94 protein-coding genes, 1 tRNA gene and 1 pseudogene (2 of these 96 only partly in view) are annotated in these 115,343 nt (G+C 42.2%); 28 read left to right on the forward strand and 68 right to left on the reverse strand.

The window, feature by feature from the left end; genetic code table 11:
* Window positions 1-1,293: the 3' portion of a cysteine--tRNA ligase gene (cysS, locus tag AAG747_RS12545; RefSeq protein ID WP_346821520.1), read on the forward strand. 201 nt of this gene lie to the left of the window's left edge; 1,293 of the gene's 1,494 nt are visible here — the last part of the coding sequence; its start codon lies off the left edge, out of view; its stop codon occupies window positions 1,291-1,293.
* A 115-nt stretch (window positions 1,294-1,408) separates the two neighbouring features.
* Entirely contained in the window at window positions 1,409-2,401 is a 993-nt protein-coding gene (locus AAG747_RS12550) for a M28 family peptidase (protein ID WP_346821521.1), read from the forward strand.
* A 90-nt stretch (window positions 2,402-2,491) separates the two neighbouring features.
* Here the strand turns inward: AAG747_RS12550 and AAG747_RS12555 are convergent, their stop codons facing one another.
* On the reverse strand, window positions 2,492-2,908 hold the full coding sequence (locus tag AAG747_RS12555; RefSeq protein ID WP_346821522.1) for a hypothetical protein: 417 nt from the start codon (window positions 2,906-2,908) through the stop codon (window positions 2,492-2,494).
* A 400-nt stretch (window positions 2,909-3,308) separates the two neighbouring features.
* Between AAG747_RS12555 and AAG747_RS12560 the strand changes: the two genes are divergently transcribed.
* Complete coding sequence (locus AAG747_RS12560) at window positions 3,309-3,806, forward strand: hypothetical protein (protein ID WP_346821523.1); 498 nt, start codon at window positions 3,309-3,311, stop codon at window positions 3,804-3,806.
* A 200-nt stretch (window positions 3,807-4,006) separates the two neighbouring features.
* Window positions 4,007-4,216, forward strand: coding sequence for a hypothetical protein (locus AAG747_RS12565; RefSeq protein ID WP_346821524.1), 210 nt, complete (start codon window positions 4,007-4,009; stop codon window positions 4,214-4,216).
* Between the two features lie 119 nt (window positions 4,217-4,335).
* Here the strand turns inward: AAG747_RS12565 and AAG747_RS12570 are convergent, their stop codons facing one another.
* From AAG747_RS12570 to AAG747_RS12580, 3 genes are all read right to left on the reverse strand, one after another.
* Complete coding sequence (locus tag AAG747_RS12570; RefSeq protein WP_346821525.1) at window positions 4,336-6,606, reverse strand: HEAT repeat domain-containing protein; 2,271 nt, start codon at window positions 6,604-6,606, stop codon at window positions 4,336-4,338.
* Window positions 6,607-6,794: 188 nt separating this feature from the next.
* Entirely contained in the window at window positions 6,795-7,559 is a 765-nt protein-coding gene (locus tag AAG747_RS12575) for a hypothetical protein (protein ID WP_346821526.1), read from the reverse strand.
* Window positions 7,560-7,799: 240 nt separating this feature from the next.
* A complete protein-coding gene (locus tag AAG747_RS12580; RefSeq protein WP_346821527.1) occupies window positions 7,800-8,444 on the reverse strand; it encodes a SatD family protein in 645 nt (214 codons plus the stop codon).
* Window positions 8,445-8,835: 391 nt separating this feature from the next.
* Here AAG747_RS12580 and AAG747_RS12585 point away from each other — a divergent pair, with 391 nt between their 5' ends.
* From AAG747_RS12585 to AAG747_RS12595, 3 genes are all read left to right on the forward strand, one after another.
* Complete coding sequence (locus AAG747_RS12585; RefSeq protein WP_346821528.1) at window positions 8,836-9,741, forward strand: ABC transporter ATP-binding protein; 906 nt, start codon at window positions 8,836-8,838, stop codon at window positions 9,739-9,741.
* Between the two features lie 12 nt (window positions 9,742-9,753).
* Window positions 9,754-11,313 (forward strand): ABC transporter permease/substrate-binding protein, encoded by a 1,560-nt coding sequence (locus AAG747_RS12590; RefSeq protein WP_346821529.1) that lies wholly within the window; start codon window positions 9,754-9,756, stop codon window positions 11,311-11,313.
* 235 nt (window positions 11,314-11,548) lie between these two features.
* Window positions 11,549-11,622: transfer RNA gene (locus AAG747_RS12595), tRNA-Ile, on the forward strand.
* A gap of 104 nt (window positions 11,623-11,726) precedes the next feature.
* Here AAG747_RS12595 and AAG747_RS12605 read toward each other — a convergent pair.
* The 7 genes and pseudogenes from AAG747_RS12605 to AAG747_RS12635 form a co-directional block, all read right to left on the reverse strand.
* Window positions 11,727-12,565 (reverse strand): annotated as a pseudogene (locus AAG747_RS12605) (ISAon1 family transposase).
* A gap of 116 nt (window positions 12,566-12,681) precedes the next feature.
* Window positions 12,682-12,939 (reverse strand): ISAon1 family transposase N-terminal region protein, encoded by a 258-nt coding sequence (locus AAG747_RS12610; RefSeq protein ID WP_346821530.1) that lies wholly within the window; start codon window positions 12,937-12,939, stop codon window positions 12,682-12,684.
* A 233-nt stretch (window positions 12,940-13,172) separates the two neighbouring features.
* A complete protein-coding gene (locus AAG747_RS12615; RefSeq protein ID WP_346821531.1) occupies window positions 13,173-16,256 on the reverse strand; it encodes an efflux RND transporter permease subunit in 3,084 nt (1,027 codons plus the stop codon).
* An 11-nt stretch (window positions 16,257-16,267) separates the two neighbouring features.
* A complete protein-coding gene (locus tag AAG747_RS12620) occupies window positions 16,268-17,782 on the reverse strand; it encodes an efflux RND transporter periplasmic adaptor subunit (protein ID WP_346821532.1) in 1,515 nt (504 codons plus the stop codon).
* A gap of 19 nt (window positions 17,783-17,801) precedes the next feature.
* A complete protein-coding gene (locus AAG747_RS12625; RefSeq protein ID WP_346821533.1) occupies window positions 17,802-18,080 on the reverse strand; it encodes a sulfite exporter TauE/SafE family protein in 279 nt (92 codons plus the stop codon).
* Window positions 18,081-18,100: 20 nt separating this feature from the next.
* Window positions 18,101-19,285: a TolC family protein gene (locus tag AAG747_RS12630; protein WP_346821534.1), complete on the reverse strand. Its 1,185-nt coding sequence runs from the start codon at window positions 19,283-19,285 to the stop codon at window positions 18,101-18,103.
* A gap of 83 nt (window positions 19,286-19,368) precedes the next feature.
* Window positions 19,369-19,821, reverse strand: a complete 453-nt coding sequence (locus tag AAG747_RS12635) for a DUF6769 family protein (protein WP_488168886.1) — start codon at window positions 19,819-19,821, stop codon at window positions 19,369-19,371.
* A 1,155-nt stretch (window positions 19,822-20,976) separates the two neighbouring features.
* On the opposite strand from AAG747_RS12635, the gene AAG747_RS12640 reads away from it, so the two are divergent.
* Window positions 20,977-21,723, forward strand: a complete 747-nt coding sequence (locus AAG747_RS12640; RefSeq protein WP_346821536.1) for a P-loop NTPase fold protein — start codon at window positions 20,977-20,979, stop codon at window positions 21,721-21,723.
* A 196-nt stretch (window positions 21,724-21,919) separates the two neighbouring features.
* Here the strand turns inward: AAG747_RS12640 and AAG747_RS12645 are convergent, their stop codons facing one another.
* From AAG747_RS12645 to AAG747_RS12685, 9 genes are all read right to left on the reverse strand, one after another.
* Window positions 21,920-22,480, reverse strand: coding sequence for a site-specific integrase (locus AAG747_RS12645; protein ID WP_346821537.1), 561 nt, complete (start codon window positions 22,478-22,480; stop codon window positions 21,920-21,922).
* 299 nt (window positions 22,481-22,779) lie between these two features.
* Entirely contained in the window at window positions 22,780-23,286 is a 507-nt protein-coding gene (locus tag AAG747_RS12650; RefSeq protein ID WP_346821538.1) for a DOMON domain-containing protein, read from the reverse strand.
* A gap of 393 nt (window positions 23,287-23,679) precedes the next feature.
* On the reverse strand, window positions 23,680-25,116 hold the full coding sequence (locus AAG747_RS12655; protein WP_346821539.1) for a DUF3526 domain-containing protein: 1,437 nt from the start codon (window positions 25,114-25,116) through the stop codon (window positions 23,680-23,682).
* Complete coding sequence (locus AAG747_RS12660) at window positions 25,109-26,545, reverse strand: ABC transporter permease (RefSeq protein ID WP_346821540.1); 1,437 nt, start codon at window positions 26,543-26,545, stop codon at window positions 25,109-25,111. The genes AAG747_RS12655 and AAG747_RS12660 overlap by 8 nt, the downstream gene beginning before the upstream one ends.
* A 7-nt stretch (window positions 26,546-26,552) precedes the next feature.
* Window positions 26,553-27,254, reverse strand: a complete 702-nt coding sequence (locus AAG747_RS12665; RefSeq protein ID WP_346821541.1) for an ABC transporter ATP-binding protein — start codon at window positions 27,252-27,254, stop codon at window positions 26,553-26,555.
* A 3-nt stretch (window positions 27,255-27,257) separates the two neighbouring features.
* A complete protein-coding gene (locus AAG747_RS12670; protein ID WP_346821542.1) occupies window positions 27,258-28,472 on the reverse strand; it encodes a DUF4374 domain-containing protein in 1,215 nt (404 codons plus the stop codon).
* Window positions 28,473-28,479: 7 nt separating this feature from the next.
* Window positions 28,480-30,825, reverse strand: coding sequence for a TonB-dependent receptor (locus AAG747_RS12675; RefSeq protein WP_346821543.1), 2,346 nt, complete (start codon window positions 30,823-30,825; stop codon window positions 28,480-28,482).
* Window positions 30,826-30,949: 124 nt separating this feature from the next.
* The gene (locus AAG747_RS12680; protein WP_346821544.1) at window positions 30,950-31,882 is read right to left on the reverse strand and encodes a hypothetical protein; all 933 of its coding nucleotides are present in this window, start codon (window positions 31,880-31,882) and stop codon (window positions 30,950-30,952) included.
* On the reverse strand, window positions 31,879-32,349 hold the full coding sequence (locus AAG747_RS12685; protein ID WP_346821545.1) for a glycine-rich domain-containing protein: 471 nt from the start codon (window positions 32,347-32,349) through the stop codon (window positions 31,879-31,881). Before AAG747_RS12685 ends, AAG747_RS12680 begins: the two co-directional genes overlap by 4 nt.
* Before the next feature lie 876 nt (window positions 32,350-33,225).
* On the opposite strand from AAG747_RS12685, the gene AAG747_RS12690 reads away from it, so the two are divergent.
* A complete protein-coding gene (locus AAG747_RS12690) occupies window positions 33,226-34,029 on the forward strand; it encodes a hypothetical protein (RefSeq protein WP_346821546.1) in 804 nt (267 codons plus the stop codon).
* A 236-nt stretch (window positions 34,030-34,265) separates the two neighbouring features.
* On the opposite strand, the gene AAG747_RS12695 is transcribed toward AAG747_RS12690, so the two are convergent.
* A complete protein-coding gene (locus tag AAG747_RS12695; RefSeq protein WP_346821547.1) occupies window positions 34,266-35,249 on the reverse strand; it encodes an AraC family transcriptional regulator in 984 nt (327 codons plus the stop codon).
* A 321-nt stretch (window positions 35,250-35,570) separates the two neighbouring features.
* Between AAG747_RS12695 and AAG747_RS12700 the strand changes: the two genes are divergently transcribed.
* Both AAG747_RS12700 and AAG747_RS12705 read left to right on the forward strand, forming a co-directional pair.
* Window positions 35,571-35,696 (forward strand): hypothetical protein, encoded by a 126-nt coding sequence (locus AAG747_RS12700; protein ID WP_346821548.1) that lies wholly within the window; start codon window positions 35,571-35,573, stop codon window positions 35,694-35,696.
* A 53-nt stretch (window positions 35,697-35,749) separates the two neighbouring features.
* Complete coding sequence (locus tag AAG747_RS12705) at window positions 35,750-37,123, forward strand: MATE family efflux transporter (RefSeq protein WP_346821549.1); 1,374 nt, start codon at window positions 35,750-35,752, stop codon at window positions 37,121-37,123.
* A gap of 433 nt (window positions 37,124-37,556) precedes the next feature.
* Here AAG747_RS12705 and AAG747_RS12710 read toward each other — a convergent pair whose 3' ends face one another.
* The 29 genes from AAG747_RS12710 to AAG747_RS12850 all read right to left on the reverse strand — a co-directional run bounded on the left by AAG747_RS12710 (window position 37,557) and on the right by AAG747_RS12850 (window position 77,106).
* Complete coding sequence (locus AAG747_RS12710; RefSeq protein WP_346821550.1) at window positions 37,557-37,889, reverse strand: NIPSNAP family protein; 333 nt, start codon at window positions 37,887-37,889, stop codon at window positions 37,557-37,559.
* A gap of 89 nt (window positions 37,890-37,978) precedes the next feature.
* Window positions 37,979-38,872 carry a M43 family zinc metalloprotease gene (locus tag AAG747_RS12715; protein WP_346821551.1) on the reverse strand — a complete coding sequence of 298 codons (894 nt, stop codon included), beginning with the start codon at window positions 38,870-38,872 and terminating at the stop codon, window positions 37,979-37,981.
* Between the two features lie 237 nt (window positions 38,873-39,109).
* Entirely contained in the window at window positions 39,110-39,496 is a 387-nt protein-coding gene (locus AAG747_RS12720; RefSeq protein WP_346821552.1) for a cupin domain-containing protein, read from the reverse strand.
* A 2-nt stretch (window positions 39,497-39,498) separates the two neighbouring features.
* A complete protein-coding gene (locus AAG747_RS12725) occupies window positions 39,499-39,888 on the reverse strand; it encodes a tautomerase family protein (protein WP_346821553.1) in 390 nt (129 codons plus the stop codon).
* Window positions 39,889-39,932: 44 nt separating this feature from the next.
* Complete coding sequence (locus AAG747_RS12730) at window positions 39,933-40,430, reverse strand: Crp/Fnr family transcriptional regulator (protein WP_346821554.1); 498 nt, start codon at window positions 40,428-40,430, stop codon at window positions 39,933-39,935.
* A gap of 153 nt (window positions 40,431-40,583) precedes the next feature.
* Entirely contained in the window at window positions 40,584-41,033 is a 450-nt protein-coding gene (locus AAG747_RS12735; protein WP_346821555.1) for a hypothetical protein, read from the reverse strand.
* 251 nt (window positions 41,034-41,284) lie between these two features.
* A complete protein-coding gene (locus AAG747_RS12740; protein WP_346821556.1) occupies window positions 41,285-41,740 on the reverse strand; it encodes a hypothetical protein in 456 nt (151 codons plus the stop codon).
* A gap of 341 nt (window positions 41,741-42,081) precedes the next feature.
* Window positions 42,082-42,675 carry a hypothetical protein gene (locus tag AAG747_RS12745; protein ID WP_346821557.1) on the reverse strand — a complete coding sequence of 198 codons (594 nt, stop codon included), beginning with the start codon at window positions 42,673-42,675 and terminating at the stop codon, window positions 42,082-42,084.
* Between the two features lie 26 nt (window positions 42,676-42,701).
* Window positions 42,702-43,610, reverse strand: coding sequence for a DUF6588 family protein (locus AAG747_RS12750; RefSeq protein ID WP_346821558.1), 909 nt, complete (start codon window positions 43,608-43,610; stop codon window positions 42,702-42,704).
* 130 nt (window positions 43,611-43,740) lie between these two features.
* Window positions 43,741-45,444, reverse strand: a complete 1,704-nt coding sequence (locus AAG747_RS12755; RefSeq protein WP_346821559.1) for a PorP/SprF family type IX secretion system membrane protein — start codon at window positions 45,442-45,444, stop codon at window positions 43,741-43,743.
* Window positions 45,360-48,953 carry an SBBP repeat-containing protein gene (locus AAG747_RS12760; protein WP_346821560.1) on the reverse strand — a complete coding sequence of 1,198 codons (3,594 nt, stop codon included), beginning with the start codon at window positions 48,951-48,953 and terminating at the stop codon, window positions 45,360-45,362. Before AAG747_RS12760 ends, AAG747_RS12755 begins: the two co-directional genes overlap by 85 nt.
* 161 nt (window positions 48,954-49,114) lie before the next feature.
* Window positions 49,115-52,708: an SBBP repeat-containing protein gene (locus tag AAG747_RS12765; RefSeq protein WP_346821561.1), complete on the reverse strand. Its 3,594-nt coding sequence runs from the start codon at window positions 52,706-52,708 to the stop codon at window positions 49,115-49,117.
* A 160-nt stretch (window positions 52,709-52,868) separates the two neighbouring features.
* On the reverse strand, window positions 52,869-55,835 hold the full coding sequence (locus AAG747_RS12770) for an SBBP repeat-containing protein (RefSeq protein ID WP_346821562.1): 2,967 nt from the start codon (window positions 55,833-55,835) through the stop codon (window positions 52,869-52,871).
* The gene (locus tag AAG747_RS12775) at window positions 55,798-56,124 is read right to left on the reverse strand and encodes an SBBP repeat-containing protein (RefSeq protein WP_346821563.1); all 327 of its coding nucleotides are present in this window, start codon (window positions 56,122-56,124) and stop codon (window positions 55,798-55,800) included. The genes AAG747_RS12770 and AAG747_RS12775 overlap by 38 nt, the downstream gene beginning before the upstream one ends.
* 156 nt (window positions 56,125-56,280) lie before the next feature.
* A complete protein-coding gene (locus AAG747_RS12780; RefSeq protein ID WP_346821564.1) occupies window positions 56,281-60,288 on the reverse strand; it encodes a PKD domain-containing protein in 4,008 nt (1,335 codons plus the stop codon).
* 233 nt (window positions 60,289-60,521) lie between these two features.
* A complete protein-coding gene (locus AAG747_RS12785; protein WP_346821565.1) occupies window positions 60,522-60,722 on the reverse strand; it encodes a hypothetical protein in 201 nt (66 codons plus the stop codon).
* 82 nt (window positions 60,723-60,804) lie between these two features.
* Window positions 60,805-63,087 (reverse strand): SBBP repeat-containing protein, encoded by a 2,283-nt coding sequence (locus AAG747_RS12790; protein WP_346821566.1) that lies wholly within the window; start codon window positions 63,085-63,087, stop codon window positions 60,805-60,807.
* A gap of 258 nt (window positions 63,088-63,345) precedes the next feature.
* Window positions 63,346-64,095 (reverse strand): LytR/AlgR family response regulator transcription factor, encoded by a 750-nt coding sequence (locus AAG747_RS12795; protein WP_346821567.1) that lies wholly within the window; start codon window positions 64,093-64,095, stop codon window positions 63,346-63,348.
* Window positions 64,096-64,110: 15 nt separating this feature from the next.
* A complete protein-coding gene (locus AAG747_RS12800) occupies window positions 64,111-66,129 on the reverse strand; it encodes a tetratricopeptide repeat-containing sensor histidine kinase (RefSeq protein WP_346821568.1) in 2,019 nt (672 codons plus the stop codon).
* 665 nt (window positions 66,130-66,794) lie between these two features.
* Window positions 66,795-68,408: a PepSY domain-containing protein gene (locus AAG747_RS12805; RefSeq protein ID WP_346821569.1), complete on the reverse strand. Its 1,614-nt coding sequence runs from the start codon at window positions 68,406-68,408 to the stop codon at window positions 66,795-66,797.
* Between the two features lie 5 nt (window positions 68,409-68,413).
* Window positions 68,414-68,713 (reverse strand): hypothetical protein, encoded by a 300-nt coding sequence (locus AAG747_RS12810; protein ID WP_346821570.1) that lies wholly within the window; start codon window positions 68,711-68,713, stop codon window positions 68,414-68,416.
* 5 nt (window positions 68,714-68,718) lie between these two features.
* The gene (locus AAG747_RS12815; RefSeq protein ID WP_346821571.1) at window positions 68,719-69,045 is read right to left on the reverse strand and encodes a hypothetical protein; all 327 of its coding nucleotides are present in this window, start codon (window positions 69,043-69,045) and stop codon (window positions 68,719-68,721) included.
* A 150-nt stretch (window positions 69,046-69,195) separates the two neighbouring features.
* Entirely contained in the window at window positions 69,196-69,918 is a 723-nt protein-coding gene (locus tag AAG747_RS12820; RefSeq protein ID WP_346821572.1) for a hypothetical protein, read from the reverse strand.
* A 579-nt stretch (window positions 69,919-70,497) separates the two neighbouring features.
* A complete protein-coding gene (locus tag AAG747_RS12825; RefSeq protein WP_346821573.1) occupies window positions 70,498-71,253 on the reverse strand; it encodes a LysM peptidoglycan-binding domain-containing protein in 756 nt (251 codons plus the stop codon).
* A gap of 410 nt (window positions 71,254-71,663) precedes the next feature.
* The gene (locus AAG747_RS12830; protein ID WP_346821574.1) at window positions 71,664-71,993 is read right to left on the reverse strand and encodes a hypothetical protein; all 330 of its coding nucleotides are present in this window, start codon (window positions 71,991-71,993) and stop codon (window positions 71,664-71,666) included.
* A 352-nt stretch (window positions 71,994-72,345) separates the two neighbouring features.
* Window positions 72,346-73,191: a hypothetical protein gene (locus AAG747_RS12835; protein ID WP_346821575.1), complete on the reverse strand. Its 846-nt coding sequence runs from the start codon at window positions 73,189-73,191 to the stop codon at window positions 72,346-72,348.
* 351 nt (window positions 73,192-73,542) lie between these two features.
* Window positions 73,543-75,282, reverse strand: a complete 1,740-nt coding sequence (locus AAG747_RS12840; RefSeq protein ID WP_430300604.1) for an AMP-binding protein — start codon at window positions 75,280-75,282, stop codon at window positions 73,543-73,545.
* 267 nt (window positions 75,283-75,549) lie between these two features.
* On the reverse strand, window positions 75,550-76,407 hold the full coding sequence (locus AAG747_RS12845; RefSeq protein ID WP_346821576.1) for an SIR2 family NAD-dependent protein deacylase: 858 nt from the start codon (window positions 76,405-76,407) through the stop codon (window positions 75,550-75,552).
* 51 nt (window positions 76,408-76,458) lie between these two features.
* A complete protein-coding gene (locus AAG747_RS12850; protein ID WP_346821577.1) occupies window positions 76,459-77,106 on the reverse strand; it encodes a DUF2310 family Zn-ribbon-containing protein in 648 nt (215 codons plus the stop codon).
* An 812-nt stretch (window positions 77,107-77,918) separates the two neighbouring features.
* Between AAG747_RS12850 and AAG747_RS12855 the strand changes: the two genes are divergently transcribed.
* On the forward strand, window positions 77,919-78,062 hold the full coding sequence (locus AAG747_RS12855; RefSeq protein WP_346821578.1) for a hypothetical protein: 144 nt from the start codon (window positions 77,919-77,921) through the stop codon (window positions 78,060-78,062).
* Between the two features lie 426 nt (window positions 78,063-78,488).
* Window positions 78,489-79,184, forward strand: coding sequence for an aspartate/glutamate racemase family protein (locus tag AAG747_RS12860; protein ID WP_346821579.1), 696 nt, complete (start codon window positions 78,489-78,491; stop codon window positions 79,182-79,184).
* 450 nt (window positions 79,185-79,634) lie between these two features.
* Here AAG747_RS12860 and AAG747_RS12865 read toward each other — a convergent pair whose 3' ends face one another.
* The 3 genes from AAG747_RS12865 to AAG747_RS12875 all read right to left on the reverse strand — a co-directional run bounded on the left by AAG747_RS12865 (window position 79,635) and on the right by AAG747_RS12875 (window position 82,310).
* Window positions 79,635-80,657, reverse strand: a complete 1,023-nt coding sequence (locus AAG747_RS12865) for an endonuclease/exonuclease/phosphatase family protein (protein ID WP_346821580.1) — start codon at window positions 80,655-80,657, stop codon at window positions 79,635-79,637.
* A gap of 127 nt (window positions 80,658-80,784) precedes the next feature.
* Window positions 80,785-81,534 carry a hypothetical protein gene (locus AAG747_RS12870; RefSeq protein ID WP_346821581.1) on the reverse strand — a complete coding sequence of 250 codons (750 nt, stop codon included), beginning with the start codon at window positions 81,532-81,534 and terminating at the stop codon, window positions 80,785-80,787.
* Window positions 81,535-81,848: 314 nt separating this feature from the next.
* The gene (locus AAG747_RS12875) at window positions 81,849-82,310 is read right to left on the reverse strand and encodes a nucleoside deaminase (RefSeq protein ID WP_346821582.1); all 462 of its coding nucleotides are present in this window, start codon (window positions 82,308-82,310) and stop codon (window positions 81,849-81,851) included.
* A gap of 316 nt (window positions 82,311-82,626) precedes the next feature.
* On the opposite strand from AAG747_RS12875, the gene AAG747_RS12880 reads away from it, so the two are divergent.
* The 3 genes from AAG747_RS12880 to AAG747_RS12890 all read left to right on the forward strand — a co-directional run bounded on the left by AAG747_RS12880 (window position 82,627) and on the right by AAG747_RS12890 (window position 84,355).
* Window positions 82,627-83,208 carry a Crp/Fnr family transcriptional regulator gene (locus AAG747_RS12880; protein ID WP_346821583.1) on the forward strand — a complete coding sequence of 194 codons (582 nt, stop codon included), beginning with the start codon at window positions 82,627-82,629 and terminating at the stop codon, window positions 83,206-83,208.
* 57 nt (window positions 83,209-83,265) lie between these two features.
* Window positions 83,266-83,604 (forward strand): hypothetical protein, encoded by a 339-nt coding sequence (locus AAG747_RS12885; RefSeq protein ID WP_346821584.1) that lies wholly within the window; start codon window positions 83,266-83,268, stop codon window positions 83,602-83,604.
* Window positions 83,605-83,776: 172 nt separating this feature from the next.
* The gene (locus tag AAG747_RS12890; RefSeq protein WP_346821585.1) at window positions 83,777-84,355 is read left to right on the forward strand and encodes an NAD(P)H-dependent oxidoreductase; all 579 of its coding nucleotides are present in this window, start codon (window positions 83,777-83,779) and stop codon (window positions 84,353-84,355) included.
* 227 nt (window positions 84,356-84,582) lie between these two features.
* Here AAG747_RS12890 and AAG747_RS12895 read toward each other — a convergent pair whose 3' ends face one another.
* Complete coding sequence (locus AAG747_RS12895) at window positions 84,583-85,506, reverse strand: pyridoxamine 5'-phosphate oxidase family protein (RefSeq protein WP_346821586.1); 924 nt, start codon at window positions 85,504-85,506, stop codon at window positions 84,583-84,585.
* 189 nt (window positions 85,507-85,695) lie between these two features.
* Entirely contained in the window at window positions 85,696-86,259 is a 564-nt protein-coding gene (locus tag AAG747_RS12900; protein WP_346821587.1) for a TetR/AcrR family transcriptional regulator, read from the reverse strand.
* Window positions 86,260-87,052: 793 nt separating this feature from the next.
* Here AAG747_RS12900 and AAG747_RS12905 point away from each other — a divergent pair.
* Entirely contained in the window at window positions 87,053-91,012 is a 3,960-nt protein-coding gene (locus AAG747_RS12905; protein WP_346821588.1) for a DUF3859 domain-containing protein, read from the forward strand.
* A 391-nt stretch (window positions 91,013-91,403) separates the two neighbouring features.
* Here AAG747_RS12905 and AAG747_RS12910 read toward each other — a convergent pair whose 3' ends face one another.
* The 4 genes from AAG747_RS12910 to AAG747_RS12925 form a co-directional block, all read right to left on the reverse strand.
* The gene (locus AAG747_RS12910; protein WP_346821589.1) at window positions 91,404-92,372 is read right to left on the reverse strand and encodes a hypothetical protein; all 969 of its coding nucleotides are present in this window, start codon (window positions 92,370-92,372) and stop codon (window positions 91,404-91,406) included.
* 126 nt (window positions 92,373-92,498) lie between these two features.
* Window positions 92,499-92,927 carry an SRPBCC family protein gene (locus AAG747_RS12915; protein ID WP_346821590.1) on the reverse strand — a complete coding sequence of 143 codons (429 nt, stop codon included), beginning with the start codon at window positions 92,925-92,927 and terminating at the stop codon, window positions 92,499-92,501.
* Between the two features lie 1,271 nt (window positions 92,928-94,198).
* Window positions 94,199-96,373, reverse strand: coding sequence for a TonB-dependent receptor (locus AAG747_RS12920; protein WP_346821591.1), 2,175 nt, complete (start codon window positions 96,371-96,373; stop codon window positions 94,199-94,201).
* Window positions 96,374-96,442: 69 nt separating this feature from the next.
* Window positions 96,443-96,778, reverse strand: a complete 336-nt coding sequence (locus tag AAG747_RS12925) for a hypothetical protein (RefSeq protein WP_346821592.1) — start codon at window positions 96,776-96,778, stop codon at window positions 96,443-96,445.
* Between the two features lie 500 nt (window positions 96,779-97,278).
* On the opposite strand from AAG747_RS12925, the gene katG reads away from it, so the two are divergent.
* Window positions 97,279-99,498, forward strand: a complete 2,220-nt coding sequence (katG, locus tag AAG747_RS12930; protein ID WP_346821593.1) for a catalase/peroxidase HPI — start codon at window positions 97,279-97,281, stop codon at window positions 99,496-99,498.
* A gap of 128 nt (window positions 99,499-99,626) precedes the next feature.
* Here the strand turns inward: katG and AAG747_RS12935 are convergent, their stop codons facing one another.
* From AAG747_RS12935 to AAG747_RS12950, 4 genes are all read right to left on the reverse strand, one after another.
* Complete coding sequence (locus AAG747_RS12935) at window positions 99,627-100,352, reverse strand: leucine-rich repeat domain-containing protein (RefSeq protein WP_346821594.1); 726 nt, start codon at window positions 100,350-100,352, stop codon at window positions 99,627-99,629.
* Window positions 100,353-100,437: 85 nt separating this feature from the next.
* A complete protein-coding gene (locus tag AAG747_RS12940; RefSeq protein ID WP_346821595.1) occupies window positions 100,438-100,608 on the reverse strand; it encodes a hypothetical protein in 171 nt (56 codons plus the stop codon).
* A 321-nt stretch (window positions 100,609-100,929) separates the two neighbouring features.
* Complete coding sequence (locus tag AAG747_RS12945) at window positions 100,930-101,100, reverse strand: hypothetical protein (RefSeq protein WP_346821596.1); 171 nt, start codon at window positions 101,098-101,100, stop codon at window positions 100,930-100,932.
* The gene (locus AAG747_RS12950) at window positions 101,097-101,921 is read right to left on the reverse strand and encodes a cyclase family protein (protein ID WP_346821597.1); all 825 of its coding nucleotides are present in this window, start codon (window positions 101,919-101,921) and stop codon (window positions 101,097-101,099) included. Before AAG747_RS12950 ends, AAG747_RS12945 begins: the two co-directional genes overlap by 4 nt.
* 248 nt (window positions 101,922-102,169) lie before the next feature.
* Here AAG747_RS12950 and AAG747_RS12955 point away from each other — a divergent pair, with 248 nt between their 5' ends.
* Both AAG747_RS12955 and AAG747_RS12960 read left to right on the forward strand, forming a co-directional pair.
* Window positions 102,170-103,087: a helix-turn-helix domain-containing protein gene (locus AAG747_RS12955; protein WP_346821598.1), complete on the forward strand. Its 918-nt coding sequence runs from the start codon at window positions 102,170-102,172 to the stop codon at window positions 103,085-103,087.
* 89 nt (window positions 103,088-103,176) lie between these two features.
* Window positions 103,177-104,421, forward strand: a complete 1,245-nt coding sequence (locus AAG747_RS12960) for an MFS transporter (RefSeq protein ID WP_346821599.1) — start codon at window positions 103,177-103,179, stop codon at window positions 104,419-104,421.
* An 11-nt stretch (window positions 104,422-104,432) separates the two neighbouring features.
* Here the strand turns inward: AAG747_RS12960 and AAG747_RS12965 are convergent, their stop codons facing one another.
* Together AAG747_RS12965 and AAG747_RS12970 are read right to left on the reverse strand one after the other, a co-directional pair.
* Window positions 104,433-105,245 carry a hypothetical protein gene (locus AAG747_RS12965; protein ID WP_346821600.1) on the reverse strand — a complete coding sequence of 271 codons (813 nt, stop codon included), beginning with the start codon at window positions 105,243-105,245 and terminating at the stop codon, window positions 104,433-104,435.
* Window positions 105,246-106,107: 862 nt separating this feature from the next.
* The gene (locus AAG747_RS12970; protein ID WP_346821601.1) at window positions 106,108-106,485 is read right to left on the reverse strand and encodes a VOC family protein; all 378 of its coding nucleotides are present in this window, start codon (window positions 106,483-106,485) and stop codon (window positions 106,108-106,110) included.
* A gap of 241 nt (window positions 106,486-106,726) precedes the next feature.
* Here AAG747_RS12970 and ybiA point away from each other — a divergent pair, with 241 nt between their 5' ends.
* The 7 genes from ybiA to AAG747_RS13005 all read left to right on the forward strand — a co-directional run bounded on the left by ybiA (window position 106,727) and on the right by AAG747_RS13005 (window position 112,750).
* Window positions 106,727-107,197, forward strand: a complete 471-nt coding sequence (gene ybiA / locus AAG747_RS12975) for a riboflavin biosynthesis intermediates N-glycosidase (protein WP_346821602.1) — start codon at window positions 106,727-106,729, stop codon at window positions 107,195-107,197.
* A gap of 93 nt (window positions 107,198-107,290) precedes the next feature.
* Window positions 107,291-108,760 (forward strand): MocR-like pyridoxine biosynthesis transcription factor PdxR, encoded by a 1,470-nt coding sequence (pdxR, locus tag AAG747_RS12980; RefSeq protein WP_346821603.1) that lies wholly within the window; start codon window positions 107,291-107,293, stop codon window positions 108,758-108,760.
* 94 nt (window positions 108,761-108,854) lie between these two features.
* Window positions 108,855-109,304 (forward strand): GNAT family N-acetyltransferase, encoded by a 450-nt coding sequence (locus AAG747_RS12985; RefSeq protein WP_346821604.1) that lies wholly within the window; start codon window positions 108,855-108,857, stop codon window positions 109,302-109,304.
* Between the two features lie 96 nt (window positions 109,305-109,400).
* Window positions 109,401-110,039: an FMN-dependent NADH-azoreductase gene (locus tag AAG747_RS12990; RefSeq protein WP_346821605.1), complete on the forward strand. Its 639-nt coding sequence runs from the start codon at window positions 109,401-109,403 to the stop codon at window positions 110,037-110,039.
* A gap of 948 nt (window positions 110,040-110,987) precedes the next feature.
* Entirely contained in the window at window positions 110,988-111,254 is a 267-nt protein-coding gene (locus AAG747_RS12995; protein WP_346821606.1) for a hypothetical protein, read from the forward strand.
* The gene (locus tag AAG747_RS13000; protein ID WP_346821607.1) at window positions 111,208-111,750 is read left to right on the forward strand and encodes an ATP-grasp domain-containing protein; all 543 of its coding nucleotides are present in this window, start codon (window positions 111,208-111,210) and stop codon (window positions 111,748-111,750) included. The genes AAG747_RS12995 and AAG747_RS13000 overlap by 47 nt, the downstream gene beginning before the upstream one ends.
* Window positions 111,751-112,291: 541 nt before the next feature.
* Entirely contained in the window at window positions 112,292-112,750 is a 459-nt protein-coding gene (locus tag AAG747_RS13005) for a hypothetical protein (protein ID WP_346821608.1), read from the forward strand.
* Between the two features lie 79 nt (window positions 112,751-112,829).
* On the opposite strand, the gene AAG747_RS13010 is transcribed toward AAG747_RS13005, so the two are convergent.
* From AAG747_RS13010 to AAG747_RS13020, 3 genes are all read right to left on the reverse strand, one after another.
* Window positions 112,830-112,961: a hypothetical protein gene (locus AAG747_RS13010; RefSeq protein ID WP_346821609.1), complete on the reverse strand. Its 132-nt coding sequence runs from the start codon at window positions 112,959-112,961 to the stop codon at window positions 112,830-112,832.
* Window positions 112,962-113,060: 99 nt separating this feature from the next.
* Complete coding sequence (locus tag AAG747_RS13015; protein WP_346821610.1) at window positions 113,061-113,591, reverse strand: GNAT family N-acetyltransferase; 531 nt, start codon at window positions 113,589-113,591, stop codon at window positions 113,061-113,063.
* Window positions 113,592-113,703: 112 nt separating this feature from the next.
* Window positions 113,704-114,714 (reverse strand): quinone oxidoreductase family protein, encoded by a 1,011-nt coding sequence (locus tag AAG747_RS13020; protein WP_346821611.1) that lies wholly within the window; start codon window positions 114,712-114,714, stop codon window positions 113,704-113,706.
* Window positions 114,715-115,157: 443 nt separating this feature from the next.
* On the opposite strand from AAG747_RS13020, the gene AAG747_RS13025 reads away from it, so the two are divergent.
* Window positions 115,158-115,343, forward strand: the 5' portion of a protein-coding gene (locus AAG747_RS13025) for a class I SAM-dependent methyltransferase (protein ID WP_346821612.1). It continues 567 nt past the right edge of the window; the window shows 186 of its 753 coding nt (coding positions 1-186); it begins with the start codon at window positions 115,158-115,160; its stop codon lies beyond the right edge, outside the window.

Here is a 115,343-nt window from a genome sequence, read left to right on the forward strand (position 1 = left end):
CGCAACATCACGGATGTAGGCCATTTGGAAAGCGATGCGGATGAGGGGGAAGATAAAATTGCCAAAAAGGCTAAGCTGGAAAACCTGGAACCTATGGAGATTGTGCAACGGTATACCTTGGATTTCAGAGCGGTAATGGGCCGGCTTAACAACCTTTCTCCCAGTATTGAGCCTACCGCCACCGGGCATATCATGGAGCAAATCAAAATGATACAGGAATTGCTCAACAAAGGTTTGGCGTACGAGGCAAACGGGTCAGTGTATTTTGATGTCAGTAAATACAACGAACAGAATCATTACGGAAAACTTTCAGGCCGTAAAATAGATGAACTTATGGCCGGGCAGCGCAGCCTGGACGGACAAGAGGAAAAACGCAACAATGTGGACTTTGCACTGTGGAAAAAAGCCTCTCCCGAACACATTATGCGCTGGGAGTCTCCTTGGAGCACCGGTTTCCCGGGGTGGCACCTGGAGTGTTCGGTGATGAGTTCCAAATACCTGGGTGAGCAATTTGACATTCATGGAGGAGGCATGGACTTGCAGTTTCCGCACCACGAATGTGAAATAGCCCAAGGAGTGGGTACTTACGACAAAGAGCCGGTACAATACTGGATGCACTCCAATATGCTGACAATCAATGGGCAGCGTATGGGAAAATCCGTAGGTAACGCCATTCTGCCAAACGAACTCTTTGCCGGCAATCACGAATTGCTCTCTCAAGCTTACAGTCCTATGACTTTGCGGTTTTTCATGCTTCAAACGCATTACCGTAGCACCATGGACTTGTCCAACGATGCGTTAAAAGCTGCCGAACGTGGTTACAAAAAAATGATCAACGGCTTAAAAGTCGCCAAAAGCCTGGAATATGTTGAAGATGCTTCTGTGGAAACGGATGAAAAGCTAAACAAGCAAATCCTCAGCATTATCCATTCTATTTACCGGGGCATGAATGATGACCTGAACACGGCGGTCGCTTTGGCAGGGATGTTCAATTTATTGAAAAAAATCAATTCCATTTATACCGGAAGTGTGCCTTCGGCCAAGTTGGATAAGGAGACCTTTCGGCAAATGCAGGAAACCTATATCCGTTTTGTAGAAGAGGTTTTCGGACTGGTGGAAGAAAAACCCGAAAACCTTGATTTACTTATAGATACGGTAATTGAAGAATATCAAAATGCCAAAGAAACCAAGAATTACGAACGGGTAGATGCGATCCGGGCGGAGTTTAAGAAAATTGGCATTGTACTCAAAGATATGAAAGGCAAGGTCGACTGGGCCTATGACGAAGTATAACATTATAGTATTATACATCTTTCAGCAAGTAGCAAGCCGGGGTGGACGTTCCGTGCTTTTTACTTGCTGTTATTCTTTTAACTTCACCCATTTTCCAACTCAAATTCGATAAAACATGATCGTATTAGGCAGGATGCTGATGGTACTTTGGATTTGTACCAGTTTTATTTCTTGTGGTGCAGATAAAAAAGACGAAACCAAAGAAAATTCAAAGCCGGCTAAAGAAGCACTTACCCCTCCTACATTCAACTCCGATTCCTCTTACCATTACATAGAACAACAATTGGCGTTCGGCCCCCGCGTACCTAATACTAGCCCGCATGCCCAATGTGCCCAATATCTTCAGGACGAATTGAAGCGCTTTGGCTGTGAGGTGATGGTTCAAGAATTTGAGGCCACTGCTTGGAACAATACAACGCTCAACGGAAAAAATATCATCGCATCCCTTTGGCCGGAAAAGAAAAAGCGAATTATGTTGGCTGCTCATTGGGATACCCGTCCTTATGCCGATCGCGATTCGGTAGACAAGGATTCTCCTATCCTCGGGGCCAATGACGGAGCCAGCGGAGTGGCAGTATTAATGGAGATGGCGCGTGTCATGCTCCAACACGATACGATTCCCAGAGTAGGTGTCGACCTTGTGCTTTTTGATGTGGAAGACTACGGTGCTCCGGAAAGTGCTGAGGTAAACGACCGGAAATTCTGCCTGGGCTCAGAGTATTGGTCCAATAATAAGCATCAGAAAAACTATCATGCCTATTACGGTATCCTCCTGGATATGGTAGGCGCCAAAGACGCAACCTTTACGATGGAGGGTAACTCTATGGAGTTTGCTCCCAAAATTGTCAGAAAGGTCTGGAACAAGGCAAAAAACTTAGGGTATAAGAATTACTTTCTCCGGAAGAAGACGATGGGAATATTAGACGATCATTACTATGTCAATACCGTAGCCCGTATTCCAATGATCGACATCATTCACCATAGCCAATCCAAAGAGCATTTGTTCTTTCAACATTGGCATACTCACCGGGATGACATTCACTGTATTGACAAAAACACACTCCAAGCTGTGGGAGAAACCTTACTACACGTTCTCTACGAAGAGTAACAGTTTTCCCAAAGAAGAACCCCTTCCCGAAGGCATAGGGAAGGGGTTTTCACAAATAAGTCTGTTCAAGTTAGCGTAGTTCAAAGTGTTTTAACTGGTAGGTGTGGGCGCAAAACTGATTTCGGCAGTATTGCAGTTTGCCTTTACCTTTTGCTGCAGCAATTGTTTTTTATTGTTTTCAGCGTCTTCTTTCGAATTGTAAATTCCTTGGATAGACTGGATGCCTACCTCAAAGGTACTCTGCGGATACATCTCATACAACACTTCGTCAAAGCGTTCTAGTAAGTCCAGTTTTTCCACGTCCCAAGTCGTTTCATCAATGGCAAATACAGAAGTAAATACATACGTATCGCCCGTATCGATGTTCCGGTTACTGGCACTTAAATAACAATACTTCTTTTGGGCTTTTTTGCTAGTTTTTTCCTTGTCATCTACTCCGGTGAGGGATGTAGCAGCGGCAATCTCAAAAATGAACAAAGAGGCGAATAACACACATAAGATCTTCATCTTTGTTGAGGTTTAATTGTTAAAATTATTGTTAAAGCTTGATTAAATGGTTTAATGTAATGTAAGTACGCGATTTTTACCTAAAGAAGCAACACTAAAAGTAAAAATATAACACCATACAGGTAATCAGTTAATTATCAACTACTTACATATTTTATTTTTCTAAGAATAAATAGCATTCAAGCATGTAAGCTTTTTGGGGAAATCAAATTTCGATCCAAAATTACCTACAAGCTTTTTCAAACACTACCCTTCCTCAACCCTTACCCTTTGTCAACTTGCATTTGATTTGTCCTCTCAATAGCATAGAGTCCGTTATCATCGATTAAAGCATATTCCAGGCTCTGCAAATTAACTACACTTTAAGGTATTTTTTTCACTTGATTTACATTCCTCTACTATGAAACTTCTTGCACTTTGGATTCTTAATAGTTGCTTCGGTTTTTACCTTGTCTCCTCCCCTGTTGCCTCCTCCAATACCTCTTCATTTCCTATTGATCAATTGGCAGAAATGTACCTGGGGGCTCCTAAAACACTCTTCAAAAATTTACAAGCGCTTCCCACTACCCAAGAGGAAGAAGTTGAAGTGTATCGCCTTTCGGATGTATGGCATATTCCCTTTGAAGCGGAACTGGCTGCATACCCTGTTTTGAAATTCTACCACGGACGACTGTATAGCGTTTCCTTTTATTTCAAAAACCCGGCAGTACTAGAATCCACGCTGGAAGAAAAATTCGGAGCACCTTCCTGGCAACATTTAAACGCGCATAAAGAAACTGTATGGCAAGGACTGGATGCTCAGGTGATTCTGAAAGAACAAAAAGTCGCTTGGTTTTATCAGGCCGAATTGACTATTGAAGATATTGCATTAACCTATCAGTTAGAAGCCAGACGATAAGCCGCCCTTCACTCCGGCAGCACATTGTTATCATAATTATAAAAACCGCCCGAAAAGGCAATTTCCCCTGCTTGAAGATGGGAAATTGCCTTTTCTTATTTTACTTTACCCCTGAATGACAGGAGTGGATGTTTTCTTGTATTGATCCATTTGCATACAAGATGTCTGCCACCTCCTCTAACCTTTTATGACCGGTAGAAATGAATGAGCAACAGGTAAAAAAAATTATCATCAGGGAAATTCTATTTTTTATCAAAGCCGCATTGGGGTATACCGCCTTCGCCCTGTTTTTAAAATATTACATCGGTGAAGACCTTACTCTCAACAACTTCTTACAAATGGCCATTGTGGGCTTCTTGGTGATCTATTTGGTGCGGTTTGTTTTTGTTACCATGAAGCAAATGAAATAATAAAGAGCCGTTTCTATCAAATAAGCATTTTTGCCCGTTTCTTAGTTTATAAAAAACAGAGGGGAAAACCTTCCGGTAATTCCCCTCAATTGTATGACTTCTCCTGTTGCCTTATCGCCCTACAAACCTTGTTCAATGGTCTGCATCAACTGCTGTAACTCTTGGGCATCAGGATAAGTATCCAGTAAGATTTGTGCATGTTTTCTAGCATTAGCAAATTGCTTTTGCTGGATATAAAGTACACATAAGGCATAGTGCAAGTCTCCCGATTCAGGTGTTAAGTCCAATCCCTTCAAATAGGCTTTTTCGGCTTCTTCAGGCCGGTTAAGTTGTTGTAGCGCCAATCCCCAGTTATAAAAAATCCGGGGATTATTCCCCACTTTTTCAGCGGCAAGTTGTAAGTTTTGTTCCGCCTCGGCCAATTTGCCGGTTTCGGCAAGCAACAATCCCAAAGAATAATAAGCCGGTCCGTACTCCGCCTCTTGGGCAATCACGGTACGAAGTAACGCAATAGCTTCCTGATTTCTTCCTTGTCCGTTATACATCGTTGCCAGGTTAATGCGAGCAGGGTTCTGTAAATGGTCTAATTCCAATGCTCTTTTATAGGCCTTTTCGGCCAAGGCATGCTCTCCTAAATTGCTATAATACACTCCTAAAGCTACCTGTCCTGAAGGAAAGTCCGAGTTGGCTTTAAGCAAATGAGAATATTCGGCCATTGCCCGGGTATAAGCACTTTGTAAAGTATCCGGAAACTGGGCCTTCGGCACATCCCCCAGGCTTCTTACCGCAGCAATACGCACCGCTCTGACCGGATCTTTTAACAAGGGTGCCAACAGAGGTAAGCGTTCCTCCACAGGAAGCGCCCCCAAGGCATCCGTAGCGGTATACCGTACGATCGGTGCATTGTCGCTCAGCGCCCCTGCGATCCCTTGTAAAGCCTCCGTATCAGGCACTTGCTGCAAATACCAAGTAGCTGTGGCACGGGCTATGGCAGGCTGTTGCGGATTGGCTACAAGTTTTTTTAAGGCTTGAAGCACTTTTTCCGGATCTTCACTGGCTTCTGTCAGGACATCTGAAAAGTGAGGTGCCCGGTGCTTTCCGTACCATTGCTCTACTTGATTGGCAGCCCACCGGGCATCTTTATCCGTATGACACTGATTACAGGCATTGGGCGTCCCGAACTTTACACTCTGGTCCGGCCGGGGAACTCGGAAACTATGGTCTCTTCGAAAGTCGTTACCCATGTACACCTTGCCCGTCATATGGCAATTCACACATTGGCTGGCTTCCGTATCTTTTGCGTGAAAATGATGCTTTTCCGTATTGTATTTTTTCGGTTCGTGGCATTGCATACACAGGTTGTTACCCAATGCTTTTAATTGTAAGGTATGGGGGTTATGGCAATCCGTACAGCGTACATTGTTGTGATACATTTTACTCTGTAAAAATGACCCGTATACATAATCTTCTTGCTCAATTTGCCCATCGGGATAGTACAAATCCGGAGTAAGGATACTGGGAATATACTGATCCATAAAACTTTCCGAATGCTCGAAATGGGTTGTAATCTGTCCTCTTCGGGAATGACAACGAGCACATTGATCTACCTGCTCTTGAGAACTGATATTTTTAGTTAAATACAAATGTGCATGTGCGGCATCGTATTCTCCCGCACCTACGGCTTCTACATGCTTTTTACCCGGTCCGTGGCAAGCTTCACAACTTACGTTCATTGCAGACCATTGGGTTTCGTACTCTTCTTTTTGAGAGTCAAAACTTTTATGCAGGTTGGTCGAATGGCAGTCAGCACACATCGAATTCCAATTCAGCCCCCCCCTACTCCAATGCAACCATTCCTTGTGCGAGACTTTCGTATCCGGATACAAATCAAACCATTGTTTCTTTTCCACATCCCATGCTTGGCGCAAGCATTGATACCTGCCGTCCGGAAAGGCTACCAAATATTGTTGTAAAGGAGTTACCCCAAAGGTATATACCACTTCATACGTTTCATTTTTTCCTTCGGGCCCTTCGGTATTGACATAGTACTTTCCTTCTTTTTGTATAAAAGTTGTCTTCACACCTTGATTTTCGAAGGTAGCATTGTTAAAATCGCCCAATACCGTTTGTTCGTTGGCCTCTTGCATAGCCAAGTCGTGATGGGAATTTTGCCAATCCATGTATTCTTGTTCATGGCATGATTTACATGAAAGATTGCCTACATACTGAGGGTCTTCTATGTTTTGAATCAACCGGGCTTCTTGCTCCTTTGCCGGACTCTCTTTTTTCTCGGGCTGGCAAGCTTGGGTAAAATAAATCACTCCGGCAAAAAGCACCCCGCTCAACCATAGCGAGAGGTTTACAATAGGTTTGGATGGTGTTAGGTTCATTGAGGTTTACTTGAATTTTCCGCTTTTGTTCTCTTCTCTTCAAAGGTATAATAAAAATGAGGATATGGAAAAAGGAAGTCCTGACTGGCAGCCGGTACACTCCAAGGAAGGCTTAAGAGTCCGGCAAAATAGCCTTGATTATTTTGTCCGTTCAAAGCATTTGTGGGTGATAGCTTTACCCACCCTGTTTAACCGATTACGGCCTTTACTGCCACGGCTACCAACAAGGCCAGGGAGGCGGATAACAAAGTCCCGATCAAGACATATTCCGCAAAGTTTTTATTCTCCAACTCCTTAAACCGGGTAAAGCCTTTGGCTGCCAGGATAAAACCAATAGTGGCAATATTTCCACTTAGTGTGAAAAAGAAAATCAACAAGCGTTCGATAATTCCAATCACTCTCCCCCTGCGCAGTTCCATCAAGTCTTTTTGTTGCCCGATAATGATATGCCTTCCGTTTTCCATTTCGATTTGGGGTTCCACTTTTAACTTGGATAAAATATAGCGAATCAACTGATTCACCTCATTCACCACTACTAAGCTTCCGGCCAGCAGCACCGACAGTTTATGCCAACCTATTTTTTGGGCATACTGTACCATCAAATTTTTGGGCCGTGCATATTCTATAACCTGACTAACATAACCATGAAAATTGCCAAAAAACTGCTTCTCTCCCATCAGAAAAGCAAAACCTACAACATAAGCCATAAAGATCAAAAACCGGTACAAGTATTTATTCTCGCCCAGTTGGTCGGCTCCAAAGGCAACGGTATTAAAGGCAAGTATGCCCAAAGCCAGCCCGTAAAAATAGTCATTATACAAGGGCAACAAAAGCAAGCTTTCCACAAAGGACTTCAACAATGCTCTTTGCCAAGTCAACTCTTTTTCTCCCCATTGGAATAATAAACGCGAAAAAACAATGACCGCAATAGCAAAAAAGAAAGCAGTATGCATGAGTAATGTATGGTTAATGGATTTTGGTTTCTGAGTATTTTTAAATCAGTGATTCTTTTCCGCTCCCTAAGCCTTATACCTCATTATAACATAGCCCGGGCTGTAGAGAATTGCTTGGGTAGTTTTTAGTGAAATAGCGAATGAGTACGTAAAAGCTGAGGAAGAAACATAGAAAATAATACCCCCTCAATAAATCAACTTTTCAATCAATAGCTTTCAACCCTCTACTCACTATTTCACTCATTCGTTTAAGAGCATATAGTCTGTTTTTAATATTTCCATTAAATGAATGACTTCTTGTATATGATTCGTACGGATGTTTTTATACACTGCCCGGGGAGATATTGCCAACTCTTCCGCAATTTGCTCTATGGATGTCCCTTTCAACAGCCTTGTACAAATTTTCACCGAGTTCTCTTTCCATTTTTCCAAAATGCTGCTTAGCAACAATAAGCTTTGATTGGCCAAAGGAGCCACCGGCAAATCCTTTCCTTTAATACCGATAACAGTATGCCCACTCTTTTTTAACTGTGTCATTAAATCACGGGCCTGGTGGAAGGCCGGCCCGTCCATGCCAATTGACTGTTCCGGGTTGATATGTGTCGTAATTTGCCCATACCCAATCGCCCAACGGATTTGTACGGGATATACAAATTCAATCACCTCCCACACATCTTCAAAAAGCGATTGAGGCTTTTCGTACACCGCTTGGAATTCATCCCCCAAGGTAATGGTATAAGGGGAAACCAAACCGTTTTTCTCTGACCGTTTGCTAAGGTCCTTCAAAAATCCGCTCAAATCTTTTTGAAAATTTTCCCGGTCTTCAATTTCCTTCGAAGCGATAAGATCAGCAATGATAACGAAATAGAGCTTGTGACTAGACATTTTACCGTATTCATCTTAAGAACCAAATCAGTTCTAATTGTAGGATTGTACCAAAATAGTTCATTTTTTCCATTTTTACAAATAAATCCCCCCTTTAAATCAGCATCCACCAAAAAGAATTAAAACTCTCATTTTCATATAATTATCATAAAACAAATTCCCTATCCTCAAATTCATTCTAACTATTGCACCAAAAACGTTCAATATATAAAATTGAACCCTTTTGGTGCTCAAACTATAGAAAATCCCGTTTATCCCTTTAATAATGACAGAGTTTTTGTAGCTTGTAAATACTATCTTTTTCTTTTTGGGAAGAATACGTACATAAGCCGAAAATACTATCCCAAACCCTTTCGAATACAGAGATGCTATTTTCTCAGATTTCCGAAACATGACAATACAAGTACAACACCTTAGCAAGTATTACAACGGGCACCGGGCTGTAGACAGCATTTCTTTTGACGTTCCCCAAGGATCCAATTTTATGTTGATCGGGAGAAGCGGCTGTGGCAAAACTACCACCCTAAAAATGATCAACCGTCTGATTGAACCCAGCTCGGGAAGGATTCGTATCCGGGGACAAGAGATTACCCAACTGGATGGTCCCCAACTCCGGAGAAACATTGGTTATGTGATTCAAACCGTGGGCCTGTTTCCTCATCTCAATGTGTATGAAAATATCGCCACTGTTCCCCGGCTTTTACAATGGAAGAAAGCAAAAATTGATGAACGGATTCATTTTTTACTCCGGCAATTACATCTTTCGGAAAACAATATTCTCCTAAAACGTCCCCATGAACTCAGTGGAGGCCAACAACAAAGAGTAGGAATGGCCCGGGCATTGGCGGCCGAACCGGATATTCTTCTGATGGACGAACCCTTTGGGGCTTTAGACCCCATTACCAAAGTAAAAATCCGGAGGGAGTTTATGGAATTGGAGGAAATTAAAGATAAAACGGTAGTAATGGTAACCCATGATGTAGACGAAGCTTTTGAACTAGGGGACCGGATAGGCATTATGGAACAAGGGCAACTGCAACAAACCGGAACCCCTAAAGAAGTACTGATGCAACCTTCCAATACATTTGTCCGGGACTTTTTCCAAGAAAAACGCTTTCAACTATTTTTAAAAATATATACTTGGGAAGATTTAGCCATTGAAAACACCCAATTGGACATTAGACCACAAACGCCCCTGGCAGCACTGATGGAGCACACTGATCACCAGCCTGCCCTTGACTGGCAGCAAGTCATGCAGGCCATTCAAACAAAATTCAATCGGGAAAGTACATCCTAATCCATTACTTCGATGAGTGATTTTTTCTATTTTCTACTTCAACAAAAGGAAAAACTCCTGGAGCAAACGCTGGAACATATCGGTCTTACCTTTATTTCCTTACTGATCGCCTTATTACTAGGGGTACCTTTGGGCATTTGGATTGCCCGGAACAAACGTTGGTCAGCTATGATTTTGGGATTTGCAGGAGTTATGCAAACGGTACCCAGTATTGCCCTTTTGGGATTTATGATACCCCTTTTGGGTATCGGATCCCAACCGGCCATTGCGGCCTTATTCTTATACGCCTTGTTACCCATCATCCGGAATACCTTTACAGGAATACAAGGAGTGTCCCCCTCAGTCAAGGAAGCCGCCCAAGGCATGGGAATGACTTCCTGGCAACAATTGTTTAAAATTGAGTTGCCCCTGGCCTTGCCCGTCATTTTTGCGGGAATACGCACGGCTACCGTCATCAATGTAGGAGTAGCTACCCTAGCGGCCTATATCGCTGCCGGAGGCTTGGGGGAGTTTATTTTCGGGGGCATTGCCTTAAACAATCCCAATATGATCCTCGCCGGGGCTATTCCTGCTGCACTGCTGGCCATTCTTTTTGACAGTTTATTAGCAAAAGTACAACGTATGGACCTCCGGCAAGTACGATCAACCCTGTGGTTAATGTTGGTCGCCATGCCCATACTATCGGGCTTTTACCTGCTTCCAAACATCTATGGAGGAAGTTTTCAGGCGGGATTTGCCCATGAATTTTTAGGCCGTTCGGACGGTTACCCCATGTTAAAAGAAACATACAAATTACAACTCAATACCGTTTCGTTGAATAACTCACTAATGTACGAGGCGGTCAAAAACGGAGAAGTCGACCTCATCAGTGGCTATTCTACCGATGGACGGATCAAAGCTTATCAACTTCAGGTGCTGAAAGATGACAAAAAAGCCTTTCCTCCTTACTATGCGGCTCCATTGATCCGACAGGAAACGGCTAGTAAATATCCCGAAGTAATAGCAGCATTGGAATTGTTGTCCGGCAAAATCAATGATTCGGTAATGACAGAACTCAACTACCAGGTAGACTACCTGAAACGGGCACCGAAAGAAGTAGCCCGTCAATTTCTTCAAACCTTGGCACTTCCGGAAACAAGCCCTCTCCTATCCCACACCGTTACGATTACTATTGGCTCTAAGATTTTTACCGAACAATATATACTCAGCGAACTGTTCGGGCAACTGATCCGGCACAGCACAGGCTATCAAGTGGTGCATAAAACCGGTTTGGGAGGCACCAAAATATGCTTTGATGCGCTATTGGCCGGGGAGATTGACCTGTACCCCGAATACACAGGCACCGGATTGATAGTGATGTTACAACCCGACACACAGACACTGGAATCACTAAACGGGGACAAAGTAAAGATTTACCAATATGTTAAAGAACAATTCGACCAAAACTACCAACTAAGTTGGTTGTCGCCATTGGGTTTTAACAACACCTATGCATTGATGATGCGAAAAGCACAAGCCCAAAGCATAGGCATCGAGACCATAAGTGAATTGAAAACGTATCTGTCCAAATAGCATTCTATAAAATTGTATTTTCAAAAGTAAATGGCATAGTTTAAAAATATTTTGAAAAACCCTCCTCCCAGGCACTTCAAGTAGTATTTTGAAAATCAACCACTTATTCAAGCAAGGAGTCAGCAAGCATTTCCAAAGGGAAAAAACACCCTAAAAAATCCCCAAAAAGAATTGTTTAAATAAAGACAAATTTCTACTTTTGCCCACCGATACGGAAATCAAATCAATGATTTCGGGGCCTATAGCTCAGCTGGTTAGAGCACCTGACTCATAATCAGGGGGTCCAAGGTTCGAGCCCTTGTAGGCCCACTTGAAAATCAGGCAGTTACGCAAATGTAACTGCCTTTTTTGTATTCCGGTTTAAACAAACTCACCATTATGGATCAATCCGTATTCCTGGGGGGATGAAATTTTCATGCATAAATATTGGCTAGTCTAAAAAGGAAGAAGTCTACATTTCTCACGCCTCTAAACTGGCTGCGAAACGCTTTGATTTTGGTATTGAAAGACTCGGCCGATACATTGGTGCTTCGGTGATCGAAGAAGTTGAGAGTGTTTTGATAGTGGTTCTGGCCACGGTGTTGAAGGATTTGAATTCAGCTTTTTCTACCTGATCATACCACTGTGCTAACTTGGTAAAGGCCACCCTTTTTAGTTGGGAACTTTGGTAAATACGGGCTAATTCTCTTGATAACTTGTAGGCTTGTTCTATGTCAGGGTAGCGCTTAAACAGTATTTCGGCTCGATGTACCTGAGAAGGCCTCCAATGATGCTCTCCTTTAAAGAGCAGGTATCTGCTTCTGGCTAATAGTTGTTTTTCGGTATCTCCATTTTCCAGCCTGTGAGGTACATGGGCTCTGTTAAGTTCCTTAGCCAGTTCCATCTCTTTGTTTTCCTGCGCTATGGCCTCCCACTGATAGGCGATTCGCATCTCCTGCACGGCATCATAGGCTAATTTTTGTACATGAAAACGGTCTGTGACAAGACGGGCTTTAGGAAAGCTTTTCCTTACAATCTTTTCCATACTGGCGGCCATGTCCGGTGTTACTTCTTTGACTTTCCTTCTGGTTTCTGCCGGTATTTGCTGAAGTATTTCATTGATAGTTTCGCTCTCAGTGCCTTTAAGCATCGCTACAAGGCAAGCCTTTTTGCCTTTGGCAGCCTTGTTGGTAATTACCGTATAGAGCTCCCCTTGAGAGAGTGCCGTTTCGTCAATACTGAGATGACTGCCCGTATTTTCAGGAAAAACGATCCAATCCTCAGCATGCTCGCGTTAATTCCAGGACAAGAAATTACTCAAATAAAACACATATTGATGCGCGAATTGTTTGGCATTAAGATGGAAGAGCTCGGCAAGCAGTTTACAACTTATAGGTTTTGAATCCAGGAGGCTCTTTTTAAAAAAAGCGCGAATTCCTCTGTCATCCGCGTGCCTGTGGCTACCATATGCCAGTCTCTGCTGATATTCTTTCCGGTAGTTTCATGGAGCCACTTTCTGCGCTTAATTTTTAAATAACAGGGTTTGCCTCTCAGAGGAAAGTTTTGCATAGAAACCTTGTATGAGAGGTAGAATACGATATTTATAGCAATAGCAATATCCGCAGCCAAACCAAAGGAGAGCAACATTTTATTCCTTTCCGAAACCAGGGGCAGTACGAAGATGCAGAGACGGGCTTGTATTACAACCGTTTTAGATAGTATGGGCCAAGTGTAAGGATTGCTAAAATACCGGTCACAAATACTCTTTGTTATTCAGAATTTGTAATTAGCCAAAGGAGAAGAAGAATCCTAAAAAATAAAATACAGAAATGTAGTTATGCCACCCATTTCAATGGCATAACTACATATTGGTTTATTTCTTAATGATCATTCGTCCCGATAAGTTTATACACACAAGGTATCACTACTAAATTTAACAAAGTAGCAGAAAGCAAACCTCCCAGGATTACAATAGCCATAGGACTTTGAATTTCATTACCTGGCTCAGCACCTTTCAAAGCAAGTGGAATCAAGGCTAACCCCGTAGTGAAAGCCGTCATCAGGATCGGATTCAACCTGTCCAACGCGCCTGTTTTAAGTAATTCGAATCCTTGTAATCCTTCCTTCCTCAAATCCTCATACCGCGACACCAGCAAGATCCCGTTTCGGGTAGCAATACCCAACAAGCTGATGAAGCCAATGGTAGCGGCTATACTGATAATCCCGGAAGTGAAGTACACAATCAAAACCCCTCCAATTAAAGCCAAAGGCAAATTGATGAGTACAATGAAAGACAGTTTCACATCCTGAAACTCAAAATACAGCAATAGGAAGATGATTACAATGGCAATTACCGCAGTGATAAGAAGTAACTGAGAAGCCTTCGCTTCACTTTCAAATTGTCCGCCATACTCTACCCGATAACCTTCAGGCATGTCAACATTGGTCTCAATCACCTGTTGGATTTCATTCACCACACCACGCAAATCACGCCCTTGTACATTGGCAGCTACCACAATCTTACGCTTTACATCTTCTCTGGAAATGCTGCTTGGGCTGCTGACAGAGCTTACTTCAGCCAATTGATCCAGTGTAATTTGACCATCATTAGGTAATGTTACTAAAGCAGATTGTATGAACTCCATGCCCTTTCTGGATTCTTTTTGGAAGCGGACAATCAGATCAAAATATTGCTGTCCTTCATAGATTTCACCTGCCTTTTCGCCAGCAAAAGCTACATCCACCTGTTCCATCAAATCACCTACGGTCATGACATAAGCAGCCAACATTTGACGTTTTGGCGTAATACGAATTTGCGGAACTTCTATCTGTTGATCTACTGCCACATCTGCAATTCCCTCAATGGACTTGATATTGCTTTCCACGCTTTTACCCAATTCAAACAAGCGCTGCAAATCATCGCCAAATATCTTGATAGCGATATTGGCACGAGTACCCGAAAGCATATGATCAATACGGTGAGCAATTGGTTGTCCTAGTGTGATATTCACCCCCGGCACCACACTCAGCTTTGTTCGCACTTCTTCGAAGAATTGCTCTTTTGATTTTCCATCCAGTATAAATGGTACATCTATTTCAGCGGCATTTACACCTTGAGCATGTTCGTCTAATTCGGCACGCCCTGTTCTACGTGTGACGACATCCACTTCAGGCATTTCCAAAAGGAGCTTTTCAATCAACTGACCGTGCTTGTTGCTTTCTTCCAGCGACATACCCGGTACACCTACTGCACTGATCACCAATGAGCCTTCATTGAACTCAGGAAGGAAACTACGACCCAATTGGGTAAACAAGATCAAACTGATAATAAAAGCTCCAACAGTCAATCCAATCATCGTTTTTGGGAATTTCAACACTCGTTCTAAGGTTCCGGCATACCGGGCTTGCAGCCAGCGTTCCACTTTTGTTCCTTCTGCTTGTTTACTGAGTACTTTTTCGCTTTTCAGCAAATAAGAACAGAGCACAGGTGTCACCGTCACCGCCACAATCAGGGAAGTTAGCACCGAAGTAATAAAAGCAATCCCAAGCGGTTGCAGCAACCGGCCTTCCATGCCACTCAAGAAAAACAACGGCACAAACGAAACAATGATGATGAGCGTAGCAATGATGATGGAACTACGGATCTCCACCGAAGCATCTTTTACCACGGTAAGCACAGGCAATTGTTCCTTTTTCGGCTTTCGGATATTTTCTCGCAATCGCTTGAAAACATTCTCGACATCTATGATCGCATCATCTACCAATGCCCCAATGGCAATCGCCATACCACCTAAACTCATGGTATTGATGGTATATCCCAATAGCTTCAATACGATAATGGAAACCAACAGGGAAACCGGAATAGCAACCAATGAAATGACCGTAGTTCGCCAGTTCATCAAAAAGATGAACAATACAATTAATACAAAGAAAGCACCTTCCAACAGCGTTTGATTCAGGTTGTCAATGGATGCCTCAATAAAATTCGCCTGACGAAAAATATGGCTTTTGATCTCCACATTTGCAGGGAGGGTATTGTTCAAATCTGTAATGGCTTCATCCAGTCTATCTGTCAATTCCAGCGTATTAATATCCGGCTGTTTGGAAATGGTCAGAATTACCGCAGGAGCAGCATTTAATGAGCCGTCACCAATCTTGTCCGCAGCACCAACCTTTACTTCTGCCACATCCCCAATTTTAATTGATTGACCATTGATACTTTTGAGAACAGCTTCTTCTAGGTGTTCTACCGAATAAGCTCTACCACTTCCTTTGATGATGTATTGATTGCCATATTCATTCAAGAAACCACCCGGAGCATTCACATTGCTTTCCTGTACTTTTTCGAGTAATTCGCCAAGGCTTACATCATAGTATTTCAGTTTTCCAGGATTGGCCAACACTTGATATTGCTTGTAATCACCTCCAATCACAATCACATTAGCGATACCGCCAATAGATTTGATTCTTGGCCTTATTGTCCAATCAGCAAGAGTGCGCAACTCCATTGGAGACAAACTATCGGATCGAACACCTAATAACATCACTTCACCCATAATGGACGAAATGGGAGCCATTGTAGGTGTGCCTACACCCGAAGGCAGGGTTTCTCGTACCATTGGAATGCGTTCACTCACGATTTGCCTTGCCCGGTAAATATCTGTTCCCCATTCAAATTCCACCCAAACAATAGATATTCCGGCAGCAGAGGAAGAGCGAATTCTACGCACGTTAGGCGAGCCATTCATGGCCGTTTCCAATTGGTAGGTCACCAGCTTTTCTACCTCTTTGGATTCCATGCCATGAGCTTCTGTCAAAATGGTCACCGTTGGAGCAGTGAGATCAGGGAATACATCCACGTTCATGTTACGGGCTATATATATACCGGCAACACTTAATACCACTGTTCCCAAAAGCACCGTTAATCGGTTTTGCAGTGAAATCGATAATATCTTATTCAACATAATCAACTATTTTAATGAGCATGACCATGAGCAGGTGCCTGACCGGACATAGAAGCCATCTTTACTTGATAAGCTCCTTTAGTCACCACAACATCATCCAATGACAATCCCTTAATGATTTCCACTTCACTGCCATTTCGCTTACCAAGTATCACATTTCTGCGTTCAAAGCTTTCACCAGACAATTGAACAATCACCGAGTAATTGCCATAATCCTCCATCAAACAGGAAAGGGGAACAACCAAACTTTCAGTACTATTACCAACAGCCAGTTGAGCTTCTGTAAAACTGCCTTCCGGCATTTCCACTTCTTCATTCACCTCGGCAAAAACAGAAATCAATGGCTGATTGGATGCTACCTCCTTGCCAACAGACAAGATTTTTCCATCTTTTTCATTCAAGCTTGACCATTTTCCTGCCTTCGGCTGATACCAGAGGTTTTGGATGTTTTGAAGATCCGCACTGTATTGAGGACTGACTTGCACCTGAAGTATACTACTCTTATGACTTGTCACTGTTACAAGTGCATCTCCCTGTTCTACAAATCCGCCATTCGCTGCCTGGACAGATTTAATATATCCATTTATAGGGGCAGTGATCTGTTTGCCTCCGGCACTATAGCCTCTGCTCAAAGTCTCATAATTGGTCTTTGCTACAAGGTATTTTTGCTCTACCCGCTCAAGCTCAGCTTTAGGAACAATTTTAGAGTTATACAGCTCTTTTTTCCGTTCGTATTCAGACTTGGCTTGCTCGTAATCAGCCTTTGCCTTCTGAATCTCAGCGCTCAGATTGTTAGACGTAAGCCCTGCACTGCTTATATTCATCAAAACCTGGCCGTTCTTTACGAGACCTCCTTCTGTCAATACGCCAGCGCCAAAACTCACTCGACCCGAAGCAGGGGCCACCAGTGTTTGATAATCCGAAGGAGCTATCTTCCAAATCCCTGATGTTCGAATGGTTTGATAAATCTTCTTTCTTACCGCAGGAGCCGTTTGAAACTCCATTTTCCAGGCTTGCTCTTTCAAAAAGGTAATGGCATTATCTTTTTCTTCTTCACTACCCAATGTTAGTTCCGCTTCTTTGACAGTAGCAAAAACCGGAATGCTATTCAGCACGATTCTATCCGAATAAGTAGGCGTTTTCAGCTCAAAAACGAGTTGATAAAGACCTGCCTCCTTAGGCTGCAACGTTGGCCCGAAGATTCCCGGAGAGGACGGTGCATCCACTGTATGGCGAATACCTTTATCCCCTCTGATCAAACTCACCGTCACACTTCCTTCTCTTACAGGCTGATGACCGTTGAGTTCTGTAAAGTGTGCCGCAAAACGACTGGTTTCACCCACTACCAAAGCAGGGAATTCCACAAACAACTCAGTTTCATTTGTCCAAATGGTATAATCTACAGCAGGTTTACCTTCATCCTCATGAGGATGACCTCCAGCTTCATCATGACTATGTCCATGATCTTCCGGTGACTGACAGGAAAAGACAATCAACGAAAGCAATACTATTATTATATATCGCATATCAAGCTCAATTTAAAGATTAATAATTGTGATGTGTGTTACCGTCTTCATGCGTATGCGTGCCATCTGTCTCAACTTCAACAGAGTCACTACCTACTGTAAACTCTTCCTGCTCATGATGTTCGCGCCCATGTTCATGATCACCATCGTCATGACCATGATCTTCACTAGCTTCATCATGTGGGTGTGCATGAGATTCAGTGTCGTGAGCATGGCCATGCTCACTGTTAGATTTTTTACCTGAACAGGCAATTGCGAAAACAAAGGTTGATGCGATAAGAATAGTTGAGATTTTCATAGTAATTCGATTTTAAGTTGTTACAATTGATGTTTTAAAAATTGATTTTGCGATATATATAGTTGGTATTGCATTTCCTGCATGGCATCATAAGCCTGCCGGTAATACAGCAACTCCATGTAGTACTCGAGGAATGACAGTTCACCTAATTGATATGCCTGAAGTAGCAATTCTTCGGTATTCATACCTGAAAGAGTGGCTTGGTATTCCTGAAATTTGGAAAGCATGATTTGATACTCACTGTACTGCTTTTCAAATGTGGCTTGTGCTTGTAAAGTCCTCGATGAAGTATGTGTTTGTTGGAAGTCAACCTGAGATTGAGCAGCTTTCACCTTATTCCGGTTACTCCATAAAGGAATCGTGACGCCAGCATACACACCGGAATTATAAGCACCTGATACACCCTGATGATTATATCCGGCTGTCAGGTTAGGTAAAGAATTATTTTTAGCCAATTTCAAAGCCTGTTGCGCTATAGCTTCTTGTTGTTTCAGTTGCACAAGTTCAGGATCTTGTATTTGTTTTTCCTGCCAGATGCTTTCCTTATCAGCCAACTTCAGGGAAGTTTCATATTCACCGGATGAAAATTGTATTTCAGTGCCTCCATTCAAATGGGAGAGAAGTGACATTATGTTTTTTATGTCGTTCTCAATTTGTTGAATTTTGAACTGTTCCTGCATCCAGGCTACTTTAGCCTTATTCAATTCCAGGATTCCAACCTGCTCTTTTTCATAAAGCTCCTGCACCTGCTCAAATACCTGTGTTGCTTGTTTCACACGGAGAGTTTCACTATTCAAGCGTTTATGCAGGTAGATCAGGTTCAGGCAGTAATCTTTGGCTTGTACCAATACTTCCTGCCTTTTAGCTTTATAGTCCAGTTTTAATTGAACAGTCTGTTGCTCGATAAGACTACCTCGGGCCCTGTAAACCGTGGGAAACTCAAAGGACTGGCTAATTTGAAATTCTGTATAATCTCCTGTGCTATTCTCACCAAATGGTAAGTAATATGCACCAAATTGAGGGTCAGGTAGATTGTTACCGGATTTCAACTCAAGTCTTTCGCTCTCCACATACGTCACCAGAGCTTTTAACTCTTGGTTGTTTTGTTCTACCTGTTTGAGGATGCTATCTATAGTAGCCGATTGAGCAAACACACCCAACGACAAGATGCATCCGCACAAGGCGAACACAATATTTCTATACATGAAAATAATTTTTAGGATGAATCAAATAATAATGAACATACTCAGGTATGCACAGACAGCAAGTTCATTCCTGCCTGAAATGATTAACCTAAAGAAGGGGGGCCACGATGTGGATGGAAGTATAAATAAGGATTATCCGGTAGGATATTTTTAAAAAGAACATACCGATGCAATCCTTCATCAGTTTGCCTTGCTTTTAACACCCAAACCCAAATATCATTAATACCGAATACCTTATAATCAAGCTGCTTTAAAGACTTTAGCTGCTTAATAGTAGCCTGCGTGTATTGATGGGTATGTTTAGTGTGTGAATGATTCTTGACAAGAAAGTCAAAGAAGGTGTCTTGTTCAGGCTCCTGATTATTTTCATCTGAATGGTGGTGATGATCTATATGATGATTATCATGACGAAAACTTTCTGTCGCTTCAACAATATGATCATGCTGGTGGTGGACATGCGGCAACACCTCATGCAGTAAGAGCATCCCGTAAATGCTCAAAAATAAAATCGAAAATATTTTTTTATATGGCCGCATCTGATCACAAAGAAAACTATTTATTGTATCACTTCAAAATTCCTAAAGACGTTATCCCATAAACTTTGTTATTACAGAGTTACTTTTTAAAATTTAATTTTCGTTATCATTTTAGCGCTAATGGTTAAATGATAACATAAAATCAATTCTTTGTACAGGAACATCATCTAAAAATCAACCTGCTTAAAAACAAGTTAATAGAGATTATTACGAATGATTGATAAAGGGGATTTTTAAGATTGTGTAAGGCACACCCTATCAAAAAGATACCCTGCCTTTTGTCGGTTTCCCTTGTAATATTTAATTCGTAATAACCTCAATGATATGAAATCTCTGGAAGGTTTAAAATACAGAAGGTATACTCAAAAAATCTGACCATGATTTTTGTGTAAAAAATACCCGATGATACCTTTTTTAGGCAAATTGTTTGAAAATAAGTTTTCATTAGCCCTTTTTATTAAAGGTTAATCATCAAACTACTTTACCCAATGGTTTTTGATTTATACATCTCTTATAAAGAGAAAGAAATACCGATCAATAAAATCTCCAGGTGAAACTTTTTTCATAATACTTACTTTAGGAATTGCATTATTTCAAGGCTATGAAAATAGAAAAAAAATCACCTAAATACTCTTAGGTTTTTACCCTGAAAAAATATCACCCATATTCGTAGTATAACAAAGTGACTTCTGCATTTGCCGCATTTTGAAAGGCTAGTTGTATGGCTTTCCGGCCCTATTTTGTCGGAGAGGTAATCCACACTCTTCATTAGGGATGAGTGCTTCTTCGGGTCGTATTCAGGGTGAAGAGATAGTTATAATTCCGGTTCCGTGCAAAAATCGGAAAGGAGTACCCCATTCGTTTGTATTTGTATCCTTCCTTAAAGACCATTGTCAACAGGTTTCGGACACTTCCAGCCTAAAACGAAAGCGCTGTTTCCCGGATAGGTGAGTTGCATGGAGATGGAGCCTGCTATAGTTTTTCGAGGTCTTGTTTGTTCGTGCTGACACGGATATAGGCGAGGGTTTGCACAAAAAAGGTACTTTCAGGTATTTTTTTGCACAAATACAGACAAAAAAATCCGATCGTTTTTTCTGCAATTTTACTATTTTCAGATAGGCTATAAAGCCGTATAATTTAAACCATTTATCTCCTATGGAAGAATTTAGTATTGAAACCCCTAGAAAAAGGTTTGAAGAGCATCTTAGTAGTGATGAAAACAAACGGATTTTATTTTCCGGAAAGTTTGGCAGTGGTAAGACTTACTTTTTAAAAAAGTTTTTTGAAGAACATGACAAGTATGAAGCCGTACACCTCTACCCGGTGAATTATAGTGTAGCCTCCAATGAGGATATATTTGAATTGGTGAAATATGATATTTTATTCTCTCTTCTTGTGACGACAAAAGAAAAGGGTAAAACCTTCTCTTTTGAAAAAATAAAATCATCCCATATTCACTCTTTATATTATTTTTTTTCAGACAATGATAAATTAAAAAAACTAATCTTCTCTTTGCTAAATATAATACCTAAAATAGGAAAGAGTGCTGCTACAATCGCTGAAAAAGTTCTAATAGACCTATATAATGAGTTCAAGGAACATCACGAATCTGCCCAAAAAGATGAGCAAGAAACGATGAAAGAGTTTGTAGAAGCTTTTTCTGATCTACAAGGAAATATTTATGAACGAGATGCTATTACTCAAATAATTGGTAACCTTATAGGACAGTTAAAGGATGGTGATCAGAAAGAAAAACAAGGGTCAAAAAATGAAAAAGAAACCATATTAATTATTGATGACCTGGACAGAATAGACCCGGAACATATATTCAGAGTGCTTAATGTATTTGCAGCACATACAGATCACCGTGATGATGAAAATAATAAAGGATATCACGAATGATTTCTTATAGAGCAATTCCTAGAAATAAACAAACCATTATTCTAGCAAATTTCGCAGAAATCAATGTCTGAAATTTCCTATACAAAATCATTCGTGATAAAGTCTAATAGTATACAATTAGTTTCTTTTTCAGGGGGGAGAATAATATTCGACCCTAAGAAAAGTCATGATATACTTTAGGGATTCCCAATCCTTTTCACAAGAGGCCTTTATGGGCCTTGTCCAACTCATCGTTTTCAAAGCTGTCCAAATACGCTTGGGTGACTTTCTCATTGCTATGCCCCATGGCTTCACTGATCATTGAAATGGATACCTTGTTACGCTTCATCACCGTGGCGTAGGTATGCCGTGCAAAATACGAGGTGATCCTGAAGTCGAGCCCGATTTGTTTGCCCAGTTCCGTCATCTCGTCATTCATTTGTTTCAGCACTTTTTTCAATTGGTTTTCAATTTGTTGAGGCGTTTTATGGAAATCACTCAAAATGGGGAAAATGTGCTCTCCAATCGCGATGGTCCGGTAATCTGCCAGAATAGCAAGTGCAGGTGGGAGCAGCTCCATGTTCAGAAGATCCCCGGTTTTCCTCCGGATATAAATCAACCGGCCCTCCCGGATGTTTTCCCATGTCAAAAATGCCATGTCCTTGAAATTGATTCCCCGGCAGTAATAGGAAAACAAAAATAAATTGCGCATTTCCCAGGCCTTACTCCAAGGCTGTAAGGGAAGCTGTTCGATGGCTTTGATATGTTCTTTTTTCAAGGCCCGTTTTTTTTTGGGGGGGGATTTTGGGCAATGGCCAGACCCTGTCCGGGAGTCATTATAAACGGTTGACCCACTTTTTTTAACACCTTGTTCCATCAACAGGTTTTATGGAAGTTGCTGTTAGGCTTCGCGGTAAAAACCGCGTTGACCCGGCTGGACCAACGCAGCGGGGGAGTACCTGTTGTTGGATGCTACCTGTTGACAATTCGGGCAAGTGACGTTCCACCTGTTAACCCTGTCAGTGTTGATCCGGGGGTAAGTATTTCTATCTTTTGGGTGAATTTAGCCAAGAAGAGTCATTCCAATTTTGCCGAACGCAAACGCCGGCTGCTTGTACGATTTAAGGGAATGACTCTGCTAGCCGACCGGGAGTACCAGTGCCGCAACATCAAACAACTGTGGAATGGCCGGAAACACCGTTTGTTCATAATCCCTGCAGGCCAACCGTGTAAACGTGATCCCCAGATTACAGCATCTGTTTTTTCGGGCAATTCATAGCAAATGGATTTAAACGGAATGACAAATTCCGCATAATATCCGAAATCCGTTTGGTGTGTACGCACTGTCCAAAGGGCATTCCGGTTATTGTCCGTATTGTTGTCATTAAAGTTTTGCGGATCACGCTGATTGCCATAAGGTGTCGTTTGAAGCGATACACAGTACGGTTTAAGGTGTTGCGGATCCGGTGGTATGCCAAAAGCACCGTTCTCTCCCCAGGAAAAACCGCTGCGCAGATCCTGTACCCGGATCCTTTTTTTGCCGAATGTATCCACACAAAAAACCAATATAGCGGTTCTTTTCATCAAAGAGCAATTGGATCTGTATGTGATAATGATAATCGCCTCTTTGCCGGGGCTGCTCTATACAGAAAAAATCTTGAGTCACCGGGGCTTCACTCCGTCAACTTTCCATCGGTCTTAATATCCTCTCCGGTATGAGCTGCCCGAATATCCACCGGCCTAACCGGGGGGTACGTTTGTTGGGCCAGGAGCGTATACGGGAGAAAAGTAAAAAGTGAAGTGAATTAAACTTTTTCTTTTTCCTAAAAAATGTTTCAAAAACGCCTCCTCTGTGTTACTTTTTTCAACAAGAGCTTTGGCTATTCTCTTCAAAAAGTGCCTTGATGAGCCGATTTTGATTCCATGTTCGGTCAAAAACTATAAGTTTAAATCACTTCAGTATAAAAATACTTTTCATCACTTGTTTCCTCCTTTCATTTTGATGAACCCCAACACAAAAGCTACTATGGCAGCGAAGCCGATTTTACTTAAGCCCAAGTATATGGTAGTCCACCGGCCTTTCACAGCTGGCATCTTAAAAGCCGGAAGCCGGGAATAATCCTCCAATAAGATGGGTTTATCCCAGAAGAGGCGCGTGAAATAGAAATCGGTTATGTCTCTGTGAAAATCCGCCAACGCCTCCTGGAAATGCAAGAAGATATTGAGGTCTGTTTTGGCAATACGGGCCAATACTTCCTGCATATTGACAGCCGGGCTAAGCCAGTGAAAACGGGAAGTCCACGCATTCCTTTTGGCCACTTGGGCATTGTAGTGATTCACTTCTTCCCGGCTGTGGATATCTTTCAGAGATGTGAAGGCTGCATATGCTTTGGGCAGCATGTTATTTTCCATTAAGCGTTCACTTCCTTTTAACGTTGGTTCATGCGCGATAAATTCGGCAATCACTTTTCTGGATTCCTCTTTGTTGTCTTCATTTTCCAGCCCGGTTCTACGGGTGAGCCCGGCCAGTGTGGCGCTACTGAGAGGATATTTTACGGTTACAATCACATTGAGAACCGCCGGGATCACGATCAGCAAAAGCAGCCAACTACCCGCCGCAGTGATCGCATTAAAAGAAGAGCTTTTGCGTAAACTCACAATCAAAAACATCAGCCCAAACCAAAATATGCAGTACACTACCACAGCCAGGATCCATGCAATGGCGGGTGCCATGTTTTCATTTTTTACGGGGCTACCTGAGGTTAACTGACCGATCAGGGAGAGTAATAAGGCCAAGCCGGTGATCATGATCAAATAGAAGGCCCAACGCACAAGTATGATCTTTCGGATACTAACTGCCTGGATCTGCAATAATGAAAGCGTGCCGTTTTCCTTTTCTGAGGAAAATAATCCGTAACAAAAAGCGATAATGAGCAGAGGAAACAGGTAGACCAAGACAAAAGACAAATCAAAGTTACCGGCCATCAGGTTGACGGGATTGGCCAACTCATTTTCAAAAAGCTGATAGTACAGGCTCATGCCGGTAAGGCGGTAATAGTAACGAAAAAGGTCGCGCTGACCAATAGCCAGGGACGCATAATCATGCGGAGGTAAAATAGCGTGGTAGCCATGTCGATACCAGGCATAGGCCGGACGAGAGGCAATATCATGTGTTTGCTCCTGCCCTAGCGTTTCCCGCTCTTCCCTAAAGCTGGTTTTGTACAGGGAAAACTCTTCCTGTTCCAACTGAGTAATGGCATTGATTGTCTCTCGCTGTGCGTCAATTTCTGACTGTCCGTAATAAATCGCATACAGGCCAAATGTAAACGTGACAGCCAACAGAAACAGCTGGAACTTGTTGCGGATAAAGGCTTTCCACTCGTAGCGGATCAGTATTTTAATCTTTTTATCCATTGGTCGGCTTGATTTTTCGGTTAGAAGAATTGAACAGGACCAGCACGAGCGCCCCCCACAAAAGCAGTGATACGATTTCCATGCGGTACTGCGGTAGCAAATCCAATGTAGCAGGGGTTTGATAAGTGAAGTTTTCTATTTTCTGCCACAAATCGTTTCCGGCTTTATAGCCATAGAACTCACCGTACCGGGAGTTTTCAGCCATGTCCTTGTTCATTTTTCGAACCATCTCTCTTCGGTAACCCTCCACTTTTTCTTCAAAGTGGAGGAAAGTATGCATATCCGTGCCCGATAAAGCCATGGAAAGATGCTGTACGGCCAGGTACGGATTGAAAAGGCTCGCGATGCTACTCAAGCGGTTTTGCTTATGAAAAATCTTGTGCAACTTTTCTACATGATGGTCATAGATTTTATTGCCATATTCTTCTCCCTCCTGCATCCGGACCCCTTCAAAGTTGAAGGGTAGTTGCTGTACGGAATCCACTCCGTATTTTTCCAGATATTCTTTTTCCAGGTTGACTATGCGCACTGACCGGGGTGTTTTACCATCCAGTCCCTTCAGTTTGTCCTTCTGAATCTGAGCTTTGAACTCACGCATCGATGGCAATGTATAGAAACTTTCGCTGAGGTTAGCCAAGGTTTTGGGCATGAGGATAACAAAAAATATCCAGCAGGTAAGTAATACCAACAAGGCATTTCTTCCGGTAGACGAATGCAGCGAAACCCATACGGAAAAAGCAATAAAGAGCAGCAAATACACCCCATAGATCAAGGCCAGTAATGCGACCCTGAGGGCTATATCCGGGATCGTTGCCTGCTGAATACCAGCAGCTGAAATAATCAAAATCCCTACGACAAAGGGCCATACGATTAACCCCAGCATGAGACTATAGGCTATAACTTTACCCGAGACGAGTGTGCGCAAGGAAATGCCCTGGCTCAAAAGTAATTTTAGGGTGCCACTTTCACGCTCCCGGGTAAAGGAGGCAAAGGCGAGAAAAATGATAAGTAGCGGTGCCAGTACCTGCAATACCAATGCACTGCTAAGTTCCCCAAAACGAATCATACTACTGTGGTCTTGTGCCGGGCGAAACATGAACTCGTGCTGAAAGTGTGCCTCCAGGTAAACAGAGGTGCCCGTATAGGAGTCCAGCCCAAAGTCAAACAAACTGAGTATCGTTTTGGGCTTGAAGACAAACGTGCCGTAATGAGCTGCAATATGCGGGTGCTTATCCCCCTGGTTGAGCCACTCCTGCCTTTTTTCCTGTTGTGTATGAGTGATCGTCTGCCTTTGCTGCACGTAAGAGATATAGCCTGCATAAAGAGCCAGCCCCAGTAGCAAAAGGAGGATAACTCCCAAGGAAACAATCAGCTTTTCGCGGAAAGCTATTACGATTTCTTTTCGTACTATGAAAAATAATTGACGCATAAACAGCTTAATTGTGCATATGTTTAAGATACATTTTCTCCAGGTCCTGAAAACTCACATCTTGGGAAGCAAACTGCTCGATCAGTACCCCTTCCTTCATAATACCGATATGCGTGCCGGTATCTTTGGCCCGGAACAGGTCATGAGTAGCCATCAAAGTAGCGACTCCTTTTTCCTTCATTTCCAGAAGCAGTTCTGAAAACTCATTGCTGGCCTTCGGATCCAACCCGGAGGTAGGTTCGTCCAGGAGCAACACGCTGGCTTCCCGTGCCCGGGCCAGGGCAATGCCCACCTTCTGACGCATGCCCTTGGAGTAGCTGCTTACCCGCTTGCGGATAAAATCCGGCTGTAAACCGGACTGTATCAGCAGCTCTTCCAACTGGCCTTTAGCATAGCTTTTGTCACCTAAGCCACAAAAAAAGTCCAGGTTTTCCAATCCCGTCAGGTTGGGGTAGAGCATCAGGTTTTCCGGAATATATGAGAGCAATTGTTTGGTTGCTTTCCCATGTTCCGTTACATCCAGTCCATTGATGACAGCCTTGCCACCCGAAGGATTAATGAAATTCAGAAAAAGATTGATGGTGGTGGATTTGCCTGCTCCATTGGCACCTAGCAGGCAAAAGATATCCCCTTCATTCACAGACAAATTGAGGGAGTTCAAAGCCCTGAAATCACCGTACTTTTTCGTAAGATTTATTGCTTGTAACATACCTTAATCCAGTTTTTCCAAACCTGTAATATACCCCCCCTTTGAATTGAAATAGGTACTCGAACTGTTGGAAGACACATCGAATTCATAGACGGTATTTTCATCATTGGTAGCAATAGTGAAAAGGAGGTTTTGATGATCCATTTCACGGATGATCATGCTTCTTGATCCATAAGTGACAGGTAATCCCGGCACGTCTCCTTTGCTGGTCTTACCAAGAAGGTCAATTTCCACGTACTTGAATTGAGGCTGGCCCGTAGCATATTCCCAAAAGTCGGTTTCGTCCTGGACTTTGGCGGTGAAAGTGCGCCCGGTTGAAGTATGATAAATACCCAAGCAAATATTGCCCGTGACGGCCTCCAGATCAAGGAAATAGCCCTGGTCAAAATCCGTCTGTCCCTTCTTGATCCTAAGTACACCACTGGGAGCCTCCCCCCCGGCATTCGTTGTTCCCAGAGCCTGAACGTAAATATCTCCCTTCTCATCCAGGATCATCCCTGTTTTCGGTGCATGCCCACCGAAAAACATCCCCGTTCTCCCATCAGACAAGACTTTTTCCACCTCATTGGTATTCAAATCAATGATAGCGATATAGGCAGAGTCATTTACAGGCTCAAAATTATTTTCATAATGTACCCCCATGAAAAGCTTGTTATCCCTTTCGAGCATATCCAGATAATAGGTTCGGGTAGCTTCAGAAAATTTACCTGTCACTGCTGAAAGGGAAATTTCATCTGTAATTCGCATGGTAGAAGGATCAAAAATGATGAGTTTGGAGATACCTCCCGATACGGTTCCATACGCCAACGTTTCGCTTTTAAAATGAAGCGAAGCAAATGTATTTGCACCCGGCACTACAATTCTCTCCTCCTCTTTTGGAACGGAATCACTCCCCACCACATATTTCACCAGGTTTGCAGGCGCTCCGAATGGCATGGCATAAACAGCTCCTCCGTAAGAAACGGTGCTTGCTTTTCCCGTAAGCTCAATCGCCTGGTCATTACCTATGGACGTAAAACCAAGCTCAGGGACCCACTGGATATAGGTTGTCATATCCGGCCAGGCACCACTCACCGTGGAAATGGCATAACCGGATTCAAGGGGGGTGCCGTTGTTGCCGGGGGCAGGGTTCTCATCGTCTGAACAACCTGTCAGTAAATACATGGCTGACAACATCAGACCAACAGTGTGAAAAATAGTCAGTATTGTTTTTTTCATATTCCTTTCATTTTATTTTTTTATCCAGATAAGTTCTTAGTGTAAGATAAAAGGCCCTGCCTGGGCGCTGTACGCTGAAATTGTCATAAGCTTTCCGGTCAAAAAGATTGGTAGATTCCATTGTAATGGAAAAGCGGTTTTCCGGCAAGGAATAAGTAACCCCGGCATTCTGAATCAATTGAGCCGGAATAAAATTCTTCCGCTCCCGGTTGCCATCTACAGCCCAAAACAGAAAAAAATCGTGTACATAACCGGCCGACCACCAGGCTGATAAGCGGTTTTCCGTCCCCCAAAAACGCTCTGTTTGATACCGGACTTCTCCATTGCCAAACAGATAAGGGATATTCGGTAATCGCGCATTATAATACCGCTCATCTATTGACCCGGTGACATTTTTGGGGGAACGGTTTCGGATGTCCTGATAAGTAGCATTGGCTTTCACCCTAAGGCCATGGAATGGTTTATAGTGAATCTCTACATCGAAACCCGTTACCAGCGCTTTCAACAGGTTTTGGTACTGGGCGTAAAACTGAGAGGTACGCAACCAGATAATATTATCCGTCATTCTGTAAAAGCCATTGAGTTCAATATCCAGCTTTTTGGAATGATACTGCAGCCCCAGGTTGGCGTTATGGCTTTGCTCCGGTTCCAAAAAAGGATTGGGGCGCACAAGCGTAAAGTCACCAAACAATTCAAGTTCATCCGGTAAACGGGTAGCATACTCATAAGAGGCTTTGGCCAGCAGCTTATCGGTAAAATGGTACCGGAAGGATTGAGAATAGCCTATGTTAGAAACGCTCTCCCGGTTAGGACGAAACTCCATGTTTTGGATAAGATATCCATCGGATGCGTATACAAAGTGCTTAAAAGCGGTATAGCCGGTAAAGCTTTTTCCGAATTGGTGCTCATAAGCAATGCCGGTAGCGTTTTTTACCAGCACAGTTGGATGAGTGTAGTAATCCTTCCCATAGAATTCGGCAGCGAAAGGGTCTTCCCCTCTGCGCCTGAACCAGGAGGTAAATACATTGAAGGTTACCTGGCCGTTTTTCCAAGGCTCGTAGCGGACATTGAAACGGCTCAGCGCATTTTTTGCGTTCAGTTCCAGTAAACTCCTGGAAGTGGATATTTCTCCCCCGTCCGTCCTTCTTCGATACACTTTACCATCCCAGGTATAAGCATTTAACGTTGTATCTGTAACATACCCCCTGGTATAATTCATGCCCCCATACCATTTCAGTGTAGTTTGCGGAAGGATGTTCTGCTTTTCATATTCAAAGGAAAACCCTAAGGTTGACTCCTCATAAGTCGCTTCGCCATAGGGCTGGGACATGACGGCATTGTGCTGTATCTCATCGTTGAGTCCGGAATACCTGGCACTAATGATCAACCGGTCTGCGTATGCCTTCTCATACACCCCGGCATATAGATTTACCAGATAGTTGGAAAAGCGATCGTGGAAACGCCTTACCGTAACGGGTACGGGATTGCCAGATTCATTGATTGTCTCCACATCTACTTTGTAAGTATTGTCTGAGTGATTATAGAAGGAATTAACCCCTGCCAGGAAGTTATTTTGACGATCCGCAAATTGCCCGTTCAGGTTGGCTTTATGACTATTGAACGAGCCCAAAGAATAAGAAACATCCAAGTAGGTGCTGTATTCTGTCCTGGGAATAATGTTGATCGCTCCCCCCAACGCATCGGCCCCCAGGTGTACCGGCACCACTCCCTTATAGACCTCTATTTGTTCCATTAAATTGAGCGGAAGTACATTTAGCCCTAACCCAGACCCAAAGTACGATAACGGAATGCCATCCAGGAAAAACTTTACCTGTTTCCCGGACATCCCGTTGATGTACACTTCCGCCTCGCTACCAAAACCACCTGTCTGACGGACATTTACCCCGGAAACCTGCTTGAGAACTTCACTGGTATTATTGCTCTGGGTATAAAGACCTTTCGCCTCAAGCACTGCCACACTGGCAACACTTTCTTTTAATTCACGAGCTTCGGATTTCTCTGTAACCGTCACTTCATTCAAGTGCCTCACCTCCTCCTTTAGCGTAAAATTGACGGTCAGCCTTTGTCCTTCACTTACATGAAAGGTTTTCTGCATTGCCTGAAAGCCCATAAAAGAAGCGGTGAGGGTATGATCACCGGGTTTCAGGTTTTGAAACACAAACTTGCCTGCTTCATCGGTAACGGCAGCTTGCCCGCTGCTCACCTGAATAAATGCACCGGGTATCCCCTCTCCATTCTTTGAATACACAGTTCCTAACACAGCGGCCCCTTGCCCATAACAAAAGCTACTGTTGGTCAGCAAAATGGCAAGAAATTTATATAAAGTTTTCATAAAAATAAACGCAACAGTATTGCAAGTACACGATTAAGTATCAAACGCAAGAAGAATTGCGTTCACAATTTTACCAGGAAAAGTTCCTCCGGATAGAAGGCAGGATAAGTGGTTGTATCAACGGCTAACTTTCAAAACGGAGCTCCGTGATCAAGCCTTCCGTCTTTAATTCCTCATACACCTTCAATTCCCCTTCTTTCAGCTCCTGTATATTCAGCAAACCATCTGACTTTTGCCACAAGGATTTTGTCTGTTTCGTAAGGTGGTAAGCAGCTTCCCGATCCTTTTTCAGCAAATAGGTACGGCCATTCTTCTTATTGATTTGCAGCACTTGCTGATTGCGCAACAGGTAACCGGGAGAACCCGCTTGCAAGGGGATAACCTGCCGTTCCTCATTATAAAGCAGGAAATTCAGCGGTGTCGCAAGAGGCACAAGGCGTTCTTCCAGAGGCTCCAGTTCAAACATATTTACAGTCGTACGCATTGTTCCTGCTTCTGCGGGCCTACAACCCACGAGTTTAACCGGGGTTTTTTCCCTGGAGTGATTAACGATAACAGCATACCTCTCTCTTCCCGACTCACCCACTTTTCTGCACGATACCTTTTCTATAAAAAAGAAATCATCAGGGGCTGTTTTTGAATGCCTTACGATCCCATCCATATGGAGTTCGGAAATTAATTTATATTTCCCCAAAGGAGCATTTTGAGGTACATCAAAGGTGAAATAATAGTGCCTACCGGACTGAATATTCTCAAGGATTTCGACCAACTTTTCTCTTTTGAATGCCCCACTCAGGTAATCGGCCAATAACAACAAAGGGACGTTCTTGTTCAGGTATTTTAATTGAGGAGAAGAGCAGGAAGTCATTGTTTTTTCAACGGGATCCGGCAAGCCCAATACATGCTCTTCAAAAAGCATGAATAGTTTTCCATCGGGATCCTGCACTCCTATTCGCACCCATGGCAAGACATGTTGCTCTTTGATTTGGGAAGTATTGAAATTCCAATGTATGACAACAGAGCTTCCCTGTACTGCTCGTTTTGGGAATATGCTCATTTTCTCAAGGCTTTAATATTTTCCTTGCTATATTTCTTCGGGTATATCTGAAACCACTTTTTTACTGTCTTCTCACCCAAATGATCATAGACAATCGAAACGAGCTTTTCCATCTTCCTGAGATACTCTTCCCGGGCCAGTTCAGGTTGTTCCGTTAACAAACGAATATGAGACTCCTTTTCCTTTTTTGATGCAGGTAAGTGATGTAAGAATTTGTTATCAAAAAACCGCTTGCAAAATTCATGGTATACAGCTGTAAACAATATGAAGTTATGCCACATTTCATCCAGTATCAACAGATCATCCGGAATGAAGACCCCTTCAATCGGACTTATGTACAAAAATTTTTTAGTCTCCTGAAAAAGGTCAACCGCTTCTTTTTGGTCAATGGCATACATGTCCGTAAATCGCGAGATAACCTCCCCGTTTTGGTATTGTTCAATGGCCTTTAATCTAGCATTTTGCATCGATACAAGTTATTTAAAATATACATCTTACTCAATAAAGAAGGGATGGACAGCAATATATAACTGCTGCCCAAACAGGTTTAAAATGTAGAGCAGCAATGTGAGCTACCACAACAGTGCGTACTGCTTACACTGGCGGACTTTTCAGCTAGAATTTGAGCGATCAATACTTCTTTCTTCAGATTCATTTTGATTGAGATTTAAATGACACCTACTCTGTTTGAAGGTTTTCGGCATACCCTTATTATTGCAATAATGTTGCATATATAATCAATTACAACCTAAAATGCAATATTGTTGCATTTAACTTTTGTAAAAACGTTCTGGGAATCACTTTTGAACACTGTATTTGTGACATAATTGGCTTAGCAGCAAAGCATTTGAGATGTTGATTAGACCCATTGTCATCCTACCGGACATTGGCCGGTACCTAGCATTTGGGCCTGATTTCGTGCAGATGCCGGATGCCTTCACATACAACACCTAGGCTACCACCACCAGGACCGGCAGCAAGTGTACTTTTTTCGGGGATTTCATCCCCATGTTTTCCAACGTAGCCGGTAGACCGCATATAACTTCGTAGCATTCAGGTCAGCCCGGTGGTGATTGCTCAAAATCTTTCGACATGATGTTTGAGCTTGTTCAGGTAGATGCTTTCTTTTAACAAACAGAACCTCAACAACCAATTTGTAGTTTGCACGTTGCTATAGTTCATCTCCGGAAAATATTCCTTAGCTTTGTCCAAAAGCTGGCTCTTTCTTCTTTTTGTGACACAACTCAAAACTAAGCAAGGGCCAGCTTTTTTTGTGATGTCCAGTAGGCCATGTACTTTTCTATAAAAACAAATTATTGACTATCAATAAGTTGTCCCACACGATGAAAAATAATGAATTACACCCTCTACTTCAGGTATTTCTGGTTTTGCTATTTGTCTCGTTTTTTACAATGTTTTTTGTGGCATTTGGGATAAAATACTTGCCAAGTAATGATTTTAATACGTTTCGTACAAAGTATGAAGTAGCACTTCATTTAGTGATGGCCCTTAGTGCTGTCAGTGTCATGCTTTTTATTTATTTTAATTTAAGAAACAGAGCAAATAAAAACAGGGCCAGGCGATACGAAAACACCCCCCTTTTTCACTGGCATTATGAAACGCTATACTGGCAGAGTTTCAAAGCGAAAGAATTTAAGAAAAAGGGGTTTTTCTATTTTCTAAAAATCTTATTAATATGGGTGCCTATTGGATCTTTTTTGTTTTTTCTTTACAAAGTAGCGGATCCTATGCTTTCCATTATACTGGCACTATTCATTCTGATTTTAACAATACCAATCCTTCCATTTACGCTGGGCACCTTCATTCATGAACTAAAAAATCAATTATTTCAAAACAAATATGAAGTAAAAATTTACAAGAATGGGTTAAGCATAAATGAAGCGTATTATCCTTATAATCATTACATAAATAGTAATCACAATCTTCGCTTACTTGAAGTTGAGAAGCTTAACTTATACGGCACCAGCTGTTTGAAGTTTGTTATAAAGAAGACCTTTTACTCCTCACCCAGTCCTGATGGAGGAGATTTTGGTTCGGTAATGAAAAGGACGAGTCATCTCTTTATACCAATTCCCAAAAATCAGGCTATTGACATCAATAATATAAAAGCCTACATGATGCGCTGAACTTGTTGCCTTTTGGGCGGGCTGATACCTTGGCAGGCTAAAAGGGCCTGGATACTTTCTTTTAATACAAAATCCACCTTCACCTCCTCTCCCGGTCGTAATGTCAATTTTTGCGTTTGTGGCAGTAAGCCTATAAACCGTGCGGTTAACACATACTCTCCGGCAGGGAGGTTTTCAAAAAAACATTCAACCTCTGCTACTACGGCAGATGCTGCCCCGACAGCAATTGACTGCCACTAACGCTTTCGTATTTCTATAGGAGCGATTCCGTATTTTCTCTTAAAGGCCACACTGAAATGTTGCTGATGGCTGTAACCGATCATTGCGGCTATTTCGCAAACAGGCCGGTCGGTGTCCAGTAAAAACTGCCTGGCCAGGGCTAGCCGGTGGTCGGAGAGGTAACCGAAAATCGTTTTACCGAATGCTTCCTTAAAGCCCTTCTTGAGTTTAAATTCGTTCAAACCCACCAATCTGGATAGTTCGTAAATAGTCGGAGGAGTGTCCAGTCTTCTTTCCAGCAGCTCCCTGGCATACAGTAATTTTTGTTTGTCTCCACTGTGTAACTGCACAGCTCCCCCGGAATCCTTTTGTTCAAAGGCTTCTAATTGATAAGCAAAAAGCTCCAAAACTTTCGATTCGATTAATATCCGTTTGAGGGGCATCTGATAGGGAGCCTGCATAATCTGGTCAATGGTGTTTCTGATCAAGGGATTCAGTCTACTTTTTTGCGCTACCCGCAAAGGAATTTGCTTGGCGATGGCTTCCAAAAAACGGTCGATGACCCTGTTTTGGCTATTGACAAAGCGTTGAAAATAGTCCAGGGTAAAACCGATGCCGAAGGTTTCATGCTGCATATTCTTCTCAAATTGAAAGCTCCCGGTTGGCTCATTCATATACAATAAACTGAGGTCTCCTTCTTCCTGGCAAATCGTTTCCTTAAAACCCTGTACAACCCCATCGACACGTCCTTTCAAATGAAAACTCAATTCCAGCACAGGCTCGTTCAAGCCTCCTTGTACAGACATAAGCTCATTGAAAAAATATTCACTTTTGAGTAGCAACATACCGTTCAGATGAAGCTCTCTGGCCTTGATTTTTGCTCCTTTAAACTCACCGTGGAGGATATTTTCCGTCAAGCCCTCTGCCGCGTTAAAGTTCGGAGGATATTCCTTTTCAAAAATCATTTCCTGTATATCATCAATGGTTATGCTTGCTTTCATCCTTTTGAAATACATTTCTGTGGGACGTAGCTTTGCTCCGGACAAGCCTCAAAATTACTTCGCCTCTTGCCCACTTGTTCACAGGAAAGCCACGTCCCGAATTCGTAAATAAAAACTCCCGATCTCGTACACACCCCTCTACTATCAGTATAGATATTTACGCCAATATAACAGTATTTATATTCAGTCTAAATAAGCAAGTCAAAAAAAATACTCCATGCAGATGAAAAGTTTAACGGTATTCCTATTACTGTTCCTCCGGAGGACCTTTGAAATTACGGCAAGAAACGTAGGTGACGCTGACTTCTACTAAATAGCTGGATGGGAGAAGTTGCCGCCGGACAGGAAAAAGCCATCTTCAATCAATTTTATCAGAGGCTTACAGCCGGCCTGTCTCCCGATGTGTGTGCCTCTGTCAAAGAAACCTTTGAAGAGGTCGCTCCATAAGTTTTTAGGACTAAAAATAAGTCGTCTTTTTTACAACTTCTCTGAAAATAAATATGGATCTAAAAGAAAAACAAAAGCATTTGATGCTCTATGGTGCACTGCCTGAAGTGATGTGGAAATTATCGCTCCCGGCCATTATCGCAATGGTCTTGTTTGGACTGAATGCTTTCCTGGACGCGGTATTTGTCGGGCAACTGATCGACAAAACCGCTCTGGCCGGGGTTTCCATTGCCTACCCTTTGTCACAAATCACCTTTGGGTTAGGCTCATTGGTGGGTGTCGGAGCAGGGACAGTCCTCAGTATTGCATTGGGAGCCAACGATACTGAAGTCCAGAAACGTCTGTTGGGAAACATGCTTTGGCTCAGCCTATGGATCACTGTGCTGTTTGCCGTACCCACATCTATTTTTGCCGAGGAACTAGTGGCTTTTATGGGCGGAGAAGGCCAGGTGTTGGCTTTAGGTACGGCCTATTTCAAAACCACCTTGATCGGGGCCTTTTTCTGGATTCACGGTCTGGCCCTGAACATGCTGATCCGGGGAGAGGGAAAAATCAAAGAAGCAGCGCTCATGATGGCCCTCGGCCTTCTGATCAACATCATTTTGAACCCGGTTTTCATCCTCTTTTTTGACATGGGGGTCAGAGGTGCGGCTTGGGCCACCAATGTAGCCATGCTGATCTATACCCTTATCGGTTACTGGTACTTTATTACAGATAAAGCTTCTTTTGTTGTGAATGTCAGCTACCTGGGATGGGACAAAAAGCTCCTTAAATCTATCTGCTCAACGGGGATGCCTTCGCTGATTATGTCGGTGATGAGCGTGATCCAGGCCATTGTCGTATTTAATGTAGTTGCCGGCCTGGGCAATGAACCGGACATTGCCTTTTACGGGGCGGCCAACCGGATCTTACTGTTTATGATGACTCCGTTGTTCGGCCTGATGCGCGCATTGCAACCGGTAGCCGGTATTAACTACGGGGCCAAACAATACGACCGGGTTATTCAGGCTTACTCCCTTTTTACCAAAACCGGTTTTTGGGTCATCCTGCCCTTCTGGTTATTGATGACGCTCTTCCCGCAACTTACCTTGAGCACCATGTTACCCGGCTTTGCTTTTGGGGAGGGGGAGCTACTCAACTTCCGGGTGTACATTTTTGTACTTCCTTTTTTGCCCGTAATTTTTATGGCCCTCGTGCTATTACCCTCTATCGAGAACGGACGCATGGCCAGCCTTTTGGTACTGGCCCGGCAAGTTGTATTTTATATTCCCGTTATGCTCCTCCTACCGAAGCTGACGGGTCTGTCGGGGGTTTACTGGGGCTCTACCGGGATCGATATTGTGATCATTGCCTGCACCTACCTGATGGTTGTTACGGCTTTTTCAAAAATCAGAAAACTGCAAGATCAAGCCGTACTCAACGGTTAATTAAGCAATCGTATGAAAAGGGAAAAACCTCCAGCACAAATTTCATCAATGATAGATCCGGCTACCACCCTAAGAGCATGTTTAAAATTCGTTGCGGGGCCGTCCCACGGGAGATACTCCTTCGAGAGGCCACCCCTATTGCTCAGTTTAGGGTTCTCAAAATGCTGCGCTAAAGTTCCTGAAATGGGAATGTTTGACCCAAAAGATGAAATTTAAACATGCTCTTCATTCTATTTTTCTGAAAAACACCGTCTTCGGAAACGATAAAAAAAGACATTCCATGTGAATGTCTTTTTTATAAAGCGCGAATGCAGGCTTTCTTACGAAGGGTAGGATACGTTAACAAACGTCCGTTTATTAATACATGAATTTACTTTCGTAATAAGAGCGTGTTCTAAGTTCCCTAACAGGAAGGACAGCCCAACGAACGTTTTTACTCAATTTTTGCCTTATCGTTAATTCCCTTAAAAACAGGCTGCATAAATGATCGCTCATAGCTGATAATACAGCCCGAGTCTATGGCATATTGCAATGCTTCCTGACATTTTTTACAATCAGGAATTTTATTCCGGTACGCTTCATATGCGGCTAATGTCGGAAATGAAAATGATGCATATCCAATATTGCTTGGACCTTCGTAAGGTTTTAGATACCCGTGATGAATCCCTCCCATTTCGTTCACCAGGTCAATCCAAAGCTTGCCATAATGCTCAAATTCCTTAACTTTTAATGGGTCAATGGTGTATTTTAAAAAACAAGTAACCATAACTGATCTAACGTTTAACTCTTTATTTCACTTCACTGTAAACCTGAAAGGCATCTCTGCTATTCTCCTTCGTAAACCCCTTATCATACTTATCTATCGATCGCCTCTGAAGTAAGCAAAGATTTTCTTCTTACGGCATTTTCCAATACATAACGCATCCGTTCTATTTGCCCTTTTGTAAACATGTTCAGACACTTATCCGCTGTTAAGTTCATATAGTTATTCACCGGTGCCGGCTGGCCGTCACAAGCGAGCGGGGTACCACCATTACAATCTATAGCATTGCTTACGGGCGGTGTATCTTCCACAAAATCATCAAATTCCAAACAAGGCTTTCCTTCATGAACCTTTCCCCAAACATGAAGCAAGCCAAGAAAATGTCCCATTTCATGGGTCAGGGTTTTACCCAGGTTGAGCGGCCCCTCCACATCCGATTTACCAAAATGATGCACGTTGATCATCACAGCGTCACCTATCGTTCCCAATTCATCTTCAAGCCCTGGCAAATCAGTTGTAGGCAATGAGGCTCTTCCGGCAAGCGTATTCGGAGGGAGGCCACCGTATACCCAAATATTAAGATATTTCTCCGGGTTCCAATAGGCAATCGTTGGAAGCTTATCAAAAAGATCGGTTTCATTCTCCGCATCAAAATAGTTCACGCGATGGATTCCGTTGGTGGGATTTCCCTCCGGATCTATTTCTGCCAGTTTAAATTGAATAAAAGCATCATCGCTAAGAGGAGAGTTATTTTCACCCAATGTGCCCGGTACTCTTCTGAAATCATCGTTTAAGGATTTGATTTGCTCCCTAACCCGTTCCTCCGGCAAGTTTGCACCTTCCCCGACATCTTCGCCCGAATGGATAATATGCACCACTACCGGGAGGGTGTATAAGGCAACGGGAGTCTCAACCGGAGGCGTATCGTTTTCCTCACAAGAAAATAACAATCCGGATATTATAATAAGTAAAATTATGGTTTTCATGTATTATTTCAAATAGTAGGTGTACTAACGGCCAAAGATAGCATCCCCCTCTGAAATATTTATTAACCGGATGCAAAAAACCTCCACTCCCGTCTCTTGAAAACTAAGTAACGGTCTAGCATAAATGCTGTTGCTGATTGCAAAAACCAGCTTTCCGGTTTTGATTAAAGCGGGACAAGGGCAAAATATTGCTTGATACCTCCATCAGAACTCTTAATGGTTAGCAATCACCTCTTTTTACCCTTCCACAAAAAAACGATCGGTAGAGTTATGACTTTGAGGTGCCGTTCCTAAGACTTGCAATGCATTCTCAGAAGTATTGGTGATTTGATGGATCACATCCGGATAAATGGAAATAGCATCTCCCGCACTTAATTTTCGAGTGATGGTTTTACCCTTATCTTTCTCATTGCAATTTCTGTACGATATGGATGCTTCTCCCGAAAGGATATAGTAAATTTCGATACCTTTCTTGTGATAATGAGCCGGCAAAAACTCCTTAGGTGACAGCTCTATGATATAGAGAGAAGAGGATTCGTCTCCGGTAACAAATGCTACTTTCCGGTTCATGGTTTTATCTGCTTTGGCAGCCGCCAAAAGTGACGGGATATTTTTAACTTTCAAGTTTATACGTGGTTAAAAGTTTGTAATTCTCCATTCCCGAAAGACCAGTTTTCTTTTTGATTTTCTAAGAGGGTAATGATAATATCCTTAGAACTGATTTTCGTTCGGGCTTCCACCAACGTTGCGATGCTGCGGTATAGGTTTCTTTTCTGATCGATGGTTCTTCCTACGGCCGCAATGATTTGGATAAAAATGATATCGTCTGTGTGAGGGATTCCCAGATACTCCTGCGGATACTTTATTTGCGATTTACCCAGTACTTCTATGATATGGAAGTAATCGTCTTCCGGAATCTTAAATTCATCTATCAATGCTTGATGAACCGCTTTGGAAAGCGCATTTTTCCTTTGATCGCTATGCGATGCTGACAGTGAAATTCTAACTAATGGCATAGTATAATGATTCATTGTTTCACTGCAAACTTGGGAACGATTTGTCAAACTTCACCTTGACGTAGATCAAGACTTTTCAGTCTGGACAAGGTTTCGGGTCTCATTTTGAGATAAGAGGCAATCAGGTGCTGGGGAAATTCCTGTTCAATATTTTTCCGGTATTTAATTAGCTCCTCATACCGTTCTTTGGCTTTCAGTTTTACCAAGGAGGTTTCTTTAAAGCATTTGTTGACAAACAATTGGTCAGCAATACTTTTAAAAACGTGCATCCACTTGATATCCGAAGCCAGCTTTTCATATTCTTTTTTCTCTATCACATAGAGGCTTGATGGGCTGTAAGCCTGGATATGGGCAGGAGACGGAATACCTGTCAGAAAACTTCTGTAGGAGGTAATAATGGAATGAGTGCTATATAATTCACTTACAATCGTGTTTGCATGTTCATCTTCAAAAAAAGAAAATAAGCTTCCGCTTTCCACGATTCCGATATAGTTGCAAACTTGACTTTCCCTGACAAAGAAATCGTTTTTCTTAATCATCATGTGTTGGCCAACCTGTTTGAACGCATCTAAAATTGTATCCCTCATACCTCTTTTTACCTTTTACAAAAAGCATTTTTGTTATAAAAATCATTGATCATACCGTATGCCATTTGCGGCTTCATGGTAAGATCATCGAAATACTTAAGGGTAGGTTTACCCATACCACGCTACTTCGTATTCCAGTAATAATTTGTCCAGGTCATTTTTTTGATGCTTTAATCTAAACATCTCCGTTTCTTTTCTACTTTGTGGCCCACCTCCTACTCTTATCAGCCTATCAATATAGTTGATAAAATCAGTTGATTCATCCCCAAAAAGCTCGCCTTTCAATATTACTTTTTTCACCGGATAAACCCCACTTCTGACCTTTAGTGCCTGTTTTGCTGAGTAACCAACGGTGATAAATCCATGTTTATCGGCTAATTCATAGGCAATTTTAGGAATCCCTGAATTGGTATAACCGCTTACGATTTCAATGAATTGATGAGGGTGCTCGCTTTTTAAGTCTTCGAACAATTTATCGACTAACTGATATGCCGCTTTCTTATCGAATTGATTTTTACTAAAACCTACTACGCCGTATTTTATCGTTTCTACTTGCATATTGATGTTATCCGATTATGAAGTGAGTTAACCTTTTTCTTTTTCCTAAAAAATGTTTCAAAAACGCCTCCTCTGTGTTACTTTTTTCAATAATAGCTTTGGCTATTCTCTTCAAAAAGTGCCTTGATGAGCCGGTTTTGATTCCATGTTCGGTCAAAAACTATAAACCACTTCTATGCTTTTAAGAAAGGTTCGCGAGTAATCCCCGGTGTTTTTTCAGACCCTTTACATAAGGTTCCGTATCCGCTTTTTTAATCAAAACTTATCACTCCTTTTTTGATTTTAAAACTGAATAACCTTGAAGTATCCACTTCCTTCCCGTTAAGTTTTCCTGCTTTCCAAGCTCCCAGGGAATTGAAAACAGCTTCAATTTGTCTGTCAAGTTCCGGACTTTTTGTTTTATTGTCCATTTTGCACTGAACCACCTCCCCTTTACAATTTATGATAAGTCCAATCATGCCCTTGTCCTTATATTTAGGGTTCTCTTTTAAAAATTGAACTTCAGTGTTCAAATGCTTCAAAATCTCATCTTTCGATTTTGGGCAAACGGCTTCAACTTGCCCCTTGAACATAGGAAATAAAGAATAGACCTCGTTGATGTCACAGATTCCTTTGACAGGTTCTTTGACCTCCATTTTTGCGACAAATTGAGCGGAAGCATGTAAACTCATAAAAGAAATTGCTATTGCAAAAATTACTTTTTTCATATTTTATGATTTTCAACAATTAGATGAAACGAAGAACATGTTTAAAATTCGTTGCGGGGCCGCCCCTTTGGTGGTAAAAATTTTCAGTTTAGAGTTCTCAACATAGTATTTTTATAGTCCGACATACCGGAATGCCGGCCACCGGAATGTCGGCCACCGGAATACTGCACTGAAGTTCCTGAAATGGGAATTTGTAGTTCATTTAAGCATACTCTTAAAGCTTTTTGTAAGCCTGTAGGAAGTGCGTATAAGGTCAAAAAGCCTCACTACCCATAGATTTATCCCAATGGGTAGTGAGGCTTTAAATTGTTCAAGTCATGAAAGTCTATTGTGCAAAAAGACTATTCATTCCCCATGAAATTAGGGACATTTAAGGACTCTGTATATTTTACGGTAAGTCTGACTCTTACGATTACATCCAGTTCGATTCGCTCACCTTCCGGTACGGAAGTTCCGAACGTAGTGATGCTAAGGGATGCATCGTCTGTAGCATTGATATAGCCTTTTACCTTTTCCGTAAGCAAAAGGATACCTGCTCTCTCTAAACTCGTCAAGGGAGTAAAATCCTTGTAATCATCGAAAGCAACTTCTCTGGAAGCATATAATGCCGTGGATTGATTGTTCATATCGACCAAGGAGCCGCCTATATTTACCTTAGAAGCCAGGTTACCCTCTTTCGGTACTATTTTGATAGCTATACTTTCAATATTTACATCGTCAATGTTTGAGACATCTTCCCGGTTAATTTGTTCCATGATCTCTTCCCGGGTGATGTACTTGCTTTCTTCATATACACCATCATCGCTAATAGTAAAAGTATACTCGTTGTCTACGTTGAGAACGAGTCCGAAATCTTTTTCTTCACAAGAAAAAAACAAAACGGCAAGAAAAGGAATTACAAGGTATTTGGTATAAGTAAAATTAAGATTTTTCATATGCTTTTTTATACGGTTATGATGAATTATTTATTTGTCCCAATGTCAAATCCAAGGCCTACGGCTAAGGTATTGGACTTGCCCAGGTTATAATCTGAATGCAGGTAGAAAGGTCCGAACTTCAATGCTGCCCCAGCAGTAAACCTCAGGGAAGAGCTCTTCTTCAATTCGATGTCAATCACCTCTTCCGCATCACCGGATTTGTAGGTATAAGAAATATCCAATGAGGAAGTTTCAAACCCAGGCCCTCCGTAGATCGTCAACGGACCAAACTTTTTACTCGCCTGTAAAGCAATCAGATTGGTTTTGGCTTCTAATAAATTGTCGAGCTCGACATTTTGCCAGTAATACGCCAAGGCTACGTCTAAAGGTAATGCCTCGAAGTATTGGCTCACACTGTGGCGCAAGCCTAATCCCAGTAATTTCAAATTGCCCAGGTCATCACTCAGGTCTTGCGCAAAGTAACGCAGGGATACTTCCGTGCCAAAAATGCCACCCACACTCAATTGCGGAACGGCCAGAGGCATGCTGTTCATTCCCAAACCTCCGGGAAAATTATACACGGTACCGTCCTCGTTTTCGATAGAGGCCCCCTTCGGGCTTCCGAAAATGGTCGGGGCATCAATGGTACTGACCGGACGGAAATCCCCATCGGTAGTAGCACTAAAGGTTTTGTGTTTATCCTTGATCATAGCCGACATAGCCGTAAGACCGATAGATACCCGGAGACCCTTTTTGGGGATTTTTGCCGAATGGATGAAACCGCTGTTTAAATTACCCCCTAATGTATAGACCATCGGTTGCATATATCCCGAGCCGTTTTCAGAGGTGTACCTTTGCAGGAAATCTTCAATTTTTTGTGCCGAAGCCCGGTAAGATAAGAACCCACTTATCACTAATAAGGAAAAAAGTATTCGTAAGGATTTTTTGATCATTTTGAATTTTGGTTAAAAGATTTTGGTTCAAAAATATTTTAAAAACCTTTCATTACAAATTAAATATGTTTTAAAATAGCATTATATAAAGAGTTCTCACTCTGTAATATATGGATTCTTTATCGTTTTGTTAATTTTCATAGATAATTTTAAATTCTACCCTACGGTTGTGTTCCCTGCCTTTTTGGGTAGTGTTATCTTCCAGAGGTTCCGATTCTCCCATGCCTTTCACCGTAATCCGGTCTGCTTTGACCCCTCTGTTGACCAGGTATTGCTTGACGATTCCGGCCCGTTTTACCGACAATTCTTGGTTAACCGATTCCGGTCCCAAATTGCAACTATGGCCTACCAATTCAATAGTAAAGTGTTCTTTATTACGCAAAACGATGGCTACTTCCTCCAAAAAGGCTTTTGATTCCTGATCAAGGTTATCCGAATTAAAATCAAACTTAACGGTTTGGGCAAAAAGTGCTTTTTCTTCAGTAGTAAGATTTTCCGGTTGATGATTTCCGGGATATACTTGAGCCGTATCCTGAACAGCCTCTTCTTCGGGTAATGTTTCGATCACTTCTTCGGTCTCAGTACTGTCAGACTTTTCTGTATTAGGTACCGTAGCTTCTTCCTCGCCCCCCTTATTATTTTCCGGCTCGGTTTCCTCCGTATTTGGTTTTGCAGGTTCTTCTTCCTTAAGTTCCGTATCCGGCTGTTCTGTGCTGGTATAACCAGACCTGAGGTTTCTTTTTTTCTTTTTCAAACGGAAAGAAATCGCCAGCTCGACAATACCATTTTGCGCTTTTCCAAGTTCCATATTTACCGGTTTGTCAAAACTTGCCGCGATGGTCATGTTCTCTTGTTGATAGGCCAGTGAAAAAATACCGTATGAGTTGGTGTGGTACCACAAACCCAGTTCTATTTTCTTTTCCCCATTCCCCTGATTTCCTACTTCATAGCCAAACCTCGAACCCAAGTTAAAAAAGGTGTTCCCTGCCTGGCTTACCATTCTACCCGTAGGCATGATGGAAAATTTTTCTCCTTTGTATATTCGATACCCGGCTGAAGCTTTCACAGACATGGGAAGAGGGTCTTTCCGGGTTCCTATCAAAGAGATATCCGGTTGATTAATATTAAAAATAGAAGCGCCAATAAAGGCTTTTTCACGGTTAGCTTTGTCTTTCACTTTATAATACAAACCACCACTAAAAGCCGGGTAGCCTTTTGTGTTTTGTAAGACAGCATCCCCCGAAACAATATCCGGATCGTAGGTTCCATCCACATATTGATCATCCGTAATATAACTCCCCCCGATCTTTCCTTGAAAATACCCTGCTTGAATACCTAAGGAAAGGGCTGCGTGCTTCTTTGTCCTGATACTGTAAGCCAAGGCAAACATTCCGCCATTGGTGGTGAGCAAATCGGAAGATTTATCATTTAAAAAACTACCGGCAAACACCAAACGATTCTTTCCGACATACATGGGAAAATAGGCAGAGAAAGTGGAAGAGGTAAAATTTTCGTCTAAGTCTACCTGTTGATTACGATAGTTGGCCATGATGCGCACATCTTCTACGGCCCCTATTTCTCCTGGATTAGTAAAAAAAGGAGTGTAATGATACATACTGAAATTAGGCACTTGGGAATATGCCATGTGCCCTAGTAATAGGAGCCCCACCAGAAAACCAGGGAATCTTAAATTTGTAAATCGTTTGGACATAATAAATAGTATGTTTTTCAATGTTATAATGGTATCTCTTATCTGGCCAAGCGGATGACGCCTGAATTTTTGTTGGCTACCTTTAAAGGGCTGCCATCGGTAAACTGCCCTTTCAGCACCCATACATAGGCGCCTTGGGCTTGTTCTTTCCCCTTATGCGTACCGTCCCAGCCTCTTTGAGAGAGATCCTCCCAGCTTTCCGAATAAAACACTTCGTTGCCTTCACGGTCGAAAATACTGAAACGGATGCTGGACACATTCCCTCCGCCCCGCAGGATCAAACGGTCATTCACCCGGTCACCGTTCGGAGTGAACAAAGTCGGCAAAAACAGTTCACTGGAACCGATCTCAAAAACGTGTACCACCGCTGTTGCCGGCAGGTAATTTTCATTTCCCTCCTGGCGGGCCGTAACCGTAACCGTTCCCGGACCTTCAATATGAATCGTAGTACCCGTTAAACTTGCTACACCCGAGGCAGGTTGGGTCTCTACCGAAAAGGTAACCGGTAAACCCGATTCTCCACCCGTTGCATAAAGGGAAACCGGATCCGCCCCCACTTTCTTATCAGGTATAGGATCAAAGAGAAGGATTTGAGGTGCTTTTTCAATGGTCAAAGTAGCCGTTAAGGTGATCGAAGAACAGCTGGCCACACCCGGATCAAGCGATGCGGTAACCATATAACTTCCTGTATTCGTCTGCTCATTGTTCTGATAAGTCACCGAGGCCCCGGCCGAAAGGCCTTCCACCACAAGGCTGTGCACCACACCATCGTAGGTATAGATGGCATCCGAGAAGGTAACTCCGGCCAGAGGAGAAGCCCGGACCACTATCTTTTGGGTTTGGCTGGAAGTGTTCCCGCTTTCGTCTTGGTACGACCAGGTGATGATTGTGGTTCCCAGGGTTGTTATCGGAAAGCTGACATCCGAACTCACCGTGACTGTTCCATGCGTATTATCCGTAGCTGTAGGCGGGGTAACCTCCGAGGCCACGACTTCACAATACCCCGTCACTTCCGGCAAGCTAGCGACATCCGGTACGGGCGCTGCCGTATCCCTGATCTCAATGGTTTGCGAGGCACTGGTGTTGCTCCCATCGCTGACCGTGAGGGTGAGGGTATAGACAGAAGCCGTCACAAAATCCAACCCGTTGATATCCTTCAAAGTTAACTCCCCACTGGTGGGATCAATGGCAAAGGCATCCCCCCGGTTCCCGCTCAGGATGGTCCAATTGGAAAAGGAAGTCCCTGCATCCGTATCCGTGGCCAACACCGTTCCGATCACAGTACCGTTGCCAATGCCATTGCCTAAGGCAAACACCTGTCCCGGAGAAATTACCGGAAGGTGGTCGTCATTCAATATCGTAATCGTGGCCTGATCTGTAATCGCAACAGACAAAGAGGTGCCCGACAGATTACCCATACGGAGCGATAAGGTCTCATCCGCTTCCTGTTTACTGTCCGAAGTGGGAATGACGGTAAAGGTTTGGCTTTCTCCAGCGGTTCCGGCAAAGGCCAAGGTATGGTTGTTCAAAGCCGTATAATCGTTGTCACTTGTGGTGGCTGTGCCGTCTATCGTACTTACATCCACGATGAATCCGCCCTGTACCGCTCGGTCCAAGGTAGCCGTCACGGTAACGACTCCGTCATCTTCCTGGCCCGATACATCGCTAAGGGTGACTTCGGCCATATCGTCATTGGTAATGGTTCCGGTGCCCGGGCTGCCTGAAATGGCAACATTGGTTCCGGTAGGATTGCTCAGGGTAAGGTATACGGTTTCATTGGCTTCAACGATTTCATCCCCAAAAATGACAAGCTCTACCGTTTTGCTGCTTTCTCCTACGGCAAAGCTGAGGGTACCTGAAATGGGGGTGTAATCATTGCCTGCGGTAGCCGAACCATCCGAGGTCGCATATTGCACCGTTGCTCCTCCGGCCGGTGCCGGGTGGGACAAAGAGACCGTAAACCTTAAATTGCCGGTTCCACTGTTGCCTTCCGTAACCGCAGGATTATCCACCGACAGTTCAATATCCAAAAGCGTAAGGGAAAGGGTCACCACCGAATCACAACCCGCCTGGTTGGTCAGGGTATGGGTGGCCGTAGTATTGGAAGAAGTATAGGTTTTGCCGTCTATCCACTGATAACTGCCATAGGCCGTGACCACATCCGTGCTATAGCTGGAATCGCACTGACTCAATTTTTGCACAAAAACATCTACGCCTCCAATGGAAGCCAGGTTGCTGATACCAGTCCCGGGGTCAAAGTCAACGGTTCCTTGAAAATACCCCGTGGTATACACATTCCCCTCCGGATCTACCGCTATGGAATAGCCTCTGTCATCACTACTCCCTCCCATGGACCGGGCCCAGACAAAATTACCGTCCCCGTCCAATTTCTGTACAAAGATATCTCCATATCCATTAGCGCTTAGGCTACTACTACCGCCACCCGGGTCAAAGTCTACCGTTCCTGAAAAATACCCTGTAGTATACACATTTCCCTCCGCATCCACCGCAATGGAAAAGCCGCTGTCATTACTACTTCCCCCCATGGATTTAGCCCAAACAAAATTACCGTCCCCGTCCAGCTTCTGTATAAAAACATCTATACTTCCATTGGCATTTAAGTGATGGGTACTAGTCCCGGGGTCAAAGTCTACTGTTCCTTGAAAATACCCCGTGGTATAGACATTGCCTTCCGGGTCCAGAGCTATGGATTGGCCACCATTACTATTACTTCTCCCCATGGACTTGGCCCAGACAAAATTACCGTCCCCATCCAATTTCTGTACAAAGATGTCATTAGCTCCATTGGCAGTCAGGTTACTACTACCGGGGCCAGGGTCAAAATCTACCGTTCCTTGAAAATACCCCGTGGTATACACATTCCCCTCCGCATCCACCGCGATGGAAAAGCCATAGTCATAACGACTTCCCCCCATGGACTTGGCCCAGACAAAATTACCGTCCCCATCCAATTTCTGCACGAAGATGTCATTAGTTCCATTGGAAGTCAGGTTACTACTACTGGGGCCAGGGTCAAAGTCTACCGTTCCTTCAAATGCCCCCGTAATATACACATTCCCCTCCGCACCCACTGCGATGGTCTGTCCATAATCATTGCTTACTCCTCCCATGGACTTGGCCCAGACAAAATTACCGTCCCCATCCAATTTCTGCACGAAGATGTCATTAGCTCCATTGGAAGTCAGGTTACTACTACCAGGGCCTGGGTCAAAGTCTACCGTTCCTTGAAAATACCCCGTGGTATACACATTCCCCTCCGAATCCACTGTGATGGCCTGTCCATAATCATTGCTTACTCCTCCCATGGACTTGGCCCAGACAAAATTACCGTCCCCATCCAATTTCTGCACGAAGATATCATTAGCTCCATTGGAAGTCAGGTTACTACTACCAGGGCCGGGGTCAAAGTCTACCGTTCCTTGAAAATACCCCGTAGTATACACATTCCCCTCCGAATCCACTGCGATAGTCTGTCCATAATCATTGCTTACTCCTCCCATGGACTTGGCCCACTGAAAACTTGGTTCCTGGGCTATCAACAAAGTGTTGCATAAGCCAATTGTAAAGCATAATAAAATAAGTTGAATGATTCTTTTGCGTAATCCTTTCATTCTTTAGAACTATTAGTACTGGTATCCCATTTACTCTGTCTTATCACCAAAAGCAAAGCCCAACCTATAGGCCCCTTTTTCATGCAAAAAACGCCTGAATAGAACAATTCATCCAATTGCTGTCGCAGACAACCCAAATAGGGCGTGAACAACAAAACTCTTTACCTGGCCAAGCGGATGACGCCTGAATTTTTGTTGGCTACCTTTAAGGAGCTGCCATCGGTAAACTGCCCTTTCAGCACCCATACATAGGCGCCTTGGGCTTGTTCTTTCCCCTTATGCGTACCGTCCCAGCCTCTTTGGGAGAGCTCCTCCCAGCTTTCCGAATGAAACACCTCATTGCCTTCACGGTCGAAAATACTGAAACGGATGCTGGACACATTCCCTCCGCCCCGCAGGATCAAACGGTCATTCACCCGGTCGCCGTTCGGAGTGAACAAAGTCGGCAAAAACAGTTCACTGGAACCGATCTCAAAAACGTGTACCACCGCTGTTGCCGGCAGGTAATTTTCGTTCCCCTCCTGGCGGGCCGTAACCGTAACCGTTCCCGCGCCTTCAATATGAATGGTAGTACCCGTTAAACTCGCCACACCCGAGGCGGGTTGGGTTTCAATCGAAAAGATCACTGGCAAACCTGAACTGCCTCCGGTAGCTTCCAGTTGGAAGGGATTCTGGGCGATGGTTTTGTCCGGGATCTCCGTAAAAATAATTTCCTGGGGTGCTTTTTCAATGGTCAAAGTAGCCGTTAAGGTGACCGGAGAACAGCTGGCCACACCCGGGTCCAGCATAGCGTTGACCGTGTAACTCCCGGCATTCGTCTGCTCATTGTTTTGATAAGTCACCGAGGCCCCAGCCGGAAGGCCTTCCACCACAAGGCTCCGCTCAGAACCATCGTAGGTATAGCTGGCATCCGAAAACGTGACCCCGGCCAGAGGAGAAGGGTTGACCACTATCTTTTGGGTTTGGGTGAAAGTGTTCCCACTCTCGTCTTGGTACGACCAGGTGATCAGGGTAGTTCCCAGAGTTGTCACCGGAAAGCTGGCATCCGAACTCACCGTGACTTTTCCATGCGTATTATCCGTAGCTGTAGGCGGGGTAACCTCCGAGGCCACGACTTCACAATACCCCGTCACTTCCGGCAAGCTAGCGACATCCGGTACGGGCGCTGCCGTATCCCTGATCTCAATGGTGTGCGAGGCACTGGTGTTGTTTCCGTCACTGACCGTGAGGGTGAGGGTATAGACAGAAGCCGTCACAAAATCCAACCCGTTGATATCCTTCAAAGTTAACTCCCCACTGGTAGGGTCAATGGCAAAGGCATCCCCCCGGTTCCCGCTCAGGATGGTCCAGTTGGAAAAGGAAGTCCCTGCATCCGTATCCGTGGCCAACACCGTTCCGATCACAGTACCGTTGCCAATGCCATTGCCTAAGGTAAACATCTGTCCCGGAGAAATTACCGGAAGGTGGTCGTCATTCAATATCGTAATCGTGGCCTGATCTGTAATCGCGACAGACAAAGAGGTGCCTGACAGATTACCCATCCGGAGCGATAAGGTCTCATCCGCTTCCTGTTTACTGTCCGGTGTGGGAATGACGGTAAACGTCTGTGTTTCCCCTGCAGTTCCGGCAAACGTCAAGGTATGGTTGTTCAAAGCCGTATAATCGTTATCGCTTGTGGTAGCAGTGCCGTCTATTGTACTTACATCCACGGTGAATCCGCCTTGTACCGCTCGGTCCAAGGTAGCCGTCACGGTAACGACTCCGTCATCTTCCTGGCCCGATGCATCGCTAAGGGTGACTTCGGCCGTATCGTCATTGGTAATGGTTCCGGTGCCCGGGCTGCCTGAAATGGCAACATTGGTTCCGGTAGGATTGCTCAGGGTAAGGTATACGGTTTCATTGGCTTCAACGATTTCATCCCCAAAAATGACAAGCTCTACCGTTTTGCTGCTTTCTCCTACGGCAAAGCTGAGGGTACCTGAAATGGGGGTGTAATCATTGCCTGCGGTAGCCGAACCATCCGAGGTCGCATATTGCACCGTTGCTCCTCCGGCCGGTGCCGGGTGAGACAAAGAGACTGTAAACCTTAAATTACCGGTTCCACTGTTGCCTTCCGTAACCGCAGGATTATCCACCGACAGTTCAATATCCAAAAGCGTAAGGGAAAGGGTCACCACCGAATCACAACCCGCCTGGTTGGTCAGGGTATGGGTGGCCGTAGTATTGGAAGACGTATAGGTTTTGCCGTCTATCCACTGATAACTGCCATAAGCCGTGACCACATCCGTGCTATAACTTGGATAACATTGCGCGAGTTTCTGAATAAAAATAGTTCCTTCCCCTGAATTCAGGTTGCTGATACCAGTTCCGGGGTCAAAGTCAACGGTTTCTTGAAAATACCCCGTGGTATAAATACTCCCTTTCTGATCCAGGAATATGGCTCGGCCGGTATCATAACTATTTCCCCCCATGGATTTGGCCCAGACAAAATTGCCGTCCCCGTCCAGCTTCTGAATGAAGATATCAAAATCTCCCTTAGCACTTAAGTGATGGGTACCAGTCCCGGGATTAAAGTCAACGGTTTCTTGAAACCTTCCCGTGGTATACACATTATTTTCCGAATCTACCGCTATGGAATAACCAAGATCATCACTACCTCCTCCCATGGATTTAGCCCAGACAAAATTACCCTCCCGGTCCAGCTTCTGAATGAAGATATCATAAGCTCCCTTAGTACTTAAGGGATGGGTACCAGCCCCAGGGTCAAAGTCTGCCGTTGTTTTAAAATACCCTGTAGTATAGACATTGCCTTCCGAGTCTACCGCTATGGATTGGCCAACATCACTATCATCTCCCCCCATGGATTTGGCCCAGACAAAATTGCCCTCCCGGTCCAGCTTCTGCACAAAGATGTCAGTATAATATCCCTTAGCACTTAAGTTGTGGGTACCAGCCCCGGGATCAAAGTCTGTGGTTCCAGTAAAATACCCTGTAATATAGATATTGCCTTCCGAATCCAGAGCGATGGATTGGCCATCATTACTATTACTCCCCCCCATGGATTTGGCCCAGACAAAATTGCCGTCCCGGTCCAGCTTCTGAATGAAGATATCTCTAGCCCCCTTAGCACTGAGGTTATGGGTACCAGCCCCGGGGTCAAAGTCTGCCGTTTCACTAAAATACCCTATAGTATACACATTGTCTTCCGCATCCACCATCATAGAATAGCCACCATCATTACTACTCCCCCCCATGGATTTGGCCCAGACAAAATTGCCCTCCCGATCCAGCTTCTGAATGAAGATATCTCTAGCCCCCTTAGCACTGAGGTTATGGATACCAGCCCCGGGGTCAAAATCAACGGTTCCTTGAAAATAGCCCGTGGTATAGACATTGCCTTCCGAATCTACCACTATAGAATAACCATAATCAAAATTACTTCCTCCCATGGATTTGGCCCAGACAAAATTGCCCTCCCGGTCTAATTTCTGCACGAAGATGTCATAAGCTCCCTTAGGACTGAGATCATGGGTACCAGTACCAGGGTCAAAATCAACGGTTCCTTGAAAATAGCCCGTGGTATACATATTGCCTTCCGAATCTACCACTATGGATTGGCTAACAGCATTACCTCCTTTCCCCACGGACTTGGCCCACTGAAAGTGTAATTCCTGGGCTATCAACAAGGTGTTGCATAAGCCAATTGTAAAGCATAATATAATAAGCTGAATGATTCTTTTGCGTAATCCTTTCATTCTTTAAAACTATTAGTACTGGTATCCCATTTATTCTGTCTTATCACCAAAAGCAAAGCCCAACCTATAGGCCCTTTTTCATGCAAAAAACGTTTGAATAGAACAATTTATCCAATTGCTGTCGCAGACAACCCAAATAGGGCGTGAACAACAAAACTCTTTACCTGGCCAAGCGGATGACGCCTGAATTTTTGTTGGCTACCTTTAAAGGGCTGCCATCGGTAAATTGCCCTTTCAGCACCCATACATAGGCGCCTTGGGCTTGTTCTTTCCCCTTATGCGTACCGTCCCAGCCTCTTTGAGAGAGATCCTCCCAGCTTTCCGAATGAAACACCTCATTGCCTTCACGGTCGAAAATACTGAAACGGATGCTGGACACATTCCCTCCGCCCCGCAGGATCAAACGGTCATTCACCCGGTCACCGTTCGGACTGAACAAAGTCGGCAAAAACAGTTCACTGGAACCGATCTCAAAAACGTGCACCACCGCTGTTGCCGGCAGGTAATTTTCGTTCCCCTCCTGGTGGGCCGTAACCGTAACCGTTCCCGGGCCTTCAATATGAATCGTAGTACCTGTTAAACTCGCCACACCCGAGGCGGGTTGGGTCTCTACCGAAAAGGTAACCGGTAAACCCGATTCTCCACCCGTTGCATAAAGGGAAACCGGATCTCCTCCAACTTTCTTATCAGGTATGGGATCAAAGAGAAGGATTTGAGGTGCTTTTTCAATGGTTAAGGTAGCCGTCAATGTAACCGGAGGACAACTGGATACTCCCGGATCCAACATAGCGTTGACCGTGTAGCTCCCGACATTCGTCTGCTCATTGTTCTGATAAGTCACCGAGGCCCCGGCTGGCAGGCCTTCTACCACCAGGCTGTGCACTGCACCGTCATAGGGATAGTTGGCATCCGAGAAGGTAACTTTGGCCAGGGGAGAAGGATTGACCACAATATTTTGGGTTTGGGTGGCAGTGTTCCCACTTTCGTCTTCAAAGGTCCAGGTGATGATTGTGGTTCCCAGGGTTGTTATCGGGAAACTGGCATCAGAACTCACCGAGACTTTTCCATGAGTATTATCGGAGGCTGTAGGTGAGGTGAGCTCGGAAGCTAGTACCTGACAAAAACCTGTCACTTCGGGCAAGTTGGCCACATCGGGTACAGGTGCTGCTGTATCTTTGATTTCAATCGTTTCTGATGTACTGGTATTGTTTCCGTCACTGACTGTGAGGGTGAGGGTGTAGACAGAAGCGGTCACAAAGTCCAGTCTGTTGATGTCTTTCAGGGTGAGTTCCCCGGTGGCAGGGTCAATGGCGAAGGCATCTCCCCGGTTCCCGCTCAAGATGGACCAATTGGAAAAGGAAGTCCCAGCGTCAGCATCAGTGGCCAAAACGGTACCCAAGACAGTGCCGTTGTCAATGCCATTGCCTAAGGTAAACACCTGTCCCGGAGAAATGATGGGCAGGTGGTCGTCATTGATGATGGTTCCGATTCCTGGGCTGCCTGTAATGACGACATTGGTTCCGGTAGCATCACTTAAGGTAAGGTATACGGTTTCATCGGCTTCAACAATTTCATCTCCATAAATGACAAGCCCAATGGTTTTGGTAGTTTCTCCTACGGCAAAGTTGAGGGTACCGGCACTGGGGATGTAATCACTGCTTGCGGTAGCCGAACCATCCGAGGTGGCATATTGCACCGATGCTCCTCCGGCCGGTGCGGGGTGGGACAAAGAGACTTCAAAGGTCATATGGGCCGTCCCGCTGTTGCCTTCTGTGAGCACAGGATTATCCACCGAAACTTCAATATCCAAAAGCGTGAGGGAAAGAGTGACCACAGAATCACAACCCGCCTCGTTAATGAGGGTATGGGTAGCGGTATGGTTAGAAGCAGTGTAAGTATTGCCATCAATCCATTGGTAACTTCCGTAGGCGGTGACCACATCTTTGCTAAAACTTGGGTCACATTGCCCGAGTTTCTGTACAAAGATATCGCTAAATCCCTTAGCACTGAGGTTATGGGTATCAGTCCCGGGGTCAAAGTCAATTGTTCCGTAAAAAGGCCCTGTGGTATAGACATTATTTTCCGAATCCAGGGCTATAGAATTACCTTCATCTTTACCACTCCCTCCCATGGAAATGGCCCAGACAAAATTGCCCTCCTGGTCCAGTTTCTGGATAAAAATATCTTCACTTCCATTAACAGTTAGGTTATGGGAACCAGCCCCCGGATCAAAGTCAGCGGTTCCGTAAAAACCCCCTGTAATATACACATTGCCATCGGAATCCAGGGCGATGGAATAGCCACTTTCATAACCACTTCCCCCCATGGATTTAGCCCAGACAAAATTGCCCTCCCGGTCCAGCTTCTGCACAAAGATATCTCCAGTCCCCTTAGCACTGAGGTTATGGATGCCAGTACCAGGGTCAAAGTCAACTGTTCCGTAAAAACTCCCTGTAATATACACATTGCCATCGGAATCCAGGGCGATGGAATAGCCAGTATCATCATAACCACTTCCTCCCGTGGATTTAGCCCAGACAAAATTGCCCTCCTGGTCCAGCTTCTGCACAAAGATATCGCTATATTCCTCAGCACTGAGGTTATGGATACCAGTACCAGGGTCAAAGTCAACAGTCCCTTGAAAATATCCCGTGGTATAGACATTACCTTCTGAATCTAAGGCGATGGCTTGGCCAATAGCACTATCACTTCCTCCCATGGATTTAGCCCAGACAAAATTGCCCTCCTGATCCAGTTTCTGCACAAAGATATCTCCAGACCCCTTAGCACTGAGGTTATGGGTACCAGGCCCAGGGTCAAAGTCAACCGTTCCACTAAAATACCCTGTGGTATACACATTGCCATCGGAATCCAGGGCTATAGAATTACCTTCATCTTTACCACTCTCTCCCATGGAAATGGCCCAGACAAAATTGCCCTCCTGGTCCAGTTTCTGCACAAAAATATCATAACTTCCCTTAGCACTGAGGTCATGGATACCAGTACCAGGGTCAAAGTCAACCGTTCCACTAAAATACCCTGTGGTATACACATTGCCATCGGAATCCAGGGCGATGGATTTGCCTTGGTCATGAATACCCCCCCCCCATGGATTTGGCCCAGACAAAGTTGCCTTCCCGGTCCAGCTTCTGAATGAAGATATCACTATATCCCATAGCATTGAGGTTATGGATACCAGTTCCGGGGTCAAAGTCAACAGTTCCGTAAAAATACCCTGTGGTATACACATTGCCATCGGAATCCAGGGCGATGGATTTGCCATAATCATAACTACTCCCCCCCATGGATTTGGCCCATTGAAAGTTTAATTCCTGGGCTATCAGCAAAGTGTTGCACAAGCCGATCGTGAAGCAAAATAAAATAACCTGAATAATTCTTTTGCGTAATCCTTTCATTCTTTCGCAAGATTAGTATCCTATTTTTCCTGTATTATCACCAAAAGCAAAGCCCAACGGTCCTTTTTCATGCGAAAAACGCAGGAAAAGAACAATTTTTCCAATTGCTGTCGCAGACAACCGTATTTGGGCGTGAACAACCGGTGTGACTATGATTTACCTGGCCAAGCGGATAATCCCGGAGTCTTTGTTGGCAATGGATAAGGGAGTTCCATTGGTGAACTGGCCTTTCAAGGTCCATATGTAGGTGCCTTGGGGTTGCTTTTTGCCCTCGCTGGTGCCATCCCATCCTGAGCGAGAAAGTTCCTCCCAATTATCCGAATGAAATACTTCTTTGCCTTCCCTGTCAAAAATGCGGAAGCTGATGCTGGCCACATTGCCACCCCCCCGCAGGATAAAGCGATCGTTCATTTGGTCGCCATTTGGGCTGAACAGGGTCGGCAGAAACAGCTCATTGGCAGTGATTTCAAAAGTTTGAGTCACACGTTGGGCTTCAGAAAATATATCATTTCCCTCCTGACGGGCCGTAACCGTGACGGTTCCCACACCTTCAATAATAATTGTATTGCCTGTTAAAGAAGCCACTCCTGAGGTAGGTTGGGTTTCGATCGAAAAGGAAACCGGTAGACCCGATTCACCGCCTGTTGCCTGTAGTGTGACGGGATTCGCCCCTACTTTCTTATCAGGTAAAGGAGAAAACAGAATGGTTTGAGGAACCTTTAGAAAGGTGACAGTAGCAGTACCCAAAGCCTTATTACCGCTAAGATCCGTCACGGTAAGGGTAACCGGTGTGGATGGTGTTTTGGGAATTTCAAAACTAGAGATGTCCAGGGTTCTGCTGGCTATTCCACAGTTATCACTGCTGCCGTTATCCATATCGTCCACAGTAATAGTGGCTTGTCCGTTAGTATTCAACTGTACCGTGATATCTTTGACCAGCACTGTAGGAGGAGTCACATCTTCGACAGTCACCATAGCAGTACACGAACCGGTATTTCCATTTACATCGGTAACGGTAAGGGTTACTTGATTACTTCCTATCTTGCTGCAATCGAAACTTGTTTTATCTAATGCCATGGAGGCAATGCCATAGTTATCTGAAGACCCATGGTCGATTTGAGAGGCTTCAATAGTGGCCATTCCGTTGGCATCCAAGGATACCGTAATATTCTGACAGAGGACTTGTGTAACACTGCCATCATAGTCCATGCTGAACCGGGGAGCGGCCGTGTTTCCATTAGTGGCTGCATCTTGGGCTACATTGGCTGGCACGTCTACGGTTACGGTTCCGTCAGAAGCCGGGGTAATCAAAGCCGTGTAAACAGAAGCACTGGTTGCCGTAAAATCACTGGCTGTACCATTACCGACAGTAAGATCGCTAATTGCAAATCCTGTTACATCTTCTGAGAAAGTGAAAGTGGCTGTAAAAGCACCATCGGTTGGAGAAGTAGCCCCACTGGTAATTGTAACTGTCGGGCTTGTCATATCTGCATGGATACTGAATGGAGAGGCAGCGGTATTATCAGCTCCTCCAGCATCCCGAGCTACGCCAGCGGCAATATCTACGGTAACCTGTCCATCCGTGGTTGGTGTAATGGTGGCGGTGTAAACCGATGGACTGACTGCATTGAAATCACTGGCTGTACCATTATTTATGGAAATATCTCCTATTTCAAAACCAGTGACAGCTTCATTAAAAGTAATGGTTACATGAAATGTGTTGGTTGGGGAAGTAGCTGTGCTGGTAATGGAAACAGCTGGTGCTACCGGGCTGGTAATTACAGTAGTCCTATTATCAATATCGCTCCGCCCTCCATCGCTTACTTCCAGGGTAAAGGTGCATGTCTCCGTATCGCCAAGGGCAACCCTATTGTCTGTCGGGTTAAAAACAAGTGCTCTTAAACTAGCCTGCAGGCTGGTGGCATCGGTAATGGCTAATACATAAGGCCCTGTTCCTGTTAATCCTGCTCCGGTGAGTATTCCTTTGGCATTGTCATCCAAAGTAATAGTAGCGGATACATTGTCTCCATTGGGATCTTGAACGGTAATAGCCGCGAACGGATTGATGGAGGCCTTGTCATTTATGGTTTGGTTGGTTACCGCCCCAGTAACTACCGGTGCTACAAGAGAGTATTCAATAATTTCATTACCCATGGTACCTACCACAAACATTTTCGTACCATCAACATTGAAAACAAGTGATTTAGGATGTCTTTCCTGCGCCACAACAGAGAATCGCTCCAAATCCCCGGCATAGGTGGCTGTGGACACATCGAAGGGAGTGGAAAGTGAATATTCGTTGATATCATCCCCCGAGGTCCCTACCGCAAACATTTTGGTCCCATCATGATTAAAAGCAAGAGAAGTGGGGGATGTTTCCTGTGCAGAAACTGAAAATCGCTGACTATCGCCTGCATAGATAGCAGTGGATACATCAAAAGCAGTACTCAAGCTATATTCATAAATATCTTGCTTATTTCTTTCCAAAACAAACATCTTGGTGCCATCATGGCTAAAAGCTAGAGAGTGAGGGGAGCTTACCTGTGCGGCCAGTGAAAACCGTTGGCTATCGCCTGCATAGGTGGCTGTGGATACATCAAATGGGGTACTTAATTGGTATTCTTTCACATCTCTCCCATCGTGTCCTAACACAAACATTTTGGAACCATCGGTATTAAAAAGAAAAGAAACCGGGTTTTTTTCTTGTGCCGCTACCGAAAACTTCTCATCATCTCCGGCATAGACCGCTGTGGATACATCAAATGGGATACTTAACAGATATTCCTTAATATCTTTCCCTACTCCTCCTAATACAAACATCTTGGTCCCATCATGATTAAATGAAAGGGAATTAGCAAAATGATTCTCATTGCCTATAGAAAAACAATCTTCATCGCCAGCAAAAATAGCATTGGAAATATCGTAAGCCCCTGGAATGGTATTGATAAAATTTGTTTTTGTAAGTGTTCTGGAACAGCCGTCCAAATCAGTGACAGTCAGGCTTACCTCATAGACTCCTTCGGTGGTATAGGTATGTGTTGGGTTTTGAGTATTGGAAGTTGATCCATCCCCAAAATTCCATTTCCAACTAGTCAATGGCGCTCCGGATGCCGTAGCATCTGTAAAGGAATAGTCATTACCTGTATGGCTGGCTGTAAATTTGATATCCGGCCCAATCACCTGCACATAGTTTGTTCGCGTTTTCTGATCGGTACATCCGTTGGAATCCGTTACTTTTAGTTTTACAGTGTAAATGCCAGGCTTCTCGTAGACATGTGTTGGGTTTTGCTTGGTAGAAGTGTTCCCATCCCCAAAGTCCCAAAGCCAATCGGTAAGGGTTGCTCCTGTTGAAGTTGAAGAGGCATCTGTAAAAGTTGTTGTTAAAGGACCACAACCAAACAATGTACTTCCTGTAAAATCAGCTGTTGAGAAGCTTACTTTTACGGTACCATAACTTACCGAGGAGAGGTTGACCATGGTATCTTTGATAGTAAGCTTAATTTGGAACTCCCCGGCAGATGTATAAGTATGAATTGGATTTTGTGCCGTTGAAGTACTCCCATCTCCAAACTCCCATTTCCAGGTATCCGGCAATACAGATTGATCGGTAAAAAAGACTGTATGAGGTGTGTTACATCCGGTGCTTGGATTCAGTTGGAATTTTGCTATTAATGGCCTGAACTGTAATTCGAAAGTCCCATCATGACCAGCCTCCGTATCCACCACCAGCTTATAATCTCCAATGGGCAAGTCATTCACCCCTAAGACATTGACCCCACCCACCGGGCTGGTAGTTGATTGACCAAGTAAATTACTATGCTCATTATATAAATAAATTGTACCGGCAGGTAAGGTATAGCCACTAAGGTTGAGGTCTATCCTTAGGCTCATTTCCGTACCGGTGGAAAAGGAATAATGAACATCATTACCGGCCTGGGCGGAGGAGTTATTCCCACTACTGGTATTGTCTCCCACCTGCTTTGTAAAAGCATGATTATTAGAAATGGTACCTATATTAATAAGGTTTTGCGCATTTGCTACCCTAAGACTTGCAAAACAAAGGCAAATTATAATTGCTACATGAAAGCCGAGTGGCAGGATCAATATTTTTTTGATAAAACTCTTCTTGTTAGTGCTTTCGAAGTATTGGAAAAAAATGTTCATGTCTATGTCCTCAAGTTTCAAAACCAGTATTAATACTTCATGGAGTATCCTTGCAGCTACAACCCAATTCCATGAAGCTTTTACGAGTATATTTTTCATGCGAAAAACGTATGAAAAGAACAATTTTTCCAATTGCTGTCGCAGACAACCGTATTTGGCCGTGAACAACCGATGCCACCATGCTTTACCTGGCTAAGCGGATGACGCCTGAATTTTTGTTGGCGACCCTTAAGCTACACTTGAGCCAGGTTCTGTCTCAATAGAAAGGTCACCGGTAAACCTGATCCACCTCCGCTGGCTTCCAGTTGAAAGGCATTCTGGGAGATGGTTTTGTCCGGGATCTCCGTAAAAATAATTTCCTGGGGCGCTTTATCAATGGTCAAAGTAGCCGTCAATGTGACCGAAGGGCCCCGGGAGTATCCCGTTGCCAGCATAGCGCTGACCGTGTAGCTCCCGGCATTCGTCTGTTCATTGTTCTGATAAGTAGGCGGGGTACCGCGACTTCACAATACCCCATCACTTCCGGTAAGGTGGCGACATCCGGTACAGGCCCGCCGTATCCCTGATCTCAATGGTTTGCTCAGCACTGGTGTTGCTCCCATCACTCACTGTGACTGTCAGGGTGTAGACAGGGGCCGTCACAAAGTCCAGTCCGTTGATATCCTTCAAAGTTAATTCCCCGGTAGTGGGGTCAATGGCGAAGGCATCGCCCCGGTTCCCACTGAGGATGGTCCAGTTGGAAAAGGAAGTCCCTGCATCCGTATCCGTGGCCAGCACCGTTCCGATCACAGTACCATTATCAATGCCATTGCCCAAGGTAAACACCTGTCCCGGAGAAATTACCGGCAGGTGGTCGTCATTGCTTATGGTTCCGGTTCCTGTGCCGTTTGTAATCACTACATTGGAACCGGTAGGATTGCTCAGGGTAAGAAGTACTGTCTCATCAGCCTCCACCATTTCATCCCCCAAAATTACAATATCTACCGTTTTGCCGGTTTCCCCTTTGGCAAAGCTCAGAGTACCGGAGATAATTGTGTAATCACTCCCTGCCGTAGCCGAATCGTCTACACTGGCATACTGTACCGTTGCTCCTCCGTCAGGAGCTGGGTGGGGCAAAGAGACCGTAAACCTTAAATTGCCGGTTCCACTGTTGCCTTCCGTAACCGCAGGATTATCCACCGACACTTCAATATCCAAAAGTGTGAGGGAAAGGGTCACCACCGAATCACAACCCGCCTGGTTGGTCAGGGTATGGGTGGCCGTATTATTGGAAGAAGTATAGGTATTGCCGTCTATCCACTGATAACTGCCATAGGCCGTGACCACATCCGTACTATAGCTGGAGTCACACTGACTCAATTTTTGCACAAAAATATCTTCACTTCCATTGGAAGTCAGGTTACTGCTCCCGGGGCCGGGGTCAAAGTCTACCGTTCCTTCAAAATACCCTGTCGTATAGATATTTCCCTCCGGGTCTACCGCGATAGAACTGCCTTTGTCATCACGACTCCCTCCCATGGATTTGGCCCAGACAAAATTACCTTCCACGTCCAATTTCTGTACAAAAATATCCGAATCTCCATTGGAAGTAAAATCTACCGCTTCACCCAAAAAACCCGTAGTAGTATAGACATCTCCCTTTTCATTAAAAGACCCCGTAGTATACACATTCCCCTCCGGATCCACTGCAATGGACTCTCCATAATCATTACCTCTTCCTCCTATGGACCGGGCCCAGACAAAATTACCTTCCCCGTCCAATTTCTGCACAAAAATATCCCAACCTCCATTGGCAGTCAGGTGATTACTCCCGGGGCCGGGGTCAAAGTCTACCGTTCCATAAAAATACCCCGTAGTATACACATTTCCCTCCGCATCCACTGCGATGGAAAAGCCATTATCATCACTACTTCTCCCCATGGATTTGGCCCAGACAAAATTACCTTCCACGTCCAGCTTCTGTACGAAGATATCCGAATCTCCAATGGCAGTCAGATTACTAGTACCAGGGCCGGGGTCAAAGTCTACCGTTTCATAAAAAGATCCCGTAGTATACACATTCCCCTCCGCATCCACCGCAATGGACTCTCCAAAATCATTACCTACTTCCCCCATGGATTTGGCCCAGACAAAATTACCTTCCCCGTCCAGTTTCTGCACGAAGATGTCATTGCTTCCATTGGAAGTCAGGTGACTAGCACCCGGGCCGGGGTCAAAGTCTACCGTTTCATAAAAAGATCCCGTAGTATACACATTCCCCTCCGCATCCACCGCGATGGACTCTCCATAATCATTACCTACTCCCCCCATGGATTTGGCCCAGACAAAATTACCTTCCCCGTCCAGCTTCTGCACGAAGATGTCATAAAGGCCAATGGCAGTCAGATTACTAGTACCAGGGCCGGGATCAAAGTCTACTGTTTCACGAAAATACCCTGTAGTATAGACATTTCCCTCCGGATCCACCGCGATGGAATAGCCATGATCATAACTACTTCCCCCCATGGATTTGGCCCAGACAAAATTACCTTCCCCGTCCAGCTTCTGTACGAAGATATCCGAATCTCCAATGGCAGTCAGATTACTACTCCCAGGGCCGGGATCAAAGTCCACCGTTCCTGAAAAAAAACCTGTAATATACACATTCCCCTCCGCATCCACCGCGATGGAATAGCCTTTATTAACACTACTTCCCCCCATCGACCGGGCCCACTGAAAGCTTGGTTCCTGGGCTATCAAGGGTGTGCTGTACAAACCTAAAGTAAGGCCAAATAAAATAACCCTAACGATTCCTTTCATCCTTTAAAACTGTTTGTGCCGGTATGGCGATACCTGTTTTCTTTCTGCTTTCACGAAAAGTAATGCTAATCCATTAGCCTCTTTTTTTCAGGCAAAAAACGTTATAAAACACAGTTTATCCAAGTTTTGCCGTAGACAACCCAAATAATGTCCCAAAGCCGCTCGAGAAAATAAAAGAGGCTAAACCGGGAGCTGGGCTGAACAGGCTACGCAGTCTATTGTAAAAACAGTAAAGACTTCATGCTAAAGCCCTATTTTTTAATCCAGAAAGGGAGCGATACAATTGATAAAGGCCTCTTTATACAACCTGCCAATCGGTACTTTGCAGGCGCCCAGCAGGATCTCATTTTTAGAAAGATCTATTTGTGAAATTTTTTCTTTATTGATGATAAAAGAACGATGCACCCTTAAAAAGGCATTGTTCGTCAGTTTTTCTTCCAATTTTTGTAAAGGCATGCGAGTTTCAATTATTTCTTCTTCGACATTAATTTGACAGACCTTATCTTTCGCCTCTACACAGAGAATATCGCTTATTTTAATTTTAATCAGCCTTCTCTTCGATTTCACAAAGAGTACCCCTTTCAGAAAGTGGTCTTCCTGCCAGCCTTGGAAAGGCTCCTGATCATGCTGGCTTTTGGAAAATTTATAGATGGCCAACTCTATGGCTGCTTGCAAGGTTTCTTTATCGTACGGTTTGATAATATAGGCATAAGGGTCGGTCAACTTGGCTCTTTCAAAGGTTTCCTTATCTCGGTAGGAAGTAATGAAGATGGCGGGAAGGGCTTTTTTCTTGTTGAGGCGTTCCATCATTTGCACGCCATCAAGACTTCCGGCCAAATGTATGTCCACCAGAAGCAAATCCGGTTGAGCAGTGGCTATCATATCCAGAGCTTGTTCTGCCTCTTGGGCTATTCCCGCCAAGTCATAGCCCATTTCATCCAAATACATCTCCAGGCGGTTGGCATGAATAAAATCGTCTTCTACGATCAGTACTTTTACTTTTGACATTTGAATTCGTTTCGTTTAGCTGGCCTTAGCATATTTTGTAGGTAGTGTAATCGAAAAGACACTTCCTTGATTGGGTTTACTTTTAATTTCAATCGTTCCGCGATTCATCCGGACAAAATCATGGACCAAAATAAGCCCCAAACCCGTTCCTTTTTCCGCACTGGTACCAAGTGTACTTTTAGCACCGTCAAAGGTAAAAAGCCGCTTAAGTTTCTCTTCTTCTATTCCCATACCATTGTCTACTACATCTATTCGTACTCCTTCAGGCTTCTTTTCAGCAAACAAACGCACAGTCCCTCCACTAGGCGTAAACTTAATACTATTATTGATCAGGTTTCTAAAAATAGTGCTTAAGGTTTCTTTATCGGCATGTACATGCACTTCTTTGGAGATCGTTGCTTCCAGGTGAATATCTTTGGCAGCTGCCATATCTTTAAAATATTGCAGGCTTTCATCTACTAACGATTTGAGGGCCAATCGCTGAGGCTGATAAGGCATGGCCCCTTCCTGGCTTAAGGCCCACTTTAATAAATTATCGAGGAGTGTATTTACTTTCTGAGCAGAGTCTTCTATTTGTAATGCAATTTTATGCAGGTTGGCAATATTCCCTTTTTTAATATTATAATTCAACAACCCGGAGATGCCTTGTAGAGCCGTAACCGGTCCCCGCAGGTCATGGGCAATAATGCTGAAAAATCTGTTCTTAGTCGCATTCAGTTGGGCCAATTCTTCTTTTTGAGCCACTAGCAATTGGTTGGTTTTCTGCTTTTGCCGATAGGCCTGAAACAATAAGCCGGATAAAATTATTAATAATAATGAACCGATAATGAAAAAAGTAACCAGTTTGTTTTTTTGGGCTATCGTAGCGGTTTGCTGCTCTGTCCGCAACTTTAACAATGTATTTTCAGCTTCTTTTTTAGCGGTTTGGTATTTAGTTTCAATATCGGAAATAATGACTTCCTTGGTTTTAGTAAATACGGAATCTTTTAAGGAGGTGTACTGCTTATGGTATAAAAGTGCCTGTTCATATTGCCCAAAGGTTTGATAAATATTGGAAAGTGTCCGATAAATATTGGACTCCATATTTTGGTCACCGGCTTCCTTGGCAAGGTTCAGGCTTATTTGGGCCAGTCCGGCAGCCTGTTTAAAATCCTTTAACTTCAAATAAACCTTTGCCAGCCTCTCGGTGGTGTGCGCTACTCCCTTTTGATTATTGAATTGCTCTTTGATTTCCAATGATTTTTCTAAATACAGAATGGCTAATGGAAGATCGCCCTGCTCATCGTAAAGTTCCCCCAGGTTATTGTAGCTGATAGATAAGCCATAGTCATCTCCCGTTTCTTTGTCAATGGCGATTACCTGCATCCTGTAGTCCAAGGCTTTTTCAAAATCTCCTTTTTTCCGGTAAATGATTTCAATATTACTCAGTGCATCCGAAATGTACGACTTATTTTGAATTTCTTGACTTTTCTCAAGCGACTGAAAATAATACTCCAAGGCTTTATCATACTTCTTTTGATGCCGGTACACCTCCCCGATCGTATTGAGGGTGCTGGTTGACTTTGTCCCTCCCAAGGAATCTTTCAATGCCAAAGCCTTGAATAGATAATTTAATGCGGTGGGGTAATCCGCTTTGGCTGAATAAACAAACCCGAGATTATGGAGTATGCTGGCTTCACTTTCCCGGTCTTTCGTGGCCGAAAATATAGCTCTGGCTTTTTCATAGAAACCCAAGGCTGTTTCATGCCGGCCCAAATGCGCATATACAGAACCTAAATCCTGATAAGAAGATCCTAATTGACTTTGATTGCCTATTTCCATAGCGTACGAAACGGCCTGTTCTCCGAAAATGACAGCTTCCGCAAAATTAACAGAGCCGTTATAAAAACATAAATCCCTCAGGACCATCACTTTCTTCTCCCCGGAAACACTAGGTAAAATAGTTTTAAGACTGTCAATGGTCGCCTGGTTTTGCCCCAGGCCGGAAGTGGTAAAATATAAAAAGCCAATCAGGAAAAGTAGATGTTTTTTCATAAGCATTTCAGAAACTTGATAAAGTTCTCAGATAGGGTTGGGTCGCTAATCATTGGTTTTCATACCATGAAGTGGTTTAAACGTATAGTTTTTGACCGAAAATAGAATCAAAATCGGCTCATCAACGCACTTTTTGAAGAGAATAGCCAAAGCTATTGTTGAAAAAAGTAACACAGAGGAGGCCTTTTTGAAACATTTTTCAGCAAAAAGTAAAAGTTTAATTCACTTCCATAATTAGTTGTATAAAAGCAAGCTGTTAAAGTAGGAAAATTATCCCGGAAGGCGTAAAAATCTGTCAGTAATTTACCACTAAAACAGTATTTCAGTGCTTATCATCGCTCCAAAAGAGCGTACTACCAGGCAAAAAAACGTTTTGGGACTATCACTGTCTCTCCCCAAAGTAGTATTAAGAATGGGAAAATCTTTTCTTTTGCCGAAGAAAGGGGCGGTGTTTCGTTGGACCTAAAAAACGGGATATTTTCACTTCTAACACCAGCGATTGGTCTCTAAGTACCGGGGGAGTGTTGCCTCCCCTTACTTTTTTATCATTTCCACCAAACAATGTAATAATAACGGCAGGCTATTTAGGCTAAAAACAAGTTGATGAAAATACAAAAAAGCCGGGCTAATATGATTGGGAAATATTAGCCCGGCTTTTATACTTACTAAGCGACCTTGGCTTTTCGGCTCATGGCACGGGGGGCGGCTTTCCTTTTTTCGTCTCTTTTCAAGGTAATAGCAATGGAGAAAGTAAGAAGAGAACCGATTAACCAGAATATATCAATCAATAAGATATCATTGTATCCTCTGGAGTAGGTGACCCAAATCCAGTTGCCTGAGATAATACCGTTCGCTACAGGTACCAGAACACCCAATACAGCGCCAATGATCAGGCTGTATTTGTTGGTAAAAAAATTGTCACGTTTGGCCGTAAACAGAACAATAAAAAATAGCCAGGCATAGAAAAAGATTTGATAGATGGATGTCATCCGGGAAGCATCAAACTCATGTACAAATAGTTTGACAGCCAAAAACGTAAAGGCAGTGGCAGGAAACATACTCAAACAAATCGCCAGATAAACCCATCCGAGCCATCTGTTAAATTTCCGTTTTCTCTCTTCTACATTTTTTTTATCCCTGGCCACTAGCCAAATCAAAACCCCGGATAGAATCACAAAGCAAGAAGCAATTCCTAAAATGAAATATACCACTCTTAAGCCGGTTCCTCCGAAATCCCCGAAATGCAGTCTGTACAACACTCCAGTCGCTCCGTCTATATAAGAAGTATTTTCAAAGGGATTTTTTTCATGGATTATCTCCCCACTCTTGCCATTAAACACTAATTCCCCCTCTCCAATAAAGTCACGGGAATATTCGGGATGCCCTTCCACGGCTACGTGCATATTGGCATCTCCATAATTGTAGATCTTAACAGACTTTATGTAAAAGTCGGACCAATACGATTGCGTTGTTTCAACAAAGCGATTGAAATCTACCTCTCCCTCCAGTTTAGCCATTGCCATCGGAAATTCTTTATTACCGAGCCCCAAGTCGTCATACATTTTTTGGGTATCCCCTTCGTACAAAAAGGACAGAACAGGGGGAGACATTACTGTTGTGCTAATAATAAGGAATACGCCCGTTACGGCATATACGAATTGATAGGGAAGCCCTAAAATGCCCAGGGCGGTATGGGCATCGGTCCAAATGTTTTTCCAACTTGCTTTCGGCCTAAAAACATAAAAACTAGAAATGATTTTTTTCCAATGTACGATCACCCCTGTAATGACCGCAAAGAGAAAAAAGAAAGAGACAATTCCTGCAATCAAATACCCGGACCTCCCATATAAATTGAGCTGTGCTAAAAAATGTAAGCGGTACAAAAATTCGCCTATGGAGTAGTTACTGGCATAAGTATACGTTTTAAAGTCATCGATATTCATGTAATAGTAGCTTCCCCTTTTTCTACCCTTTTGCTCGCCTGTGGTAGCTTTTGGAGCGGATAGGTTCACGGCTATTCTTTGGCCTTCCAGGTACTTTGAAAAAGTAATATCTCTACCATATAGATCCTGCCCTTGTTGGAGGGTATCAAGCATTGCATTGAGGTCCAAATCCGGCAAGTTACTTTCCAATACAGGTTCATTTCTCTCCCAGCTAATTATTTCGTCTCGAAAGAAAGAAAAAGAGCCGGCAAAAAATATCACATAAAGTACTGCGCTGATCACAATCCCACTGATGGTATGAGTGTGGAATAATATATTGAAAACTCTGTTGCTCATCTTCATCATGGGATAGGATGGTAAATTTTTCCGACATACATAATTAGTGCAAATACGAACGTAATCGCTAAGTAAATGCCCCAGGTTTTCCAACCGTTTTTTACCAGAAAAGCGATAATTAACAGAGCTACCCAAATGATGAATCCTACAAACCTGAGGGTCATAATGACGTTGGCATGGTTTAACCAATACGCCAGAGCCAAATGCAGTGACATAGTGACCATGTATCCCCCCAATATTCCAGCAGATATTTTGGCAAAACGTTGGCTAAATGATTTGGTTAAATATTTTTTATTAGCAGGCATTATGATTAAATAATTTCTAAAAGGAGAGAAAGTAAAAAGACCACTGAGACAATTCTAATAGTGACATATTGCAAAGGTGACAGGACGATTATCAAACTTCCTACGGTCATCAGTGTTACAAAAAACGCAAAAATTCCCGAGCCGACCCCAAAATGAATGATACTTACGACCAATGTTACAATGAGTAAAAAGCTACCTATATATTTACTGTATTGAAGGTGATTCTGTACCCAAAGTTCCAGCTTTCCGGAACGGTTGAGATCCGCTTTTTTCGAAGTGTTATAAAAAACATAAAACCCTAAAAAAGCGATAAAGAAAATTATCGTAACCATGATATGAAATTTGTAGTAGACATTATCACCAATGAATTCGTACCGGCAAGTTTACGGGTCTCGGTTTTCAGATACCCGGAGCTATAGCCGGACTTCGCTAGAAGCATGTCTGGCCTAAACCATTCGTGATAATGCCTATTAAAAGAAAGTTTACATACTAATTTTTTGAGTGGCACATCTCCATATAGATTGGTAGGCTGTTGTTTTGGTTTTACCCGCTTCGCCTTTATTATAGGTAGTCGCCTCTATAAAGTATATTCCTTCTTCATCAAAGTTAATTTTCAACTCACCTTTGCCATTGCTTTTTACTTTTTGTTCTTTACCGGAAGGTAAAAAGACAGTTACTGATACATCTCCTTTGATGTCACCATTTAGATACGTCTTGAATATTTTTGCCGGTTGCTTTTTTAAAGATACACTTTCTTCTATCAAAGCTAAGCCAATCGCATTGGGGCCTACGGGTGGCACCGGTGAACTCTTACCTATAAGCACTTGGGCAAAAGCATTAAACTGATAGGCCGTTCCGTCAGCAGGATCTTTAGCGGTATGATGTATTTCCAAACGGTAAACCCCTTCTTTTTTGGGTGTAAATGCCGCCACAAAATGATCGCTTTGAGCACTTGTCTTCAGTTTGCTCTTTTTTCCATTGGGTGCAATCAGCCATAATTCAAATTTTGCGACATCGGAATACCAGTCGCTTATCTGTTCATTTGTTCTATCTTCAAATTCACTGTAGTATACTTTTACATCCTGTTTGGTATTTAATTTTCCCGAGCCCTCGGTATCAATATAGAGTGCATGTGCTTGAACATAACTCAGGCTTACAAATGACAACAGGAAAGAGAGGCATAGTAGTTTGATCTTGTTTTTCATGATCTTTTTTTCTTTAGAGTGAATAAAAAAGGGAATAACAATGAGCACTATTGGCAATCAAGACGATTAGCTATAGAATCCTCTATATGATTTTGGATCGTGCCGTCTGAAAAATTGATATACTGCCACAAAAACACTAAGAATTCATAAGGATAACCACTCATAAATAAAAGACCTGTAGCTGAAAGGCTTTGTGACATTTTATGCTCTTTTCACTTTGCAAACAACCTCATCATAACATTGTAAATTCCGACTATTTAGACTAAATAAAAATAATAACGCGAACTTAGTGGCTATTCTCTATTTAAGCAACTTACTTTGAATAATTCTAAATAATATTTAAAAAGTAGGCTGATACTACGTATACAGATTGTTTGAAAGCCTGTCTAAAATTTTGCAACCCCCTATTTCAGGAGCCTCAGCATCTATTTTGAGAGCTTTAAACCGATACTCACCGACAAAGGAACAACTCCCGAGGAGCGGCCCCACAACGAATTTCCGGCATATTCTTATTGGAATTCGCTTTTTACAAAAACACTAGCAGCTTCTTTAAGAAAGGCTTCATACATTTGAATTTTGTCATCGCCTGTTTTGATAAGCGTTTCGTGCCCAGGCTATACCACTTTTTAGCGCATGGATCAACCTTTGATGTACCATATCCAAATCATAGCCATACGGGCCATCATGAATTCCTTGTGATAAGTTTTTAAGGTTCAGAGCAACACTTTTCAATTGTTCCACCATTTTTACGGGCACTTTTGTGGAATCAGAGTTCAACTTATTTAATGAAATCACAGACGCATCCACCAACTCAGCAGCCGTTTCAAGATCTTCTTTTATATTGTCCGGAAGCTTGAGTACCGTTCCTTTGCTCTGATTATTTCTCAGCTCAAACAAGGCTTTTTCATGCCTCATAAACCGTGCTCTTGCTTCGATTATTTTCTCGATTTCATTATGAATAACCGGATCAAGGCCTAATTTGGGATCGCAAAGCAAGGATTTCAAAGAAGGGACCCGGATCAAAGTACTCTCTTTGATGGCATTCACAATGTCATTGTAAATCGCTACAATGGAGGAATAATGCCGGTTGCCATAATAGGTTCTACACAAATTCCATAACGTTTCCCCCCTTTGAAATACATGAACCGGAATTGTATCCTTGGAGGGGGTTTTGTTATCTGATGTAGCGAGAGGGGCTATATTCTTGTCGGGAGTTGAATGGGCATGAACCGTATCTGCCATCATATTCTTCGATTTTCCACTTTCCTCAGCCTTGTCCCGGGTACAGGCATAGAGCATAAAACCCATCAAAATCAAGTAACTGACAGCTTTCATATTTCGAAATATTTACGGCCATAACCAGTTTGGCAAGTTAGCCAATTTATTTCAAAGCCACCAGAGGAAAAAGGAAGTAATAACGGGCAAGAGACATTGATGAACCGGACAAAACTCAGGCAAGCTCCTATCCATCCAAATCTGTCTTTACCCGCTTGTTATTTTTTCTTCAAGATGTTGATGGTTAAATGCTTTCTCATATTTCACTTTGCCATCAGGACCTGAAAACTTTAACGAGTTATTTCAAGAGCGACTCCCCTATTAAGTCTACTTCCTACGTTCCACAAAATGTATCAGGTATGTATCATAAAGACCTCTTATTCATATCTAATTATAATAGACCTTTACATGAATTTTGATTCATCTTGGATGAACTAGAAGTATTGAGGTACCTTCTATCGGGAATTGGGTCAAACGTTTTCAATCTCACAATAGATATTTGTATAAATAATAGGATATCCCATGAATATTTCAGCGTCTTCGTTCCAACTTAATATTGCCTTCTCTTTAGCTTCATTTTCATTTCCTTCAAAGTAAAGTTGAAAATCCTCGCTCAAACCAGTCTCATAACCATCAAAGAAGTAATACTCCGCTTTATACAAACCATCTTTTAATTTCTTTATCCCTAATGTTATCTCAACATCGGAAGTAAAGATTTTTTTTTCTTCATCAAAGATATATAACCCTATCGTCTTTTTTTGTGATATTAATTCTTCCAACTTTTGTTTAGTGTGAACCATGAATATAATATTCTATATATTACAAGAAAAAATGACTATCAAACTTTAAAATTAATCTCACCTACAACTTTTAAACTCTTTTTTAGAGTAATAAGACTTCATGGTTGAATTCCCAATTGTAATTTGTTATAATTCCTCAAAATTACTTTCTATAAATTAACTCTCCGTTTTTCGCTAGATCCAAATTAAAACATACAATCAACGAAATTAAGAGAAAGGGAAATACAAAAGCAAAACAAAGTCAACAACACCTTGAAACAGAAATTTTCGACTTTCTCTTAATTAGCCTTAAGAAATTTGCTCCTCTCCTTCCAACCCCAATAAACCTCCTATCATCGCATACATGATATCATTAAAACTGCCAAAACCTTTCTCCTATCCGCTCAAAATATTGTTGAGTACAATGAATTTTATTGTTTTCTCGCTCTGAAGGGGTGAATAAGCCAAGCATACAATTATATTCATAAAATGACAATTGATTTATCAAAAAATCTACCCACTCATCTACTTTATAATCATCAATAGTACCAACAGGTTGAAATTGATTTTTCTCATAGGCATATGGCATGTCAACAATAAACAAGTCTGTGTAAATTTTTGAAATTCCTGAATTGTCCATTACGACTTCTTTTATACGCGACTTAATACCTCCTAAGATTGTGGGGACGTTACATCCATACCTTTCAAAATTCCGTTCTAAAGGCCAGTATATATGTTGTATTTGATCCTCGTAATAATATTTCAAATCCCAATAAGCCCTTGAATTAAAATCTTCTTCGAATACCGAATCTCGTAATTGAATAAAATCACCTGTTTTAAATTCAGGAATTATGACTTCTCTATTTTCAAAAAATTCTTTGTCTAAAAAGTCGTTTACGAAGTCTTCCTCTAAACCTTTTCTTTGATTAAAAAAATCTTCTACTGGCTTAAACTTGGGAGTAGACCTCACAAATTCCAGCCATAAAAAAGTATTAAAATCTTTCCTCTTTTTGATTTTAGCAAATGGGACTTCCACTACCTGTGATGTTTTTTTATGTTGGAAACGAATATGTATTCCGTGCGGATTCCCTACCCAATTAGATTTTTCTTGATCATCGAAAAAAGAATAATCCATTAAACCATCACATAACTCAATGTATTCCTTCAGAGACGCTTTGGTTAATTCCACCATATTTTTCGGGGGCTTTTCCTGATTCATTTTTAATTACTCATAATAATTAATGCTAAAACCAAAACTATATCTATTAAACCTTATCACGAATGATTTTGTATAGGAAATTTCAGACATTGATTTCTGCGAAATTTGCTAGAATAATGGTTTGTTTATTTCTAGGAATTGCTCTATAAGAAATCATTCGTGATATCCTTTATTAGTTTTCCATTAAAAGTAACCCATCTGAGAAGATCTCCAAAAATCATCTGTTTTTCAAAGCTACCAGAGGAAAAAGGAAGTAATAACGGACAAGAGACATTGATGAACCGGGCAAAAAAGGAAAGCGGATTCGGACGGAGAAGCCCGTCCTAATCCGCTTTCCTTTTCGTAGAGCATTTATGTTGAACGGGGCGGCTCTTCTTTCAGTAGCCTGCGAAGGATCTTTCCTACATTCGATTTCGGCAATTCTTCTCTAAATTCTATATGCCTGGGGACTTTATAAGCCGTAAGGTTTTCCCTACAATAGGCGAGCAACTCCTCTTTGGTTAAAGACGGATCTTTCTTCACTACAAAAATTTTAACTACCTCAATGGACCTATCGTCCGGTACCCCCACAGCACCCACTTCCAGTACTTTTTCATGTCCGGAGACCACCTCCTCAATTTCATTAGGATATACATTGAACCCGGACACAAGGATCATTTCTTTTTTACGGTCCACAATCCTGAGAAACCCATCCTTGTCCATGACGCCAATATCTCCGGTCTTGAACCATCCCTCTTTGGTAAATACCTTTTCGGTCTCCTCCGGCCGGTTCCAATAGCCTTTCATTACCTGAGGCCCTTTCACATAAATCTCCCCGGGTATCTCTGCAGGCACTTCTTCTCCCTCATCATTGGCAATCATAATTTGAGTGCTGGGTATTGGCAAGCCCACCGTTCCAATTCTCTCTTGCCCTGTCAGAGGAATATTAGACGTCAGCACGGGGGAAGTTTCCGTCAAGCCGTAGCCCTCTGCTATGGGAACTCCGGTTTTGTTTTTCCAACGTTTGGCTACATCCATTTGCAAAGCCATTCCCCCGGCACAAGCAACTTTTAAATGAGAAAAATCCACCCGGTCAAAGTTCGGATGATTCATCATACTGTTGTACAATGTGTTGATACCGGCCATAACAGAAAAAGGATATTTTTCCAATTCTTTGATAAAGCCTTTTATATCGCGCGGATTCGTAATCAATACATTTCTAGCCCCCAACTTGATTACTGTGAAACAACTAACCGACAGGGCATATATATGATAGAGCGGCAAAGGAGTAATCACAATTTCCTCCCCTTTTATCAAACGTACTGACAACCAAGTGGAAAGTTGCTCTACATTGGCTACCAAATTGGTATGAGACAATTCAGCTCCCTTGGATACCCCCGTAGTCCCTCCGGTATACTGAAGAAAAGCGGTATCCTGGCCTTTGACCGCCACTCGTTGGAACCGTTTTCGACTGCCTCTTTTTAAAGCCTCACGAAACGATACAGCTGAAGGAAGCCGGTAAGCAGGCACCATTTTTTTGATGTACTTCACCACTCCATTCACGATCAACTTCTTCAAACCGCCCAACTGATCCCCTATTTCGGTAATAACAATATGTTTGATAGACGTTTCCGTTACAATTTTCTCCAGGTTATACGCAAAATTAGCCAGGATCACGATGGCTTCCACTCCGGAATCTACAAATTGATGTTTCATTTCGCGTGCGGTATACAAGGGATTTGTATTTACGACAATCAAACCTGCCCGCAAAGCTCCAAGCATGGCAATGGGATATTGCAATACGTTCGGCATTTGTATGGCGATACGGGTTCCGGCTTTTAAGCCCAAGTCTTGTTGCAGGTAGGTGGCAAAGTTTTGAGAAAGCTGGTCCAGGGCCTTATAAGAGATCGAAGTGCCCATACAATCAAAGGCCGGTAATGGGCCGTAGTCTTGAAAGGCTTGCTCTATCAAATCGACCAAGGATTCATATTGATGAGCATTTATTTCATGCGGTATTCCTTCTGGATAGTGTTTCTTTTGAGAATTTGATTGGACTTCCATTGTAAAATCATGTGCGGTTTTTTGAATAAATTGTAGTGAGCCTCTTTTCATGAGGATATTTGGAGTTAGTCGCAGGTAGGTATTATAGACCTTCCCGGTTAGTGAAGATAAGAAATGATACGAAACGATGCTTAAAATTTGAGAATGTTCTATCTCATAACGTTTGTTAATTCCCTTTTTTTTCAAGCGATAATCGAGGAAAAATTCTATAAAACATACAGATCTGATCAGGTACACCAGCCTCTCTTTTGTATTCGCAAAATCCAATACGGTCACCAAACGAAGTGCTTTGAGGGCTTTATGTTTATAATGCCTTCTTTAGATTGATTCTTCGAATGGTTGCCAACCTCTCAATTTCCGTATCTCGTCTACCAGTTGGGGAAGCAGTTCACTGCTTTTTCCTCTCAGGAGAAATCCTGTTCTACTGTCTCTTATCTCTTCACTAAATAAATTATCTTCAAGGTTTATATCCACTACAATACCTTGCTTAAACCTAACGGTATCAAAAATTTGATTGGGTAAATTTGTTGTTCCCATCGTCCCCACAATCAAGAGGAGCCCCGTCTTACCAGCTATTTTAAGGGCCGATTCCGATCTATAATACCTTTCGTTGTAGAACTCATCAAACCATAACACATTTGGTCTGCATATCGCATCACATTCAGGACATCTTAACAACTCCCATTCCGCACCTGTGAGGCCTTCTCCTTGTTTCTTTTCGCCTATTTCTTGGGGAAATTCATATAATGTCCGAGTACAATTTAAACTACATCGAATATGGTCAATATCTCCATGAATCTGATAAGTTCTATGATCACTGTTGCCTGCTTTTAAATGGAGACCGTCTACATTTTGAGTGATCAAAGTGAACCTATCCCGAAAAATATTTTCCAGTTTTGCTATAGAAGTATGTCCCAAGTTAGGTTGAGCTCTTTTACAAATAGTTCTACGGTACAAAGCAAACTTCCATACTTCCTCCGGTTTTTTTTGAAAAAAACGCAAGGTTCCAATTTCTTCCGGTTTATAGTTTCGGGACCCTTTTGTCCAATACCCTTCCACTCCTCTATAAGTAGGGATACCACTTTCAGCCGATACCCCAGCACCTGTCAGTACCATTAATTGCCTATCTCCTTGTAGAAATTTCTCTAATAAGTATGTAAGTTCTTTTGATAGCATTTTGATTACTTAAAATATGATATGATCTATATTATACAACCCTCAGTACTTTTAATCAAAAATCGAATTACAATCCTTACATATCTTACTTGGCCTTAACAACCCTGAGTCTGAGCCTTGGCTACCACATATCGGACAAGAATGATTTTCACCCGGTTCTTCAACAAAGAAATTAAAATACACAGGAGCCTCTAAGTATTCAGCAAGTTGTTTTCTAATTCGTTCTCCTTCAATATTGAGCTTTCCATTTTTATAGTTCGTCAACTCACCCAAGGCATCTTTTCCAAAAAAACCACTTGCCAACCAGTTAAGATAAAACCGTTGATGATAATTTTGCCACTCTTCTATAGTAATGTCAAGAGGAATTCTCGAATAGGGAATTTGCTTTAAACAAGTTCCACAAATAAGTTCTTCATCAAAGGAGGAGATAGAGAGTCCTCGAAGGATATAAAATTCAGAAGCTTTACATTGACAGTTTTCAATATTGTCTAACTCAATAATCACATCTAACTCTTCTGTGGTAATGGGATTGGTCACAAGTTGATTTTTAAATTTTACAGACCAATATTCTTGTACTTTTGAGCTTGAAAGCCAATTAATGAAAGAATTTCTATCTCTAAAAATCACAATGAGTTCTAATGAATCATTTTTACGTCTTAGTTCTCGAGGTTCTAAATAAATAAGATGCTGTTGGTACAACGTACCTGAGAGACTAATGAAATCTTCTCCAGAATTATTCTTTCAGCTAGAAGTAATTCGATTTTTGCCGCTATTGGTTTCTCTTTTTTCATGAATTAAGATGCATACCTCTGATAAATATTTTTTCTATTTCTCAAAGGTTAATATCTTGATAAGAATATTTACAAAGAGAAATATACATAATTCTTCTATGAAAATGAATGAGACTACTCTGTAACCCGCCCTGAAATAGGTTGATAAGTTTACCTTACTAAGGCTATCTAAGGATAGTCATTCTTATGTATCTGATTAGGGATTTCCATACAGTATCTGTTTTTTAATGCATTAAATTTTGATGGGTTTACTATTTTAATAGGAGTAACACGAGACACAATCTTAAAAGAACAAAATTCCTCCTTGAGGATAGAAACTATTAATCAATAATCTTTTATAGTCATTGAGAAGTTAGCCCCGTAACTTAGGTTAAAAGTTGACATAAATTTTAAGCCCACAAATTTTTGTGGGCTTTATTATATTCCCCCTCTTCTACAAAGACCATCAAAATAGGGGCACAACAGCATCATTTTCGATTATATCGGCAAACCCATTGCCGCCTATAACGGGGAGGTGGAATACGATATTTACGGCAGGCAATATCCGCAGCTAAACCAAAGGGAAGTAACATTTTATTCCTTTCCGGAACCAGGGGCAAATCATTATCATAATGGAAGAAAATATAACTACTTTTAGCACCCAGCAAAATCACCCAACATGCGCATCGCGATTTTGCAGACCTTCATGGAAAACTATTACTCCCGTTTAAACTGGTGGATTTGTATCAACAAGAGACTGGGAAAAAAATGGATTTGATTGTACAATTCGGGGATTTAGGAGCCTATCCCGGTTTTTTACCTAAAGGCGATAGTAGTACAGAATCGAATGAAAATGATGGTACTTTAGGACGTTTACTAGCTTAAAAAAGGATTTAGTAGAAATACACAATCATCCCAAACAGTTGATTTGTAAAAACTATCCAGAAACAGAAAAAAAATTATAGGCAAAAGAATTGACGTTTCCCCAAAAACAGGCAAAGTTTATTCCATAAAAAAGCAAATAAAGAGCTAAGGACATGTTTAAAACTCTTTGTGGGAGATGCTCCTTCGAGAGGCTGCTTCTTAGGTGGTGAAAATTTTCAGTTTAGGGTTCTCAGCATAGTAGTTTTGATGGTTTTTCGAAACTATCACTAAAGGAAAGAAATAACAATCGATGCGGAAAAGAATAAGCTAAGCATTACTTTTATAAATGATTTCATTTCTAGCTCATAGTGGGGAAAGGGTTGAACCATTGTACAAAAAAGTAGTAACATTGAAAACATTTTAACAACTTTAGAGGAAGATATACAAATGAAAAAAATAGGATTAGTGGGTGGAATTAGTTGGACATCCACCATCGATTATTACAAATACATTAATGAAGGGGTCAATCAAGCATTAGGAGGGTTACAATCCGCCGAAATTGTTCTTTATTCCCTGAATTTTGCGGATATCCAGAATAAAGGTTGGGAAAACTCTTTTGAGTTACTTTTAAATGCCTGTGAAGAGTTGAAAAAAAGCAAGGTAGACGGAATTGCATTATGTGCCAATACAGCTCATTTATTTGCGGATGAAATTCAGAAAAGAATTGATATCCCGTTGATAGATATTATTACAGCAACAGCACAGGGGATTAACTCGAAAAAAATAAATAAAATAGGGTTACTGGGCACAAAGTTTACGATGGAAATGGGCTTTTATCGAAAGAAGTTTAGCGAATATCAAATAGAAATATTGACTCCTGAAAAGCTTACCAATATTAACCGTATTCATTATCTTGTAAAAGAAGAGTTAGGAAAAGGTATTATCAAGGAAAGTTCGAAGAAGGAATTCATTCAATATTCTGAAAACCTTATTCAAAAAGGAGCACAAGGTATTGTTCTGGGTTGTACCGAAATACCTCTTTTAGTTAACGAAAGTGATTTTAACTCAATCCCTATTTTTGACACCACCAAAATTCATGTGCAAGCTATTTTAGATTTTATATTGGATAAACCTGGAGCTTAATAAAAACCTCCTGTGCTAGTGAACAAATAGTCAAAATAAAAAACATCAACTTGAAATTCAACAAATTAGAAAACGAACAAAAATTCACTAAACCAAGTTGATAGTCGCTATAAGTTGACTAGCACAACGGGTTATCTCCACTATATTTCTTTACAAACTTGAAATATATTGCCTGATTGTTTGGCAAACTCTGATAACCCTAACTTGGGTTTGAAGATTTTTTCTTCCGTATATTTGCTTTCGTAGAAAGGACGAATATTTGGGCTTTCAATCACCCATTCGCCATTTCACTCATTCACAATCTCACTCAATGAATTGTCCATTACTGAATGAGTGAGGAAATGATATAGTGAGATGATGACAACTATAACTTTTCGTAGAAAGGGCGAATATTTGGACTTTCAATCACCCATTCACCATTTCACTCATTCACCATTTTAAAATAAATCGCTACCGCACAAAGATAGTTTTTATCAGCCCATGATCCGTGGTATATTTTGCATTATCACCAATATGATCGTTCCAGACTTTCAATTCTTTGAACGACCATAATTTTTTGCGGGAATAAGGATAAAATTGTTCGCTGAATAAGATATGGTCCAAGGTGTCTTTCATCCCATCGTGTTCGTGTGTATAGGTACTATCACTGATAGACCTGAAATTCTGCATGATGGCACTTGAGTACAAGCCTTTGTCGTTGGAGCTTGCCACATGGCTCGCATCGTACAAGCGGTAACTTGCCTGAGCAGTGACAATAGACAATGCATTACTGGTCACATTGTCATTAAAATCACCAAGCGCCACCGCAGGAATATCATTTCCCTTTAAGGTATTGGTTAAAATCATTCTTAAGGCAGTGGCCTCCGATACTCTTCTGATGGTAGACAATGCATCTCCCAAGGCCTGAGAGTGCCGATTGGTTTGTTGGTTTTGGCCTTCTTTGCGGTCCAGCCGGGTGGGAAGTTTGGATTTAAGATGTGTAACAAACACCTCCATACCGGGCTCCTCAGGAAAATCAGGATGTTGTACCGACAATTGTAAAATAGAACGTGAAAATTTGTTGATGACCACTTCAATATCGTCATCCTCATCTTCCACCGGGCTACTGCTATGATCCACTTCTCTTTTTATCAAGCGGAACCCCTCCGGAAAATTTTTATGTACGGCAGTCCGGGAAACGGCCAAGGGTTTCCTTACAGCCGCTGCCACTGCGATATCGTACCATGTGTCTTTGATAAAAAACAGGTTGTAAGCGTCTTGCAAGCCGGCCTTTTCAAAAGCCTCCACCAAACATTCCTTTGACCACAACTCTTGAAAAGCGATGATATCCGCATCCAATACATTGAGCATTTGTCCGGTCCATGCGATCTTTTCGGCATACTCCGCCTGAGTATAACGTTTGTCTCTCCAGGGTGTATCCGGTAACTGAAGGTTGTACAAATTGAAGCTTGCAAACGATAATATGCGTGCCATAAGCATTATAGTTTACGTAAAAACACCTATTTTGCAAGCTCAAGTACGTGAAACTTTTATGGATTTCAAAATGCAGCTTTTATTTCCTCATTGCAGTCCGAACACCCGTATTGGAGGACATTATTCGCTATGGTGATGGAAAGCTTGATTTGACATACCAATATTTTTTAACCCACTCTTCCTTTTCAAACTCTTTTTCGTACACTTTGATAATGAGAGTATCATTGTCAGCCCACCTAATTTCTTCCACCGCCCAATCCGTAGAGGGGTAACTGCTATATTCCGTTAAATATTTCTGCGGATGGTTTTTATTCGACTCGTCCACCTTGATGACACCCATAAAGCATTCCTTCTGCTCATACATATAGTTGTAGTAATAGACTAAAAAGTCATTTCCCGGGGAGGATATTGGAAGCTCCACAGCTCCATCTCCAATGGAAATGATTTCATATTGGTTATTTGTAAGACTATCGACCATCACTAATTGACCGAAACCCAAACTTTCGGAAGTAAAGTAATGGATCACCACATACATACTACTTTCCGGATAGTACCCCACAAATTCACTCCCGCGATGACCTTCCGCTGTTGCATCGTAATGATAGTTCTCAAATTTAATTTTATCGCCTTTGGTTTTTATAAAAAAATGCGACTCCGTAAGTTCGACTTCGGGTAGCTTGCTTTTTACAGCGGGTTTTGCCTGATCGAATTCCGCTTTGGTGGCATCCGTAAATTCCATTGTTGGCAATGCCTCATAACGATCCATATAACCGACTTCATGATATGTTTTTTTACTTTCTTGTCCATAGGCCATTAAAGACAGGAACAAGGTGATGAATAAGCATATTCCTTTCATACGTAATCTCGATCTTTTCATGTTTGAAACTTCCCCTGTACGGTTATGATTTCATATACCGTTTGATTTTTTATACATTTAAACGCATCCCGCGTACTATTGGCTAAAGGTAGTGATTAAATATTCAATTACCGGTCCCTTTTTGTACTGAGAAAGTGATTAAACTTCTAAACGCATGTTACACTTATAAGAGATTGGATCAACCGGATCATAGGAATAACGGTTGGGAGCCATTGATGTACCGGGCAAGATCCATCCTTCACACAAGCCGTGCAAAGGCGACCAGGGCGTAAATATGCATGACGTACAGATAATACGCCATGCATATTTACCCTTTACTTTTGCTGCCTTTCAAACTGCCTGGAAAGGTGCTGACATTCCTCCTCTAATACCCCTCTTGTAACTTCAGGCTTCTTCCCCCATTTGGGAATATTCTCCGTACTCAGGATTTTAAATTCGGAAGAATACCCTCCTACGTCTTTGACCGACACTCCATAAATGACTTGAGGAAGCCGATGATGCCGGATTAAATAAGAACACATGATACAAGGCTCATGGGTGGTATAAAGTATGCTTTGCGAAAGCTTGTCGGCATGCCCCTGTTGAATGGCATCACGAACGGCCTCTATTTCGGCATGGTTCGTAATATCACGGGTAGTTTTTCCCGATTCAATGCCTTTGCCTATTACTTCGTCGCCATAAACGATCACGGCCCCGACAGGCGGATTCCCGTTTGCAAGAGCTTCTTTGCCCAGCGCTACGGCCATTTTCATAAAGTTGGTATGTGAGTCTGACATAGTTTACCGGTTTATTATTAAATAAGTTTAAGACTGTGATCAGCCAATGGGCTTCCATCAAAGGCCCCGGTTCATCGTTTACATGGTTTTGTTTCACAAGTTCCCATGCGGCAACCACCATGCCCGATGCCCCGGCCAGTTCCAATTTGCCCCCGCCTCATCTTCAAATAAAGATACTTTTGGCTAATATTACTTGTAATACGCTCTTAAAAGTTCCAAAACGTTTGAGATAAATCTGTAATCACTAATGGCTTAGTGGTTGAAGGGGGTTTAAACTATATTTGTATTCGCTAGAACTTGTAACCAAGTTAGAAAAATGGATACTGAAAAAATCTTAAATAAAATTGGGGAAATGTATTCTCCCTTATCCCTTGCATGTCAACAAGAATTCATGGCCAATTCTGAGATTCTCACACATAAGAGGGGCGAAATTGTTGTGCGTGAAGGGCATTATTCTCATAAAGCATATTTAATTGTACAAGGCTGTGCAAGAGCCTATTATTTGAAAGACGGAAAAGATATTTCCGATTGGTTTGCTTTTGAAAATGAGTTTATGGCTTCCATTGTCAGCTTTTTTAGCGAAGACCCTAGCCCCCACTATGTCGAATTTGTTGAGGAGTCAACCGTCATTGAGTTTTCAAGGGATACCGTTAACAGCCTTTCCGACAAATACCATGATTTCGAACGCCTCATCAGTAAAGTTGTAACGGCCACCATGTTGGGGCTCCGGGAAAGATTATCCTCAATACTATTCAACAAAGCGGAAGACAGGTACGAGCAATTGATAAGTATTCGCCCTGATATAACCAACAGGGTTCCCCTAACACATCTTGCTTCTTATTTAGGCATTACGCTTGAGACATTAAGCAGAATCAGAAACCCCAAAAACCGAATTTGATTTATATCAAATGAATACTCTTCCATTAAGGTGACTTTTGTCAAAAAGCATAAAAAAATGGAAGAACAAAACCAGCAAAAAAAATCAATCTGGGGAAATTGGTGGGAACCTCTTAGAAAATGGGTGTATCCGGCTTGGCTTATGTATGAAACTTCAATCCGTTTTTATCATTACGCTCAAGGTGTTCATACTTATTTTGAAAAGCATCAGGAGGGCCTGGCATCATATATTGGAGAAATTGGCACGCTAACCTTAGACCTTATATGTAGTGTTGCCACTTTTGCCGGTTGCACTGTCTTTTTAACAATGCCTGCTTGTTTTCTTTTATACAAATTCTTCAAAGAAGATAATTTCATCAACACGAGATTTGAAGAAAAAATAAAAATATTGTTTTGAATTTCTCTCCGCTCAACGATTCGTACCTTCAACGAAATCCCTCGTGAAGTTGCACTCCCGGGCTTCGTCCTCACATTGTATAACAGGGCTTTCACTGCACTCTGAAGAAACCGAATTTGATTTATATCAAATGAGATCCCATCTGGGAGATTGATTTTTGTAAAAAAAACAGATGAAAAAAATACTAATTATTAACGGGCACCCCGATAAGGAAAGTTTCAATTTTGGTATCAGTGAAGCCTATAAAAACGGTGCGGAAGAAGCAGGCGCAGAAGTTAAAGAAATACTTATTCGAGAGCTGATGTTCAACCCGAACCTTCAATTCGGATACAGACAGCGAACCGAACTAGAACCAGACTTATTAGAAGCACAAGACAAACTAAAATGGGCGGACCATTTAGTCTGGGTATACCCTGTTTGGTGGGGCTCCGTACCTGCAATAATGAAAGGTTTTTTAGACAGGGTTTTACTTCCGGGGTTTGCTTTTAACAAAAGAAAAGAGTCGTTGTGGTGGGATAAACTTTTTAATGGCAAAACGGCAAGAATAATTTGCACATTAGACCAACCCTCCTGGTATTACAGATGGATTTACGGAAGACCAAGCCATAATGCCATGAAAAAATTAACGATGAACTTTATCGGGGTAAAAAAAGTGCGAATCACCACCATCGGGCCTATAAGGTTATCTAAAGAAACGTTTAGAGCAAAATGGTTAAAAAAAGTCGAAAAACTGGGACAAATGAACAAGTAATAACTCGCGGCAAGCATGCATAAAAACACAGGGCGTTTGGATGAAGTACCAAACGCCTTTACTCTTTTCAAAATCCGTTAAATAAGATAATATTTTTAATCGAAGAAAGGACGTAAATAGAGAATGACACGAACCATCCACTGAGGAAATTGTAAAACATTTATGAATACAAAAAGCAGATGTTACTGCTCTCCTGCACTATTTTTTCTGCCATGAAATCTACAAAATTATGATGCCGGATTAAAAGGCGAATAACTCATAAACTCCCAATGTACAGTATGATGATCGTGGGTAATCACCCAGTCAGAAACGGTGAAGAGCCAATAGCGCCCTGTGCCCCCGGTTTTGCTCAAATCGTCAGCACTGTTTTGGTCGAAAAAGACCTCGGCTTTTCCGGTCAATTGAAGTGTTTTTTGTTGCTCAAAATCGATGAAAAGCAGGCCCGCATTCGGATTCTGAACCATATTTCCCAAGGTGTTGTACATACTATTGCCTCGATAATCCGGTATTTTGAGAGTCTGCCCATCCAGAACTTCCACAAAACCGGGCTGCCCCCCGCGGTGCGAAGCATCTAAGCGCTGGTCTTTGCTTTGGCTGCCTACAAACAGGGTATCCGAGGAGGCAATCCACGCAGAAATAGCCGCTGTGAATGTTGTACCGAAGTCTTTGCCGGCCACTGTTTTCTGAAACTTTTCAGGAGTGGAAACCACTCTTTGTTGAATGTATTTCGGGCAATTCGGATAGGCTTCCCAGATGTCCACATCAATTTTATCAAGATCCGTACGGGCCCGGCCATTTACCCGGAATCTTCTTCGGGTGCTTAATTCAATGAATAGCGAACCTAAAAACGGTTGGCTCTCAATATTGTCAAAGAATACATCATTGGGATCGCTGTAAATCATATTTCGATCAAAGGATATCCTGTTTGGGGAGGGTACGGATACAAAGCCAAGGTCTCCGATCAGTAAGGAAGTCCAGAGTTTGCCTTGTTGGTCTGCAGAGCTTACAATGGCCATGGGTTGTTTCTCAATGAAATTAATGGCGCCCTTGATGATGCTGTCGGTAACAATCCTGCCGTTGGAGTTGGCCTGGATTTCTTCCCCGGCTTTTCTTTGGACTTCCTTTTCTCCTTCGTGATATATATTTTCCATAGGCGAGTGAAGTTTAGAAGGGCTGCCAAGGCATTGAATACGCGTCCCAAAGCTTCTTCGGAACCTGCTTTGGGTTCTGACAGAACTACAATTGCTGTTTTACTCATTGTTTTGATATGTTATAGGGTTAAAGAATTTCTTTTTTGATTTTTTACCGAACGTTCAGTAAAATATAAAGGCAAATTTTTTTTAAGTATCCCTGTACATTTTTTCAATATCCTTCAAGGCTTCGTCAAAAAAACTATAGTCTTCCAAGGTTTTACAAACCACCAAGCTCCCTTGTACCTTCACCAGCGTTTGTACGGCCTTCTTTTTTGACAGTTCCTCACTCATTCCCATGTTTTTCCCTAATATGCCAAAAGCATGGATCCAGGCCTGCATAGCCTCTTGCAGTTGCAGTTTGAATAAGTCCAAGCCGCTGTCCATGGACAAAGCCCTGAGGATACAAGTCAACTTACCGGAATCATAGAGCAGGTTGATGTTTTTCAAGGCTTCACGCAAGCGCTCTTCCGGTTCCCTTTCCTGATGAGTAAGAATATTTACGATATGCTTTTCAAGCCATTGATTGACAAATTGTAAGACGGCCAAGGTGATATCTTTTTTGCCCCCGGGATAGCGGTGATACAAGCTTGCCTTTTGCAGACCTGATGCACTGGCCAATTCATTTAAACTGGCGCCATCATAGCCTTTGGAGCGAAGCACGGACATCAGTCCGGAGAGCAATTTCTGATCATCTACTTTTTGTGGTCTCATGCTACAAATATAAAGAGTAATTTTAAATAACCAAACGTTCGGTAAAATAATAAAGAATAACACCGATAGAATGGGACCATTGCCAGCAATCTTTGGGGCATTGAAAGGATAATGAAAGCAAAAACTGTATTTACAAGCCTCCGTTGAAAAGGTACCAAAATCCGTACAAATCAATTTTTTCAGGAAATTGCCCGACAACGACCAAGGGAATACAGCACTTTTTGACTCGAACAGACTGCACATTCGCTAGTACGTTAGCGCCTACTAAAGGGAAGATGTCTACATTGCCAGCCCGTTTCTTTTTGAGGGTATTAGGACTTACAATTCAAGAAATAGACAGAAGAGAACTCGGTATACCGGGTGAAAAACAAGTGGATATCTCATTTTCTTAGAATTGAATTCTTCTCCTTTATTTTCTTCAAGAGAAAACAAGAAAACCGAATGGAGACTCACCGTTTGTTAGCCGGAATTGTAACTTAAACAGATAAAAGAAGTATTTACCCTCCTTCCGGTTTCAAGTCAAAAACCTGCCAGACCGGGTATGAAAAAATTAATTTATCCATAAATCTGCTATTTACATTGTCAATGATTGTTCTTAGTTTTGTCCCCTATTCTCTTTTAAGGTTATATGAAATCTCCCTTGATTTTTTATGAGAATATGAATTTTAAAGAATTCATGGAAAACCATTCAACAGGTACTTATTCTTTCTGGCAAAGATAAAGGAAGACATACTCACAGGAAATTTCAACCAATACAATTACCGTTTAAAAAACTAATTATCAATCATTATCAATGAGACTAGAAGAAGCAGAACCACTATATGTCATCAGTTATACGCCTGATGATGTGACTTCCATGCGTGAAGCAATAGGACAGTATAGCGAACTCATCAGATCCGGTGAAGGCTTTCAGGATCGCTACTGTGTCGTACAGTTTGAGCCGACTGCGGCCGTTCCGTTGAGTGATTTTGAGCAACATCCCAACTTACAGCGATACCTGACCGGTGGATTAACCCACTTTGATAAGAAGGATGACAACAAAGAAGATCTGACAGAAGCGGTTCTGACAGAAACGCTTTTCTTTTTATGTGCAGCCAAGTATCCCGAGCTGGAAGCCGATATCAAAGCCGCCTGTGAGAGCATTGTCTATTTTGCCCGCAGCACTAATGACTCGTCAGAAATGTGGATCACTTCCGAAGAGCCTTTTGGGCTTAGCCCGCTTGAGATTCTGGCAACGATCAACCCGAAATACGGCTACCTGTTGGCGGGTTTCTTTGTGCCCTATTGGGATGACGAACACATGCCTCAGTCGCTTGAACGATTGGGAATCTGGTCGGATAAAATTGGGATCACCCCTGATACCTTAAAGGCATTCTGCTTTTGCGATAACAGCAGCGCCCGGGAACAAATGCTAGGCTACAGCACTTTTGATGGTGGGATGTATGAAGAAGACGAGAAGATCGAAAGTAAGTTTGACCTGATTGAGCATTTCAGAAATAAGCCTGAAGATTTCCAGCTTTTCAAAGACCTGTTGGTGGCCCGCTTTGAGGAGCAGCCTTTTCTTCACTATACCGATGATGAAAGGGACTTTAATGCCAACCCGGTCAAGTCGATGGTGTTGGACATTATGATGTTGCATTATCCTTATGACACCTGGGACGATGATTTTGATATTGATGAATACCTCACCCAGACATTTATCAAGGCACCTGCGGAAGAGGAAATAGCTGATATCAAAGCCTATGTGGAGGAAAAGCTGGGCAGACCGATCGTCTCTCGTTCATATCCTACAGCCAAAAAACCTACTCCTTTTACAGATCCACAAGAAGTAAAAGATCCCTTTGAAAACTGGCAGGTTTTTATCACAGAAGCCATCAAAAACGGAGAAGAGGTCTGGGCTTATATAGAACAAGGCACGAACAGAGAGATACTGGACTCCTTAGAAAAAACGGATATCTATATCTTGTCCAAGAAAGGCAAGTTCAAGCTGTATAAAGAGCTGAACAAACATGCCTATTCTATGGAAATTGTTTGGGAAGACCTGGACGATATTTTGACACCGCTGTTTGATGCATTTTTAGAAGATGAGGGTGCCACTGAAGAACAGCAAAAAACATTTTTACTCCGGTTTTTAGATGTAGTTTTTCGTCTAAACGGGAGGGACCCTTTTGCAAGCAGTGCAGAAGCCTTGATTGTGGATAGCTATGAACTGTGTGAGGAGGAAACCTTCGAAAAGCGTTTTTCGGCACATTGGTTTGCCCAACTGAAAGCCAACATACGAAAGTTTAGCGGGCATTCCGAAGAGGTAATGCAGTCAGACATAAAGGCTTGTTGGGAAGCGATCCATACGAACAGGGAGGAAGCCTGTGAGCAATTACCTGCAACTCTCTTTTCCTTAGAAGTAACTGATACACAGGAAGAGGAGGATATCGAAGATAATTACAGTACTGCCGAACTGCTTGTGGTAGCGGTTTACATCGTGAGTCAGGATAGTAAAGACGGTCGTAACGATGCACTGACAATAGCTTCCAAAGCTTATGTAGAACATCATGCCCTGGACCAACTATTGGATGATTTGAGGTCTGACACTGACTTTCCGTCCGATATAACTATCCAAACTGCAAAAACCGGAGACTATGCGTACCCTGCGCATAAAGAGCATATTGAGGAGGTTATGACGCACTACCCTGATTTTGTGGCCTTTGATCAGTTTGTCCGCCAAGGATATATGATGGATGAAGGCCAGCGTCTTTCACAACAAGCCAGCGAGAGCAAAGCACTCGCCATTTTGCAAAAGAATAGTAAATACGGAGAGGTGATCTCCGATAAACAACGAGAGGTAAAATGGCTGAGGAATTTTAGCGACAAAACGCAAAAACTGCTTTATGTGGCCCACGTAGGTGCTTCACACCCCGCACTACTTTGTTCGGATGCCTTAAAGCGACTACTGAAGCTGGCTTTTGCATTGGCTCCTGTCCGTACGACACACCTACTGGCAAAAGCATACAAAACATCATATCGCGATTCTTGGATGGACTCCCCCAAAAGTATGCTGGATGTATTGAGCAAGTTTCAAGCACAAGGGCTTTCAGACGAAGGCTATTGGGCTTTCCAGATGGAGCAATTTGCAGGGCGCGATGAAAGCTACAAGATCCCTCACTATCGGCAGCTTTTAGCCGAATGGAATGATGTACACCAACTCGCACCTTCCGGCTTCTTGCAAGAAATACACCGGAAACAGAGAAAAGCCTTGCTGGACGGGCTACAATTGCTTCCGTACAGAACCCAACTGGAAATTGTGGATGATGCCGCCTTGGCATTTCCCAACAATGACTATACAAGTATCTACAACCGTCACCTGTTTGAACTGGTTGCTCGCAAGTTGAAACCAGAGTCCGATCAGGATGAGTTATTAAAACCCAACCTGAATGATTTGCCGATCGTCTTTAAAGAACGCTTGGAATTTGAAGGCCTCTATTGCCAATTTATAAAAGGGTATGAGTGGTCAGAACACGAAGATTTGCTTCAACAAATACTACAGATCGCACCTGAAGAGTCACGTCCTCCTTTAAGCAAGGAACAAGCTTACGAACAATATACTGCTATAATAAGAAATAAATACCTGGTACTGAGTCGAAAGGATAACCAACTGGAACTCCTGTTAGGGAAAGAGGAACTGTGGCTTCTGCAAAACGGGCTCGATGCAAAAACAAAAAAAATTTTACAGGCATCACTTAATGTGATCGTTATTGATGACAGCTGCCCGCAGGAATATATTGATGATCTACTCATGTGGTCGAAGACAGATTATCGCAAAGAGTGGCGGCTCAAGGCAATCAGCTACCTGATGGGAAGTACACCACTGAGCGAAGTAGAGCATATCATACGATTCGGGATCATTCACTATCGCTTTCTCAAAGAAGACAACTTTTATGAAGTCAGTTTCGGTAGCCTGATACTGAAGCTGAGCGATGCCGTTCAGCGCTATGCACTCCGCTTTTTGGGCATGATCTCCTATCAATCTCTGAATTTGAGCATTGATCTCAAGGAGGAAGAATACGTACAGCTACTGATCGATTCCCAGGTAGACCGAAAAGCCATCTATAAAATGTTGGTATATAAAGAAAACTACCGGTTGATTCCCAAAGTAGCGTTGAAGGTAGACGTCTCTCCTTTTGTGTTAGAAGAAAAGATTGCCAATCAGATCAAAATTCTTTCTGTACTGGCGCCCTTTCCACAGTATCACCCCTTGATTATCAGCCTGGAGAATGCAAGTTCTTCCAAACTACGGGAACATGTTCAGCAGCTATTTGTACTTCACCGGATCAAAATGAAGGAAACGGTTCCATGCCATATCGTGGATTACGGAGTCTATGTAATGGGTGGACCCACTGACCCGCAAACAGGCTCTACCCGGAAAACCGCTCGTGAACCACAATGTTTGGTACAGACCTCTCAGTTTAAAGGGGAAATAGGCATGTACTTCGGATTGCGCTTTACTGCCACCCACCCGGAAACGGCCCCCAAGGTGTTGGTACACCGGGTAACGGTCAGCCATCCTCACCGGGATGCCGAAACGAAAGAGCTGACCCAATCCCAATCCCAATGGACGCAAAACGGCTACAGCCATGCCAATATCTTTTTGGGTTGGTATTTTGACCCCAACGAAGAGCTCCTTCCCGGGCATTACCAGATGGCCGCCCACGATACGGAAGGAAACCTGTTGGCCGAGAAAAGCTTTGTGGTGGAATAAGGTGTAGATGTTGAAAGGATGTTAAAGAGGTTGTCCGAAAAGTCAAAAGAGTATAAAATACTACAAAGACACAAAGGGTTGTAAATACATAATTTACAGTTAGTTATTTAAAAAAATCAGTATCATTGTACCTTTGTGGCTATATACCGGCTTTGCGGACAACCTCTTGTTTTTTTTCAAAATATAAACATGCAAACTCAAAGAATAAGATTTACCGTTTTTATCGTCCAGCCGGAGTTTGCCCATTAATTGTAGCAACTGCGAAGAAAAAAATTGAGCCTTTGTGGCTAAAAAGAGCGAAATAAATTATTCGCCCGCAAAAATTTCGCCTCTTTCGAGGCTGATAGGATACATGCCTAAAGGCGAGCTGATAAGCTCTGTTTTGTGCCGATTATTTTTTTATTTTCAATTTGCTTCTATTCTTTTTAAAAAATAATGCGACAAAAGCACTGAAAAGCAGTCCGGTACCCAGTATAGTCAGGCAGAAATCATAAAAACCGGCATTAAATTGTAATATCTCAGGACGATTCAGATACATGATACTCCCATGTGTGATGATCATGAACAAGAATATGATATAGTTCAGGATAAACGACTTTTTAAAATTCAATAACTCTTTTACCAAAAACTGGTAGATTATATTTGAAGCAATTAGAAGTCCAGATATAATTGGAGTAAACCCCAAAATCCCGAATTTATTTAACCCTTGTAATAGGTCTAAATGAACGACTAAGTTCAAAAAATACCCATTGATTAGTCCTAGCAAAATACCATAGGGTAAGAGCCATTGCTTAAACCAAAAGCATAGTATAAAAAATAAAATAACTATACAGAAAGCAATACCTTTTTTCAACAGGGGGATGAGTCGTTCAAATTGGAAATTGACAATTTTGGCATCCTCTGTAATTCTACTTTGCAAAAAGTCAATCTCGAATTCCCATTCTTGTTTAGTTACATAATCTTCTTTACCAATTAAGAATTCATTTTCCTCAGATGTAATCATCACGCTGCGATTACATGCATGTTGGTCATTAATATACCCGTATTCAGGGTTAGAAAAAACCAACCATGTTTGACCCTCGCTAAATAAAAAATTGCATCCTCCCCCACAATTATTGAGCCCTGAAACCAACCGGGTGGCCTGTCCTTTATAAATCGTCTCAATTTGAAAAGTGAATTTTTGAGATCCTTGCTCGTCACACGCTGTTGCTTTAACAAGCTTACCTGTAAAGATCAATGAATATCTATCGAAATCTTCCTGGGTAATTCTCTCAAACCCGCAGCCACACCCAAAAGATTTGGACGTAAATAAGAATATTAAAACAATAAAGAGCAGGGTATTGGCATGGCATTTTTTCATTACAAAATCAAGTTTATTCTTGAGCTAAATCAGGTAGTTAATTGGCTAAAATACAGAAAAACCAAGAAAACGACTCCGGTGTGGTTCCCTTGGTTTTTGTTATGATCCGTAGAAAAGATACTGTTTTTAAAACTCCCGGTCCTGATAGGGCAAGCCCTTTTTACTTTCACAGTAGTTCTTGAGGCTGTATAAAAACATGCCCCAATTGTAGCTGCACCAGCGATAGAAATCAGTCAACTCTCTCCAGTCAAAATGCTTCAACATGATCTTCGTCACACCCTCGTTTTCCGAAAGCTCAAAAGATATTCCGGTGCCGATCCACTCCTTATCCGACTCGATGCATTCCCACAGCACTTTACTGTTTTTTACCAATTCAATATTTTTCATTTTTGTGGTATACCCTTCGTCAAAGTCAAACTCATTGATAAAGCCGGTTTCGGGTTTTACCACTAATTTTTTGGTCCAGACATGCCCTAAACCTTCTTCTGTGGTCAAGGCTTCGTACACGATAGAAGCCGGGACTTTGATGTAATTAATCTGTTCGATGCTTTTCATTGTTTTCAATTCAGTTTTTAAGGTTTTTTGTGATTCCCGGATTTGGAAATACTTCGTAAGCATTGTTCAACTTGCCCTACCGGTTTGGTATCGGGCAAAGTCATTCCGTATAACATTTCGCTTTTTACAATGGCTAATGCAATTACAGGAAGTTATTGAATAGTCTTGCCAACTTCGAATTTCTTAATCGTACCTAAAGTTAATTAGTTTAGCCTATAATCCCATGGGCTTGCTATTTTTTTCCCGGATTTAAAATAAAATAGAGAGTTCATTTCCAATGCATTAGAAAGACTAAAGCGAAAAATTTTCAAGAATTTAACCGGTTCTAAATCCAAACCTTGTTTGTATGCCCGGTTCGATAACGGTCTGGAGACATTGATGCAACAGTAACTGAAGGAGGAATCCAAACAACTGGCTATCCTGTTGCTCTATACCCGAACGATAAAACACTAACAGGAAATTGCCATATGTAGTAAAGTATGTTTAAACGCACCTCACAGGATACAGCTTAAAACAGGCTCTGAATATCCTATTTCCTGCTTTGTTTTTATCTCGTCAACCGGCACCGAAGAATTCACCAGCACCTCTATAAATTGCCTTTCATCCAATTGGATGGTTTCCTTAGAAATATCCTATATACCATAATCAGGGTAATTAGGATAAAAAACTGAAATAAACACTGATACGCCAAAGAAGGGACTCGCTACCTCACGGTCCGGAAAAAATAAGAAAACAAAAAAAGTCACCATAAAAAAAGCCATACACATCCATGATAAGTTTGTGTAGCGGTTTGCTTTTTTCAATTCAGGACTTAAAAGATTGATTTTCATATGGTTTTTCATGATGTTACGGAACAGCCATCTTTACCCTTCTTGCTCATTGACAGTTTTTATTTCTTACCATAGCTATCAGGTGCAAACAATGCCGAACCCTCCAACTCTTGGTGAAGCATTTGCATCGTTTTAGGAATTTTATCACCTTGCTCTAAGTCACTCGCATATTTAATGACACAGTGTGTAGCATTTTTTGAACTTTTGATTTTTGTAATTTTAATTAAAAGTAGAATATTAATCTATCTCTGGGAAGTGTTTCAGTGCAAAACCCTTTGATAAGCCTAAATTTAGGAAAGAGAGCAATTACGTTTGCCAAATATATATATCGACTTTCAAAGGCTTACACAGCAACGATAAAGCCCGGCCCGGTACGAAAGCGTATACCGGGCCGGGCTTTCAGTAATTCATTGAAATCAAGCCTCTATTCGACTTCCAAGCTTACAACTTCCATTTAAAACCACCATTCATTACAAAGCCGTCTACCGGAGCGTAAATATCCCGGAACTGCGGATTACTGAGGTTTCCGGTGAAAATAGTGTCGAATTCCGTTTGGCGGGTATCCAGGAAATTTTCAAAATTCAGAAAGATGGAAAAATGTTTTCCGAATGCCTTTTCAGTCATTAAGCCGGTAATCCAGTACGACTGCCCTGTGGAGCCGTCTCCCAGCTTTTGCGGACTGAAATAATAGGCTTCCAGGCCGATCCAGAAATTGCCGTGCTTCTCATACATCAACACATTGTTCAGACGGTGCTCGGCTACTAAAGGAAAGGTTGTTGATTCACCGTTGTAATGTTGCAATACATTGGCATGGGTATAGCCCACAAATAATTTGAAGTCGTGATAACTAAACTTCAAATTGACTTCCACGCCTTTGGTATCCACATACCCTTCAGGCTGTACGAATTCAAAGTTATTACCCGCTGCGGCTAACATCAAGGGGTCTTGAATCTGGGTGTAGAAGAACAGAACATTGGAAGAAAGGGTCAGTTCCTCGGTGATCGCGAAGCGGTAATTGATGTCAAAATTGGCCCCGAGAGATCGCTCCGCTTCCAATGCATCGGGATTTATAGGCCGTATGTACTGAAACTGCAAGCGCTCGGCATCTTCGGAAAAGACAGTAGGAGTTTTATAACCCAAGCCGCCGCCCAAGCGGAGAGTCATTTCCTCTAAAGGCTTGTACATCAATGAAAAGCGAGGCAAGGGAAATACCCCATAGTCGGACTGGTAATCCAGTCGAAAACCGGTTTCTAACGTCCATTGTTCATTCATATTCCAAGTATTCTGGGCAAAAGCACCCAGGGTCGCCTGGGAAAAGCCCAGGTCTTGGTCATCGCCTCCCCGGCTTTGCTCAAAGCGGTCTGTCCATAAATTCAAACCGGTAATCCATTCCGTTTTCTCCCCTAACCAACTGATATTCGCTTCACTGAAGGAAGAAAACTGTTTTCCGGCAAAGGTAAAATCAGGAATTTCCACTGAGCGATCGTAAAAGTTCAAACTATTTTTTAACGTAAACAAGCCGCTTTCCCCAAAGCGGTGATTGAATTCAAACTGAGTCGAAAGGCGGTCAGTTTCGTTCCGTTCAAAATAAGGATCCTCTACCTCTTTGTCCTCTACAAAGGCCATGTTGCCGCCCAGGCGGTCTTCTGTCACAAAGTTGATTCCCGCATTCAATTTTGTATTTTCGTCTAGGTAAAAAAACAGCCGTGGATTAAGCGTAAAACGGTCAAATTTAGGGATAGCTGTCAAGCCGATATCCGCAGGATCATAGGGCGTTCCTTTGTTGTAAGAAGCAAACACCGTAGCGCCCACTTTACCGTATTTTTCCGCATAGAAACCGCTGGCGTCCAGCCCCAGGGCCGAGGTGCCGTTCAGCATAAAGCTGAGTTCCGGTTCTTCTTCCGGAGTTTTGGTGATTAGATTAACCAAGCCGGCAATGGCTCCTCCACCGTACAGCGTGGAAGAAGCTCCTTTGATTACCTCTACTTGTTTGAGGTCGAGCGGAGCGATCTGCATCAAGCTTAGTCCTCCGGAAAAGCCTGAATAAAGCGGTAGTCCATCGCGAAGGAGTTGGGTGTATTTACCGTCCAGCCCTTGGATCCGGATACTGGAATTATAACTGGTAGCCGAGGTTTGTTGGGTCTGAATACCCGTGCTTTCGTTGAGCAACATACGGATGTCTCCCGGTTTCATATTTCCCTTTTCAGCCAGCTCTTCACCGGCAATGAATTCTACCCGTGTGGGGATATCTTCAATGGTACGACTGCTTCGTGTAGAACTGATCACGATTTCCTCCATTTCTTCGTGATCGTGGTGTAACTCAAAGGTTTCACCCTGTTGGGCATCCGCTAGAGGGAAAGTCCTTTTGATTGTAAGGGTCTCATACCCCACAAAGCTAATGCGAATCGAATGCTGCCCTCCGGGAATATTCGCAACGGTCACTTTTCCCTCAGGATCCGTCACATCGCCTTTGCTCAGCTCACTAAAATAGACGGTAACATTTGTCAATGGGGCATTACTTTCATGATCGACTATTTTAGCAGTAAAAGTATGCTGGGCAAATACGAATTGGCAAAACAGTACAGCCACACCCGTTAAAAAGTATTTCAGGTTCATTTTTATCAGATTTAAAAAATAAATATAAAATGTACGCTCTGTTTTGAAAGCGTCAAAAAGGATGTATTTTTAAATCTGTATGGGAGGTTTTAACAAAGGAGAATGATAGCTTCCGGGCAAGAATCCCCTGTATATACCATTGAAGTTTTGCTCAGAAAAGGAACCCGGTGAAAAGTGAAAGGAATGTATGGATGAGAAAGTCAGTCCCAAGCAATTCCCGCAAGCATAAAAGGGGGAACAAAGCAAATCCGCATCAGGCATATCCCCCTCCCCCTCATGATCATCAGAATGTTCGTGACCAATCATGATGGCTCCTTCCGCTATACAATTATCATCTTCCCCACAACAAGGGATAACGGAAAGATAGAGAGTTATCAACACCAATAGCAATGCCATTACTTTCATGCCTCCAAAGATAATTTAATCTTTTTATTTTGCGGGTAAGCGTTTGCATAAATATTCGCTTGCATATCCTTTCTTTTTGATTCGCAACACTTTATAATCATTTCTAATTGACAAGAAGAGAACAATTTCTATACACCTTTCTCAAACACCAACCTACCTTTTACTTTTCAACAGAAAACTATATATAGCCGGAAGTTACAGGACATTGTTTTTGTACTTTCATCCCAATTGCAAAATGTTGCTTGGATAGCTTTCAGTGAATGGGATAAAGGACAAATGAGAGAAAAAACGTTCCCCTCCATCGTTTTTTTTGACCCGGTGCTGACCGGGTAAGATACTGATACTCTGATATTTTTTTGTAAACAATATTTTGTAAATTAATAAGGATATCGGGCGGTAGTAAAATAGATAACATCTATATATTTATAAAAAATATCAATGAAAACTATTTATAAACTTTTATAAATTAGAACCTGGAAACCAAACAAACTTTATCACCTATGGAAAATAAAACACATGAGAGCAATACAAACGGTGAAAGAAAATGTCCTTTTTTAGGTCCTCCTCCCAAACAAAGTGCAGGTAGTGGTATGAGGAACCGCGACTGGTGGCCTAATCAGTTAAAATTGAATATTCTTCGCCAACACTCCTCCTTATCCAATCCCATGGGAGAGAACTTTAACTACGCAGAAGAGTTTAAAAAACTCGACCTGAAAGCGGTAAAAAAAGACCTCAATGAACTAATGACTGATTCCCAGGACTGGTGGCCGGCAGACTTTGGTCACTACGGAGGTTTGTTTATCCGTATGGCCTGGCACAGTGCGGGTACCTACCGCATTGGTGACGGCCGGGGCGGTGCCGGAAGCGGACAACAACGTTTCGCTCCGTTGAACAGCTGGCCTGACAACGCCAGTCTTGATAAAGCGCGCAGGTTGCTTTGGCCGGTCAAGCAGAAATACGGCAAAAAAATCTCCTGGGCCGACCTATTGATCCTGGCCGGTAACGTTGCTTTGGAATCGATGGGGTTTAAGACTTTCGGTTTCGGTGGCGGACGCGAAGATGTATGGGAGCCGGAGGAGGATGTTTACTGGGGTTCTGAAACCACTTGGCTGGAAGACAAACGCTATTCCGGAAAACGAGACCTCGAAGATCCGCTGGCGGCTGTAGTCATGGGACTGATTTATGTAGATCCCGAAGGGCCTAATGGAAATGGTGATCCGGTAACCGCGGCCGTTGACATTCGCGAAACGTTTAAACGAATGGCGATGAATGACGAGGAAACCGTTGCATTGATTGCCGGAGGACACTCCTTTGGTAAAACCCACGGGGCAGCCGATCCGGGGAAACATATAGGACCGGAACCGGAAGCAGCTCCCATAGAAGAACAAGGTTTGGGCTGGAAAAACAGCTACGGTACGGGAAAAGGCCCGGATGCCATTACGGGTGGCCCTGAAGTAACCTGGACCCAAACCCCCACGCAATGGAGCAACCACTTCTTTGAGAACTTGTTTGCCTATGAATGGGAATTAACCAAGAGCCCTGCAGGTGCCAAGCAATGGGTGGCAAAAAATGCCGAAGCAAACATCCCTGATGCTTTTGATTCGAGTAAAAAGCATCTGCCTACCATGTTGACTACAGACCTCTCCTTACGGTTCGATCCCGAATACGAAAAAATATCCAGGCGCTTTATGGAAAACCCGGACGAGTTTGCCGATGCCTTTGCCCGGGCCTGGTTCAAACTGACCCACCGCGATATGGGGCCACTCGTCCGTTACCTGGGCCCGGAAGTGCCTAAGGAAGAACTGATTTGGCAAGATCCTCTCCCGGCTGTTAAGCATCCGTTGATTGACGATAAAGACATTGCCGGTTTGAAAGGTAAAATACTGGATGCGGGGATGCCGGTATCTCAGTTAGTCTCTACTGCCTGGGCTTCCGCTTCAACTTTCCGGGGCTCCGACAAACGGGGTGGTGCCAACGGTGCACGCATTCGCTTGGCTCCGCAAAAGGACTGGGAAGTAAATAACCCCGCCCAACTGGCGAGCACACTGAAAACCTTAGAGGGTATTCAAAAAACATTTAACGATGCTCAGTCCGGAGGCAAACAGGTCTCTTTGGCTGACCTGATCGTGTTAGCAGGTTGTGTTGGGGTGGAAAAAGCGGCAAAGAACGCAGGGCATACAGTAACGGTACCTTTCACCCCGGGCCGCGTGGATACATCATTGAAACAAACCGATGTAGAGTCTTTCACCTTTCTTGAGCCGGCTGCCGATGGTTTCCGCAACTATCGCAAAACCAAATTCCCGGTGTCCACCGAGGAATTACTGATTGACAAAGCACAACTCCTGACACTGACCTCACCGGAAATGGCAGTGCTTGTAGGTGGTATGCGGGTGTTAGACACCAACTTTGACCAGTCAAAGCATGGCGTTTTTACGGATAAGCCCGGAACGCTTACCAACGATTTCTTCCTTAACCTGCTCGACATGGGTACGGAGTGGAAACCAACCTCGGAAGATGCCGAACTCTTTGAAGGACGTGATCGAAAATCGGGTGAACTCAAATGGACGGGTACCCGTGTGGACCTGATTTTCGGTTCGAACTCCGAATTGCGTGCTCTTGCGGAAGTATACGGATCCGCGGACGCTCAGGAGAAATTTGTACAGGACTTTGTAGCCACCTGGGACAAAGTGATGAATCTCGATCGCTTTGACTTAAAGTAATGTTCAATACAATCTCTCAAAAATATTTGAGAAGGAGGCCTGTTTCCAGGCCTCCTTTTGATTAAAAGGAATAAATCCCTCCGGTGCTTTCCCAGTAAAACAAAGGCTCCCTTACCGCTTGTTATATCCTACTTTTTCAAATCCTTTAACCAGGTGCTTCCGGCATTAAATTTTATGTCTTTTAAATCCGGAAGTACTTCAATCAATCGATCCAGTTCCTCTGCTTTGTATCTTCTATTGTTCAATTGCAGATGTTTCAATTCACTCAAATTCAATAAAGGTGAGAGCGTTTTATTTTCCTTTTCAATATCCAGCATAAAATGAAAAAACGCCAATTTCTTGAGTTCCCCAACAGGTGCTAATGATTTTAGTTTAGGCCCTCGCGTTGTGATTGACCCGTCTACCCAAAGCTCTCTCAACTCCTGAAAATGTGCAACAGGCGATAAGTCTGTTACCTGTTTCAGTTCACTCAGACAGAGTGAGTGTAGATTGGGTAGATTCCCAAGAAAACCCAGGTTTTTCAACTGGTTGCAACGTATAATTTGTAAAACACGTAGTGCTCTTAAGTCCGTAAGTAACGGGAGTTCTTCTTGTTTTTTGCAATGGGATATTACCAAATGTTGCAAGTTGGGAAGTGTTTTGAAGTACTCCACCCATTCATTCTCCAACCTATTGACATAGATAAATTCAATGTTTTTCAACCGGGTGATTTTATCAATGTCTTTATAGGGCTTTTGAATCTCTACATTTGTTGTATCCAATGGCAGATCGCTATGATACGTCACCCCACGAGGGCAATCATCTCCAAGGTACGGGTAGGTAACATGCGGAAAGTACGGTTGATAATTTTTCATTGTTCTGATACTGATATTACGGTTATGGACCGGTTTTCAAATTTTTTGAATGAGTGATGGAGTGAAATAGTGAGTAACTCTACATTCACTCGTTCATCACGGCTACGATTCTCAAGGGCGCTCCGTTGCCTTCTTGAATCTTCACGGACAAAACAATTACCTCAAAACCCATCGCAGGTATCTGATCGAAATGGGCCAGGTTTTCATTTTTTTTGAATGAGTGATGGAGTGAAATAGTGAGTAACTCTACATTCACTCGTTCATCACGGCTACGATTCTCAAGGGCGCTCCGCTACCTTCTTGAATCTTCACGGACAAAACAATTACCTCAAAACCCATCGCAGGTATCTGATCGAAATGGGCCAGGTTTTTATTTTTTTTGAATGAGTGATGGAGTGAGTAACTCTACATTCACTCGTTCATCACAGTTACGATTCTCAAGGGTGCTCCGTTGCCTTCTTGAATCTTCACGGACAAAACAATCACCTCAAAACCCATCGCAGGTATCTGATCGAAATGGACCGGTTTTCAAATTTTTTGAATGAGTGATGGAGTGAAATAGTGAGCAGCTCTACATTCACTCGTTCATCACGGCTACGATTCTCAAGGGTGCTCCGCTACCTCCCTGAATCTTCACGGACAAAACAATCACCTCAAAACCCATCGCAGGTATCTGATCGAAATGGGCCAGGTTTTTATTTTTTTTGAATGAGTGATGGAGTGAAATAGTGAGTAGCTCTACATTCACTCGTTCATCACGGCTACGATTCTCAAGGGCGCTCCACTACCTCCCTGAATCTTCATAGGCAAAGCGATGATCTCAAAGTTCATCGTGGGCAATTGGTCGAGGTGGGCCAGGTTTTCAAAAACAGGGATGTTTTGAGAAAGCAAAATCACGTGACTTTTGAAGTATTCCGATTGGCCGTAATCAATGCTGGGGGTATCGATGCCAATGGCATGAATGTTCCGGTTGTCTACGAGCCATTGGGCCGCTTCAGGAGAAAGGCCGGGAAAATGTAAATCCTTAACGGCATCGTCTCCGCGCTTTTGCGTGCCCATGTATTTGCTTCTGTCCGGATAGTACTTGGAGTAACCTGTTTGTAACAGCACAATACTGCCATTGGGAAGAGTAGTATTTTCTTTCTTCTCCCAATTGAGAAAGTCTTCCACGCTTATCAGATAGTCAGCGTTCGCCAACGCTTTGGAAGAAACATCAATTTTAATCGCTTTCCCGATTAGCTTTTCAAGGGGTATTTCCTCTACCGATTGTCCGTTTTCGGAGAAATGGATGGGCGCATCTATATGCGTACCGCCATGTTCGGCCGCGCAAAAATTATTCGCGGAATAGAAGTATCCTTTGGAGGTTTGTCCTTTAAAGAGGGTGTCTAAATGAAATTGTTCCGCAGTGACCCAATACACCGTCTTATCGGAGAAATCATGGGAGAGGTCCACCAGTTTTCTACTTCCGGTTTCAGCCGGAGATGCATTGGCCTTTTGAGAAGGCTTGGACTTTTGATCACATGCAGTTAATATTCCAAAAAGTATCGCGCAAAAAACAACTGTTTTCATTTTTGATTCACTTTGAGTTTAAAAAAAAATACTACAAACCAGGTAAGGTTAACAATATAACCTATTTGGCTTGCATCTTACTAAAGATAATTGTTCTGCACTAGAATTGACAGCCTGTATAGTAGAAAACAGAAAAAGGTTCAAAGTTGACTTCTTGATCAAACATTGTAGTAAATCACACAAACTAACAAAGTCTTTTTGATAGATAATCGTTGTACACATATATTTGATTTTTATACTTTTGTAAAATGGAAAAGAAAGAAACGCTGGAAGATTATTACGCTCATAGTTATAAAAAAATACCGGAGGATTTATTATCCTCAACCGGGGTGGTTGCGCATTTTAATATCCTCAAAAGGAAAAACTGTTTTACTGCCTTGAATTTTCTCCGGAGGGACTACTATAAGATCGTTCTTACAAAAGGCAAGGCAGTGTTGTTTACTGAAAAAGGAGAGGTAATGATCGACAAGCCCGCCTTGTTTTTCGCAAACCGGAGCATCCGATACGGTTGGCAAAATTTAGACAGCGAACAAGAGGGCTATACCTGTTTGTTTAACGAATACTTTGTCACCCCTAGCCTTCGAAAATCCTTCCGGAAATTATTTTCACTTTTCAAAGAAGATATCTACCCCTTTTTATTCCTGGAAGAAGCTCAATACCAACAGGTACAACAATACTTCTCCCTGATGCAAAATGAATATTATAGTAATTTCCCTTTCAGGGACTCTATGTTACAAGATCTTCTTAACTTGATTATCTACACGGGGATTAAAATAAAAACATCAGACCATAAAAAACACCCGGAAAATCAACCTCAAGACTTGGTCGCCAGGTTTATGGAACTCCTGGACAACCAGTTCCCGATAGAGTCCCCCACCGCCTCACTCAAGCTTACATCCCCGGCGGATTTTGCGGAGTTTTTGCACATCCATGTCAACCATCTGAATCACAGCATCAAATCACAAACCGGTAAAACAACTTCCGGTCTGATCCAGGAAAGAATCCTGGCGGAAGCCATGAATTTATTGCAGTTCAGCGACTGGCGGATTTTTGAGATTGCCAACAGCCTGGGTTTTGAATACCCCCAACATTTCAACGCTTTTTTCAAAAAACATATGGAAATCAGCCCAAAGCAATACAAAACCAAAATAACAGAGAATCTTTGATTTATTTAATTTTTGATTTGAATTGATTATTTTTTCAACGAGGAGGTCTCGATAATTTTGTCCCTTCAGATTTTTTAAACCTCCTTTCCATGAAAACATACAACAAAAAATACCAACGTATCAGTACATTATCTGTCTTTTTATTAATACCGCTATCCGGACTGGCCATAGATGTGTATATTCCCTCATTCCCGGAAATGCAGCAAGAACTTCATACAGAAAGTGCCGGTATCCAACTGACATTGACTTGCTTCCTGATTAGCTATGGGCTTACCCAACTGTTTACAGGAAGTATTGTCGATAGTTTCGGACGGTATAGGCTGACATTGTACTCCCTTCTGTTGTTTACCTTGAGTAGTTTTGCCATTGCAGTCATCCATAACATCTATTTTATCTATAGTATGAGAGTGATACAAGGAATTGCTACGGCTTTTATAGTGGTAGGTAAACGTGCATTCCTAGTGGACATCTACAGCGGAAAAAAACTACAGCATTACACCAGTTTAATTACCATTGTATGGTCTGTAGCGCCTATTTCAGCCCCCTTTATCGGAGGATACCTGCAAAAAGGATTTGGCTGGACAGCCAACTTTTATTTACTGGGGGCCTACTCCTTGGTAACTTTGATTATCGAATGTTTTTTCTCCGGAGAAACCTTGTCAAGTCCTAAGAAATTCAAGCGGAAAAGCATTCTGTCTTCATATGCCCATGTGCTGAAGAGTACGGACTTTTCCATCGGTTTGATGATATTGGGGCTCTGTTACAGCATGGTCATGGTATTTGGGATGACCGCTCCGTTTCTTGTTGAAAACCGTTTTCATTTCACTCCCGTGGTCACAGGCTATTGTGCACTGATTTCCGGTTTCGGCCTGATGACCGGGGGCATACTGGGTAAATCCATAAGTCACTATGCATTTTTCCCGAAGTTGATTTACGGGATCATCGCTGCCATTTGTGTAGCCGTATTTATGTTTGTATCGAGCAACTATGTTTCGAATATCTATACCCTTATGGGTTTTGTTTTTGTAATGCATATGCTCTCCGGTTTTGTATATAATGTTTATTTCACCTATTGTTTAATACGGTTTCCCCAACATGCCGGAGTTGCCAGTGGGCTAACGAGTGGGGGGAGCTACTTAATGACCTCCATAGCCAGCTACAGTATCATAAGTTTATTGACTATCGACAGCCAATCCGGGATGGCCATCAGCTATTTGCTTCTTTCACTTGCCGCCATTCCTTTACTGCTTCTTGCCAAAAAGGCTATCGATAAGTACTTATTGGGAAGCATAGCAACACCACAAGAGAAGATACAGGAAAAGGCATACCATTAGGATGCGGCATTTTATTTACCTATACCATCAATGATATTTTGGATTTCTGTTTTTATATCGCCCGTAATCACATTTTGAATGCTTCTTGACACTACATTTAAGGTAGTAATTTCTTGTGGTTCATTGTTTATATCAAAGAAAAAATCTTTGTCCTTGTCTACCCCGAGTTGAATGGAAACGAGATCTGTCTTATGCATCGGTTGAAAGCCAAGGACAGTTTTGTTTTCAAACTCATACCTCATTAAGGTATCGTCAGCAAGGTAGTACGCAAAGAGTGTTTGATAATCATTGTCATCCATTTGTTTATCTGCATTATCGTCTGTGGTGGTGCCTTTGAAAAGCAACACTTCAACACCATCCTTTTTCAGGAAAGACCAATACGTAATGGCAATTTTTTCATCAAATATTTTTTTTGTAAACTTTTTAGGATGGTCATAATAGATAAAGTTGTTAAACAGCCCGGCATAGGCTTCGTAGTAATAGTTAAAACTCGAAAATTTAAGTCCCCTACCACTTTCCACCCGTACTTTTTCTTCGGTTTTCAAATTGACTTGCCCTACGGGGATGATATATTTTGCCTGGGCAGTATCCAGCTGCAAGGGTGAGTCAAAAGTAATTTCTTGGGTTCTCACAAACTCCACGGAATCACTTCCGTTCGAATGGGCTTGTTGAATTCTTAATCCGTTATCCTGAGAGCCATTCGTGTCCATCAGAGAAATAACAAACGCGCCAAGTCCGGTAATGAGAGAGATTGCAGCCGCAGCAAGAAGGGCCGTTCCGATAACGGCTAGAAGCTTCTGGTTATACCTTGATAATTTGTCCATCGGTTTTAATTTTTTGTAAGTAGTGTAGGTACATCACAAGAACAATCTCCATAGCACCGTGCCACAGCAAGAATTGTATTATGATGGTCAGGGTTTACATTTTGATTCTTAAAATTAGGCGAATTCACTAAATTTCCAAATATCTGGTTATTATTTCCTGATTTTTTTGACCTTTATAAGCATAAATCCATTGAACTTCTATTTACCGAAAAAAAGCAATTGAAACGCCCGGTATCAATAACCTTCCACAACAAATGAAGTCCGAAAACCGACAGAAAGGGACGCTCCGGTTTTGTTTTTTCCACAAAAATCAGAGCGAGGAAAATAAGGGCAAAAACCCTCTGTAATACTTATTTATGCAACTGCTTATTTCTGACACGGCTTAGTGTTTCTCTGCTAATATGTAAATACTTTGCCAAGTCCGTTAAAGAAATTTCGAACAACCATTGCTTCCGGTTCTCTAAAAGGTATGAATATCTATCTGAAGGCGATTTGATGGTAAGTATTTCATAATGCTCTCGCTTCTTTTCAATTATCTCTTGAGATAAATCAATACAAAGTTGTAATAAGTCAGGTTTGTCCTTAAAGATATTAACCATTTTTTGCAAGGGATACATCAAGATTGCAGTGGCTGTAATGGCACGAATCGAATATGGTAAAGGAGGTTGTTGATGTATATCCTTCCAATTATCGATATATTCGTTATCAGTACAAAAGGCAGCAATTTATACAAGTTCTATAACTTCTCAAACGGGTATACCCATCTAAAACTTGTTGTTGTTATATAGGTAGCATTTAACAAAACACGTTGGCTCATTACGAATTTCTCAAACAAGAGAAAAGTCACAGCCTCCCTTTGTAATTAATTAACTCTCCATGGAGGATTTAAACGGTTTTCTCCCGCATAATACAAAATCAGTTGATTACCATCCGGATCTTTTAACCTTGCCTCTCTCCAAAGCCAGCGCTTATCATTGGGGAGCTCTTCAAATGCTACCCCCTTGTCGATAAGCTCCTTGACATACTCGTCCAGATTTTCACATTCAAAATACACCCAAACCCCCTCTCCTTCGGGTCGTTTTTCTGTTTGATGTATAGAAAAACTGGCCTTACCGGAAGGGCATTCAAACCTTGCATAATGCGGCAAAGCTTCCACAATCAGTTTTAAGCCCAGTTTTTCGTAGAATGGAACCGCTTTAGATAAATCCCCTGAGGGAACAGTAATTTGATTTAAATTCATAACTTGTTTTTTTGATAATTCCAATACCATCAAAAATACCTCATAGCCAGTTAAAGATACTGCCTTTTAAGCCGTAAAATATATTGGAATCAAGTATCACAAATGCTATTTGCTTCTTTACTTGTAAAAAGGTTTGTATTATTGACTTTACCTCCGGTTCTTATTATAGGGAATAAAAATATTACAACAGGTAAACTATTGATTTAAAAACAATTAACGTTTATGAATTCGAAATTAGAATATGAGTTTTTTTTACGGTTATCACCATCCCTTATCCCAATGGTATTATTCGGATTTTGAAATAGGTAAAATCACCTTTAACTGTTGTGAACAATGGATGATGTATTCTAAGGCGATACTTTTTAAGGATGAAGAAAAGGCCCGGCAAATCCTAGAGGAATCCCGGGCAAATATTCAACGTAAATTAGGCCGGCAGATCCGTTACTTTAAAAATGACATTTGGGTAAACCAGCGTGAAGAAATCATTTATCAAGGCAACTTGGCTAAGTTTTCACAAAATGCGGAATTAAAAAAATACTTATTGGATACCGGGGATAATTTTTTAGCGGAAGCCAGTCCTACGGATTTGATATGGGGTATCGGGTTAGCGGAAGAGGATGACAAGAGGTTTGATCAAAAAAACTGGACAGGAAAAAACTTATTGGGAAAACTATTGATGGAGGTACGGGCCACATTAGCAAACCGGCTGTGAGGGAACTGACCACGATCAACATATCTTCCATTCCTATTTATGCTTGTATTGGATTATCTTTGTATGGTATTTCCCACAAAGAAGATAGTCCAGATGCTGCCCTACAAATCTTTAATCTCATTCGATCGTAATTCTTCCGTTGCCGTATATGTTCAACTTTGCAATCAATTTATCGCACTTATTACCAAAGGTTTACTCAAACCCAAAGCAGCATTGCCAAGTTCCAGAAAACTTGCCGGGTTATTAGGGGTAAACAGAAATACGATAAAGCTTGCGTATGACGAATTGATTAGCCAAGGGTGGGCCGAACCGGTCGATAGAACCGGAATTTTTGTGCTGTCCAAGTTGCCTGAAACCATGCAGGCACCACTGGTAGATGCCCCCCGTGAAGAGGATCTGAAAGAGGCTTTTGTATGGAATAAACCCAACACGTTGCGATTGAGAAGCACAACGGAGTACAAGCAGCAAAGGTTGAAAATTGATGACGGCTTTCCGGATGTACGCCTAACCCCTATAGATACTTTGATGCGGGAATACAGAAGCATTTCAAAAAAATATTACGGAAAGTCTTATCTTAAGTATGGAAACCCCAAAGGCTCAAAAAATTTACGCAATTCCATTAGCGATTATCTATCCAAAACTCGCGGCTTCACCGTTGATCCCGAAGATATTTTGGTCACAAAGGGGAGTCAGATGGGAATTTATTTGGTAACCGAATTAGTGTTAACCCCCCAAGACACCATTGCAGTAGGAATGTCCAACTACTTTGCAGCCGATCACACTTTTCAAAACCGGGGGGCTAACCTGTTACGCATTCCGGTAGATGCGGAAGGTATGGATACCGACTATTTGGAAGAATGTTTACAAAGCCAAAAAATTAAGGCCGTGTATATTATTCCACATCATCATTGGCCCACTACCGTTACTTTATCGATGGAAAGGAGGTTGAAATTATTAAACTTGGCCAAGGAGTACAGGTTTGCCATCATTGAAGATGACTATGACTTTGATTTTCACTACCGCAACAAACCCTATTTGCCTATGGCGAGTATAGATCATAACCGATCCGTACTCTATATTGGCTCCTTGTGCAAAACGTTTGCTCCGGGTATTCGCATTGGTTTCCTGGCCGGTTCGTCTGATTTTATCAATGCTGCCACATCCGTAAGAAGTCTGATCGACCGGCAAGGAGATACACTGCTGGAAGAAGCCTTGTCGGCAATGTACGACAACGGAGAAATGGAGCGGCATTTCAGGAAATCGGTTAAAATTTACCAGGAGAGGCGGGATCTGTTTTGCCGGATTTTAAAAGACGATTTTCATTCCTCTCTCCACTTTACAACTCCCGAAGGTGGAATGGCGGTTTGGACGCATTTTGATGAGGATATTAACCTAATGGATGTTGTACAAAAAGTAAATAAACATGGTATGGACATTCCCAATCCTGAAATTTATAAAAACGAAGTATTTTCCGAAAACTCTTTACGCTTGGGCTTTGCTTCTTTACAAGAAAAGGAAATAATAACAGCTTTAGACATTTTAAAAAAGGGATTGACATCTTGATTTTGGGCCATTATTGATTTGAAAACTGGGCTACGAAACTTGTGTTTTTACATTCTACTTTTGTTCCATCAAAAACGAATTAACTGAAAGACAGATGGAAACAAATTTTTCAATTAAATCGATACGCACCACACAAGAAATCAAACAATGTTGGGAAGTAGTCCAACATCTCCGCCCTCAATTTCAAGAGGAAAAGTTTGTCACTTTCGTGACCGAAATGTTGGAGCAGGATCAATACAAAGCCGTTGTAGTGGTGGATGAAAAGCAACAGGTGCTTGCCTATGCCGGTTACCGCTCTATGACGACCTTACATAACGGAAGAATCTTATACTTAGATGACCTTTGCACCTCCCCTTTACACAGAAATAAAGGCTTGGCAACTTTACTTCTGAAGCATGTTCAAAAAGAAGCAGAATCCTTACGGAAAGATGCGGTGATCCTTGACAGTGGATATGCACTCACCGATGCACACCGCTTGTATTTAAACCAGTCGTATAAAATGGTCGCTCACCATTTTGCATTAAGGCTCAATTCTGAGAAATAAATTCAAAACCCGTTTCAAGGTAATAAGCACGACACCTCCCAAAAAAGCGGAGGTAGTCCGCTTATAATCCATAAATTTCTAATCCGAACATAAAAAATGAACAATATTCTGGTGATCAATGCAAGTGCAAGAAGCGCTGATTCGTTTAGTCGAAGCCTATCAAAAGAATTTATTACAAACTGGATTTCCAAATACCCGGAAGATCGAATTGTTCAACGGGATTTAGGGCAGACCGCCATTCCTCATATTACGGAAGCCTGGATTGAAGGAGCCTTTAAACCCAAAGAACACAGAACCGAAAAAGATCAAGCCGCACTGAAAGTAAGTGATGCATTAGTTACAGAACTCAAAGCGGCAGATATTGTCGTTTTAGCAACTCCTATGTACAACTGGTCGATTCCAAGTGTTCTGAAGGCTTATATTGATCAGGTACTACGCATGAATGAAACCTTGGCCATTAATCCCGAAACCCCTGAAAATCCGTATGTAGGATTATTGGAAAATAAAAAAGCCTATTTCCTTTTAGTCAGAGGAGGAAGAGGCTATGAAAAAGGTGAATTCTATCAACATATGAATTTTCAAACCGACTATCTGAAAACGGTATTCAAGATCATTGGTATTTCAGAAATTGAGGTGTTGAGTATGAACAGTGCCGCAATGGGTGGGGAACACTCCAAACACTCTTATGAGGAGTGTTGCCAAAAGATAAGCGGGTGGATCCACAGGTTAAATTGAATGGATACTTTCTCTTAGATTGTGTTATAAAGTTTGGCGAAGCAGTTGTATGAAAAAGCAACTGCTTTTTTATGTTTCATAAACACTCAAGAGCCCTCTTGCTTCTATCGTCACGGAGAGAAAAGTTTTACGTAATGCCCTCTCCCGTTATATTAAATTTTCCGGATACGGAATGCATTCCTATTTTTGAAGTACAGCCTGATAAAAGTAATTTCCGGCACTGTTGACCAGGCCCTATATTTTATCTTAAAAAAAGAGCTTCTAGTAAATAAGGAAAGACCACTAATTAAAAACTTGTAAAAGTGAACTATCAATATAGACTTTTAAAAGGGCCATGGGGCATAGCAATAGACATGGAATTAGACGTAAACCATGAAAAAAGGGAAGGCCTGCAAACTAAAATTCAAGATCATTTATTTCTCATAAGAAGAAAAACTTTTTTTCTTACAGATGAAGAATTCAAGTGGTTAACATTGAAGTGAATTAAACTTTTTCTTTTTCCTAAAAAATGTTTCAAAAACGCCTCCTCTGTCTTACTTTTTTCAACAATAGCTTTGGCTATTCTCTTCAAAAAGTGTCTTGATGAGCCGATTTTGATTCCATTTTCGGTCAAAAACTATAAGTTTAAACCACTTTATTAGGAATCAATGATATTTCAACACTCCTGACAGATATAGTGGGTAAGAAAACAAATACCTATATTCATATCAATGATATTACTATAAACTATGCTCACTTTCAAGTAGAAGGTTTATATTGTACAATTCAAGAGGCTTTGACTAAGTATTTCGGTTTGCACCTTTCCAAGAGTAGCTGTTGAATTTGATAAGGAGGCTAATCAATATATTTTCGACATATTACATACTTAGAAAGAGACCTTTTGTTTGCTTCTTTTAAAATAGTTTCAACTCTTAATTAAATATTCATTTACTCAAGACAATACATTATTTGATTCAGAAAAATGTCTTTAAAGACCCAGGGTACAACCAACTATTTAAAGCGGTAACGGACTTGGGTTTATCTTATGAAGAAGTCGAATTCCAGCCGAATAGCAATATCTTTAACTACCGCACGACACGAAAAGATGTATTTGTTTACGGAGCGGTGAAATTGGCTAAAGTGACCAGGGATTTTGATTGGACACCGGGTTCATTTTATGGAAAAAATCATGAATTTGAGCATTATGCCAAAGGGTATGGGGGAATACCATATTAATCATGACAGCCTTACTTATGCCTTCTCAGATGATCTTAATTGGGGGAGCCATGAACAGCTTTTTATAAAACCCAGTAAAGAGGCAAAAGTGTTTACCGGAAAACTCTTCTCCAAAACCGAATGGGAAGATTTTGTATACTATTCGCTTAAGGATCAGAACAACCGCGTCTTGTCAGCTAAAACGTTGATCCAAGTCTCTCCTCCACAACATATCATCAAAGAGGCCAGGGTATGGATTGTCGATCAAAAAGTAGCTACCAGTTCCTATTATAGGTTTCACGGAAATATTGACTTTGAAGAAACGGTAGCGGAGGAAGGCTTGTTATTTGCCCGGGAAATGGCCAAACGGTATCATGTGACAGACGCCTACGTAATGGACATTTGTTTGACCTACGAGGGCTGGAAAATCATGGAAATAAATTGTATAAATAGTGCCGGCTTTTACAAAGGAAATGTCAAACAAATTGTAACAACCCTGGAAGAATTTTATACTTGAAGTGATGCTTTTTAAGCGAAAAGGGACAATCTCCTTTTTCTAAATAATTGCGGTGAACTTTATTAGCGTCTACAGAACTTATTGATCATGACTGACGATAGTATTCCAAATGAAGCACCTCATTCTTTTCAATGTCACAGGTAAAATCATCAGTCAATGCAATGGCGTTTGTCGCACAATTTTTTCCCTAGAAGTATAGAGATCGATCCCCAAATGAACCCGACCTCGTACTCTTCCATAAAACCCAAAATAGCATTGAATACCTCTTCTATCATGGCAATTGTTTCCCGCATTAGTAGGCTAATCCAAAAAATATTTTATTTTTCTTTTAACATTGAAAGCCAAACAAAACATAGCAAAGTGTAAGAAGAAACGGTATATTATATGTGTAAAAATACAATTACTTTATCTTATGTTATCATAAAGATTTGGCTTCACTCAGTTGAAAATATTTCAAAATGGGTATGTTTGCAGACTTCTACCCTATTTAAATAATAATAGGAAAATTCTCCATATTCTAATAAGTTTAATGACGAAAAACATGAAATTCATATTCTTGATTAACAGTTTATTGTTTCTGATTCAGCTTTTCGCATTCGGACAATCAGGTTTTAATATCAGAAATTCATCCGGAGAACTGATTGAGGAAAGAAAAGTTGATTTGAGCCAAGCATGTAATCAAGATAGTATATATCTTTTTGTTACTAAAGAACCCACCTATAAACCGGGTATGGATGCACTTGAAGAAACCCTTAACAACGAGCTTCAATTTGATAAAAAACTCAGATACTCTGCTCATTTAATGTTCCTTATCAATTGTGAAGGGCAAGCTTCCGGATTTATTCACACTGACCGTGAAAACTCCGAATATATTGAAAAAGTTATAGCAATATTGGATGAAAGTCAAGAATGGGATAGTGCAAAAATTGGCAATAGAAATGTTGACCGTTATATGCATATGATCCTTGTCCTAAAACAAGGGAAGGTAAAAATTAAATAAATATTATCGATTCATTTTACGAGTGTTAGAGCATGTTTAAATTTCATCTTGTGGACTGCAAATTCCCATTTCAGGAACCTCAGTTCATCATTTTTGAGTGATCCGGCATTCCGGTGGCCGGCATTCCGGTGGCCGGCATTCCGGTGGCCGGCACCCGGTCAAATAATTCCACTATTCTTCGAATAGTCGGACCTTTGAAGTGTCGGACCATCAAAAATAATTTCTTAAGAACTTGAAAGTTTCGCTACCAAATACGAATTTTAAACATGCTCTTAGTCAGTAATTCCATCATTTTCATTTGAAGCAACTCTCAACTTTCTTTTACTTTCCCATAGTATTCCGTATCGGTCAGGTTTCCTTTTCCGTCACGGTAATCTTTCCGTAAAAGACCTTCTTGCCGGAAACCATTTTTGATTAAAGTTTTTTTACTTCCAAGGTTCCCGGGGCTTACTCTTGCATATATTTTTTCCAGCTTCATTTCCGTAAAACAATAGTTTACAAGCCAACTCACAGCATACGAAATAATTCCATACCCTTGATGATCCTTGTCAATAAAATAGGCAATTTCTCCCTTAGGGATGATCCAGTCAATATTTTTTACATGCACCATCCCGATCATCATTCCGCCTTTCTTTAAGCTGAAATAAACCCCCTTTCGGGTTTCATACTCCTCAATTTTACTTCTTACAAACTCTTCCGTTGACGCAAGGTCATACAACTGGTTTAAAGTTTTTGGAAAATAGGTTTGTATATGCTCTTTATTCTTTTCGATCATCGTCCAAAAAGCAAAGGCATCTTTTTCTTGTATCCGGCTTATCGCTATTTCTGTTTGAAGATCCATATAGTAATACATTTTATGAAAACACATAACGCCCTAGTGCATAAGCAGTAACGGCATTTACTTTCATTCCGGAAACCGGCACTACTACTCATACACCAGGGTAGAGTGCAAATTAATAATTGATCATGACTAATTTACTCCCTTTCGTTTGGTTGTTTTCCATCAAAGTATGTGCTTTTTTTACCGTGTCTACGCTTAATTCACCCACCGTATTGATGGCTGCCGGAGTGATATTTCCGTTTTCAATCAGACGAAACAGTTCCTGCAAGGATTCTCCGTAATATGAGAGGTCCATTTCCCCCTTCTTTAACGTATGTGCGTAATTGGCAACATTGACAATGATGTTTGCCTTATCAAATAGTAGTTCCCTGGCTTCAGGTGTAGTCAGGAAAGTGATATCCACATAAGTGCCGTATACGTCTAACAGACCGGCACAAAGTTCTGACAGTTTACCCCCCACCAAATCTATACAGTACTCCAGAGCTTGTTCGCCTAACCGGGATGGAACGGCAGAAGTCAAATCATCCTGCTTGTAATTGAAGATATTTTCAGAAGGAAGACCCAGTCCGGTTAAGTGCGCAATACTGCGCTCATTTCCGGCGGTAGTATAAACCGACTGGTTACCCTTTGCCAAAAGCAATTTGATGAGAATAGTGCCTACTCCTCCGGCTCCTCCCGTAATAAAAACAGGCTTGTCTTTGGGGATATCCACCCTTTTGAAACACTGTAAAGCCGTCATTCCCACCATGGGCAAAGCCGCGGCTTCTTCAAAGGATATATTGTCTGGATTTTTCGCCACAAGCTCTTGAGGCACGCTGATGTATTCGGTGTAGGTGCCGTTGGAGGCCAGACTACCCACATAAGCCGACACTTTATCGCCTGTTTGCAAACGAGTAACCTTTTCACCAGTTTCTACAATTTCCCCGGAAAGCTCCCTGCCTAAAATAGGCGATTTCAATAATTTACTTTCTGTAGACCCCTGACGCATTTGATAGTCAATAGGATTAAATGCCGTGGCTTTAATACGGATCAATACTTCATGGGGTTTGACTTCAGGAACAGCAACTTCCTGAAGGTCAAAATTTTCCACTCCTCCAAAGTCTTTCAATACGATTGCTTTCATTTGCTTTTGTTTTTATGACACTATTTTTTTCAAAAGACAGATATACTCTCAAATTTATACTTGTCTGATTTGTTTTCTATTGAGGCTGTTCCACGATGGCTGTTCCACGATGGCTGTTCCACGATGGTTCCTCCACGACGGGAAATATTTATCGCTTCGAATTTACTTAGGCAGGAAGACTATTCAAAAATATAAGGGATATGTGTAGCGTATTTTTATGAAAGTCTTTAAATCAAGCTCGACTTTAGCCATTTGAAACTACGCAACGAATCCGGCCTCTTGCCTGGTTTTATTCCACTTGTAAGGCCTCGAAGATACAAAATCGCAAAAAGTTTGAGTATTTTGGTCCTTATGATACCGTTTATCCGGTCATATCTTATTATCTTCGATGGAGGGAATTGCTCGAACTTTCATAAAAAACGAACCATAATTTTTGTATCAAAATGTCGCTCATTGACACCTATAAATCGCTTTGTACAGCGTTTTATGACCTGGACAAACCCAATGCCCCCCAAGAGGCCATAGCGTATTACCTGAATGAAATCCACACCCACAAACAACCCGTATTGGAACCCATGTGTGGTTCGGGACGGTTTCTTCTTCCGTTAATGGAAAAAAACGTAGATATT

Origin of the sequence: Rapidithrix thailandica, from assembly GCF_039710355.1 — a bacterium.
GTDB lineage: Bacteria > Bacteroidota > Bacteroidia > Cytophagales > Flammeovirgaceae > Rapidithrix > Rapidithrix thailandica.

What these genes read in the sequence shown, in the direction of transcription:
- AAG747_RS12550 (WP_346821521.1), top strand. Translation starts at nt 1,409, where the DNA reads ATGATCGTATTAGGCAGGATGCTGATGGTACTTTGGATTTGTACCAGT.
- AAG747_RS12555 (WP_346821522.1), bottom strand. Translation starts at nt 2,908, where the DNA reads ATGAAGATCTTATGTGTGTTATTCGCCTCTTTGTTCATTTTTGAGATT.
- AAG747_RS12560 (WP_346821523.1), top strand. Translation starts at nt 3,309, where the DNA reads ATGAAACTTCTTGCACTTTGGATTCTTAATAGTTGCTTCGGTTTTTAC.
- AAG747_RS12565 (WP_346821524.1), top strand. Translation starts at nt 4,007, where the DNA reads ATGAATGAGCAACAGGTAAAAAAAATTATCATCAGGGAAATTCTATTT.
- AAG747_RS12570 (WP_346821525.1), bottom strand. Translation starts at nt 6,606, where the DNA reads ATGAACCTAACACCATCCAAACCTATTGTAAACCTCTCGCTATGGTTG.
- AAG747_RS12575 (WP_346821526.1), bottom strand. Translation starts at nt 7,559, where the DNA reads ATGCATACTGCTTTCTTTTTTGCTATTGCGGTCATTGTTTTTTCGCGT.
- AAG747_RS12580 (WP_346821527.1), bottom strand. Translation starts at nt 8,444, where the DNA reads ATGTCTAGTCACAAGCTCTATTTCGTTATCATTGCTGATCTTATCGCT.
- AAG747_RS12585 (WP_346821528.1), top strand. Translation starts at nt 8,836, where the DNA reads ATGACAATACAAGTACAACACCTTAGCAAGTATTACAACGGGCACCGG.
- AAG747_RS12590 (WP_346821529.1), top strand. Translation starts at nt 9,754, where the DNA reads ATGAGTGATTTTTTCTATTTTCTACTTCAACAAAAGGAAAAACTCCTG.
- AAG747_RS12610 (WP_346821530.1), bottom strand. Translation starts at nt 12,939, where the DNA reads ATGTTGCTCTCCTTTGGTTTGGCTGCGGATATTGCTATTGCTATAAAT.
- AAG747_RS12615 (WP_346821531.1), bottom strand. Translation starts at nt 16,256, where the DNA reads ATGTTGAATAAGATATTATCGATTTCACTGCAAAACCGATTAACGGTG.
- AAG747_RS12620 (WP_346821532.1), bottom strand. Translation starts at nt 17,782, where the DNA reads ATGCGATATATAATAATAGTATTGCTTTCGTTGATTGTCTTTTCCTGT.
- AAG747_RS12625 (WP_346821533.1), bottom strand. Translation starts at nt 18,080, where the DNA reads ATGAAAATCTCAACTATTCTTATCGCATCAACCTTTGTTTTCGCAATT.
- AAG747_RS12630 (WP_346821534.1), bottom strand. Translation starts at nt 19,285, where the DNA reads ATGTATAGAAATATTGTGTTCGCCTTGTGCGGATGCATCTTGTCGTTG.
- AAG747_RS12635 (WP_488168886.1), bottom strand. Translation starts at nt 19,821, where the DNA reads ATGCGGCCATATAAAAAAATATTTTCGATTTTATTTTTGAGCATTTAC.
- AAG747_RS12640 (WP_346821536.1), top strand. Translation starts at nt 20,977, where the DNA reads ATGGAAGAATTTAGTATTGAAACCCCTAGAAAAAGGTTTGAAGAGCAT.
- AAG747_RS12650 (WP_346821538.1), bottom strand. Translation starts at nt 23,286, where the DNA reads ATGAAAAGAACCGCTATATTGGTTTTTTGTGTGGATACATTCGGCAAA.
- AAG747_RS12655 (WP_346821539.1), bottom strand. Translation starts at nt 25,116, where the DNA reads ATGGATAAAAAGATTAAAATACTGATCCGCTACGAGTGGAAAGCCTTT.
- AAG747_RS12660 (WP_346821540.1), bottom strand. Translation starts at nt 26,545, where the DNA reads ATGCGTCAATTATTTTTCATAGTACGAAAAGAAATCGTAATAGCTTTC.
- AAG747_RS12665 (WP_346821541.1), bottom strand. Translation starts at nt 27,254, where the DNA reads ATGTTACAAGCAATAAATCTTACGAAAAAGTACGGTGATTTCAGGGCT.
- AAG747_RS12670 (WP_346821542.1), bottom strand. Translation starts at nt 28,472, where the DNA reads ATGAAAAAAACAATACTGACTATTTTTCACACTGTTGGTCTGATGTTG.
- AAG747_RS12675 (WP_346821543.1), bottom strand. Translation starts at nt 30,825, where the DNA reads ATGAAAACTTTATATAAATTTCTTGCCATTTTGCTGACCAACAGTAGC.
- AAG747_RS12680 (WP_346821544.1), bottom strand. Translation starts at nt 31,882, where the DNA reads ATGAGCATATTCCCAAAACGAGCAGTACAGGGAAGCTCTGTTGTCATA.
- AAG747_RS12685 (WP_346821545.1), bottom strand. Translation starts at nt 32,349, where the DNA reads ATGCAAAATGCTAGATTAAAGGCCATTGAACAATACCAAAACGGGGAG.
- AAG747_RS12690 (WP_346821546.1), top strand. Translation starts at nt 33,226, where the DNA reads ATGAAAAATAATGAATTACACCCTCTACTTCAGGTATTTCTGGTTTTG.
- AAG747_RS12695 (WP_346821547.1), bottom strand. Translation starts at nt 35,249, where the DNA reads ATGAAAGCAAGCATAACCATTGATGATATACAGGAAATGATTTTTGAA.
- AAG747_RS12700 (WP_346821548.1), top strand. Translation starts at nt 35,571, where the DNA reads ATGGGAGAAGTTGCCGCCGGACAGGAAAAAGCCATCTTCAATCAATTT.
- AAG747_RS12705 (WP_346821549.1), top strand. Translation starts at nt 35,750, where the DNA reads ATGGATCTAAAAGAAAAACAAAAGCATTTGATGCTCTATGGTGCACTG.
- AAG747_RS12710 (WP_346821550.1), bottom strand. Translation starts at nt 37,889, where the DNA reads ATGGTTACTTGTTTTTTAAAATACACCATTGACCCATTAAAAGTTAAG.
- AAG747_RS12715 (WP_346821551.1), bottom strand. Translation starts at nt 38,872, where the DNA reads ATGAAAACCATAATTTTACTTATTATAATATCCGGATTGTTATTTTCT.
- AAG747_RS12725 (WP_346821553.1), bottom strand. Translation starts at nt 39,888, where the DNA reads ATGCCATTAGTTAGAATTTCACTGTCAGCATCGCATAGCGATCAAAGG.
- AAG747_RS12730 (WP_346821554.1), bottom strand. Translation starts at nt 40,430, where the DNA reads ATGATGATTAAGAAAAACGATTTCTTTGTCAGGGAAAGTCAAGTTTGC.
- AAG747_RS12735 (WP_346821555.1), bottom strand. Translation starts at nt 41,033, where the DNA reads ATGCAAGTAGAAACGATAAAATACGGCGTAGTAGGTTTTAGTAAAAAT.
- AAG747_RS12740 (WP_346821556.1), bottom strand. Translation starts at nt 41,740, where the DNA reads ATGAAAAAAGTAATTTTTGCAATAGCAATTTCTTTTATGAGTTTACAT.
- AAG747_RS12745 (WP_346821557.1), bottom strand. Translation starts at nt 42,675, where the DNA reads ATGAAAAATCTTAATTTTACTTATACCAAATACCTTGTAATTCCTTTT.
- AAG747_RS12750 (WP_346821558.1), bottom strand. Translation starts at nt 43,610, where the DNA reads ATGATCAAAAAATCCTTACGAATACTTTTTTCCTTATTAGTGATAAGT.
- AAG747_RS12755 (WP_346821559.1), bottom strand. Translation starts at nt 45,444, where the DNA reads ATGGGTGCTGAAAGGGCAGTTTACCGATGGCAGCCCTTTAAAGGTAGC.
- AAG747_RS12760 (WP_346821560.1), bottom strand. Translation starts at nt 48,953, where the DNA reads ATGAAAGGATTACGCAAAAGAATCATTCAACTTATTTTATTATGCTTT.
- AAG747_RS12765 (WP_346821561.1), bottom strand. Translation starts at nt 52,708, where the DNA reads ATGAAAGGATTACGCAAAAGAATCATTCAGCTTATTATATTATGCTTT.
- AAG747_RS12775 (WP_346821563.1), bottom strand. Translation starts at nt 56,124, where the DNA reads ATGAAAGGATTACGCAAAAGAATTATTCAGGTTATTTTATTTTGCTTC.
- AAG747_RS12780 (WP_346821564.1), bottom strand. Translation starts at nt 60,288, where the DNA reads ATGAACATTTTTTTCCAATACTTCGAAAGCACTAACAAGAAGAGTTTT.
- AAG747_RS12785 (WP_346821565.1), bottom strand. Translation starts at nt 60,722, where the DNA reads ATGCTGGCAACGGGATACTCCCGGGGCCCTTCGGTCACATTGACGGCT.
- AAG747_RS12790 (WP_346821566.1), bottom strand. Translation starts at nt 63,087, where the DNA reads ATGAAAGGAATCGTTAGGGTTATTTTATTTGGCCTTACTTTAGGTTTG.
- AAG747_RS12795 (WP_346821567.1), bottom strand. Translation starts at nt 64,095, where the DNA reads ATGTCAAAAGTAAAAGTACTGATCGTAGAAGACGATTTTATTCATGCC.
- AAG747_RS12800 (WP_346821568.1), bottom strand. Translation starts at nt 66,129, where the DNA reads ATGAAAAAACATCTACTTTTCCTGATTGGCTTTTTATATTTTACCACT.
- AAG747_RS12805 (WP_346821569.1), bottom strand. Translation starts at nt 68,408, where the DNA reads ATGAGCAACAGAGTTTTCAATATATTATTCCACACTCATACCATCAGT.
- AAG747_RS12810 (WP_346821570.1), bottom strand. Translation starts at nt 68,713, where the DNA reads ATGCCTGCTAATAAAAAATATTTAACCAAATCATTTAGCCAACGTTTT.
- AAG747_RS12815 (WP_346821571.1), bottom strand. Translation starts at nt 69,045, where the DNA reads ATGGTTACGATAATTTTCTTTATCGCTTTTTTAGGGTTTTATGTTTTT.
- AAG747_RS12820 (WP_346821572.1), bottom strand. Translation starts at nt 69,918, where the DNA reads ATGAAAAACAAGATCAAACTACTATGCCTCTCTTTCCTGTTGTCATTT.
- AAG747_RS12825 (WP_346821573.1), bottom strand. Translation starts at nt 71,253, where the DNA reads ATGAAAGCTGTCAGTTACTTGATTTTGATGGGTTTTATGCTCTATGCC.
- AAG747_RS12830 (WP_346821574.1), bottom strand. Translation starts at nt 71,993, where the DNA reads ATGGTTCACACTAAACAAAAGTTGGAAGAATTAATATCACAAAAAAAG.
- AAG747_RS12835 (WP_346821575.1), bottom strand. Translation starts at nt 73,191, where the DNA reads ATGAATCAGGAAAAGCCCCCGAAAAATATGGTGGAATTAACCAAAGCG.
- AAG747_RS12840 (WP_430300604.1), bottom strand. Translation starts at nt 75,282, where the DNA reads ATGAAAAGAGGCTCACTACAATTTATTCAAAAAACCGCACATGATTTT.
- AAG747_RS12845 (WP_346821576.1), bottom strand. Translation starts at nt 76,407, where the DNA reads ATGCTATCAAAAGAACTTACATACTTATTAGAGAAATTTCTACAAGGA.
- AAG747_RS12860 (WP_346821579.1), top strand. Translation starts at nt 78,489, where the DNA reads ATGAAAAAAATAGGATTAGTGGGTGGAATTAGTTGGACATCCACCATC.
- AAG747_RS12865 (WP_346821580.1), bottom strand. Translation starts at nt 80,657, where the DNA reads ATGGCACGCATATTATCGTTTGCAAGCTTCAATTTGTACAACCTTCAG.
- AAG747_RS12870 (WP_346821581.1), bottom strand. Translation starts at nt 81,534, where the DNA reads ATGAAAAGATCGAGATTACGTATGAAAGGAATATGCTTATTCATCACC.
- AAG747_RS12875 (WP_346821582.1), bottom strand. Translation starts at nt 82,310, where the DNA reads ATGTCAGACTCACATACCAACTTTATGAAAATGGCCGTAGCGCTGGGC.
- AAG747_RS12880 (WP_346821583.1), top strand. Translation starts at nt 82,627, where the DNA reads ATGGATACTGAAAAAATCTTAAATAAAATTGGGGAAATGTATTCTCCC.
- AAG747_RS12885 (WP_346821584.1), top strand. Translation starts at nt 83,266, where the DNA reads ATGGAAGAACAAAACCAGCAAAAAAAATCAATCTGGGGAAATTGGTGG.
- AAG747_RS12890 (WP_346821585.1), top strand. Translation starts at nt 83,777, where the DNA reads ATGAAAAAAATACTAATTATTAACGGGCACCCCGATAAGGAAAGTTTC.
- AAG747_RS12895 (WP_346821586.1), bottom strand. Translation starts at nt 85,506, where the DNA reads ATGGAAAATATATATCACGAAGGAGAAAAGGAAGTCCAAAGAAAAGCC.
- AAG747_RS12900 (WP_346821587.1), bottom strand. Translation starts at nt 86,259, where the DNA reads ATGAGACCACAAAAAGTAGATGATCAGAAATTGCTCTCCGGACTGATG.
- AAG747_RS12905 (WP_346821588.1), top strand. Translation starts at nt 87,053, where the DNA reads ATGAGACTAGAAGAAGCAGAACCACTATATGTCATCAGTTATACGCCT.
- AAG747_RS12910 (WP_346821589.1), bottom strand. Translation starts at nt 92,372, where the DNA reads ATGAAAAAATGCCATGCCAATACCCTGCTCTTTATTGTTTTAATATTC.
- AAG747_RS12915 (WP_346821590.1), bottom strand. Translation starts at nt 92,927, where the DNA reads ATGAAAAGCATCGAACAGATTAATTACATCAAAGTCCCGGCTTCTATC.
- AAG747_RS12920 (WP_346821591.1), bottom strand. Translation starts at nt 96,373, where the DNA reads ATGAACCTGAAATACTTTTTAACGGGTGTGGCTGTACTGTTTTGCCAA.
- AAG747_RS12925 (WP_346821592.1), bottom strand. Translation starts at nt 96,778, where the DNA reads ATGAAAGTAATGGCATTGCTATTGGTGTTGATAACTCTCTATCTTTCC.
- katG (WP_346821593.1), top strand. Translation starts at nt 97,279, where the DNA reads ATGGAAAATAAAACACATGAGAGCAATACAAACGGTGAAAGAAAATGT.
- AAG747_RS12935 (WP_346821594.1), bottom strand. Translation starts at nt 100,352, where the DNA reads ATGAAAAATTATCAACCGTACTTTCCGCATGTTACCTACCCGTACCTT.
- AAG747_RS12950 (WP_346821597.1), bottom strand. Translation starts at nt 101,921, where the DNA reads ATGAAAACAGTTGTTTTTTGCGCGATACTTTTTGGAATATTAACTGCA.
- AAG747_RS12955 (WP_346821598.1), top strand. Translation starts at nt 102,170, where the DNA reads ATGGAAAAGAAAGAAACGCTGGAAGATTATTACGCTCATAGTTATAAA.
- AAG747_RS12960 (WP_346821599.1), top strand. Translation starts at nt 103,177, where the DNA reads ATGAAAACATACAACAAAAAATACCAACGTATCAGTACATTATCTGTC.
- AAG747_RS12965 (WP_346821600.1), bottom strand. Translation starts at nt 105,245, where the DNA reads ATGGACAAATTATCAAGGTATAACCAGAAGCTTCTAGCCGTTATCGGA.
- AAG747_RS12970 (WP_346821601.1), bottom strand. Translation starts at nt 106,485, where the DNA reads ATGAATTTAAATCAAATTACTGTTCCCTCAGGGGATTTATCTAAAGCG.
- ybiA (WP_346821602.1), top strand. Translation starts at nt 106,727, where the DNA reads ATGAGTTTTTTTTACGGTTATCACCATCCCTTATCCCAATGGTATTAT.
- pdxR (WP_346821603.1), top strand. Translation starts at nt 107,291, where the DNA reads ATGCTGCCCTACAAATCTTTAATCTCATTCGATCGTAATTCTTCCGTT.
- AAG747_RS12985 (WP_346821604.1), top strand. Translation starts at nt 108,855, where the DNA reads ATGGAAACAAATTTTTCAATTAAATCGATACGCACCACACAAGAAATC.
- AAG747_RS12990 (WP_346821605.1), top strand. Translation starts at nt 109,401, where the DNA reads ATGAACAATATTCTGGTGATCAATGCAAGTGCAAGAAGCGCTGATTCG.
- AAG747_RS13000 (WP_346821607.1), top strand. Translation starts at nt 111,208, where the DNA reads ATGAATTTGAGCATTATGCCAAAGGGTATGGGGGAATACCATATTAAT.
- AAG747_RS13005 (WP_346821608.1), top strand. Translation starts at nt 112,292, where the DNA reads ATGAAATTCATATTCTTGATTAACAGTTTATTGTTTCTGATTCAGCTT.
- AAG747_RS13010 (WP_346821609.1), bottom strand. Translation starts at nt 112,961, where the DNA reads ATGGTCCGACACTTCAAAGGTCCGACTATTCGAAGAATAGTGGAATTA.
- AAG747_RS13015 (WP_346821610.1), bottom strand. Translation starts at nt 113,591, where the DNA reads ATGGATCTTCAAACAGAAATAGCGATAAGCCGGATACAAGAAAAAGAT.
- AAG747_RS13020 (WP_346821611.1), bottom strand. Translation starts at nt 114,714, where the DNA reads ATGAAAGCAATCGTATTGAAAGACTTTGGAGGAGTGGAAAATTTTGAC.